Origin of the sequence: Nonomuraea sp. PA05, assembly GCF_008086045.1 — a bacterium.
Lineage (GTDB): Bacteria > Actinomycetota > Actinomycetes > Streptosporangiales > Streptosporangiaceae > Nonomuraea > Nonomuraea monospora.
In genome coordinates, this window is record NZ_VSEY01000033.1 from 1 (window position 1) to 114,391 (window position 114,391).

The 114,391-nt window shown below is 72.1% G+C and carries 96 protein-coding genes and 1 pseudogene (1 of these 97 cut by a window edge); 57 read left to right on the forward strand and 40 right to left on the reverse strand.

Features of this window, described 5'->3' with window-relative positions:
* The 3 genes from FXF51_RS40685 to FXF51_RS40695 all read right to left on the reverse strand — a co-directional run.
* Window positions 1–876 (reverse strand): hypothetical protein (locus tag FXF51_RS40685; protein WP_148440111.1); only part of this gene is annotated, 876 nt, incomplete at its 3' end.
* A 117-nt stretch (window positions 877–993) separates the two neighbouring features.
* Window positions 994–1,638 carry a TetR/AcrR family transcriptional regulator gene (locus tag FXF51_RS40690; RefSeq protein ID WP_148440112.1) on the reverse strand — a complete coding sequence of 215 codons (645 nt, stop codon included), beginning with the start codon at window positions 1,636–1,638 and terminating at the stop codon, window positions 994–996.
* 426 nt (window positions 1,639–2,064) lie between these two features.
* Window positions 2,065–2,364 carry a DUF3817 domain-containing protein gene (locus FXF51_RS40695; RefSeq protein WP_262380142.1) on the reverse strand — a complete coding sequence of 100 codons (300 nt, stop codon included), beginning with the start codon at window positions 2,362–2,364 and terminating at the stop codon, window positions 2,065–2,067.
* Between the two features lie 183 nt (window positions 2,365–2,547).
* On the opposite strand from FXF51_RS40695, the gene FXF51_RS40700 reads away from it, so the two are divergent.
* Entirely contained in the window at window positions 2,548–3,873 is a 1,326-nt protein-coding gene (locus tag FXF51_RS40700) for a cytochrome P450 (RefSeq protein WP_262380143.1), read from the forward strand.
* A gap of 2 nt (window positions 3,874–3,875) precedes the next feature.
* Window positions 3,876–4,535: a TetR/AcrR family transcriptional regulator gene (locus FXF51_RS40705; protein ID WP_148440114.1), complete on the forward strand. Its 660-nt coding sequence runs from the start codon at window positions 3,876–3,878 to the stop codon at window positions 4,533–4,535.
* Window positions 4,536–4,579: 44 nt separating this feature from the next.
* Here FXF51_RS40705 and tcuA read toward each other — a convergent pair whose 3' ends face one another.
* A complete protein-coding gene (gene tcuA, locus FXF51_RS40710) occupies window positions 4,580–6,058 on the reverse strand; it encodes an FAD-dependent tricarballylate dehydrogenase TcuA (protein WP_262380144.1) in 1,479 nt (492 codons plus the stop codon).
* 93 nt (window positions 6,059–6,151) lie between these two features.
* Here tcuA and FXF51_RS40715 point away from each other — a divergent pair, with 93 nt between their 5' ends.
* Genes FXF51_RS40715 through FXF51_RS40730 form a run of 4 tightly spaced genes read left to right on the forward strand, consistent with a single transcriptional unit; the run spans window position 6,152 to window position 9,871 of the window.
* The gene (locus tag FXF51_RS40715) at window positions 6,152–7,147 is read left to right on the forward strand and encodes a Bug family tripartite tricarboxylate transporter substrate binding protein (RefSeq protein ID WP_148440115.1); all 996 of its coding nucleotides are present in this window, start codon (window positions 6,152–6,154) and stop codon (window positions 7,145–7,147) included.
* Window positions 7,144–7,668 (forward strand): tripartite tricarboxylate transporter TctB family protein, encoded by a 525-nt coding sequence (locus FXF51_RS40720; RefSeq protein WP_148440116.1) that lies wholly within the window; start codon window positions 7,144–7,146, stop codon window positions 7,666–7,668. Before FXF51_RS40715 ends, FXF51_RS40720 begins: the two co-directional genes overlap by 4 nt.
* A 1-nt stretch (window position 7,669) precedes the next feature.
* A complete protein-coding gene (locus tag FXF51_RS40725) occupies window positions 7,670–9,187 on the forward strand; it encodes a tripartite tricarboxylate transporter permease (protein WP_148440117.1) in 1,518 nt (505 codons plus the stop codon).
* Window positions 9,188–9,220: 33 nt separating this feature from the next.
* Complete coding sequence (locus FXF51_RS40730) at window positions 9,221–9,871, forward strand: GntR family transcriptional regulator (protein WP_148440118.1); 651 nt, start codon at window positions 9,221–9,223, stop codon at window positions 9,869–9,871.
* A 232-nt stretch (window positions 9,872–10,103) separates the two neighbouring features.
* On the opposite strand, the gene FXF51_RS40735 is transcribed toward FXF51_RS40730, so the two are convergent.
* The gene (locus tag FXF51_RS40735; protein ID WP_148440119.1) at window positions 10,104–10,712 is read right to left on the reverse strand and encodes a hypothetical protein; all 609 of its coding nucleotides are present in this window, start codon (window positions 10,710–10,712) and stop codon (window positions 10,104–10,106) included.
* A gap of 257 nt (window positions 10,713–10,969) precedes the next feature.
* Between FXF51_RS40735 and FXF51_RS40740 the strand changes: the two genes are divergently transcribed.
* The 7 genes from FXF51_RS40740 (at window position 10,970) to FXF51_RS40770 (ending at window position 17,782) form a co-directional block, all read left to right on the forward strand.
* Window positions 10,970–12,913, forward strand: a complete 1,944-nt coding sequence (locus FXF51_RS40740) for a sensor histidine kinase (protein WP_148440120.1) — start codon at window positions 10,970–10,972, stop codon at window positions 12,911–12,913.
* Window positions 12,910–13,560 (forward strand): response regulator, encoded by a 651-nt coding sequence (locus tag FXF51_RS40745; RefSeq protein WP_148440121.1) that lies wholly within the window; start codon window positions 12,910–12,912, stop codon window positions 13,558–13,560. The genes FXF51_RS40740 and FXF51_RS40745 overlap by 4 nt, the downstream gene beginning before the upstream one ends.
* Before the next feature lie 87 nt (window positions 13,561–13,647).
* On the forward strand, window positions 13,648–14,100 hold the full coding sequence (locus tag FXF51_RS40750; RefSeq protein WP_148440122.1) for a MarR family winged helix-turn-helix transcriptional regulator: 453 nt from the start codon (window positions 13,648–13,650) through the stop codon (window positions 14,098–14,100).
* Entirely contained in the window at window positions 14,097–15,116 is a 1,020-nt protein-coding gene (locus tag FXF51_RS40755) for an ABC transporter ATP-binding protein (RefSeq protein WP_222871671.1), read from the forward strand. The genes FXF51_RS40750 and FXF51_RS40755 overlap by 4 nt, the downstream gene beginning before the upstream one ends.
* Window positions 15,076–15,948 (forward strand): ABC transporter permease, encoded by an 873-nt coding sequence (locus FXF51_RS40760; RefSeq protein ID WP_148440123.1) that lies wholly within the window; start codon window positions 15,076–15,078, stop codon window positions 15,946–15,948. The genes FXF51_RS40755 and FXF51_RS40760 overlap by 41 nt, the downstream gene beginning before the upstream one ends.
* 113 nt (window positions 15,949–16,061) lie before the next feature.
* Window positions 16,062–17,135: a Gfo/Idh/MocA family protein gene (locus tag FXF51_RS40765; protein WP_148440124.1), complete on the forward strand. Its 1,074-nt coding sequence runs from the start codon at window positions 16,062–16,064 to the stop codon at window positions 17,133–17,135.
* A complete protein-coding gene (locus FXF51_RS40770) occupies window positions 17,132–17,782 on the forward strand; it encodes an NUDIX hydrolase (protein WP_262380145.1) in 651 nt (216 codons plus the stop codon). Before FXF51_RS40765 ends, FXF51_RS40770 begins: the two co-directional genes overlap by 4 nt.
* Here FXF51_RS40770 and FXF51_RS40775 read toward each other — a convergent pair.
* Window positions 17,681–18,388 (reverse strand): histidine phosphatase family protein, encoded by a 708-nt coding sequence (locus tag FXF51_RS40775; RefSeq protein ID WP_148440125.1) that lies wholly within the window; start codon window positions 18,386–18,388, stop codon window positions 17,681–17,683. The genes FXF51_RS40770 and FXF51_RS40775 overlap by 102 nt on opposite strands.
* A gap of 12 nt (window positions 18,389–18,400) precedes the next feature.
* Entirely contained in the window at window positions 18,401–19,306 is a 906-nt protein-coding gene (locus FXF51_RS40780; RefSeq protein WP_148440126.1) for an SDR family NAD(P)-dependent oxidoreductase, read from the reverse strand.
* 60 nt (window positions 19,307–19,366) lie between these two features.
* Here FXF51_RS40780 and FXF51_RS40785 point away from each other — a divergent pair, with 60 nt between their 5' ends.
* Window positions 19,367–20,311: an AraC family transcriptional regulator gene (locus FXF51_RS40785; RefSeq protein ID WP_148440127.1), complete on the forward strand. Its 945-nt coding sequence runs from the start codon at window positions 19,367–19,369 to the stop codon at window positions 20,309–20,311.
* A gap of 202 nt (window positions 20,312–20,513) precedes the next feature.
* On the opposite strand, the gene FXF51_RS40790 is transcribed toward FXF51_RS40785, so the two are convergent.
* Entirely contained in the window at window positions 20,514–21,968 is a 1,455-nt protein-coding gene (locus FXF51_RS40790) for an MDR family MFS transporter (protein WP_262380146.1), read from the reverse strand.
* A gap of 286 nt (window positions 21,969–22,254) precedes the next feature.
* Between FXF51_RS40790 and FXF51_RS40795 the strand changes: the two genes are divergently transcribed.
* Genes FXF51_RS40795 through FXF51_RS40805 form a run of 3 tightly spaced genes read left to right on the forward strand, consistent with a single transcriptional unit; the run spans window position 22,255 to window position 25,476 of the window.
* Window positions 22,255–23,175, forward strand: a complete 921-nt coding sequence (locus FXF51_RS40795) for a carbohydrate ABC transporter permease (RefSeq protein ID WP_148440129.1) — start codon at window positions 22,255–22,257, stop codon at window positions 23,173–23,175.
* Between the two features lies 1 nt (window position 23,176).
* On the forward strand, window positions 23,177–24,118 hold the full coding sequence (locus tag FXF51_RS40800) for a carbohydrate ABC transporter permease (RefSeq protein ID WP_148440130.1): 942 nt from the start codon (window positions 23,177–23,179) through the stop codon (window positions 24,116–24,118).
* Complete coding sequence (locus FXF51_RS40805; protein WP_148440131.1) at window positions 24,118–25,476, forward strand: ABC transporter substrate-binding protein; 1,359 nt, start codon at window positions 24,118–24,120, stop codon at window positions 25,474–25,476. Before FXF51_RS40800 ends, FXF51_RS40805 begins: the two co-directional genes overlap by 1 nt.
* 48 nt (window positions 25,477–25,524) lie before the next feature.
* On the opposite strand, the gene FXF51_RS40810 is transcribed toward FXF51_RS40805, so the two are convergent.
* The 6 genes from FXF51_RS40810 to FXF51_RS40835 all read right to left on the reverse strand — a co-directional run bounded on the left by FXF51_RS40810 (window position 25,525) and on the right by FXF51_RS40835 (window position 34,190).
* The gene (locus FXF51_RS40810) at window positions 25,525–26,766 is read right to left on the reverse strand and encodes a glycoside hydrolase family 16 protein (RefSeq protein ID WP_148440132.1); all 1,242 of its coding nucleotides are present in this window, start codon (window positions 26,764–26,766) and stop codon (window positions 25,525–25,527) included.
* A gap of 80 nt (window positions 26,767–26,846) precedes the next feature.
* On the reverse strand, window positions 26,847–29,048 hold the full coding sequence (locus FXF51_RS40815; protein WP_187414842.1) for an effector-associated constant component EACC1: 2,202 nt from the start codon (window positions 29,046–29,048) through the stop codon (window positions 26,847–26,849).
* Between the two features lie 138 nt (window positions 29,049–29,186).
* Entirely contained in the window at window positions 29,187–31,439 is a 2,253-nt protein-coding gene (locus FXF51_RS40820) for a WD40 repeat domain-containing serine/threonine protein kinase (protein WP_148440134.1), read from the reverse strand.
* Window positions 31,440–31,575: 136 nt separating this feature from the next.
* Window positions 31,576–32,187: a class I SAM-dependent methyltransferase gene (locus FXF51_RS40825; protein ID WP_148440135.1), complete on the reverse strand. Its 612-nt coding sequence runs from the start codon at window positions 32,185–32,187 to the stop codon at window positions 31,576–31,578.
* A gap of 40 nt (window positions 32,188–32,227) precedes the next feature.
* A complete protein-coding gene (locus tag FXF51_RS40830; protein ID WP_262380147.1) occupies window positions 32,228–32,842 on the reverse strand; it encodes a TIGR04282 family arsenosugar biosynthesis glycosyltransferase in 615 nt (204 codons plus the stop codon).
* Window positions 32,829–34,190 (reverse strand): glycosyltransferase 87 family protein, encoded by a 1,362-nt coding sequence (locus tag FXF51_RS40835; RefSeq protein ID WP_222871673.1) that lies wholly within the window; start codon window positions 34,188–34,190, stop codon window positions 32,829–32,831. Before FXF51_RS40835 ends, FXF51_RS40830 begins: the two co-directional genes overlap by 14 nt.
* Window positions 34,191–34,329: 139 nt before the next feature.
* Here FXF51_RS40835 and FXF51_RS40840 point away from each other — a divergent pair, with 139 nt between their 5' ends.
* The 4 genes from FXF51_RS40840 (at window position 34,330) to FXF51_RS40855 (ending at window position 39,303) form a co-directional block, all read left to right on the forward strand.
* Window positions 34,330–35,301: an NAD-dependent epimerase/dehydratase family protein gene (locus FXF51_RS40840; protein WP_148440230.1), complete on the forward strand. Its 972-nt coding sequence runs from the start codon at window positions 34,330–34,332 to the stop codon at window positions 35,299–35,301.
* Window positions 35,298–35,948 carry a glycosyltransferase family 2 protein gene (locus FXF51_RS40845; protein WP_148440138.1) on the forward strand — a complete coding sequence of 217 codons (651 nt, stop codon included), beginning with the start codon at window positions 35,298–35,300 and terminating at the stop codon, window positions 35,946–35,948. Before FXF51_RS40840 ends, FXF51_RS40845 begins: the two co-directional genes overlap by 4 nt.
* Window positions 35,949–36,141: 193 nt before the next feature.
* Window positions 36,142–37,101: an alpha/beta hydrolase gene (locus FXF51_RS40850; RefSeq protein ID WP_187414843.1), complete on the forward strand. Its 960-nt coding sequence runs from the start codon at window positions 36,142–36,144 to the stop codon at window positions 37,099–37,101.
* A gap of 30 nt (window positions 37,102–37,131) precedes the next feature.
* Entirely contained in the window at window positions 37,132–39,303 is a 2,172-nt protein-coding gene (locus FXF51_RS40855; RefSeq protein ID WP_148440140.1) for an ATP-binding protein, read from the forward strand.
* A gap of 72 nt (window positions 39,304–39,375) precedes the next feature.
* Here FXF51_RS40855 and FXF51_RS40860 read toward each other — a convergent pair whose 3' ends face one another.
* Together FXF51_RS40860 and FXF51_RS40865 are read right to left on the reverse strand one after the other, a co-directional pair.
* Complete coding sequence (locus tag FXF51_RS40860; RefSeq protein ID WP_148440141.1) at window positions 39,376–42,204, reverse strand: ATP-binding protein; 2,829 nt, start codon at window positions 42,202–42,204, stop codon at window positions 39,376–39,378.
* Between the two features lie 139 nt (window positions 42,205–42,343).
* Window positions 42,344–43,006: a hypothetical protein gene (locus FXF51_RS40865; protein ID WP_148440142.1), complete on the reverse strand. Its 663-nt coding sequence runs from the start codon at window positions 43,004–43,006 to the stop codon at window positions 42,344–42,346.
* Between the two features lie 768 nt (window positions 43,007–43,774).
* On the opposite strand from FXF51_RS40865, the gene FXF51_RS40870 reads away from it, so the two are divergent.
* From FXF51_RS40870 to FXF51_RS40885, 4 genes are all read left to right on the forward strand, one after another.
* A complete protein-coding gene (locus FXF51_RS40870) occupies window positions 43,775–44,638 on the forward strand; it encodes an LLM class F420-dependent oxidoreductase (protein ID WP_148440143.1) in 864 nt (287 codons plus the stop codon).
* A 180-nt stretch (window positions 44,639–44,818) separates the two neighbouring features.
* Window positions 44,819–45,730 carry a polyphosphate polymerase domain-containing protein gene (locus FXF51_RS40875; protein ID WP_148440144.1) on the forward strand — a complete coding sequence of 304 codons (912 nt, stop codon included), beginning with the start codon at window positions 44,819–44,821 and terminating at the stop codon, window positions 45,728–45,730.
* A 6-nt stretch (window positions 45,731–45,736) separates the two neighbouring features.
* Window positions 45,737–46,414 carry a DUF4956 domain-containing protein gene (locus FXF51_RS40880; protein WP_148440145.1) on the forward strand — a complete coding sequence of 226 codons (678 nt, stop codon included), beginning with the start codon at window positions 45,737–45,739 and terminating at the stop codon, window positions 46,412–46,414.
* A 6-nt stretch (window positions 46,415–46,420) separates the two neighbouring features.
* Complete coding sequence (locus FXF51_RS40885; RefSeq protein ID WP_148440146.1) at window positions 46,421–48,073, forward strand: CotH kinase family protein; 1,653 nt, start codon at window positions 46,421–46,423, stop codon at window positions 48,071–48,073.
* Between the two features lie 69 nt (window positions 48,074–48,142).
* Here the strand turns inward: FXF51_RS40885 and FXF51_RS40890 are convergent, their stop codons facing one another.
* On the reverse strand, window positions 48,143–49,561 hold the full coding sequence (locus FXF51_RS40890) for an MFS transporter (RefSeq protein WP_148440147.1): 1,419 nt from the start codon (window positions 49,559–49,561) through the stop codon (window positions 48,143–48,145).
* Window positions 49,562–49,660: 99 nt separating this feature from the next.
* On the opposite strand from FXF51_RS40890, the gene FXF51_RS40895 reads away from it, so the two are divergent.
* Window positions 49,661–50,257, forward strand: coding sequence for a TetR/AcrR family transcriptional regulator (locus FXF51_RS40895; protein ID WP_222871674.1), 597 nt, complete (start codon window positions 49,661–49,663; stop codon window positions 50,255–50,257).
* A gap of 73 nt (window positions 50,258–50,330) precedes the next feature.
* Here FXF51_RS40895 and FXF51_RS40900 read toward each other — a convergent pair whose 3' ends face one another.
* The 9 genes and pseudogenes from FXF51_RS40900 to FXF51_RS40940 all read right to left on the reverse strand — a co-directional run bounded on the left by FXF51_RS40900 (window position 50,331) and on the right by FXF51_RS40940 (window position 57,969).
* Window positions 50,331–51,362, reverse strand: coding sequence for an ABC transporter ATP-binding protein (locus tag FXF51_RS40900; RefSeq protein ID WP_148440148.1), 1,032 nt, complete (start codon window positions 51,360–51,362; stop codon window positions 50,331–50,333).
* Window positions 51,359–52,204: an ABC transporter permease gene (locus FXF51_RS40905; protein WP_262380148.1), complete on the reverse strand. Its 846-nt coding sequence runs from the start codon at window positions 52,202–52,204 to the stop codon at window positions 51,359–51,361. The genes FXF51_RS40900 and FXF51_RS40905 overlap by 4 nt, the downstream gene beginning before the upstream one ends.
* A 6-nt stretch (window positions 52,205–52,210) precedes the next feature.
* On the reverse strand, window positions 52,211–52,993 hold the full coding sequence (gene modA / locus FXF51_RS40910; protein WP_148440233.1) for a molybdate ABC transporter substrate-binding protein: 783 nt from the start codon (window positions 52,991–52,993) through the stop codon (window positions 52,211–52,213).
* Window positions 52,994–53,247: 254 nt separating this feature from the next.
* Window positions 53,248–53,421 carry a hypothetical protein gene (locus tag FXF51_RS40915; protein WP_262380150.1) on the reverse strand — a complete coding sequence of 58 codons (174 nt, stop codon included), beginning with the start codon at window positions 53,419–53,421 and terminating at the stop codon, window positions 53,248–53,250.
* A gap of 55 nt (window positions 53,422–53,476) precedes the next feature.
* Entirely contained in the window at window positions 53,477–54,949 is a 1,473-nt protein-coding gene (locus FXF51_RS40920) for an FAD/NAD(P)-binding protein (RefSeq protein ID WP_148440149.1), read from the reverse strand.
* 55 nt (window positions 54,950–55,004) lie between these two features.
* Window positions 55,005–55,352: an alpha-L-rhamnosidase C-terminal domain-containing protein gene (locus FXF51_RS63550; protein ID WP_222871690.1), complete on the reverse strand. Its 348-nt coding sequence runs from the start codon at window positions 55,350–55,352 to the stop codon at window positions 55,005–55,007.
* A gap of 65 nt (window positions 55,353–55,417) precedes the next feature.
* Window positions 55,418–55,570, reverse strand: a pseudogene (locus FXF51_RS63075) (hypothetical protein); the annotation flags it as partial.
* 179 nt (window positions 55,571–55,749) lie between these two features.
* Window positions 55,750–55,950 carry a hypothetical protein gene (locus FXF51_RS40935; protein WP_148440150.1) on the reverse strand — a complete coding sequence of 67 codons (201 nt, stop codon included), beginning with the start codon at window positions 55,948–55,950 and terminating at the stop codon, window positions 55,750–55,752.
* Between the two features lie 216 nt (window positions 55,951–56,166).
* Entirely contained in the window at window positions 56,167–57,969 is a 1,803-nt protein-coding gene (locus FXF51_RS40940; protein ID WP_187414844.1) for an ABC transporter permease, read from the reverse strand.
* Window positions 57,970–58,074: 105 nt separating this feature from the next.
* Between FXF51_RS40940 and FXF51_RS40945 the strand changes: the two genes are divergently transcribed.
* A complete protein-coding gene (locus FXF51_RS40945; RefSeq protein ID WP_148440152.1) occupies window positions 58,075–59,877 on the forward strand; it encodes a LuxR family transcriptional regulator in 1,803 nt (600 codons plus the stop codon).
* A 44-nt stretch (window positions 59,878–59,921) separates the two neighbouring features.
* On the opposite strand, the gene FXF51_RS62150 is transcribed toward FXF51_RS40945, so the two are convergent.
* Window positions 59,922–60,755, reverse strand: a complete 834-nt coding sequence (locus FXF51_RS62150; protein ID WP_222871675.1) for a DUF6082 family protein — start codon at window positions 60,753–60,755, stop codon at window positions 59,922–59,924.
* Window positions 60,756–61,117: 362 nt separating this feature from the next.
* Here FXF51_RS62150 and FXF51_RS63930 point away from each other — a divergent pair, with 362 nt between their 5' ends.
* The gene (locus FXF51_RS63930) at window positions 61,118–61,315 is read left to right on the forward strand and encodes a DUF397 domain-containing protein (protein WP_148440154.1); all 198 of its coding nucleotides are present in this window, start codon (window positions 61,118–61,120) and stop codon (window positions 61,313–61,315) included.
* A gap of 143 nt (window positions 61,316–61,458) precedes the next feature.
* Complete coding sequence (locus tag FXF51_RS40960; RefSeq protein ID WP_148440155.1) at window positions 61,459–62,124, forward strand: GOLPH3/VPS74 family protein; 666 nt, start codon at window positions 61,459–61,461, stop codon at window positions 62,122–62,124.
* Here FXF51_RS40960 and FXF51_RS40965 read toward each other — a convergent pair.
* Both FXF51_RS40965 and FXF51_RS40970 read right to left on the reverse strand, forming a co-directional pair.
* Window positions 62,121–63,158, reverse strand: coding sequence for a glycosyltransferase family 2 protein (locus FXF51_RS40965; RefSeq protein WP_222871676.1), 1,038 nt, complete (start codon window positions 63,156–63,158; stop codon window positions 62,121–62,123). The two genes, FXF51_RS40960 and FXF51_RS40965, sit on opposite strands and share 4 nt — an antisense overlap.
* On the reverse strand, window positions 63,155–63,865 hold the full coding sequence (locus FXF51_RS40970) for a CPBP family intramembrane glutamic endopeptidase (protein WP_187414845.1): 711 nt from the start codon (window positions 63,863–63,865) through the stop codon (window positions 63,155–63,157). Before FXF51_RS40970 ends, FXF51_RS40965 begins: the two co-directional genes overlap by 4 nt.
* Before the next feature lie 324 nt (window positions 63,866–64,189).
* Here FXF51_RS40970 and FXF51_RS40975 point away from each other — a divergent pair, with 324 nt between their 5' ends.
* The 13 genes from FXF51_RS40975 to FXF51_RS41025 all read left to right on the forward strand — a co-directional run bounded on the left by FXF51_RS40975 (window position 64,190) and on the right by FXF51_RS41025 (window position 77,742).
* Window positions 64,190–65,146 carry an LLM class flavin-dependent oxidoreductase gene (locus FXF51_RS40975; protein WP_187414846.1) on the forward strand — a complete coding sequence of 319 codons (957 nt, stop codon included), beginning with the start codon at window positions 64,190–64,192 and terminating at the stop codon, window positions 65,144–65,146.
* 33 nt (window positions 65,147–65,179) lie between these two features.
* The gene (gene mpaB / locus FXF51_RS40980; protein WP_148440158.1) at window positions 65,180–66,436 is read left to right on the forward strand and encodes a daptide biosynthesis RiPP recognition protein; all 1,257 of its coding nucleotides are present in this window, start codon (window positions 65,180–65,182) and stop codon (window positions 66,434–66,436) included.
* Window positions 66,433–68,634, forward strand: a complete 2,202-nt coding sequence (mpaD, locus tag FXF51_RS63080; RefSeq protein WP_262380151.1) for a daptide-type RiPP biosynthesis aminotransferase — start codon at window positions 66,433–66,435, stop codon at window positions 68,632–68,634. The genes mpaB and mpaD overlap by 4 nt, the downstream gene beginning before the upstream one ends.
* Complete coding sequence (gene mpaC / locus FXF51_RS40995) at window positions 68,631–69,869, forward strand: daptide-type RiPP biosynthesis dehydogenase (RefSeq protein ID WP_148440159.1); 1,239 nt, start codon at window positions 68,631–68,633, stop codon at window positions 69,867–69,869. The genes mpaD and mpaC overlap by 4 nt, the downstream gene beginning before the upstream one ends.
* 25 nt (window positions 69,870–69,894) lie before the next feature.
* Entirely contained in the window at window positions 69,895–70,062 is a 168-nt protein-coding gene (locus FXF51_RS61225; protein ID WP_316247662.1) for a daptide-type RiPP, read from the forward strand.
* A gap of 17 nt (window positions 70,063–70,079) precedes the next feature.
* A complete protein-coding gene (locus FXF51_RS61230) occupies window positions 70,080–70,238 on the forward strand; it encodes a daptide-type RiPP (protein WP_187414847.1) in 159 nt (52 codons plus the stop codon).
* 29 nt (window positions 70,239–70,267) lie between these two features.
* Window positions 70,268–70,447, forward strand: coding sequence for a daptide-type RiPP (locus FXF51_RS41000; protein ID WP_222871678.1), 180 nt, complete (start codon window positions 70,268–70,270; stop codon window positions 70,445–70,447).
* Window positions 70,448–70,597: 150 nt separating this feature from the next.
* Window positions 70,598–70,774 carry a hypothetical protein gene (locus FXF51_RS61235; RefSeq protein WP_187414848.1) on the forward strand — a complete coding sequence of 59 codons (177 nt, stop codon included), beginning with the start codon at window positions 70,598–70,600 and terminating at the stop codon, window positions 70,772–70,774.
* Complete coding sequence (gene mpaP, locus FXF51_RS41005) at window positions 70,771–72,405, forward strand: daptide biosynthesis intramembrane metalloprotease (protein WP_222871679.1); 1,635 nt, start codon at window positions 70,771–70,773, stop codon at window positions 72,403–72,405. The genes FXF51_RS61235 and mpaP overlap by 4 nt, the downstream gene beginning before the upstream one ends.
* 18 nt (window positions 72,406–72,423) lie before the next feature.
* Complete coding sequence (gene lanKC, locus FXF51_RS41010) at window positions 72,424–74,985, forward strand: class III lanthionine synthetase LanKC (protein WP_148440161.1); 2,562 nt, start codon at window positions 72,424–72,426, stop codon at window positions 74,983–74,985.
* Entirely contained in the window at window positions 74,982–75,899 is a 918-nt protein-coding gene (locus FXF51_RS41015) for an ABC transporter ATP-binding protein (RefSeq protein ID WP_148440162.1), read from the forward strand. Before lanKC ends, FXF51_RS41015 begins: the two co-directional genes overlap by 4 nt.
* 3 nt (window positions 75,900–75,902) lie before the next feature.
* Window positions 75,903–76,634: a hypothetical protein gene (locus FXF51_RS41020; protein ID WP_148440163.1), complete on the forward strand. Its 732-nt coding sequence runs from the start codon at window positions 75,903–75,905 to the stop codon at window positions 76,632–76,634.
* 202 nt (window positions 76,635–76,836) lie between these two features.
* Complete coding sequence (locus FXF51_RS41025; RefSeq protein WP_148440164.1) at window positions 76,837–77,742, forward strand: ABC transporter ATP-binding protein; 906 nt, start codon at window positions 76,837–76,839, stop codon at window positions 77,740–77,742.
* A 7-nt stretch (window positions 77,743–77,749) separates the two neighbouring features.
* On the opposite strand, the gene FXF51_RS41030 is transcribed toward FXF51_RS41025, so the two are convergent.
* Complete coding sequence (locus tag FXF51_RS41030) at window positions 77,750–80,494, reverse strand: AfsR/SARP family transcriptional regulator (RefSeq protein ID WP_148440165.1); 2,745 nt, start codon at window positions 80,492–80,494, stop codon at window positions 77,750–77,752.
* 280 nt (window positions 80,495–80,774) lie between these two features.
* On the opposite strand from FXF51_RS41030, the gene FXF51_RS41035 reads away from it, so the two are divergent.
* From FXF51_RS41035 to FXF51_RS41080, 10 genes are all read left to right on the forward strand, one after another.
* Complete coding sequence (locus FXF51_RS41035) at window positions 80,775–81,371, forward strand: response regulator (RefSeq protein ID WP_148440166.1); 597 nt, start codon at window positions 80,775–80,777, stop codon at window positions 81,369–81,371.
* Window positions 81,372–81,432: 61 nt separating this feature from the next.
* Complete coding sequence (locus tag FXF51_RS41040; protein ID WP_222871680.1) at window positions 81,433–82,908, forward strand: MinD/ParA family protein; 1,476 nt, start codon at window positions 81,433–81,435, stop codon at window positions 82,906–82,908.
* A complete protein-coding gene (locus FXF51_RS41045; protein ID WP_148440167.1) occupies window positions 82,905–83,792 on the forward strand; it encodes an ABC transporter ATP-binding protein in 888 nt (295 codons plus the stop codon). Before FXF51_RS41040 ends, FXF51_RS41045 begins: the two co-directional genes overlap by 4 nt.
* A 2-nt stretch (window positions 83,793–83,794) precedes the next feature.
* Entirely contained in the window at window positions 83,795–84,568 is a 774-nt protein-coding gene (locus tag FXF51_RS41050; protein ID WP_148440168.1) for an ABC transporter permease, read from the forward strand.
* Window positions 84,565–85,086, forward strand: coding sequence for a hypothetical protein (locus FXF51_RS41055; RefSeq protein ID WP_148440169.1), 522 nt, complete (start codon window positions 84,565–84,567; stop codon window positions 85,084–85,086). The genes FXF51_RS41050 and FXF51_RS41055 overlap by 4 nt, the downstream gene beginning before the upstream one ends.
* Window positions 85,083–86,183, forward strand: coding sequence for an efflux RND transporter periplasmic adaptor subunit (locus tag FXF51_RS41060; protein ID WP_148440170.1), 1,101 nt, complete (start codon window positions 85,083–85,085; stop codon window positions 86,181–86,183). The genes FXF51_RS41055 and FXF51_RS41060 overlap by 4 nt, the downstream gene beginning before the upstream one ends.
* Window positions 86,180–86,845, forward strand: a complete 666-nt coding sequence (locus FXF51_RS41065) for an ABC transporter ATP-binding protein (protein WP_148440171.1) — start codon at window positions 86,180–86,182, stop codon at window positions 86,843–86,845. Before FXF51_RS41060 ends, FXF51_RS41065 begins: the two co-directional genes overlap by 4 nt.
* Window positions 86,842–88,032, forward strand: coding sequence for an ABC transporter permease (locus FXF51_RS41070; protein ID WP_148440172.1), 1,191 nt, complete (start codon window positions 86,842–86,844; stop codon window positions 88,030–88,032). Before FXF51_RS41065 ends, FXF51_RS41070 begins: the two co-directional genes overlap by 4 nt.
* 94 nt (window positions 88,033–88,126) lie before the next feature.
* Complete coding sequence (locus FXF51_RS41075; RefSeq protein ID WP_148440173.1) at window positions 88,127–89,206, forward strand: globin domain-containing protein; 1,080 nt, start codon at window positions 88,127–88,129, stop codon at window positions 89,204–89,206.
* A complete protein-coding gene (locus FXF51_RS41080) occupies window positions 89,199–90,032 on the forward strand; it encodes a DivIVA domain-containing protein (RefSeq protein WP_148440174.1) in 834 nt (277 codons plus the stop codon). The genes FXF51_RS41075 and FXF51_RS41080 overlap by 8 nt, the downstream gene beginning before the upstream one ends.
* A gap of 98 nt (window positions 90,033–90,130) precedes the next feature.
* Here FXF51_RS41080 and FXF51_RS41085 read toward each other — a convergent pair whose 3' ends face one another.
* From FXF51_RS41085 to FXF51_RS61240, 3 genes are all read right to left on the reverse strand, one after another.
* The gene (locus FXF51_RS41085; protein WP_316247660.1) at window positions 90,131–94,459 is read right to left on the reverse strand and encodes an MFS transporter; all 4,329 of its coding nucleotides are present in this window, start codon (window positions 94,457–94,459) and stop codon (window positions 90,131–90,133) included.
* 148 nt (window positions 94,460–94,607) lie between these two features.
* Window positions 94,608–96,506: a tetratricopeptide repeat protein gene (locus tag FXF51_RS41090; RefSeq protein WP_148440176.1), complete on the reverse strand. Its 1,899-nt coding sequence runs from the start codon at window positions 96,504–96,506 to the stop codon at window positions 94,608–94,610.
* Between the two features lie 192 nt (window positions 96,507–96,698).
* A complete protein-coding gene (locus tag FXF51_RS61240) occupies window positions 96,699–96,854 on the reverse strand; it encodes a hypothetical protein (RefSeq protein WP_187414850.1) in 156 nt (51 codons plus the stop codon).
* 189 nt (window positions 96,855–97,043) lie between these two features.
* Between FXF51_RS61240 and fxsT the strand changes: the two genes are divergently transcribed.
* The gene (gene fxsT, locus FXF51_RS41095; protein ID WP_148440238.1) at window positions 97,044–99,545 is read left to right on the forward strand and encodes an FxSxx-COOH system tetratricopeptide repeat protein; all 2,502 of its coding nucleotides are present in this window, start codon (window positions 97,044–97,046) and stop codon (window positions 99,543–99,545) included.
* Here the strand turns inward: fxsT and FXF51_RS41100 are convergent.
* The 5 genes from FXF51_RS41100 to FXF51_RS41120 all read right to left on the reverse strand — a co-directional run bounded on the left by FXF51_RS41100 (window position 99,514) and on the right by FXF51_RS41120 (window position 104,997).
* A complete protein-coding gene (locus tag FXF51_RS41100; protein ID WP_148440177.1) occupies window positions 99,514–100,851 on the reverse strand; it encodes an HEXXH motif domain-containing protein in 1,338 nt (445 codons plus the stop codon). The genes fxsT and FXF51_RS41100 overlap by 32 nt on opposite strands.
* 10 nt (window positions 100,852–100,861) lie before the next feature.
* On the reverse strand, window positions 100,862–102,016 hold the full coding sequence (locus FXF51_RS41105; RefSeq protein ID WP_222871691.1) for an FxsB family cyclophane-forming radical SAM/SPASM peptide maturase: 1,155 nt from the start codon (window positions 102,014–102,016) through the stop codon (window positions 100,862–100,864).
* A gap of 192 nt (window positions 102,017–102,208) precedes the next feature.
* Window positions 102,209–104,227, reverse strand: a complete 2,019-nt coding sequence (locus tag FXF51_RS41110; protein WP_148440179.1) for an SUKH-4 family immunity protein — start codon at window positions 104,225–104,227, stop codon at window positions 102,209–102,211.
* A 105-nt stretch (window positions 104,228–104,332) separates the two neighbouring features.
* Window positions 104,333–104,635, reverse strand: a complete 303-nt coding sequence (locus FXF51_RS41115; RefSeq protein ID WP_148440180.1) for a hypothetical protein — start codon at window positions 104,633–104,635, stop codon at window positions 104,333–104,335.
* A gap of 44 nt (window positions 104,636–104,679) precedes the next feature.
* Window positions 104,680–104,997, reverse strand: coding sequence for a hypothetical protein (locus FXF51_RS41120; RefSeq protein ID WP_148440181.1), 318 nt, complete (start codon window positions 104,995–104,997; stop codon window positions 104,680–104,682).
* 569 nt (window positions 104,998–105,566) lie between these two features.
* Here FXF51_RS41120 and FXF51_RS41125 point away from each other — a divergent pair.
* From FXF51_RS41125 to FXF51_RS41140, 4 genes are all read left to right on the forward strand, one after another.
* Entirely contained in the window at window positions 105,567–105,929 is a 363-nt protein-coding gene (locus FXF51_RS41125) for a nuclear transport factor 2 family protein (protein WP_262380154.1), read from the forward strand.
* A 290-nt stretch (window positions 105,930–106,219) separates the two neighbouring features.
* Window positions 106,220–106,876, forward strand: a complete 657-nt coding sequence (locus FXF51_RS41130; RefSeq protein ID WP_148440182.1) for a response regulator transcription factor — start codon at window positions 106,220–106,222, stop codon at window positions 106,874–106,876.
* A 42-nt stretch (window positions 106,877–106,918) separates the two neighbouring features.
* A complete protein-coding gene (locus FXF51_RS41135; RefSeq protein WP_222871681.1) occupies window positions 106,919–108,229 on the forward strand; it encodes a sensor histidine kinase in 1,311 nt (436 codons plus the stop codon).
* 209 nt (window positions 108,230–108,438) lie between these two features.
* A complete protein-coding gene (locus FXF51_RS41140; protein ID WP_148440184.1) occupies window positions 108,439–111,837 on the forward strand; it encodes a WD40 repeat domain-containing serine/threonine-protein kinase in 3,399 nt (1,132 codons plus the stop codon).
* Between the two features lie 64 nt (window positions 111,838–111,901).
* Here the strand turns inward: FXF51_RS41140 and FXF51_RS41145 are convergent, their stop codons facing one another.
* Together FXF51_RS41145 and FXF51_RS41150 are read right to left on the reverse strand one after the other, a co-directional pair.
* Complete coding sequence (locus FXF51_RS41145; RefSeq protein ID WP_148440185.1) at window positions 111,902–113,431, reverse strand: alpha/beta fold hydrolase; 1,530 nt, start codon at window positions 113,429–113,431, stop codon at window positions 111,902–111,904.
* A gap of 85 nt (window positions 113,432–113,516) precedes the next feature.
* On the reverse strand, window positions 113,517–114,391 hold the 3' portion of the coding sequence (locus tag FXF51_RS41150; RefSeq protein ID WP_187414851.1) for a serine hydrolase domain-containing protein. The gene runs 202 nt beyond the window's last position; 875 of the gene's 1,077 nt are visible here — the last part of the coding sequence; the start codon falls outside the window, past its right edge; the stop codon is at window positions 113,517–113,519.

The window sequence follows — 114,391 nt, forward strand, 5'->3', positions numbered from 1 at the left end:
GCTCCTGCTCCACACCGACGCGATGACGCCGTCCTCCGCGCTCACGATCTGCGGCCGGTAACCCATCGTCCTGAGCTGCGCGGCCTTCACCGCGTACGTCACCTTCGACAGGCTCAGGTACTCCTTGAGGCCGGTGGCGCCGCCCTTGGCCCACACGGTCGAGTACAGCTTGCCCGGCCCGACGGCCATGAGCACCGGGCGCAGGCCCTGCTTCGCCTTGGCCAGCAGCTCCTGGCCGCGCTGCTCCACGGTCTGGCCGAGCGTCACCTGAAGAGTGCCGGTGGCGGCGCCCGCCACCCAGACGGCCGCGTACAGCGGCTTCTCCACCGTGCCGTACACGTCCAGCGAGGCGATGCTGTAGCCGGCGGCGCTCAGCTCGGCGTTGACCTTGACGAGGGTCTCCTTGGTCAGCGCCAGCTCCGACTTGACGAGCTGCGTGGTCTTCTCGAAGACCACCGCGAAGACCGCGCCGGGGCCGGTGCCCGTGCCGGTGACCAGCTTGGGCTGGTAACCCAGCTTGGCCTGCTCCGCGATGCGCCGCGGCAGGTCCGTGGCCGACAGGCCCTGCAGCACGCTCACCTTGCGGGCGGCGTCCTTGACCCAGACGGACGTGTACTGCGGGCTGGCCGCGTCGGTCACGCTCAGCGCCTGGGGGACGTACCCCTTGCCCAGCAGCTCCTTGATCCGCTGCACCAGCTTCGAGCCGCTGAGCGCATCGAGGGAGAGCCAGTCGAGCGCCTGGTTCTGGACGGCCTGCGCGGACGTGACCTGCGCGGTCGTGGTCTGCGCCGTGGCCGGGGCGGCGGCCCCCAGCAGGGGAGCGGCGGCGAGCGCCATGGCCGCGGTCAGGGTGGTCGCTCTGTTCTTGCCCCTCATGGTCCTCCTATGTAGGTAAAGGTCATCCCTATTGCGGACAAGAGGGGACCATAACGGAGCATGAGGGGAAGGCGACCTACCGTTACGGTGATCGTGACAAGACTGTGTCAAAACCCCTTACACGGTCTGGCGGGGCGCGCAGAGCTGCGCGCGCAACGTCTCGTACGCCCAGCGCTCGAACCGCTCGGGCGTCCAGCCGCGCTCGCGGACGAACAGCAGATAGAGGTCGGGGCTCAGCACCCCGTAGAGCAGGTCGGCGGCCTCCTCCACCGGCACCTCCCCGCGCGCGCCCGGCTTGGCCATGAGCTCGCGCGCCGCCGCCGTCGCCACGACGTGGCGCGGGTCCTCCTTGTCCGGCCACATCTCCGAGACCTCCGGGTCGGTGGCCGCGGCGATCTCCAGCACCTTGGTCATCGGCGCCACCCGCTCCAGCACGGAGCGGGTGCCCGCCACGTGGCCGCGCAGGTGCTCCTCGGCGCTGCCCGCCGCCATGGCCTCGCGGAACCACGGCCGGTCGAGCGTCGCCACCGGCAGGTCGTCGCCCGCGATCGTGACGTCCACCAGCTCCTTGAGCAGCCGGCGCTTGTTGCCGAACACGAAGTAGACCGTCTGCACGGCCACGCCCGCCCTGTCGGCGACCTCCTGCAACGTCGTCGCGCCGTAACCCCGCGCCACGAACAGCTCTCCGGCGGCGCTCAGCAACCGCCGCCGGGTCTCCGCCGACTTCTGCGCCTTCTTGCCAGGCCTCTTGCCGTCACTCACGGCGGCAAGGCTAGTGCACCCCGGGGAGCCGCACCGGCATGCTGACGATCATCGTCAGGCCTCCTCCCGGCGACCAGCCCCAGGATCACCAAGATCGCGATCGTCAGGGCGACGTCTGCCATCTCCACTCCTCGGCCAGGCGATCAGCGTCCGCCACAACACCAGGTAACGCTGAGATTTGTGGGTTTTGCTGTTCTTGGCCAGCGAGGAGAACCCTGTCGCGCGTTCTGATCACCGGATCCGCCGACGGGCTCGGCCTGATGGCCGGGCGGCTGCGAGGAGATGCGGTCGCTGGCACGGCAGGCGAACGAATCGGGCCCGTTCGACGCGGTGATCCACAACGTGGCCGCGCGACCACGACCTCCAGGACGCCCTGCTCGCGGCGTGCGCCGAGCTGACCGGGACGCCGCTCCCGTCGTCGGCGGGTCAGGCGGGCTGTCCTGCCGCGGCCGTGCGCGCCGCCATCCGCCGTTCGAACCACAGGGAGGTGAACGGCGGCACCGCGCAGGCCAGCCCGAGCACGACCGCGCCCCTGCTCCAGCCCGCCTCGCGCGCCGAGAGCAGCACCCCGGCCACGTACAGGACGAACAGCGCCCCGTGCACCGGCCCGAAGATCTTCACGCCGAGCTCGCCGGTCTCGGTCACGTACTTGAAGAACATCCCGACGAGCAGCCCCGCCCACGAGCACGCCTCGGCCACTGCAACGGCCCGGAACCAACGCAGCACAATCCACCCTTTCGCCCGATATTGCGCCTCACTCTACAAGCTGTAGAGGACGAATGAACATGCACGGCGTGCATTGATGCGCGTCGTGCATGTTCGACGTGTAGGGTGGCTCCGACCCTGGCTTGGCGACGGGCGGTCGCGCGGCGTCGCCCGTCGCCCGTCGCCCGAGAAGAGGATGTGGCGATGGCGATCTCCGGCGAGCAGCAGACCGAGGGCCAGAACGGGCGGGTGACGGAGTCCCCGACCCAGATCCGCCGGATGTTGCCGGCGGACCTGGTGGACAGGGGCGGCTGCCCGTTCGATCCGCCGCCCGGCGTGCGGGAGCGGCGCGGGCAGGGCGCGATCCAGCCGCTCCAGCTCCTCAACGGCGCCCCCACCTGGCTCGTCACCGGGCTGCAGGAGGCGCGCGCCGTCCTGGCCGACTCCCGCTTCAGCTCCGACCGGGTGCGCTACCCCGACGTCACCAAGCTGCAGCCGCACGAGGTCGAGCAGCTCACCGCCGCGGCGAACGGCGGCGCATCAGGGACTGGGGTCGTCGCGCCCAAGGTGGAAACCCGTACCGACGGCATGTTCGTCTTCATGGACCCGCCCGAGCACACCCGCCTGCGGCGGCTGCTGACCGGCCAGTTCACCGTCCGGCGGATGCGGGCGCTGGAGTCACGGCTGCGCGAGATCGCCGTGGAGCACATCGAGGCCATGCGGGCCGCCGGCACCGAGGCCGACCTCGTGCCCGCGTACGCGCTGCCCATCCCCTCGCTGGCCATCTGCGAGCTGCTCGGCGTCGACTACGCCGACCGGGCCGAGTTCCAGGAGCGCACCGCCATCGCGCTGAACTCCAACACCCCCGACGACGAGCGCATGCAGGCCGGCATGGAGCTGTACGGCTTCATCCAGGGCCTGGTGGCGGCCAAGCGCGCCAAGCCGGGCGACGACATCCTGTCCGGGCTCGTGCACGACGCCGACCCGCCGCTGACCGACGCCCAGCTCACCGACGTGGCCCTGGTGCTGCTGGGCGCCGGGCACGAGACCACCGCCAACATGCTCGGCCTGGGCACGTTCGCGCTGCTGGAGCACCCCGACCAGCTCGCCGCGCTGCGCGCCGACCCGTCGCTGATGGACAACGCGATCGAGGAGCTGCTGCGCTACCTGTCCATCATCCAGATGGGCGTCAGCCGGGTGGCCATCGAAGACGTTACGATCGCCGACGTGAAGATTCCCGCAGGCGGCACGGTGATCATCGCCACGCCCGAGGCGAACCGCGACCCCCGCCACTGGGACGACCCGGACCGCCTCGACGTGCACCGGCCCCGCGCCTCGCACCTGGCCTTCGGCCACGGCATCCACCAGTGCCTGGGGCAGCAGCTCGCCAGGGCCGAGATGAAGGTCGGGCTGAGCGAGCTGATCACCCGGATGCCGGACCTGCGCCTCACGGTGCCCGCCGACCAGGTGCCGCTGCGCAACGAGATGCTCATCTTCGGGGTGCACTCCCTGCCCGTCACCTGGGCCTGACCATGCCTGACGCCCCCGTGCCCGCTGCCGTGATCGGGCGGCGGGAGCGCAAGAAGCAGGCGACCAGGGCCGCCCTGCGGGAGGCGGCCCTGCGCCTGGCGCTGCGCGACGGCGTGGAGAACGTCACCGTCGAGCGGATCGCCTCCGAGGCCGACATCGCGTTGCGGACGTTCTTCAACTACTTCTCCAGCAAGGAGGAGGCGGTGGTCGCGGCGGCCGCGGCCGGGGCGGAGGCGGTCATCGCCGAGTTCCGGGCCAGGCCCGCCGCCGAGTCCGTGTTGCGGGCGTTGCGGGAGGCGGTGCTCACCGTCTTCGACCAGGACCATGCGGCCAGCCGCGACTACATCAGGGCCAGCAGGCTCATCCGCAGGACGCCGTCGCTGCTGCCGCAGGAGCTGGCCGTGATGGCCGCCCAGGAGAAGGCGCTCGCCGACGCCATCGTCGAGCGCCTCCAGCCCGCCCCGATCGGGATCTATCCCGCCTTGTGCGCGGCCACGTCCCTCACGGCGCTGCGGGTCGTGCTGAGCCGGTGGCTGGAGCACGCCGGGGACTCCGACGAGACGCCGCCCATGGACCTCCTGCGCCAGGAGATCGACCAGGCGATCGGCGACCTGGCCGCCGGCCTGGACCGCCCAGGCCGCCCGCCCGCCTCAGGCGAGTGACCGGACCGAGGCCGCGTCAGGCGAGGGCCGAGGTCGAGGCCAGGTCAGGCGAGTGAGCCCGCCCGGCGGCCGAACACCGCGCCCGAGGTGAGCCCGGTCCCGCCCGGGTAGTTGCCGCTGAACAGCCCGCCCAGCATCTCCCCGCACACGAACAACCCCGGAATCGGATCGCCCCGCCCGTCGAGCACCCGCCCGTGCGTGTCGGCGTGCAGCCCGCCGAACGTGAACGTGATCCCGCACGTCACGGGAAACGCGTGGTACGGCGGACGCTCCAGCGCAACGGCCCAGTTCGACTTGGGCGGCGTGGTGGCGGCGGCCCGCCCGTCGAGCACGGACAGGTCGAGCGGCACCGACCGGTCGATGGAGGCGTTGAACTCCGCGACGGTCCGCCCCAGCACCGCCGCGTCGACCCCCATCCCCGCGGCCAGCTCGTCGAGGGTGCCGGCCGTCACGACGGACGCGCCGGGCATGTCGTACTCCTCGGCCCGCAGCTTCGGCCGGGTGGCGGCGTCGAAGAGCTGGAAGGCCACGCCTCCGGGCTGGGCGAGGATGCGCGCGCCGTACTCGGCGTAGGTGAGGTTGCGGAAGTCCGCCCCCTCGTCGAGGAAGCGCCGCCCGTCGGTGTTGACGACGATGCCCAGCGGGTAGCCACCGCGGGTGAGCTGGTTGGTGAGCTCGCGGTTGCTCTCGTTCTCCGCGTACCAGGCGTCCCAGGCGACGCTGTGACAGGTGCTCCAGTCGCCGTGCGTGCCCGCTCCGGCGGCGATCGCCGCCGCGAGCATGTCACCGGTGTTGTACGGCGTGCCGCGCACCTTGGCCCGCTGCCAGCCCTCCCCGAGGTGCTCGCGCCGCATGCCGGCGTCGGCCTCGAAGCCGCCGGCGGCGAGCACCACCGATCCGGCGCGCACCGAGCCGCTGCGGCCGTCGGTGTCCTCCCAGGTCAGCCCGGTCACGCGGCCTGCTTCGAGGGTGAGCCCGCGGGCTCGCACGCCGTAGCGGAGCTCCACCCCCGCGTGCCGCGCCGCCCGCGTGTGCTGCTCGATGAGGCCCTTGCCGCCGCCGGTGCTGCCGACGGCCAGCCCGCCCCAGAAGACCTGGCGGCCGTCGTCGCCGGGGTAGGCCTGCCGCTCGTACATGAGCCGGAAGCGCAACCCCTTGCCGTGCAGCCAGCGCAGTGTCCCCGCGCTCTGGCTGATCAGCACGTCGGTGAGCGCCTTGTCGTTGCGGTCGCCGGTGACCTTGGCCATGTCGGCCGCGAACTGCGCGGCCGGGTAGGAGGGCAGCACGGTGGCGGCGTGCCGGGCGTCGGGGTCGAGCAGGTCCGCGAGCTCGCCGAGGCCGTCGTGCACGATGCGGAACGCGCCCGCCGTGTAGTAGCTGTTGCCGCCCGCCCCTTGCTCGGGGCCCTTCTCCAGCAGGAGAACGCGGCGGCCACGCTCCGCGGCGGCGTGCGCGGCGCTGAACCCGGCGTTGCCGCCGCCGACCACCACCACGTCGAAGTCGTCGCTCCCGAGTTGCATCATGCCCTCCAGGTCTTGTTCTCAATTGCATGTGAGTGTATACAGTCGTACACCATAGATTCTGACAACGGGACTCGGGGAGCGGTGAAGGGCTCGATGACTCCTATCAGGCGGTGGGCCCCACTCGTGGTCGCGCTGCTCACGACCGGTGCGCTCGTCGCCACCGCGCCGGCGGACGACCAGCGGGCGGGCTCCGCCGTGACCCGCGCACTTGACGGCAGACAACTACGGATCATGGCGCCCGCCGCGCCCGGCGGCGGCTGGGACCAGACGTCGCGGGAGATGCAGGCCGCGCTGCGCGACCTCGTCGGCCGCAGCGAGGTGTACAACGTCGCCGGCGCCGGCGGCACGATCGGGCTGAGCCAGTTCGTCCGGCTGAACGGCGACCCCAGCCAGCTCATGACGACCGGCCTCATCATGATCGGCGCGGTGGAGTCCAACGACTCGCCGCACTCGCTGTCCGAGACCGTCCCGCTGGCCCGGCTCACCACCGACTACCAGGTCGTCGTGGCCGCCGCGAACTCCCCGCTCAAGGACATGAAGGCGGCGGCCGACGCGATGCGCCGGAACCTGCCGGCCGTGTCGATCTCAGGCGGCTCGGCCGGCGGCGTCGAGCAGATCCTCGCCGGGCTGATGGCCAAGGCCGTCGGCGCCGATCCGGCGAAGGTCAGCTACGTCGCCCACTCCGGCGGCGGCGAGGCGCTCACCACGCTGCTCTCCGGCCGCTCGACCATCGGCATCTCGGGGGTCTCGGAGGTCATGCCGCAGATCAAGGGCGGGCAGGTGCGGGCGCTCGCCGTGTCCAGCCCGGAGCGATTGCCCGCGCTGCCCGACGTGCCCACCTTGCGTGAGTCGGGGCTGGACGTCGAGCTGCAGAACTGGCGCGGCGTGGTCGCGCCGCAGGGGATCACGTCCGAGCAGGAGCGCGCGCTGGAGCAGATGCTGCTCGACATGACGCGTACGGACGCCTGGCGCCAGGCGCTCGCCGAGCGCGGCTGGGGCGACGCCGCACTGGCAGGACCCGAGTTCGAGAAGTTCGTCCAGTCGGAACAGGGCCGGGTGGCGCAGATTCTCAAGGAGATCGGATTGTGACCACGGAGACGAACGAGACCGCCACGGCGCCCCCCGAACCCGAGCCGGACCTGACCTGCGACAGAAGAACCGCCATCAGCTCGGCCATCTTCGGCGGCCTCATGGTCGTGACCGGCCCTGTGATGATCGCGGACGCCCGCCGGCTGCCCGACGACGGCAGCGCCATGGGCCCCGCCGTGGCGCCGTTCACGCTGGGCGTGCTGCTCGCCCTGACCGGCCTCTGGCTGGCGCTGCGCTCCCTGCGCGACCTGCGCACCGCCACCCGGGGGCACCCGCTGCGCAGCCACGCGGCCCTGAGAGTGGGCGCGCTGGCCGTCGCGCTCGTCGCCTTCGCCCTGCTGCTGCCGGTCATCGGCTACGTCGCCGGCTCCGCCGCCCTCTTCGTCGTCACGGCCCTGCTGCTCGGCGCGCCACACGGCTGGCGGCTGTACGCGGGCGGCTGGTCGCTGGCGGCGCTGGCCTTCCTCGTCTTCGACCGCGTCATCGGGCTCACCCTGCCCACCGGACCGTGGGGGTTCTGACATGGAGCAGCTCGTGCCCCTCCTGGAGGGCTTCGCCGGCGCGCTGACGCCGACGCACCTGCTGTGGGCGCTGATCGGGGTGACGATCGGCACGGCCGTCGGCGTGCTGCCCGGCATCGGCCCGGCGCTCACCGTGGCCCTGCTGCTGCCGATCACGTTCCGGCTGGAGGCCTCCAGCGCGCTGATCCTCTTCGCCGGCATCTACTACGGCGGCATGTACGGCGGCTCGACCACCTCCATCCTGCTCAACACCCCGGGCGAGAGCGCGTCGATCATCGCCGCCATCGAGGGCAACAGGATGGCGCGGGCGGGACGCGCCGCCGCCGCGCTGGCCACGGCGGCGATCGGCAGCTTCGTGGCCGGCACGATCGGCACCGTCGCGCTGACGTTCCTCGCCCCGGCCGTCGCCGGCTTCGCCACCAGCTTCGGCCCGCCCGAGTACGTCGCCCTGATGGCGGTCGCCTTCACCACGGTCAGCGCCCTGCTCGGCCCGAACCTGCTCAAGGGCCTGGCCGGGCTCCTGGTCGGCGTCACCGTCGGGCTGGTCGGCATCGACTCCCAGACGGGGCAGCCCCGGCTGGTGTTCGGCGTGGAGTCGCTGCTCGACGGCATCGACGTGGTCATCGTGGTGGTCGCCCTGTTCGCGCTGGGGGAGACGTTCACCCGCGTCATGACCGGGATCGGCCGCTCCACCGTGCAGCCGCTGCGCGGGCACGCCACGCTCTCCCGCTCCGACCTGCGCCGCTCCTGGCCCGCCTGGCTGCGCGGCACCGCGCTGGGCTTCCCCATCGGCAGCCTGCCCGCCGGCGGCGCCGAGATCCCGACGTTCCTCAGCTACACCGTGGAGAAGCGGCTCTCGCGCCACCGCGAGGAGTTCGGCCGGGGCGCGATCGAGGGGGTCGCCGGGCCCGAGGCGGCCAACAACGCCGCCGCGGCGGGGGTGCTCGTGCCGCTGCTGACGATCGGGCTGCCGACCTCGGCCACCGCCGCGGTGATCCTCACCGCGTTCCAGTCGTACGGGCTGCAGCCGGGGCCCGCCCTGTTCGAGGAGTCGGGGCCGCTGGTGTGGACCCTGATCGCCAGCCTGTACGTCGGCAACGTGATGTTGCTGCTGCTCAACCTGCCGCTGGCGAAGGTGTGGGCCAGGCTGCTCACGATCCCGCCCTACCTCATCTACGCCGCGGTGATCATGTTCTCCGCGCTCGGTGCGTACGCGGCCGGCGGCACTGCCGCGGACCTGGTCGTCCTGTGCGCGCTCGGCCTGCTCGGGCTGCTGATGCGGGAGGCGGGCATCCCGGCGGCCCCGGCCGTGGTGGGGCTGATCCTCGGGCCGCTCGCCGAGCAGCAGCTCCGCCGCGCGCTCATCCTGTCGGAAGGCGACCCGTCCATCCTGGTGTCGAGCCCGATCACCGTCGTGCTCTGGGCGGCGGCCGCGCTGTCGCTGCTCGTCCCGGTGGTGCTGCCGATCATGCGTGGCCGCCGCCGTACTCTGGCGAGCGCCGACCAGGACTCCGAGTGACTGCATACAACGGTATGCTCAGCTCTGCCAGTGATGCGAGGAGAGGAGGACACACTGTCCGAGGTCTACGACCGGTTGAGGGCCGAGATCGTCGACGGCACCCTCGCCCCAGGGGCGGCCCTCGTGGAGGTCACGCTCGCCGAACGCTACGGCACCAGCCGCACGCCCGTCCGCGAGGCGCTGCGCAGGCTCCAGCAGGACGGCCTGGTCGAACGCGCCGACCGCGGCATGCGGGTGCGCACCCGCAGCCCCGAGGAGATCCTCGAGATCTACGAGGCGCGGATCGCGCTGGAGGCCACCGCCGCCGCCGGCGCCGCCCAGCGCCGCAGCGACTTCGACCTCGTCCGCCTCGCCCGCGCCCAGAAGGCCATGATCGCCACCCCGGCCTCCGAGCCCGCCGCCATGGCCGAGGCCAACCGGGCCGTGCACGAGGCCATCTGGGCCGCCAGCCACAACGGGACCATCGTCGATCTGCTCACCCGGCTGAACAACCACCTCACCCGCTATCCGCAGACCACCCTGTCCATGCCCGGGCGGTGGGACGAGGCCATCGCCGAGCATGCCGAGATCATCGAGGCGATCGGGGCTCGGGACGCCGATCGGGCTTACGGGCTTGCTCGGGAGCACATGACCAAGGCTCGGGAGCTGCGGCTGCACATCTACGCCGACGACACCGACGCCTGACACACCCGCCCACCCCACCCGCCCCGCCTCGCGCCCGTCCGGCCGGTCTGCCGTGCGTCCGCCTGGTCGGCGCGTCACGCGTGCGCCCGGCCGGTCCGTCTCACGCCCGCCTGGTCGGCGCGTCGGGTGTGCGCCCGGCCGGTCTGCCGCGCGCGCGCCTGGTCGGCGCGTCACGCGTCCGTCCGGCCGGGTGCGGGGTCGCGTGACGCGGCTCGCCGGTCGGGTGTCCGGCTCATCGGACGGTGGCCGGCACCGGTTCGGCGGACGTGCGCGCCGTCGCCACCGCCACCGCCAGCAACCCGATCCCCGCCACGACCGTAGCCGGGATGATCACCAGCCCCTCCACCACGGGCAGCCCAGGCCCCAGGATCAGCACCACCGCCGCGACCAGCAACGCCACCCCCGCCAGCCGCACCGGCCGCACACCCCCGCGCCAAGCGAGCCCCGCCCCGAACGCCACCAGCGACGCCATCCACACCATCCCGGCCGCCGCGTTGACCGCGCCCCCGCCCCCGGCCTCCACCTGCTCGGCCGCCCCGTGCAGCGGCGAGACGTACGCCTCGAACCACGCGCCGGGCGCGAGGGCCGCGAACGCGACCGCCAGCACCACCGCGCCGACGGTGGCCAGCTTGGACGCCTGCAACTCCCGGCTGAGCGCGACGCACAGGGGCAGCCCGGCGGCGATCAGCAGGCCGCCCAGGGCGAAGACGAGGTGGGCCGCCTCCCAGGTCGGGGCGGAGTGCGCGGCCTCGTTGTGCTCCAGCGGGTGCAGGACGTTTCCGACGGCGAACAGGATGCCGCCGGCGCCCACCAGGCCACCGGCCAGGACACGCAGGTTCATGGTCTTCTCCTTCGGGGATCGTGCGGGACGGCGGGCCCGCCCCGGGCACGACCGTCAGTCCACCCGCCCGCCGGTCCCGCCCGCCTGAGCGCGGGGTCCCGACCGGGTCCCGCCTTCCCGAGAGGCCGCGCCCCGTTCGCCGCACGTCCCGGATCGCAGCCACCCGAGGTCCCGGAGTCACGTCCTTCCCAGGTCCCGGCCCGAGCGGGACCCTGGTCCCATTGCCCCAGCTCGGGAGGGAAAGGGACGATGTGCGGGTGCGCCTCTCCACCTGGCCGTGGGTGATCCCCTGCGCGGCCGCGGCAGCCGTCCTGATCGGCACCGTGCTCACCGTCAACGTCCCGGTCCACGACGCCACCTACCTGATACTCGACGCCGCCGTCGGCCTGACGTACCCGCTGGTGGGGGCCCTGATCGTGACCAGGCGGTCCCGCGACCCGATCGGCTGGCTGTTCTGCCTGAGCGGCGCGGGGCTGGCGTTGCAGGCGCTGGCGGGCGGATACAGCTCCTACGGCCAGGCCCACGGATGGCCGGGCACCGACCTGGCCGCCTGGGTGGTCAACTGGGTGTTCTTCGCCGGGTTCGGGCCGCTGTTCCTGCTGCCCGCGTTCCTCCCGGACGGCCGCCTGCCGTCGCGGCGCTGGCGGCCGGTGATGGGCGCGCTCGTCGCGGCGATGGCCGTGATGCTGGTCGTGCTGATGTTCAGAGACCTGCTCTGGGTCTGGGGGAGCGAGCGGCCGAACCCGGTGGGCTTCGTGCCCACCTCGATCATCGCGGCCTGCTTCGGGGTGCTGGTCAGCGCGGGAGCCCTGGTCGGGGCGGTGGCGCTGGGCGTGCGGGTGCGGCGCGCGCAGGACCGGCGCCAGCTCATGCCGCTGCTCCCGGCCGCCGTCGCGATCGCGGTGGCGGCGCTGATCGACTCCACCCACACCGGCGGCACCTGGTACGCCGGGATCTGGCTGCTCGCGCTGACCCTGCCGGCCCTGCCGCTGGCCACCGCGGTGTCGATCTTCCGCTACCGGCTGTTCGACATCGAGGTGCTCATCCGGCGCACCGTCGTGTACGTCGTGGTGGCGGCGCTGCTGCTGGGCGCGTACCTGGCGACCGTCACCACCCTGAACGCGCTGTTCAGGGAGCGCAGCGGCGTGCTGGAGTCGTTGCTGGCCACCGGCGTCGTCGCGGTGGCGTTCGCGCCGGTGCGCGACGCCGTGCAGCGGGCCGTCGGCCGCCTGCTGTTCGGGAACCGGGGCGAGCCCGCCGTGGCCCTGTCCCACCTGGGGCACCGGCTGGAGGCCACGGCCGCCCCGACCGAGCTGCTCGACGGCGCCGCGGAGACGGTGGCGCGCACGTTGCGGCTGCCGTCCGTCGCCGTGGTCACTGCCGCGGGCGTTCCCGTCTCGATGTTCGGCGGGGTGCCGGACGACGGCGTACGCATCCCGCTGCTCAGCGGCGGGCGGACGGAGGGAGAGCTGCGGGCGGCGCCCAGGTCGCCGGGCGAGCCGCTGACCAGGGCGGACCTGGCGGTCCTTGACGACCTGGCGCCGCACCTGGCGGTGGCGCTGGCGGCGGTGCGGCTGGCCACGGAGGTCAGGGACTCGCGCGAGCGCCTGGTCAAGGCACGCGAGGAGGAGCGGCGACGGCTGCGCCGCGACCTGCACGACGGCCTCGGCGCGGACCTGACCACGATCGGGCTGAGACTGTACGTGATCGAGGCGACGGCGCCGCCCGAGCTGCGCGGGCAGGTCACCGGCGTCAGGGAGCTGACCCAGTCGATCGTGGGGGACGTCCGGCGGATCGTGCACGATCTGCGCCCGCCCGCCCTGGACGAGCTGGGCCTGTCCGGAGCCCTGGAGGACCTGGCGCTGGACGCCCAGCCGGGGCCGAACGTCGCCGTCACGATCGCGGACCCGCTGCCCGCGCTCCCGGCCGCCGTGGAGGTGGCCGCGTACCGGATCACGCAGGAGGCCCTGTCCAACGCGCTCAAGCATGCCGGCGCCGCCAACGTGGAGATCACCGCGAGGATCGTGCCCGACCGGCTGCTGCTGCGGATCCGCGACGACGGCCGCGGCCTGCCCGTGCCGGTGCGGGAGGGCGTAGGATCCGGCAGCATGCGAGAGCGGGCCGCCGAGGTGGGCGGTGAGCTGCGACGTTCGTCCGAGCCTGGGCGCGGGACGCTCGTGGAGGCGGTGCTGCCCCTATGACAGAACCCGCGAGGCCCGTCCGCGTGCTGCTGGTGGACGATCATCCGCTGCTCCGCCACGGCCTCAGAGCGCTGCTCGAACAGGTCGGCGGCGCCGAGGTCGTGGGCGAGGCGGGCGACGGTGAGGAGGCCGTCGAGCTGGCGCTCTCCCTCGAACCCGACGTGGTCGTCATGGACCTCGTCATGCCCGGCATGTCCGGCACCGAGGCGACCCGGCGGCTCATCGACCGCCGCCCCGACCTCGGCGTGCTCGTCCTCACGATGAGCGAGGACGACGCGTCGGTCTTCGCGGCGCTGCGGGCCGGCGCGCGCGGCTACGTGCTCAAGGGCACCGCGGGCCCCGACTTCCTCGCCGCCGTGTCCGCCGTCGCCAGGGGAGAGGCGGTGTACGGGGCGGGCGTGGCGCGCAGGATCCGCCGCTTCCTGACCAGCGGGCCTGGCAGCGGGCCGTTTCCCGAGCTGACCTCGCGGGAGCGGGAGATCCTCGATCTGCTGGCGTCCGGCAGGTCCAACGCGGAGATCGCGCGGGCGCTCTTCCTCAGCCAGAAGACCGTCAAGAACCACCTGACGTCCGTCTTCGCCAAGCTCCAGGTCGCCGACCGCGCCCAGGCGGTGGTCCGCGCCCGCCGCGCGGGCCTGGGCGAGTAGACACCCCCCACACGCACCTATGTCCCGGTATATCCGTCTGACCTGCCTACTTCCCAATACCTCGTAAGCAGAGCTAACATTCCGGGCATGAGTGCGGAGGACCTCTCCGACGCCTTCGCGGGCGTCATCGCCGGTCTCAACCGGCTGATCCGGCGACGGGTACGCCGCCAGATGGCCATGCCCCCGCTCCGCGGCGCCCAGGCCGAGCTGCTGCGCCTGGTCGAGGCCAACCCTGGCATCAGCGTCTCGGCCGCGGCCAAGGAGCTCTACCTGGCGGGCAACTCGGTCTCGACGCTGGTCAATCAGCTCACGAGCGCCGGCCTGCTGCACCGGGAGACGCGCAGCGACGACCGGCGCGCGGCCCGCCTGCTGCCCACGCCCCAGGCCGAAGCGCGGTTGCGGGCGTGGCAGGAGCGGCGGGCGGCGATCGTCCGCGAGCACGTGGAACTGCTGGACGAGGACGACAGGGCCGCCCTGGCCGCCGCCCTCCCGGCACTGCGAAGGCTGGCCGACAGCCTGCGAGAGGAGGCACCGGAATGAGTGACGACGATCAGCCCCAGGAGGACACGACCCCCGTCACGGGCCCGCGCGACGCCGATCGGCCGGGCGAGGATGTGCTGACGGACCCGCGTCCCGGCGGTCGGCCGCGTGAGGACGCGCCGACCGGCTCGCACGACGGCGACCGGCCGGGCGAGGGCGTGCTGACGGAGCCGGGGCCCGGCGGCCGGGCGCGTGAGGACGCCGTGACGGTCACGGGGTTGCGTTACGCCTTCGGCGGTACCACGGCCGTCGACGGGCTGGACCTGACGGTCACGTCCGGCGAGGTGTTCGGCCTGCTCGGCCCGAACGGCGCGGGCAAGACCACCGCGATCCGCTGCGTGACCACGCTCCTGCCCGTCCCGGCCGGCATGGTCAGGGTCTTCGGGCACGACGTGACCACCGACAAAATGGCGGTGCGCCGCCTGCTCGGCTACGTGCCCCAGCAACTGTCCGCCGACGCCGGCCTGACCGGCCGCGAGAACGTCGCGCTGTTCGCCCGCGTCTTCGACGTGCCCCGGCGCGAGCGTGCCGCCCGCGTGGCCCAGGCGCTGGAGGCGGTGGGCCTGGCCGAGGTCGCCGACCGGATGGCGGGCACGTACTCCGGCGGCATGGTGCGCCGCCTGGAGCTGGCCCAGGCGCTGATCAGCTCGCCGCGCCTGCTGATCCTGGACGAGCCCACGATCGGCCTCGACCCCATCGCCCGCACCGGCGTGTGGGATCACATCATGGCCGTGCGCGCCGCCAGCGGGATGACGGTCCTGGTCACGACGCACTACATGGACGAGGCCGACCAGTACTGCGACCGGGTCGCGCTCATGCACCAGGGCCGGGTGCGCGCGCTCGGCACGCCCCGCCGGCTCACCGACGACCTGCGCGCCCGGCTCGGCGACGGCGCGTCCCCGACGCTGGAGGACGTCTTCCGCGACGTCGCCGGCAGCGGCCTCGACGATCTCGACAAGGGAGGGGAGTTCCGCGATGTCCGCCGTACCCGCCGCACCGCAGCCCGCGTCGGCTGACGGGCAGGCGCCCGGAGCGGCCGGCGGAGGGCTCGGGCTGCTGCTCGTCCCGCCGCGCACCCGGCCCGCCTGGCGCCTGATCCCGGCCAGGGTCGCCGCGATGTGCGTGGTGGAGCTGCAGAAGCTGCGCCACGACCGCAGCGAGCTGTACACCCGCGCGATCCAGCCCGCGCTGTGGCTGCTGATCTTCGGGGAGACGTTCACCCGGATCAACGTGATCCCGACCGGCGGCATCCCGTACCGCGACTACCTGGCGCCGGGGATCATCGCCCAGTCCACGATGTTCATCGCGATCTTCTACGGCATCCACATCATCTGGGAGCGCGACTCGGGCGTCCTGACGAAGCTGCTGGTCACGCCGACCCCGAGGGCGGCGCTCGTGGCGGGCAAGGCGTTCGCCGCCGGGGTGAAGGCGATCGTCCAGGCGCTGGTGGTGGTGCTGATCGCGCTGCTGCTGGGCGTGGGGCTGAGCTGGAACCCGCTGCACCTGCTGGGGGTGCTGGCGGCGGTGGTGCTGGGCTCGGCGTTCTTCTCCTGCCTGTCGGTGACGATCGCCGGCGTGGTGCGTACGCGCGACCGCATGATGGGCATCGGCCAGGCCATCACGATGCCGCTGTTCTTCGCCTCCAACGCGCTCTACCCGACCGGGGCCATGCCGGGCTGGCTGCAGACGCTCAGCGCGATCAACCCGCTCAGCTACGAGGTGGACGCGCTGCGCGGGCTGCTGCTGGGCATCCCCGCGCACCTGCCGCTCGACTTCGCGGTGCTCCTCCTGGCCGCCGCGGTCGGCATCACGGCGGCCTCGGTGCTGCTGCCCCGGCTGGCCCGCTGACCGCCCGTCGGCCGCCGGACCACCCGCCCGGCACGCGGCACGTCGGCGGGGCCGGGAAGCCCGCCCAGTACGCTGCTTGCGACGTACCCCGGCTCCCGAGGAGGCCTGCCTTCATGACCATCACGTTCGGCGCGATCGGCGGCGGCCGGCGGACCCGTTTCTTCCTGCGGCTGGCCGCGGCGCTGCCCGACCGGCTGCGCGTCAGCGGCGTCGTGACGCGCGGCGAGGAGTCGGGCGCGCGGATCACCGGCGAGTGGGGCGTGCCGGCCTTCCGCTCGGTCGGCGAGCTGCTGCGGCACGAGCGGCCCGACTACGTGACCGCCGCGGTGCCGTGGCCCGCGATGCCGGACGCGATCCGCGCGGTGGCCGAGCACGAGATGCCGGTCCTGGCCGAGACGCCGCCCGCGCCGGACCTGGACGGGCTGCGCGCCCTGTGGGGCGACGTGGGCGCGACCGGTCTGGTGCAGGTGGCCGAGCAGTATCTGCTGATGCCCGGGCACGCGGCCCGGCTGGCGCTGGTGCGCGAGGGCGTGATCGGCGAGCCGACCTCGGTCCAGGTCTCCTCGACCCACCTGTACCACGCGGTGTCGATGATCCGCGGCCTGCTGGGCGTCGGGTTCGAGGCGGCGGAGGTGCGGGCGGGCGCGTTCGCGGCGCCGCTGGCCAACCCGCTGGTGGCCGGCGGGTGGACGGGCGACGGCACGCCGCAGCAGTTGACCACGACGATCGCGACGGTCGACTTCGGCGGCCGGATGGGCCTGTACGACTTCACCGAGAACCAGTGGTGGAACCCGTTGCGGATGCGCCGCATCGTGGTGCGCGGCTCGACCGGCGAGCTGGTGGACGACCGGGTGGTGCGCCTGCTCGACCCGGCGACGCCGGTGGAGTCGCACCTGATCAGGCGCGACACGGGCGTGGACCTCAGCCTGGAGTTCCGCGACCTGAAGCACATCAGCTTCGACGGCCGGGTGCTCTACCGCAACCCGTTCGACGGCTCGGGACTGTCCGACGACGACCTCGCGGTGGCCGACATCCTGGAGCGGACGGGGGCTTGGGCCCGCCAGGAGGGGCCGGCGCCGTACCCGCTGGCCGAGGCGTGCCAGGACCACCTGATCAGCCTCGCCATCGGCGAGTCGGCCAGGACCGGCGGCGCGGTCACCACCGGCAAGGAGGCGTGGGCGGGGTGACGACCGGTTCCGACGGGCCGGGCAAGCGGCTGATCGCCAGGATCTGGCACGGCATCCGCGGGTCGGTCCAGTGGCGGCTGCTCTACCTGTCGCAGGCCAAGTTCATGGTCGGGGTGACGGGGGTGGTCCGCGATCGTGGCGGCAACGTGTTGCTGCTGCGGCACCGGTTCTGGCCCGAGCACCGGCAGTGGGGGCTGCCGACGGGAGGGGCGAAGCGGGGGGAGACGTTCGAGCAGACGGTCGTGCGCGAGGTGCGGGAGGAGACGGGGCTGGAGGTGAGCGTCGGTGAGCTGGTGCACCTGGGGAGCGGGTTCCGGCTCAGGGTCGAGGTCGCGTACGTGGCCGCGTACGACGGCGGCGGCACGATACGGCTCAACCCGATGGAGATCCTGGAGGCCCGCTGGTGCGCCCCGGGCGACCTGCCGGACGGCCTGCTGGCAGCGCACCGCCGCCTGATCGAGGCGTCAGGCGAGCGGCCCGGCGATGTGGCGTCAGGCGGGCGGCCCGGCGATGTGGCGTCAGGCGGGCGGCCCGGGGATGGGGGCTCAGGTGGGCGGCGCGGCCGTGGTGGAGAAGGCGGCGTCGAGGTGGGCGGTGTCGTTGAAGCGGCGCAGGACCCACCGGACCTCGGTCAGCACCAGGTGTGACACCGACGCGTTGTCCGCGCCGAGGAACGCGAACGGCCGCGACCCGGTGGCCGCGGCCAGCGCCTCGGCGATCACCCCGCCGTGGGTGACCACCACGACCCGCTGGTCGGGGTGGGCGGCGGCGAGCCTGCCGAGCGCCTTGCGCACCCGCTCGGCGAACGCCTGGGCGGGCTCCGCGCCGGGGATCACGTCCCAGCGCTCCTCGGCGGACATCCGCCGCGCGATCGGGTGCCCCTCGGCCACCATGCGCCGGAACAGCCCGCCCTCCCACTCGCCGAGGTGCACCTCCCGCAGCTTGGGGTCCACCACCGGCGTCAGGCCGAGGCGGGCGGCGAGCGGCGCGGCCGTCTGGGACGTGCGCCGCAGCGAGCTCACGTAGATCGCGTCGATGCGCTCGGCCGAGAGCCGCAGCCCCACCCGTTCGGCCTGCTCGTGTCCCTCGGGCGCGAGCCCGGGGTCGCCCTGGCCGTCCACCAGCGGGAACGGCCGGTCGGGCCGCGCGGGCTCCGACTCGCCGTGCCGGACCAGCAGAATCTCGGTGGCCCCCGGCGGTGTACGGAACCGGCCCTGCCGGTACTCGGCCGGCTCGCTGCTCTCAGATCCCACAATTACCGAACATTACTCTACTGATCGGGACGCGTGCTCCCAGAGGCGGTCGGCGGCGTCCGGATCCACCGACCAGGACGCGACGCCGGTCATCACGTCGGGCCCGCCCCGCACCACCTCCGCCTCCTGGTTGTCGTGCTCGAAGTACCGGCCGGTCACGCCGTCCACCAGGGGAGAGGCGGCGAGCAGCACCGCGGTGGCCGCGCCCTGCTCGGGGGTCGTGAAGTAGTCGGGGACCAGCGGGCCGCCGTCGTCGTCCAGCAGCCCGGCCGCCCGCATGGTGTCCTGGTCCAGGTGCCGCTGCAGGTTGGTGCGGACGTAGCCGGGCTCGAAGGCGTTCGCGGCGATGCCGTCGCCCGTCCAGCGCCGCGCGATGCCGACCGCGAGCAGCACGTCGGCCGTCTTCGACTGCGCGTAGGCGGCCCATGGGTCGTACGGGCGGCGCTCGAAGTGCGGGTCGTCGAAGTCGAACGGCTCACGCAACTGGGCGCCGGAGCTCACCACGACCACCCGCGCGCCCCCGTTCTGGCGCAGGTGGTCGTGCAGGCCGGTGATCAGCGCGAAGTGGCCGAGGAAGTTCGTCGCCAGTTGCAGCTCCCAGCCGTTGGCGGCGATCTGGCGGGCAGGCAACGCCATGACCCCGGCGTTCGCGACGATCGCGTCCACCGGCCCCGTCCAGCCGGCCACGAACGCGCGCACCGAGGCGAGGTCGCTCAGGTCCAGCGCCCGCTCGCCGGGCGCGGGACGCCGGGTGGCCACCGTGACCTCGGCCCCCGCCGCCCGCAGGGCCCGGCTGGTCTCGAGGCCGATGCCGGAGGCGCCGCCGGTGACGATGATCCGCCGTCCGGTCAGGTCGATCCCGGCCAGGACCTCCGAGGCGGTGGTCCTGGCGTTGAAGGGAGTGGTGATCAGTGTCATGACCACCACCGTAGGCAGCCCGATTTGGACTTGGAATACTTGCGGGTCCACCATAGTTGCGTGAACGTCCAGCAAGCCGATCCTTTGGAAGACGTGCTCACCCTCGTCGGCACGACCAGCCGCCTGTCCACCGGGCTGGTCGCCGGCGGCAGGTGGGCGCTGTCGTTCGACCCGCCCGCCGGGGTCAAGTTCAACGCGGTGCGCCGCGGCAGGTGCCTGCTCACCGTGGACGGCGTGCCCGGCCCGATCGAGCTGGCCGAGGGCGACTGCTTCCTGCTCGTCCGGCCGCGTGCCTTCACCCTGGCCGCCGGGCCGGGGCTGCGGCCCGTCCCGGCGGGCCCGCTCTTCCGCGCGGCCACCGACGGCGTGGCCCGCGCCGGCGAGGGCGAGGACGTGGTCATCGTCGGCGGCCGGTTCGGCTTCGGCGAGCGCGCTCAGGAGCTGCTGCTTGACGTGCTGCCGCCGGTGATCCACGTGCCCGGCCGCACCGCCGAGGCCGCCACCGTGCGCTGGGCGCTCGACCTCATCGACGCCGAGCTGCGCGAACGCCCGCTCGCTTCCACCCTGGTCACCGAGCACCTCGCGCTGGTCATGCTGATCCACCTGCTGCGCCTGCACCTGGCCGGCGCGGGGCCGGAGGGCAGCTCCGGCTGGCTGGCCGGGCTCGCCGACCCGATCGTGGCCCCGGCGCTGCGCGCCGTGCACGCCAGGCCCGCCCACGCCTGGACGGTGTCCGAGCTGGCCAGGGTGGCGGCGGTGTCCCGATCGACGCTGGCCGCCCGGTTCAAGCAGGTCGTCGGGAGGGGGCCGCTGGAGTACCTGACCGGCTGGCGGATCGAGCTGGCCGCCGACCGGCTGCGGCGCGGCGACGAGACGGTGGCGGTGATCGCCTCGGAGGTCGGTTACGGCTCGGTGAGCGCGCTGAGCAACGCGTTCAAGCGGATCACCGGCGTGTCGCCGCGCGACTACCGCCGGTGGAAGGCCGGTGACGCGGTCGTGTCCTGACCTCCGGGGCGATCACCGCCGCCGCCCCTCGTCCGACCCCCAGCGCCACCACCAGGGCGGCGCTGACCCGGCCTCAGGCCGCGCAGGCCCTGCGGGAGCCCGTCCGCTCGCCCGGGCAAGAAGGAGGGCGACTCCGGCTACCGCCTGGCCAGGGACGGCTACAGCCGCAGACCATCCAGGAGCTGGGCGCCAACTGGCTCTCCTAACCGTGGACGTGCGCCTCGGTCGCGTGGTCCGCCCGGGCGGGCAGGAGCAGCGCGGTGATGACCACGGCCACGGACAGCACCGCCCCGATGATGAAGGCCAGCTGCATGCCGCCGAGGCTGGCGAGCGCGTCGGTGGCTCCCGACGCCCGCAACGCCTCGGCCCGCGCGCTCATCACGGTGACCACGAGCGCGGTGCCGAAAGCCGCCGAGACCTGCTGCAACGTGCTCAGGATGGAGCTGCCGTGCGAGTAGAGGCGCGGCGGGACGGCGCCGAGCCCGAGCGTGAACACCGGGGTGAAGGTCGCGGCCAGGCTCACCATCAGCAGCGCGTGCATGCCGAGGAGCTGCCAGAACGGCGTCGTCATCGAGACCTGGGTGAAGCCGGCGAGGGCGAGCATGATCCCGGCCGCGCCGGGGATGACCAGCACCCGCCCGCCGAACTTGTCGAACAGGCGCCCCACGGTAGGGCCGAGCAGCCCCATCGCCAGGCCGCCCGGCATCACCAGCAGCCCGGTCTCCAGGGCGCTCAGCCCGCGCACGTTCTGCAGGTACAGCGGTAGCAGGATCATCGAGCCGAGCATCGACATGAACGCCACCGACATCATGATGAGCGCGACCGTGTAGGTGCGGTGGCGCAGGGTGCGCAGGTCGAGCAGCGGCACGCCGCGCTTCTGCAGCGACAACTGCCGCACGACGAAGACGGCGACGGTGACCAGGCCGGCCACCACGATCGCCGCGGCCACGCGCACGTCGCCGCCCTCGAACCGGCTCAGGCCGTAGACCAGGCCGCCGAACCCGGCCGCCGCGGTCAGCACGCTGAACCAGTCGATGGTGCCGCTCTGCGGCTCCCCGACGTTCCTGAGCCTCCGCAGGCCACCCCAGGTGATCAGCGCGGCGATGGGCAGCACCACGGCGAACAGCAGCCGCCAGGACCCGAACTGCAGGATCACCCCGGAGACCGTCGGCCCCATCGCGGGCGCCACCGAGATGGCCAGCGTGACGTTGCCCATCACCCGGCCCCGGTCCTGCTCGGGCACCACCTGCATCAGCGTGGTCATCAGCAGCGGCATCATCACGGCCGTGCCGGACGCCTGGACGATCCGGGCGCCGAGCAGCACCTCGAACGACGGCGCCACGATGGCCAGCGCCGTGCCGAGCAGGAACAGGCCCATCGCGGTGACGTACGCGCCGCGGGTGGAGACCCGCTGCAGGAACCAGCCGGTGATGGGGATGACGGCGGCCATGGTCAGCATGAAGGCGGTCGAGAGCCACTGCGCGGTCTGCTCGGTGATGTGCAGCGCGCTCATCAGCCGCGGGATCGCGTTGATCATGATCGTCTCGTTCAGGATGACCACGAACGTGGCCAGCACCAGCAGCCGGATGACGGCAGGGGTGCGACCCGCGACGGCGGCAGCGGATTCGGCAGGTGAGTCGAGCTGTGGGCTGGACACGGCACCTCGATCGGGGCTGTCGGACATTACGCGGTCACGGCCGGCCTTCAGGCCTTCGGTCTCACACGAAGTAGTGGTCATACACAGACTGACCGGCACCACCGACAAAACTCATCGACGACTACCAACATTGCGGCAACTGCTGCGAAATGTCACCACCTTTTCACTCACGGTGAAAGGCGATCTCGCCGCCAACGGTCTGAAGACCGGAAGAACCGGTCGAACGCACAGGACGGGGTAGAAACCGCTCGCCGCAGGGTCTACGGTGACCGGCGAAGGAGGCACCATGGCCACCCCCACCAGGCCGGCGACGACCGGCACCGCCGAACGAGCGCGAGACGACACCCGCCTGGCGCTCCTGTTCATCCTTCCCGCGCTGATCGGCTTCCTGGTCTTCCTGCTCTGGCCGACGCTTCGGGGCATCTACCTCAGCTTCACCAAGTTCAACCTGCTCACCCCCGCCCGCTGGACGGGGCTCGACAACTACGTGCGCATGGCGCAGGACCCGGTCTTCTGGAACGCGCTGGGCGTGACCGTCTACTACGTGGTCGTCAACATCGCCGTCCAGACCGCGCTGGCGCTGGTCATCGCGGTGCTGATGCAGCGGCTGACGCGCAGGACCTGGCTGCGCGGCATGGTGCTGACGCCGTACCTGGTCTCGAACGTGGTCGCGGCGCTGGTCTTCCTGTGGATACTCGACTACCAGCTCGGCATCGGCAACAAGGTGCTGGAGCTGGCCGGGCTGGACCGGATCGCGTTCCTGTCGGACTCCGCGTGGGTCATCCCGACGATCGCGCTGATCAACGTCTGGCGGCACGTCGGCTACACCGCGCTGCTGATCTTCGCCGGCCTGCAGACGATCCCCGCGACCCTGTACGAGGCGGGCCGCATGGACGGCGCGAGCGAGCTGCGCATGTTCCGCAGCATCACCCTGCCGCTGCTGCGGCCCGTCATGGCGGTGGTGCTGATCATCAGCGTGGTGGGCTCGTTCCAGGTGTTCGACACCGTCGCGATCGCGACGCGGGGCGGGCCCGTCGACTCCTCCAGGGTGCTGCAGTACTACATCTACGAGGCCGCCTTCAACCGCTTCCAGTTCGGCTACGCCTCGGCGATGTCCGTGGCGCTGCTGGTCGTCCTGATGATCATCACGTTCGTGCAGTACCGGCTCACCCGGGCCGGCAGCTCCGACCTGGCCGCAGGAGGGTGAGATGGCAACCGTAACGGCGCCCGCCGAGAGCGACGCCCACGCCGCCGGCCCGGAGCCGCCGCCGAAGCCCCGGTTCGACTTCGGCCGGGCCCTGGGCTGGGTTTTCATGATCCTGATGATGGTCGTCAGCCTGTTCCCGTTCTACTGGATCCTGCGCACCGCGCTGTCGGACAACAACGCGCTCTACGCGGGCGGCGACAGCCTGCTGCCCGTGCGGTTCTCGTGGGGCGGTTTCGAGCGCGTCTTCGGCATCCAGACCGGTCAGGAGGCCATCGACGCCGGCGGCGCCGGGCAGCCGATCGCGTTCTGGCGTTACCTGCTCAACTCGGTGCTGGTCGCCACGATGGTCACGGCCGGCCAGGTCTTCTTCTCCGCGATGGCCGCCTACGCCTTCGCCCGGCTGCGCTGGCGGCACCGCGACAGGGTCTTCGCCGTCTTCCTGGGCGGCCTGATGATCCCGGCGATCTTCACGCTGCTGCCGAACTTCGTGCTCATCAAGGAGCTCGGCCTGATCGACACCGTGCTCGGCATCGCGCTGCCCAGCATGCTGATGACGCCGTTCGCGGTGTTCTTCCTGCGCCAGTTCTTCCTCGGCATCTCCCGCGAGGTGGAAGAGGCGGCGCTGGTCGAGGGCGCCTCGAAGACGCGGATCTTCTTCCGGCTGATCCTGCCGATCTCGGCGGCGCCGATCTCCACGCTGTCGATCCTCACCTACATCACCTCCTGGAACGAGTACTTCTGGCCGCTCATGGTCAGCTACACCGACAGGTCACGGGTGCTGACCGTGGCGCTCGGCGTGTTCAAGTCGCAGAAGCCGCAGGCCGGCCCCGACTGGTCGGGGCTGATGGCGGCCACGCTGGTGGCGGCGCTGCCGATGTTGCTGCTGTTCCTCGTCTTCGCCCGCCGCATCGTCAACTCCATCGGCTTCAGCGGGATCAAGTGATGCTCAGACGACTCCTCCTGACCGCGCTCCTGCTGACCACCGCCTGCGGCGGGGGCGGCAGCGGCGGCGGCGCCGGCACCATCGAATACTGGCTCTGGGACTCCTCCCAGCAGCCCGGCTACCAGAAGTGCGCGGACGCCTTCCAGCAGCAGAACCCCGGCCTGCGCATCCACATCTCCCAGTACGGCTGGGACGACTACTGGTCGAAGCTGACCGCCAGCTTCATCGCCGACACCGCCCCCGACGTCTTCACCGACCAGCTCGCCAAGTTCCCCCAGTTCGTCGACCTCCAGGTGCTGCGCCCGCTCGACGACCTCGGCCCCACCAGCGACATCAAGGACTCCGACTACCAGCAGGGCCTGGCCGAGCTGTGGAAGGGCAAGGACGGCAAACGCTACGGCTCGCCCAAGGACTGGGACACCATCGCGATCTTCTACGACCACGCCGCGATCGAGGCCGCCGGCATCGACCCGGCCACGCTTGACGAGCTGACCTGGAACCCCCGCGACGGCGGCACGTTCGAGAAGACGATCGCGCACCTGACCATCGACCAGAACGGCGTGCGCGGCGACGAGCCCGGCTTCGACAGGACGAAGGTGAAGACGTACGGGCTGGCCGCCAACGGCGGCGGCGGCGACAACTGGGGCCAGACGCAGTGGTCGGCCTTCACCGGCAGCGCCGGCTGGCAGGCCACCGACAAGAACCCCTGGGGAACCCGCTTCAACCTGGACGACCCGGTCGTGCAGGACACCCTGAACTGGTACTTCGGCCTCGTGCGCAGGGGCTACATGGCCAGCTTCGCCGCGATCGGCGGCAGGAACGCGATCACCCCCGACACGCAGATCCAGTCCGGCATCGCCGCGATGGGCCTGTCGGGGTCGTGGACGATCGCCTCGTTCACCAAGCTCACCGACGCCAGTGGCAGGAAGCTGGACATCGGCGTCGCGCCCACCCCGATCGGCCCGACGGGGAAGCGGGCCTCCATGTTCAACGGCCTGGCCGACTCCATCACGACGTTCTCCAAGCAGCCGGAGAACGCCGCGAAGTGGGTGAAGTTCCTGTCCGGTGAGCAGTGCCAGAACATCATCGGCCAGTCGGGCGTGGTGTTCCCCGCCCGGCCATCAGGCACCGAGCTGGCCATCCGGTACAACGAGAACGAGCGGAAGCTGGACGTGTCGGCCTTCACCGACCACATCGAGAACCGCACCACGTTCCCGCTGCCGGTGACCTCCAACGCGGCCGACATCACGGCGCTGATGACGCCCGCGCTGGAGGCGATCTTCCTCGGCGAGGCTCCGGCCACCTCGCTCACCGCTCTCAACGAGCAACTCGACCGCCTCTTCGAGGTGGCCGGATGAGAACGCGCTCTCTCGCTTCCGCGCAGGTGAGAACGCGCTCTCTCGCTGTTACGAGCGGGCCCACCGCTGGTTGGCGCCGCCCGAGCAGTCCCAGATCTGCAGCCGGGTGCCGTTCGCCGAGCTGACCCCGGTCGCGTCCAGGCAGCGGCCGGACTGCGGGTTGACGATCTGCCCGCTGCTCGAGTCGAAGGTCCACCGCTGCGCGCCGGTGCCGTTGCAGTCGTAGAGCTGCACCTGCGCCCCGTTGGCGGTGGACCCGCTGGTCACGTCCATGCACTTGCCGAGCGCCCGCACGGAGCCGTCGGCGTTCCAGGTCCAGCTCTGCGCGCCGGTGCCGTTGCAGTCCCAGAGCTGCACGGCGGTGCCGTTGGCGGTGCCGGCGCCCGCGACGTCCACGCACTTGCCGCCGTACCCGGTGATCCGGCCGCCGGACCCGCTGGTCGGCGGGGCGTGGACGCGGACGTAGTCGACGGTCAGGGTTTGCGGGAACGTGGTGGTGGCGTCGGGGTAGCCGGGCCAGTTGCCGCCGACCGCCACGTTCATGATCATGAAGAACGGGTGGTCGAAGACCCAGCGGTTACCGCCCAGGTCGGACGGGGTGCGGCGCTGGTACTCGACGCCGTCCACGTACCAGATGATCAGGTTCGGCGACCAGTCGACGGCGAATGTGTGGAAGGCGTCGGCGAACGCGCCGCCGATGCTGTAACCGGCGCCGATGCCGCCGCCGCCCGAGTAGCCGGGCCCGTGGATGGTGCCGTGCACGGTGCTGGGCTCGCGGCCGATGTTCTCCATGATGTCGATCTCGCCGCTGTTGGGCCAGCCGACCGAGCCGATGTCGTTGCCGAGCATCCAGAAGGCCGGCCAGATGCCCTGCCCGCGGGGCAGCTTCATGCGGGCCTCGAAGCGCCCGTAGGCCCTGGTGAAGGTGGCGGAGGTGAGCAGGCGGGCCGAGGTGTACTGGCAGGTTCCGTAGTGGCACTGGTAGCCGGACGGGTTCTCGCGGCGGGCGGTGATCACCAGGTTGCCCGCGCCGTCCATGGCGGCGTTGCGGGTGCTGCTGGTGTAGTACTGCTGCTCGTTGTTGCCCCAGCCGCTGCCGCCGATGTCGAAGCGCCACTTCGACTGGTCGACTGCGCTGCCTGAGGCGCCGTTGAACTCATCGGACCAGACCAGCGGGCCGGGGGCGGGGGCGGCGTTCGCGGCGCCGGCCGGCGGCGCGAGCAGGGCGATGACCGCGGCCAGCGCGGCGGCGGCGGCGAGTAACGCTCTGGAACGGGGGGTGCGTGCCATGGCGGTGTCCTCACGGATGCGGGTTTACCGAAACACTCCGGCATCGTGAGAGCTGCTGTCAAGAGAGCGCTCTCTCGCATTCAGGGCGCCTTCTCCGGCGTTCCCGACAGGGGGATGTCGAGCCTGTACACGCGGGTGGTCTGGAGGTGGCTGAGGTTGTCGTCCGAGATCAGGTAGAGCATCCGCCGATCGGCCGACGTGACCGGCCCCAGCGCCATGCCCTCCACGTTCTGCAGGAGCGGGTTCGGCTGGGCCTCACGAGCCCGCGCGCCGCCCGCCGGGCAGGCGGCCAGGTCGACCAGCAGGGTCTTGGCGGCGAAGTCCTGCTCCTCCACGTTCCTCAGGGAGTTGTCCCACCCGATGCCCCACCTCTTGCCGAGCGTCGTCCGGTAGACGCGGATGGCGTTGCCCACGCCGTCCATGTAGCCCCGTTCGAGGGTGAGCAGCACGTCGTCCTCCAGCGCCACCATGTCGACGAGGTTGAGGCCGGTGTCGGCCTTGTAGCCGTACTGGCCGTCGGGGGTGTAGCCCTGATCGGCCATGCCCGAGTAACGCAGGATCCGCAGCAGCGGCTGGCCGCGTACCTTGCCGTCACGCCACAGCGGCTCCTCCAGCCCGGCGTACAGCAGCCTGCCGTTGGACGTGGCGGTCAGCGACTCGAAGTTCTCCGCCGGACCTTCGCCACCCCCCGACTTCACGCGGTACAGCGGCGGCACGTCCAGCGCGCCGTTCTGCCTGCCCGACCTCCGGTCGAACCGGACGATCGACGGCTCGGTCTCCGAGCTGATCAGCACGTGGTGCGGCTGCAGGACCAGGCCCTCGCCGTCGAACTCACGATCCTGGAAGTGCGACCCGTCGGAGCGCACCAGGGTGGTCATGCCCTTGACCCCGACGTGGCGGGGGTCGCCGCCCAGGGTGAGGTGGTAGAGGCGCGGCGGCGAGTTGTCCGTCAGGCTCACGGCCTCGGACGGGGCGGTCATCGTGAGCGCCGACAGGCCGCCGACCGTGGTGCCGCCGTACTGCACCTTGTCGAGGTCGTCGGAGAAGCCGACGAGTCTCGTGTCCGCCGAGCACGGGCCTTGCGGGCCGGACGGCCACAGCGCCACCGCCACGACCGTGGCGGCGACGGCCGTCAGGGCCGGCGGGGCCGCCCACAGGAACAGGCGCCGGCGCTTCGGCATGGGCAGGTCCTCTCTGCCGGGAGCCGCAGCCGCCTCCACGGGGTCGGCTGACCGGGGGACGCGGAAGTAGGGCAGCGCCCCGACGTGCGGGGGGCCTTCGCGCTGCGGCTCCGGCTGGTGGGGGATCAGGGCGTCGCGCACCGTGCGGTAGAGGTCGTCCAGCGTCGTGAACTCCGCGCGCGTCCGGGGCTCGCGCAGCGCGCTGATGATCTCCCCGGTGAACGCGGTGTGCCGCGCCGACCTGGGAGCCAGTGCCGGGCTGTGCTTCGAGGCGGCGGTCAGCGTGTAGATGCCGTCGGCCCTGGCGGCCTCCAGGAGGCCGGCGGACGGGTCGCGCTCGCCGATGGCCAGGCCGCTGTAGCAGCAGTCGAGGATCACCACGCGGTGCTTGGCGCGGCCGGCCCGCAGGATCGTCCGCAGGTCCCGCCAGGGCACGGTCGCCGCCGCCTCGGCGGCCGGCTGGGTCGCCCCGCTCAGGCACAGGTGCAGCTCCCTGCCGTCGGCGTCGCACATCCCGTGACCGGAGAAATAGACGAGCAGCGTGTCCTCGGCCGCCGTCGCCGCCTCGCCCACCGGGGTCAGCAGGTCACGAGGGGTCTGCGGGTTCAGGACCATCCGGCAGTTCTCCCACGGCACGCCCCAGATGCCCGGGTCCACCAGCGCACCGGCCAGGTCCACGCAGTTCTGCTCGACGGCGGGCAGGTCGCCCAGGTGCGGGTAGCGGCTCACCCCGACGAGCACGCAGCACGACCGGCTCGGGTCGGGCTGCCCGCTCAGCGCGCGCACGGCGGCCGGCACGTCGAGCAGCTCCTGGCCGGACAGCGTCCGCGTGGTGTCGTCGAGCCGCACCACCAGCTCCGCCGCCCGGTCGCAGTCGCGGCGCCAGGTGACGAAGGCCAGGGCCAGCGTGGCGATCTGGAAACCGCTGTCGACGACGAGCTGGATCACCTCGAAGCCGGGGCCCATCGTGTCGGACGCCTGCGGCGTGGGCTGCAGCGAGATGCCGGCGCCGTGCAGCCTGGGATCGGAGAGCATCGTGTTGATCAGCGAACGCTGGGACTCCCTGTCGTGCTGGTCGGCCACCCAGACGTGAATGCGCACGCTGCTCATCTTCCTCGGCTTCGGCAGAATGTCGCCGAGAACTTTATGGCAGCGGTTATCGCAGCGCGGGAGATTTCCGCAGAGGGGTTTTATGGAGAATTCGATTGGCGCGCGCTTGTGATGATTTGCGCCGCTCAATCACGGGGACGCCGGGCCGAGGCTCCAGCCGGTGACATTGCCTTCGCGGTCGCCCGCCACCAGCCACGACTGCCCGTCGTCCTCGGCGATCACCACCGAGTAGACGCCCTTGCCGGGAGACTTCAGCGGCTCGCCGACCAGCTTGCCGGTGCGCAGATCCCACACGCGGACGGTGCCGTCGAAACTGCCCGAGGCGACCACCGCGCGGCCCTTCACCCGGCCCACCGCCAGGCAGGCCACCTCGGCGGTGTGGCCCGGGAACGAGGTCAGCTCCTGGCCGTCACGCAGCCCCCAGACCCGGACGACACGGTCGGAACCACCGCTGATCCCCACCGGCGTGCCGTCCAGCGCGGCGGTCGCCACGGCGAAGACGTCGTTGCCGTGGCCACGGAAGGTGGCGCCCATGGCGCCGGTCTCCAGATCCCACACCTGCGCGGTGTCGTCCGCCGACGCGGTCACCGCGAACGGGCGGCCGTCCATCGAGCCCGTCGCGATCCCGAACACCGGATCGCCGCCGGGCGCCTTCGGCTGAGGGCCTGAGTCCGTGCCCGTGGCCGGGTCCCACACGTGGATCTTCCCGGCCGCGTCCCCGCTGACCAGCAGCGTCCTGCCCGACACCTGCGCGGTGGCGAGCACGTAGACCATGTCCTGATGGCCCTGGTAGGCAGGGCCGAACGGCTCGTCGCCCTCCGCCGCCGAGGCGAGCACCCCGCCGTTCTGCAACCGCCTGAACGTGGCCGCCTTCCCGTCCACCTCGCCGACGTCGATGGCGGCGTCCTTCTGCTCGCCGCCGGAGTTCCTCAGCTCGGCCAGCTCGACGGGGGACGTGCCGAGCTTCCACGCCTTGGCCGTGCCCTTGGTGCTGCCTGCCAGCACCACGCGCTGCCCGTCCACCGTGGACACCGCGACGGTGTTGACCTCGCCGCCGAGGGAGCCCTCGCCCAGCTTCTCGCCGTACGGGCGGGCGGTGGCGGACGGCGACGGGGTGTTCTCCGGCGTGCTCGTCGTCTGCGCTGTCGCCACCGCCGTCGTGGTCGCCGGAGGGGAGGCCGTCGTGGAGTCCCCGGCGCGCAGGGCCACCACGATCACGCTGATCAGGACCGCCGCGGAGGCGGCCGCGCCCACCACCAGGAGCCTGGAACGTCTGCGGTTCGGGTCGGGGGGTGGTGGTGCCGCGCCGGGAGCCCAGACGTGGGGCGCTCCAGGTTGTGGCGCCTTGGTCTGCGGTGCTCCGGCCTGCGGTGCTCCTGCTGGGTGAGGGCCTGTCTGAGGCGTTCCGGACGGAGAAGCCGCCGCGGGAGGGGCCGTGGACGGGCTCATCGGCGGGCCAGTGGGCGGGCTCGTGGGCGGGCTCGTGGGCGGGCTCGTGGGCGGGCTCGTGGGCGGGTTCGTGGCGAACGGGGCCGCGGGCGGGTGGGTGACGGAGCTGCCGCTGATGGGCCTGGTCACCGTGGTCTGGTCGTGGCCGAGGAGCAGGTTCAGCGCCTCCGTCGCCGCCGGACGCTCGTGCGGCGTCTTCGCCAGGCAGCGGGAGAGCAGCGAGCGCAGCGGCTCGGGGACACCCTCCAGATCCGGCTGGGCGTGCAGGATGCGGTACATCACCGCGGGCAGCGTGTCGCGGCCGAAGGACGGGCGTCCGGTCGCCGCGAAACCCACGGTCACGGCCCAGCTGAACACGTCGGACGCGGGCTGCGCCGGCTCGCCCGCGATCACCTCGGGCGCCATGTACGTCGGGGTGCCCACCGAGCCCCCGGTCACGGTCATGTCGATCGCCCGCGCGATGCCGAAGTCGATCACCCGGGGGCCGTCGGAGCCCAGCAGCACGTTCGACGGCTTGAGGTCGCGGTGCACCACCCCGGCCCGGTGGATGGCCGCCAGCGCGGTGGCCGTGCTGACCGCGATCCGGTCGAGCGCGCCTCCCGACCTGGGGCCGTGCTGCCGGACCGCGTCGTCCAGCGACGGGCCGTCGATGAACTCCGACACGATGTACGGCCTGTCGCCGTCCACCGCCACGTCCAGCACGCGGGCCGTGCAGAAGGCCGCCACCCGCATGGCGGCGTCCACCTCGCGTAAGAAGCGCTCGCGCGCCTCGCTCATCCCCGCCAGCCTGGCGTGCAGGACCTTGATCGCCACCCGCTCGCCCGAAGGGTCCTCGGCCAGGTAGACGACACCCTGCCCGCCCTCGCCGAGGCCGCCCACGATGCGGTAGTCACCCAGGTGGGTCGGCTCGCCGGCGTGCAGGGGGCGGAACATGATTCCCGACGATACACGTTCGGCAGATCAACGGCGATCCTGCACGTATACGGCGGAATCGCCCGGGAATGCGGCGCTCGGGCGGCGAGGGTCGCACGCCGGGTTACGGGTCTCCCGTGCGGGGTGCGGTCCGTGGTCAGCTCAGGCGGGCGAACCAGCGGTCGTGCGCCGTCCAGCAGTCGGCGGCGGTGAACCCGGCGGCCGGCGCGATGCGTCCGATGTCGCGCGCGGAGACGGTCGCCCAGCCGAACCACTGCCCCGCCACCGGCCCGCGCCGCAGCCGGAGCCGGTCGACGCGGCTGCGGGTGCCGGGCGGCGCGACCTCGGCCAGGACGGAGCCGCCCGGCCGCAGCAGGTGCCTGACCCGGTGCAGCAGCGCCGCGGGGTTCCCGCCGATGCCGATGTTGCCGTCCGCGAGCAGCGCGGCGGCCCATCGGCCGCTGTACGGGATGTCATCGAAGACGTCCCTGAGCAGGGCGAGCCCTCCGGCGCGGCGGGTCAGGGCGACGGCGCGCGGGGTGACGTCGATGCCGAGCGAACGGATTCCGCGCCGCGTCAGCGCCACCGTGAGCCTGCCGGGGCCGGAGCCGACGTCCAGCGTGGGGCTGGCGCAGCGGGTCAGGAGCTCCTCGTCGCCGGCGATCGGCTCGAACCAGCGCGCGGCCTCCAGCGGCACGCGGGTGCCGTCCACGTACTCGATCTCGACGCTCTCACCGGCCAGGGCGTCGGCGTACATCTCGCCGATCATCGGCCCAGCTCCAACGGTGCGGCGGCGTACATCTCGCCGATCATCGGCTCAGCTCCCGCAGTGCGGTGGCGAAGCAGGAGCCGGGCGCTCCGGCGGCTACGGCGGTGGCGTCCGCGGCGGTGTCGACGTCGATCAGCTCGGGCAGGTGGTGCACGGCCAGCCCGGCGCGTTCGAGCCGGTCGAGCTGCTGCTTGCCGGTCTCCGGATGCGACATCGGCACCCCCAGCAGCAACGCCGGATCCGGCCGCCGCAGGCCCAGCAGCCAGAACCCGCCGTCGGCGGCCGGGCCGAACACCGCGTCGTAGCGCTCCAGCGCCTGCCCAGCCTCCCGCAGCAGGGCGGGCGTGACCTGCGGGGTGTCCATGCCGATCAGCACGACGGGGTCCGGCCGCAGCCGGTAGGTGTCGGCGAAGGCCGCCGCCAGGCGCTCGTCCAGGCCGTTCCCGCGCTGCGGGATCACCACGAACCCGGCGGGCAGCCAGCGTCCGGGCAGCCCGTCCAGGGCGAGCACCCGCTGGGTGGCGGGCGCGGCGGCCACGGCGCGCACGCTGTCGCGCAGCGCCGCCTCGGCGAGTGCGGCGGCCTCGACCTGGCTGTACGGCGGCGTCAGCCGGGTCTTCACCTGGCCGGGCCGCGGTTCCTTAGCGATGATCAAGATCTGGTGAGTCAGTGTGCTCAGTCCTTACGGGGTGCGGGGCGGCAGGCGGCCTGCCGGCCCGATGGGGGAGACGCGCCACCCAGCCGATCAGCACGGCCAGCGTGGCCGCCGCGTAGAACGCGGGGCCGAGGTCGCCGTCGAGGTAGGCGACCGCGCCGGCCAGGGCCGTGCCCAGCCACTCCCACCGGCCGCCCATGGCGGCCAGCGCGACGACCAGCAGCGCGTACCAGGAGTAGCCGGGGGTGAACAGGAGCAGCAGCGAGCCGCTGACCAGCAGCGCGCCCCGCCAGGGGCGGCCGGGGTCGCCGTGGCGCAGGACGAGGAGGGCGATCAGGGCGAGCAGGGCGATCGCCGCGTAGGGGGCCCAGGCGTCGGGGACGATCAGGCGCAGCACCGCGTACCGGGTGCCGCCGCCGTCGTAGCGCTCCTCCCTGAGGTAGCCCGGCAGGTAGCCCAGCACGGAACCGCCGGAGGCCAGGACGTACGGCAGGTAGGACAGCGCCACCACGAGCCCGGCGGGCACCACGGCCGAGCCCGCCCGACGCCAACCCGGCCGACCGTTCACCGGATCGCGGGACAGCACGCCCGACAGGGCGCCTGGCAGGGTCGTCGCGGGCAGCAGCTTGGCCGCCACCGCCGCCCCGAGCAGCGCGCCCCGCCCCGCGCCGCCACGTACGGCGCCGAAGGCCAGCACCACCAGCAGCACGCCGAGCATGTCCACGTGCGCGTTGTTCACCGCCTCGACCGGCACCGCCGGGCACCACGCCCACAACGCCGCCCGCCGCGCCCCCGCCACCCGGCACAGCACCAGCAGCGCCACCACGGCCATCACCCACCCGCCGGCCTGAAGGACCTGGTGCCGCGCCCCGTCCGGGGACAGCCAGTGGACGAGCAGGAAGTAGCCCTGCGCCACCGGCGGGTAGATCGTCGGCTCGGTGGGCCGGTTGATCCGCGTGCAGCCGCCGTCCGGAAGGGGATACAGGCCGCCGCAGCCGGCGGGGAAGAGCCAGCCGTCGCGCAGCCCGGCCAGCGCGGGGTCGGACGGCGGGCGTTCGTAGGGGGAGATGCCCGCCGCCTGCACCCGCCCGTCCCACACGTACCGGAAGGAGTCGGTGCTGGTGCTGGGCGGGGCCGCCAGCCCGGTCGCGGCGAGGACGATGCCGCCGCCGACGACCAGCGCGGCGAGCCGGCGTTCCGGCACGCGGCGGGCCACCCACGCGGCGGACGCGAACAGCGCCCACGCGAGCAGGTACCAGCCCACGCCGGCGGGCCCGGTGACCGTCCTCAGCAGGACGGCCGCCAGGGCGGCGAGAAGCCCGCCGGTGGCGAGCGTGCTGCGGCTCACAGGCGGCAGCCTCGCACGCCGATGCCTGGTCAGGGCCGTGGTGGCGGTTGCCGTTCGTGCTCCGTAAGAAGCCTTACGAACCGCGAACGTGGCTTCAGCACGGCCGGGACGCCGGGTTAGCGTCGGCGGCGTGAGAGTGATGGTCACCGGCTCGGCCGGTTTCATCGGCGGCCACGTGGCCGAGACCCTGCGGGCGGCGGGCCTCGACGTCGTCGGCCTGGACCTGAGGCAAGGCGCCGACGTGCGCGACCCCGGCGCACTGGACGCGTCGCTGCCGGGCGTCGGCGTGGTCGTGCACCAGGCGGCGAAGGTCGGCCTCGGCGTGGACGTCGCCGACCTGCCCGCCTACGCCTCCGCCAACGTTTACGGCACCGCGGTCCTGCTCGCCGCCATGGCCAGGCACGGCATCACCCGCCTGGTCCTGGCCTCCTCGATGGTCGTCTACGGCGAGGGCCACTACGCGTGCGCCGCACACGGCCGGCTCAGGCCGGGCCCCCGCACCGTCCGCGACCTGGAGGAGGGCCGTTTCGACCCCGCGTGCCCGCACTGCGGCGAGCCGCTGACCTGCGCGGAGATAGACGAGGACGCCCGCCCCGACCCGCGCAACGCCTACGCCACGACCAAGCTCGCCCAGGAGCACCTGGCCGCCAACTGGGCCAGGGAGACGGGCGGCCGGGTGGCGGCGCTGCGCTACCACAACGTGTACGGCCCGCGCATGCCCCGCGACACCCCCTACGCGGGCGTGGCGGCGATCTTCCGTTCCGAGCTGGAGGCGGGCAGGTCGCCGAGGGTGTTCGAGGACGGCCGTCAGCTCCGCGACTTCGTCCACGTGCGCGACGTGGCCAGGGCGAACCTGGCCGCCGTGTCGGCGCCCGTCGCGCCCGGCGAGCTGCGGGCCTGGAACGTCGCCTCCGGCACGCCGCACACCGTGGGCGAGATGGCGGTCGCGCTGGCCGCCGAACGGGCTGGGCCTGATCCCCGGGTGACGGGGGAGTTCCGGCTGGGGGACGTCCGCCACATCGTCGCCTCGCCCGAACGGGCCGCGTCCGAGCTGGGCTTCCGCGCCGAGATCGGGTTCGAGGCGGGCATGAAGGAGTTCGCCCGGTCATGACGATCGACGTGATCCTGCCGTGCCTGAACGAGGAGGCCGCGCTCGGCTGGGTGCTGGGCCGCATGCCGGACGGCTACCGTCCCATCGTGGTGGACAACGGCTCCACGGACCGCTCCGCGCTGGTCGCCGTGGAGCACGGGGCGCTGGTGGTGCACGAGCCCAGGCGCGGCTTCGGCGCCGCCTGTCACGCCGGGTTGCTGGCCGCGTCGGCGGAGCTGGTCTGTTTCATGGACGCGGACGCCTCGCTCGACCCCGCCCAGTTGCCCCTGGTGGCTTCGGCGGTGCTCGGCGGGGGCGGCGACCTGGTGCTGGGGCGGCGCGTCCCGAAGGCCGCGGGCGCCTGGCCGCCGCATGCCCGGCTGGGCAACGCCGTCCTGGCCGGGATCCTGCGCCGCCGTACGGGGGCGCCGCTGCACGACCTCGGCCCCATGCGGGCGGCCAGGCGTTCCGCGCTGCTGGCGCTGGAGCTGACCGATCGCCGCTTCGGCTACCCCCTTGAGATGGTGCTGCGCGCCGCCGCGGCCGGGTGGCGGGTCGCGGAGGTGGACGTCGACTACCTGGCGCGGGCGGGACGTTCGAAGGTGACCGGCACCGTACGCGGGACGTTGCGGGCGATCGCCGACATGCGGCGCGTCATGGCCTCGTGAAGGCGCGCCAATTCATTCTTTATTGTGAACAATGAGAATTGTCCCATATAAAGAATCGCACCGGACGCGTTCGTTCCCTGGAAATTCTGCGGTATGTTCGGCCAGCCAAAAGAAATGGCGATGCCGCCGTCAGGAGATCACCTTGTTCGCAAAGGGCCGGGCGCTCGTAAGAATTGCGCTCATCGCCGTACTCATGACGGCGTTGAGCTCCACCCCGGCGCACGGCGCCGCTTCCTGCACGGTCGTGCGCGTCCCCGCCGGGGATCACACGGTCTCCGGGACGCTGTGCGCGCCCGCCTCCTACTCCGGCGGCGTGAAACGGGTGGACGTCCTGGTGCACGGCGCCACGTACAACTCCGCCTACTGGGACTGGCCGGTCAACCCCGGGGCGCACTCGTACGTGCGCAGGACCACGGCGGCGGGCAGGGCCACGCTCGCCTACGACCGGCCGGGAGCGGGGGAGAGCACCAGGCCGCCCAGCACCGCGCTCACGGTGCCCGCCGACGCCGACGTCCTGCACCAGGTCGTGGGGTGGCTGCGCGGCCGGGGCTTCGCCGAGGTGACGCTGATCGGGCACTCGCTCGGATCCCTGATCGCGATCAAGGAGACGGCCGACCACGGCGACGCCGACCGGCTCGTCGTGACCGGCCTGGTGCACCCGCCCGCCCTCGGCCTGGGCGCGCCGATCGCCTTCGCCACCCTCTACCCCGCGCCCCTGGACCCGCAGTTCGCGGGGCGGATCTCCGACCTCGGCCACCTGACCACCAGGCCGGGCACCCGAGGCGCCTCGTTCTACCACGCCCCGACCGCCGACCCCGAAGTGATCGCCTACGACGAGGCGCACAAGGACGTCGTGTCGAGCGTCGAACTCGCCGACGCCCTCTCCCGTCTCGCCCTGCCGCCGCTCGTCAACGACGCCAGGGGCGTGCGCCGCCCCGTCCTCGTCGTGCTGGGCGAGCAGGACGCGATCTTCTGCGGCCCGGTCGTCGACTGCTCCGACAGCGCCGCCGTCCGCGCCAGCGAGAGGCAGTACTTCGCGTCGGCGCCCGGCCTGGCCGCCGTCGTGATGCCGGAGACCGGCCACAACCTGCCACAGCACGAGTCGGGCGGGCTGTCGTTCGCCCGCATCGACCAGTGGATCAGAACGCACTGACCCGAGGCCCCTTCGCGACGAAACCGGTGAATGACGGTGACACCAGTGCGGCGGATCGGGCACCTGCCCGAGCAGTCGACCAGCATGGTCGGGCGCGGCCACGAGCTGGCCCAGGTCACAGCGCTGTGCGAGAGGTCACGGCTGGTGACGCTGACCGGGCCCGGCGGGGTCGGCAAGACCCGCCTGGCGTTGCGCGCCGCCGTCGAGCTGGCGGCGCGCTTCGCCGACGGGGCGCGGCTGGTGGAGCTGTCGCCGGGGGCTGAGGCCGCGCTGCCGCACACGATCGCCGAGGCGCTGCCGCTGGAGGACCGCAGCACCCGTCCGATGCTGGAGGTGCTGGCCGACCACCTGGCCCGCCGCGAGCTGCTGCTGATCCTGGACACCTGCGAGCACCTGATCGAGGCGTGCGCGCAGGCCGCCGAGACGCTGCTCGCCGCCGCGCCAGGGCTGCGCATCCTGGCCACCAGCCGCCGCCCGCTCGGCCTGCTCGCCGAACGGACCGTCACGGTCGAGCCGCTGCCGGTGCCCGACGCGACCGGCTCGGGGCCGCGGGACGCGATGCTGCTGCTCGCCGACCGCGCCGCCGCCGTGGTGCCGGGCTTCGCGGTGACGCCGTTCAACCGGCCCGATCTGGTACGGGTGTGCCGCAGGCTGGAGGGGCTGCCCCTGGCGATCGAGCTGGCGGCGGCCCGGCTGGGGGAGCTGTCCCCGAGGGAGCTGGCCGACCGGCTGGAGACCCGCTTGACCCTTCTCGACGAAGCCAAGGACGAAGGCGACGCCGCCGGGAGCACCCACGCCGCCGCCGGGAGCGCCGACGATGCCGCTGGGGGCGCGAGCGCAGTCGCTCAGGGCCTGGGTGGCGCCGCCGACCCGCCCCGCCACCAGGCGCTGCGCACCGCGATCGGCTGGAGCCACGAGCTGTGCACCCCCGAGCAGCGCCTGCTGTGGGCGCGCGCCTCCGTGTTCTCCGGGACGTTCGACGCCGGCACCGCCGCCCGCGTGTGCGCCGACGACCGCCTGCCGGAAGACCAGATCCCCGCCCTGCTGACCACCCTGTGCGAGGTCTCGGTCCTGGCCTGGCTGCCCACCGGAGGCGGCGAGCGCTACCGCATGCTGGACACCGTCCGCGAGTACGGCGCCTTCTGGCTGCACCACCTGGGCGAGGCCGGCGACCTGCGCCGACGCCACCGCGACCACTACCTGGCCCTGGCCCGCGAGGGCGAAGCGGCCTGGATCGGCCCCGACCAGTACACCTGGTACGACCGGATGACCGCCGAGCACGACAACCTCCGCGCCGCCCTGGAGTTCAGCCTCACCGAGCCCGACGGGCACACCGCCGTGGAGCTGGCCGGAACCCTGTGGTTCTTCTGGTACGGCACGGGAGCCGTCAGGGAAGGCCACGGCTACCTGGAACGAGCCCTGGCCCGCGCCCCCGAGCCGGGCCCCGCGCACGCCAGAGCGCTGTGGATCTACGCCGTCCTCACCGCGGCCCAGGGCGACGGCGCGGCCGGAGCGGCGTGGGCCGCCGAGTGCGTCACCGTGGCCGAGCGGTACGGCGACGTCCGCGCGCTGCGGGGGGCGCTCGTCGCGACGATCCTGTCCGCGCTGGTCCGCGGGGAGCACACCGCGGCGGCGGCCATCGCCACGGAGCACCTCGCAGGCCGGCTCGAGGACGAGCTCACCCTGGCCGCGCTCATCGCCTGGCTCGTGCTCAGCCACGCGCACATCCTCGCGGGCGAGGTGGAGCAGGCCGTCACCGTCCTGGAGGAGATGCGCGTCGCGTGCGAGCGGCACGGTGAGCGCTGGCAGCGTTCCTACGGCGACATCGTCCGCGCCAGGGCCGAGCTGGCGCGCGGCCGTCCGGCGGACGCGGTGACCTTCGCCCGCGCCGGCCTGGAGGTCAAGCACCGCATGCGCGACCCACTCGGGATCGGCGTCGCCGTCGACAGCTTCGCGCTCGCGATCGCCGCCGTCGGCCATCCGGAGCGCGCCGCGTACCTGTTCGGGCTGGCGCAGCAGCTCTGGGACACCGTCGGCCGGTCGCAGGCGGGCGTGCCCGAGTGGGTCGCCGCGCGCCGGGACTGCGAGGAACGGGTCCGCACCGGGCTCGGTGACCACGCCTACGACAGCGCCTACGGATCCGGCTACCACAGCGACCTGGACACGGCCATCGCCCACGCCCTCGCCCCACCGGACCGCTGACCCCCACGCCCCACCCACCGGCCGGCCGCCGCCCTCACGGAGCCGCCGCGCGCCGCGAGGCCGCCGCACCCCTCAGGAGCCGGTCAGCACCCCGCGCAACTTGATCCGCGAGTCCACGTCGAGCTTCGTGAACACCTTCCGCAGATGCCACTCGACCGTCCGCGGGCTGATGAACAACTCGGCCCCGATCTGCGAGTTCGTCTTCCCGTCAGCGGCGAGCTGAGCGATCTGAGCCTCCTGCGCCGTCAGCGCCTCCCGCACCTCGGCGGCACGCTGCCGCACCGGCTCCCCGGTGGCCATCAGCTCCCGCCGGGCACGCTCCGCGAAGGCCTTCGCCCCGAAACGGCTCAGCATCTCGTACGCGGTACGCAGGTGCTCACGAGCGTCGGCGCGCCGGTTCTCGCGGCGCAGCCATTCGCCGTACACGAGATGGGTGCGCGCGAGGTGCACGGCGACGCGGCTGCGCTGGAGGTGTTCGATGGCCTCGCGGTACAGCGGGCCGGCGGCCCGCCCCTCGCTGAGCAGCGCTCTCGACCTGGCCAGGACGCCGCGCGCCCAGCTCGTGCCGGCGGCGTCGGCGCGTTCCGCCAGGCGCCGCAGGGCGGCGGCGCCCGCGTCGCGGGCGTCGCAGCGGGCGGCGGCCTCGATCAGCTCGACGAGGGCGAACCCGTAGACCCCGAGGTCCTCGTGCTCGGCCGCGTGCTGCGCGTCGGCCAGGGCGTCCTCGTACTGGCCGAGCCCGTTGTGCAGGACGGCGTTCAGGTAGGCGCCCAGGCCGATGGCGCGTCCCTCGCCCCAGGAGGTCGCGTCGCGGACGTTGGCCCGCATCACCGACGCAGCCTGGTCGTTCTCGCCGCGCCAGGCGAGGAGCAGCAGCGAGGCGTAGGCCAGGGGCGAGTTGCGGGTCGCCTCCGTGATCGCGTCGGACTCCTCGACCAGCCCCGAGGCCACGTCGAACGCGCCGGCGTGCACGTGCACGCCGGCGCGGTAGGTGAGGGCCAGCGGCAGGTAGTTGAGCGCGCCGGACTGGCGGGCCGTGCGGACGGCGTGCGTGGTCAGCTCGTGCCACGTCTCGTCGTCCCACAGGTCGCCGGCGATCAGCCAGGTGAGCCAGAGCCAGCGCATGATGTCGTCCCCGTTGCCGCACGGGTCCCGCCGGAACGCCTGGAGGGCCTGCTTGAGCAGCGGCGCGCCCGCCACGTGGCCTTCGGCGAAGCGTTTGGCCAGGCCGTCGAGCAGCGCGTCCGCGAGGCTCGGGGGCTGCGTGGCGTGGGCGGCCTCGGCCGCGTCCGGGAGGTGGGGCGGTTGCCCCCCGCGCGGCGCGGCGAGGGCGGCCTCGGCGACTCGCGGCATGCTGTCGTGCCCGTTGAGCCGGCCGGCGAAGATCGCCGATCCGATGGCTTCGAGGTACGCCTCGCGCGCCTGCGCGCCGTCCACCCGTTCCAGCGCCTTGGCGGCGTCGAGCAGCAGCGGCAGGGCCTCGCCGCCGCGCCTGCGGGCGAAGACGATCTGGGCGCGGAGCCGGGCCAGCCGGGCCCGCCGCAGCTCGTCCAGCGGGCCCATCTCGGCGGCGGCGAGCAGCTCGCGCGCGGTGTCGGGGGCGCCCGCCTCGAAGGTGGCCTGCGCCGCGGCCAGCGCCCGCGCGCCGCGTCGGGCCGGGTCCGGGGTCAGCTCGGTGGCGCGCCGCAGGAACGCCGCCGCCGCGGCGATGCCGCCGCGTGCCTGAGCGCGGTCGGCGGAGCGCTCCAGCTCGCCGGCCACGGCCTCGTCGGGCTCGACGGCCGCGTGGGCGCGGTGCCAGGCACGGCGGTCGGGGTCGGACTCGGGGTCGGTCGCCTCGGCCAGCGCGCGGTGCACGTCCTGGCGTGCCTCCAAGCCCGCCGCCCGATACGCCGCCGACCGGACCAGCGGATGGCGGAACCGCGTCCGCGTGCCGAACTCGATCAGCCCGGCCGCCTCGGCCGCCGACGCGGCGGCGGGGCCGATGCCGAGCCGCTCGGCGACCCGCCGCAGCAGCGAGACGTCCCCCACCGGCTCGGCGGCGGCCACCAGCAGCAGCCGCTGGGTCTCGTCGGGCAGCGCCTCGATGCGCCCCAGGAAGTGCTGCTCGATCTGGCTGGCCAGCGGTCGCGCGTCGGGCCGCCCGAAGCCGCCCGCCAGGTCGGCCGCCGTGAGGCCGCGCGGCAGCTCCAGCAGGGCGAGGGGGTTGCCGCGGGTCTCGGCGACGATCCGGTCCCTGACCCGCTCGTCGAGCCGCCCGGGGACCACCGAGTCCAGCAGGGCGCGGGCGTCGTCGTCGCGCAGGCCCCGGATCAGGAGTTCCGGCAACCCGCGCAACTGGTCGTCGGCGGTGCCGTGAGCCGAGGAGCGCACCTCGGCGGTGCCCTGCGCCGTGGTGCGCACCGCGAACACCAGCGCCACCCGTTCGGCGAGCAGCCGCCGCGCGACGAAGGCGAGCGTCTGCGCGGAGACCTGGTCGAGCCACTGGGCGTCGTCCACGGCGCAGACGAGCGGCTGCTCCTCCGCGGCTTCCGCCAGCAGGCTGAGGACCGCCAGGCCGACCAGGAATCGGTCGGGCACGTTGCCCGCGCTGAGGCCGAACGCGATGGCCAGCGCGTCGCGCTGCGGGCCGGGAAGCCGGTCGAGGTGACCCATGATCGGCATGCAGAGCTGGTGCAGCCCGGCGAACGCCAGCTCCATCTCCGACTCGATGCCGACGGCCCGCAGGATCTGGCAGCCGGTCGCGTTCGCCACCAGGTGCTCCACCAGCGCGGACTTGCCGACCCCCGCCTCGCCGCGCAGCACCAGCACCTGGCTCTGACCCGCCTTGGCGCCGGCGAGCAGCCGATCCAGCGTTTCACACTCGCCGCGCCTGCCGCGCAAAGGGCCGTTGCTCGACATTCACCACCCCGCGCAGGTCACGTAAGCCAGACCCCACAGTTCCGGGTCGTCCTAATTATGCACTGGGGACCTGCGGCGCGGACAATTCGGTTATCAGGTCAGGAGTCGTCTTGTTGCTGGTCAGCGGCGTTGGCGGACCTCACCACTGCCTCGGCCCAGGGAAGAAGTGCCGCAGGGCGGCGTCGAGCTGGCCCGGCGTGGTGACGAGCTCGTCCAGGAGGCACAGGCCGATGGTGTCGGTGGCCTTGTCGCGCCAGGGCGAGCGCGCCGTCGTCCAGGACAGCCGCTGCCCGGCGAACGGGTCGGGCGCCGTGAAGTCGAACATCGGACGCAGAATCAGGGTGGCGCGCGGCTTGGGCCCGGTGCCCGGCACGATGCCGATGAACCCGATGCGCGGCCAGGCGAAGCGCACCCGGCGCAGGCCGCGCACCAGCTCGACGCCGTCCGCCGAGATCCGCAGGTAGCGGGGCCTGGCCAGCTCGAACAGGAACATGCCCAGCGCGTGCAGGGCGAGGAGCGCGGCGACGACGATCAGGGCGAGCAGCCCGTACGCGAGGACGCCCATCACGACCGACCCGCCGCTGGACAGCAACGAGTGGACAACGCCCTCGTCGTCCGAGGAGGTGAGCCAGAGCACGAGCCCGACGCAGATCGTCAGCGCCCAGATCAGACAGCCGCCCCGTCCCTTGCGCGCGACGGTGCCGGCCTTGATCCGGGCGACGAAGGCGCCGGCGGGTCGCGGCGGCCCGCCCGGGCCGGGCCGCGCCGGGCCGTTCTCCCAGTGCGGTTCGTGCGTGCTCATACGCCGCTCCACGAGGTAAGCGCCGGCGACAGTGCGGCGGGACCATGCCCCGCCAGTGTCGTGCATGCCCCGCCGGAAGCCGAGCGCCCGGATCGCGCCTGCGCTGTACGCCAACACATCATGCGCTCAGTGCTAACGACAGGGCGGTGGCGGCGTCGCAGGATGACCGATCGAGGAAGTGCGTTCCCGGCCGGGGGACAGGTGGGCGTGCCTGCGCAACCCAGCGGCTCGTCAACCAGCGCACCGGCGGCTCCGAGTACACCGGCGACCTCACCGCGACCGATCTCCTGACCGGGGACCGCCTGTGGTCCGTCACCGAGAAGCGATCGGTGCCGAACCAGGCCGCCGTCCCCGTCGTCGCCTCGCTCGGCGGGCGCCCGCTCGTCCTCACCGCCCAGAGCACCGAGATCGAGGGAGAGGGGACCGCGCCCGTGGCGATGGCCGTGGACCTCCTCGGACCGAGCGGCTGCAACTGGACGGGTACGCGGGCGGGCGGGTCTTCGGGCTGCCCACCGCCGACGTCGTGCCCGGCAACCTGCAGAGCTGGGACGTCAAGACCGCCCCCGGCCTGGTCACCCCCTACGGCGGGCTGGTGACGGCGGCGGACGGCAGAAGCCGGCTCCTGCACCGCGCGGCCGGGTAGCGGGCCGGAGGAGCGGATCGCCGCACCGCGCGACCCGGTAGCGTGCTCGCGCCGAGTGCTTCTGCGCGCCGATCTTCCTGGATAGGGTTGTGCCCCTTGGTGATCGAGGCCTGGCGGAGGTTGCGATGGATCTTTCCGGAGTGGGCGTGTGGAGTCACCACCTGCGTTTCGGTGACCCCGCGGAGGCCGCCGACGCGGCCGCGGAGCTGGACGAGCTGGGCTACAGCGCCCTGTGGATGCCGGACGCCGGCGGGCCGGTCTTCGACGCGGTGACCAACCTGCTGACGGCGACGAACCGGATCGTCGTGGCCACGGGCATCCTCAACCTCTGGATGCACGACCCCGCAGGCGTCGCCGCCTCCTACGCGTCCGTGACCGAGACGTACCCCGGCCGGTTCCTCATGGGCATCGGCGTGAGCCACGCGGTGGCGATCAACACCGAGCAGGAGCCGGCCCGCTACCGCAAGCCGGTGGCGGCGATGACGGCCTTCCTCGACGAGCTCGACCGCGCCGAGCGGCCCGTCCCGGCAGACGGGCGGGTGCTGGCCGCGCTCGGCCCCAAGATGCTCGACATGGCCGCCAAGCGGGCCCGCGGCGCCCACCCGTACCTCGTCACCACCGAGCACACCAGGCGCGCGCGGGAGGCGCTGGGCGACGGCCCGCTGCTGCTCCCGGAGCAGACGGTGATACTCAGCGCGAGCAGGGAGGAGGCGCGGGCCATCGGTGACGGCTGGCTGCGCGGCTACCTGTCGCTGCCCAACTACGCCAACAACCTGCTGCGGCTCGGCTACTCGGCCGACGAGCTGGCCTCGGTCAGCGACCGCCTGTTCGACGACGTGTTCGCCTGGGGCGACGAGGAGGCGATCCTGCGCCGCCTGGACGAGCACCGCGCGGCCGGCGCCGACCACGTGTGCGTCCAGGTGATCACCGCCGACTCCGGCGCCTTCCCGCGGCAGGAGTGGCGCACCCTCGCCGCGGCGCTGCGCTGACCTGCCGGGCCGGACCCCCACCCCAGGCGGCCAGACCCTCTACCGATGCGGCTCGTGAGACAAGATGCCCACCAGCACCAGGAGGAGTGACAACCCCGTCCATTAACCCTCTCGTCAGATGCGGTTCACACATTATTCCCAGCTTCGTGCTGTCAGATGTGTGCTGACGAAGGGAGGGACATGCTGAAAAGGTTCCGCAAGGCAGCCGTTTCCGCAGGCGGCAGCGGTGCGCAGCCGGTGTCCGGCACCGAGGTGAACGGCGAGCTGGGCCACCGGCTGCGCGCGCCGAGCAAGCTGCACGCCTTCAACCGCTACGAGATCAAGTACCTGGTGGACGCGGCGCAGGCGGCCGAACTGCGGGAGGAGATCGAGCAGCGCCTCGATCGCGACCGGCACAGCGGCGACACCGGCTACGGCATCTGGAGCGTCTACTACGACACCCGGCAGCTCCGCTTCTACTGGGAGAAGATCGAGGGGCTGAAGTTCCGCAGGAAGCTGCGGGTGCGCCACTACGGCGACCGGTTCGCCGTGGACGCCGCCACGCCGGTGTTCGTCGAGATCAAGCAGCGGGTCAACCGGGTGACGCAGAAACGCCGCGTCCGGCTGCCGTACGCCGACGCGCTCAAGCTGTGCGACGGGCGGCAACTGGTCGAGCGCGACCCTTCCGAGCAGGCCTTCCTGGAGGAGGTGCTCGACCTGGTGGTGCGCCTGGACCTGCGGGCCGTGGCGATGACCGGCTACCAGCGGCACGCCTACGTCGGCCGTGACGCCGACGTGGGCCTGCGGGTCACCTTCGATCACCGCGTCCGCGGCCGGGACCGCGACTTCCACCTCGGCGCCGACGCCACCAACCGGCTCATCGTGCCGGCCCGCAAGGCGATCGTCGAGGTCAAGGCCAACGACCGGGTGCCGTACTGGCTGACCGACCTGACCGCCAAACGCAACCTCCAGGTGGTGCGGGTCTCCAAGTACTGCCAGAGCGTCGAGGCGCACGGCCTGGCACCCCGCTCGATCTTCCACATCCCCGACCACGACCTCGACCTCGACCACGATCTCGGCCGTGACCGGCCGGGCATTCTCTCGGAGGCCTGACCCCCCATGGACTTCTCGTTCCAGGACCTGTCCGGCACGTTCAGCGTGGCGGACATCGCGATCGCGATGTCGCTGTCGTTCGTGCTCAGCGCGATGATCGGCTGGGTGTACCGGGCGACGCACCGCAACGTGTCCTACAGCCAGTCGTACGTGCAGACGCTGGTCATCCTGGGCATGCTGATCTCGCTCATCATGCTGGTCGTCGGCTCGAACATCGCCCGCGCCTTCGCCCTGGTCGGCGCCCTGTCGGTGGTGCGCTTCCGCAACGCCATCAAGGAGACCCGCGACGTCGGGTTCATCTTCCTGGTGATGGGCGTCGGGATGGCCGTCGGCACCCGCTTCTACCTGCTGGCCGTCGTCGCCGCGGTGGCCATCTCGCTGATCGTCATGCTGATGAGCCGGTTCAACTGGTTCGCGCTGAACGTGCGCCGCCAGGTGGTCAAGGTCCAGGTGCCCTCCGACGACGACTACACGCACGCCATCCAGGACGTGCTGGTGCGCCACACCGACGAGTTCGAGCTGGTCAGCATGGAGTCGATCAGGGCGGGCGCGCTGATGGAGCTGATGTACACCGTCAAGATCAAGAAGGGCAGCGAGCCCGCGGACGTCATCGCCGCCCTGCGTGAACGCAACCACGGCCAGTCGGTCACCGTCCTGACCGGATACGACCAGACCGACCTGTAGGCGGTCATGACCAGACTCAGACATCGCATCCCGGTCAAGCTCCGGCACAACTGGAAGCTGGTCGCGCTGTGCGTGGCGTTCCTGGCGGCCTGCTGGGGCGTGTTCGGCAGCGGGACCATCCGCCCGTACGTCACCACCTCGCAGACCACCGAGGCCGCCACCGTCGTCACCAACCTGACCGGCACCAAGGACCTGTTCGACGCCTCCGTGCCGCACCAGGTCACGCTCACCTTCCCCGACGCCGCCTACGAGGACATGCTCGCCGAGTACCTCAAGGAGGGCGAGAAGAAGTACGTCGAGGCCGACCTGACCATCGACGGCACCCGCATCCCCAGCGTGGGCGTCCGGCTCAAGGGCAACTCCACGCTGATGGGGCTGACCTGGAAGGGGCAGTCGGCGCAGCGCGGCATGGGCGGGGGTGGCGGGCGGCGTCCCGCGGGCGTCCCCGAGGGCTTCCAACCTCCGGACGGCTTCCAACCGCCTGGCAACGGCCGGCAACAACCAGCCGACCAGCCTCAGGCCGACCAGTCTCAAGCCGATCAACCCCAAGCCGATCAGCCCCAAGCGGGCCAGCCGCAGACGGGCCAGCCGCAGACCGGCCGGCAACCGGGCGGTGGCGGCGGTCGCGGGCCCGGAGGCTTCGGTGCTCAGCTCAAGGGCGAGGAACCGGAGAACCTCCCGTGGCTGATCAGCTTCGACGAGTTCGTGGAGGGTCGCCGCTACCAGGGCCACAGCCAGGTAGCCGTCCGCCCCGCCTCGACCGGCTCGACGGCCATGCTGAACGAGGCGCTGGGCATCGCCCTGGTGGGCGCGTCCGGCGAGCCGACCCAGCGCTCCACCTACAGCTCCTTCACCGTCAACGGCCGCTCCTCGACCCCGCGCCTCCTGGTGGAGTACCTGGACGAGGGCTACGCCGAGACCCTCGGCGACGGCGTCCTGTACAAGTCGCTGGCCTCGGGATCCTTCACCTACAAGGGCGAGGACCAGACCGAGTACACCACCGACTTCAAGCAGATCAACAAGGTGGGCGGCAAGGACATGCAGCCGGTCATCGAGCTGGTCAAGTGGGTGAACGAGGCTTCGGACGCCGAGTTCGCCAAGGGCCTGGCCGATCGCCTGGATGTGGAGTCGTTCGCCCGCTACCTGGTCCTGCAGAACATGATGGTCAACTTCGACGACATGGCCGGCCCCGGCAAGAACTACTACCTGTGGTACGACCTGGACACCAAGAAGTTCAAGGTCGTCACCTGGGACCTGAACCTCGCGTTCAACGGCAACGCCGAGAGCGGCGTGAACGACACGATCAGCATGGGCTTCGGCCGAGGCCGTCCACAACAGAACCAGCAGAACGAGCAGGCTCAAGCTCCGCCCGGCGGTGGTGGCGGCGGCGGGATGATGCGCATGGGCCACCCCTTGAAGGAGAAGTTCCTCGCGAACGCCACCTTCAAGAAGCTCTACGAGGAGCAGTACCGCGCCCTCTACACCAAGCTCCTGGGCAGCGGCACCGCCACCGGCCTCGTCAACGACCTTGTCGCGGCGTACAACCTGAACGAGAAGTCCGACCCCGCCAAGATCGAGGAAGAGGCGAAAACCCTGCGTACCTTCCTCCAGACGCGCACCCAGACCCTGCGCGCCGACAAGGCGATCACCGGCGCGTAGGACCGTGACCCGCCACCGGCCCGGCCCCCGCTCATCGAGCCCGCGGGGCCGGGCCAAGGCGCCTGCCCGTCAGCCGGCACGCTTGAGCGAGATCCCCGCCGCCGCAATCGCGGCCGCCGCGGCGACGCACGCGGCGGTGAGAAAGGCCGCCGTATGACCGGCCTCCGTGGGCAGCCCTCCGGCGGGAGCGGAGCCGGTGATGACGGCCGCGGCGAGCTGGGCCCCGACCGCCCCGCCGATCGTGCGCAGGATGGTGTTCAGGCCGGTGGCGGCCCCCGTCTGATGGTGTTCCACAACCCCCACGACCAGAGCCCCCAGGGACGCGAACGCCAGACCGTAGGCCAACCCCAGCATGGCCCCGCCGACGTAGAAGGCCCACCGCTCCCCGTGCACGAAGGCGAGCCCGGCGAGCGCCACCCCGGCGAGCACCGCGCCGATCTGGAACACGGTACGGCTGCTGGTCAGCCGGGCGATCCGGGTGCCGAGCGGAGCCGCGACGACCATGAACAGCGCGACGGGCACCATCAGCAGCCCGGTCTGGCTGGGGCTGTCGCCGAACCCGTACCCGGTGCTCGTGGGCGCCTGGGTGAACTGCGGGATGAGCGTGATCGCGGCGAACATGCCGATGCCGATCACCAGCGTGGCGAGGTGCGCGGGAAGCAGTTGCGGCGCGTACACCAGGCGCAGGTCGATGAGCGGCGCGGCGGCGCGGCGTTCGGCGGCGACGAACAGCGCGGCGAGCACCACGGCGGCGGCGAACAGCGTCCACACGGCAGCGGACCCCCATCCCCAGGCGCTGCCCTGGCTGATGGCCAGCAGCAGGCACACCAGGGTGCCGGACAGCAGCAGCGCGCCGAGCAGGTCGAGCCGCGCCCCCTGGTGCGGTTCGTGGCCGGGCAGGAAGGCGGTGCAGAACAGGGCGGCGGTGGCGATGACGGCGGTGGTCCAGAACAGCCAGGAGGTGCCGAGCGCTCCGGTGATCGGCCCGGCGACGACCATGCCGAGCGCGCCGCCGACGCCGAACATCGCGCTCAGCGCGGCGACGACGCCGGGCAGCCGGCCCGGCGGAACGGACCTGCGGGCCAGGCCGAACGCGACGGGGAAGACGCCCCCCGACAGGCCCTGGAGCACACGGGCGATCAGCAGCCCAGGGTAGGAGCCGGCCAGGTCGCTCACGCCCGCGACGACGCTGCCGATGGTCAGCGCGACGAGGCCCGCGATCATGACGGTGCGGTGGCCGAAGAGGTCGCCGACCCGTCCGGCGATGGGGGTGGCGATGCCCGAGGACAGCATGAACGCCGTCAGCAGCCAGGCCGCCGAGCCGGCGGGGACGCCGAGTTGACGTCCGAAGACGGGCAGCGCCGTGACCACGATCGTCTGCGCGATCGCGACGCCGAGCGAGGCGAGGAGCAGCGCGGTGACGATGATCGAGGTGCGGGCTTCTCCTGCGGCAGGGTTCGCGGTGGCCTCGGACAACCTTCTGCTCATCACGACGTCCCTTCCTCGGCCGTACTCAGGTAAGGGGAACCTAACACACTTAGAGACCAATGGTCACTAATGCTGGAATGAGCATGACAAGGCGAGGTGATGCGAACGATGCCGCAGGCCGGCAGAAAGCAGGGCAGGCCGCCACGGCTGAGCCGCGACCTGATCGTGGCCACGGCGCTGACCACGGACCTGGGCTCGCTCACCATGCGCGAGCTCGCCGACCGGCTCGGGGTGTCCCACTCGGCGCTGTATCGCTGGGTCCGCAACCGCGAGGACCTGTTCCACATGATCAGCGACGTCGTGGTCGACCGCATCCTGCCCACGACCGACCCCGCCCCTGACACCTGGCAGGCGTGGCTGGCCGAGCTGGCCTGGTCGATGCACGACGAGTTCCTCGCCGTCCCCGGCTACGCCGTGCACGTCGCCCTGCCCCACACGCACAACCCGCACTCCTTCGCGCGGCTGCGCGACCGCGTCATCGCGGCCTTCCGTGCGGCCGGGGCGAGCCCGGAGATGGCCGAGCAGAGCTGGTACGTCTTCGGGCTCGGCGTCGTCCAGTGGCTCGGCGCCCGCCAGGCCGGCGTGGAGGCCGGTGCCACCCCTGCCCGCTTCGACCTCTTCCTCGACGTCCTGCTGCGCGGGCTTCCCGTGCGCCTGCCGGTCGCGCATCCCCGCCCGCAGGATCGAGAAGGGTAGGCGCGGGCGGCGGTGGTGTCCTCATGGCACTACTGAGCGGCAGGCGGGCGGCGGCGGGTCGGCCCTGTCCTGCTCACGCCGGGTACGCGTGCGTCTCGGTCGCCTTGACCGACACCCACACCTGCCGGCCGGGAGCCAGATCGAGGTCGGCGACGGCGGCCGGCGTGATGTCGGCGAAGGCGGTGACGGGCCCGTCGAGGTGCACGCGCACGTTGTCGCCGTGCCGTTCGACGCCCTCGACGCGAGCCTGCCACAGGTTGCGCGGGCTGCCGTCCGGGCGGGTGCGGTAGAGGGCGACGGCGGCGGGCGGGAAGGCCACGAACGCGGCCCCGTCCAGCGACTCGGTGGTGTGCAGCAGCAGCTCACCCACCTTGACCCGGGTGCCGTCGGCCACCCCCCGGTACAGGTTGAGGCCGACCAGGCGGGCGACGTAGTCGGTGCGCGGGCGGCGGGCGATCTCGGCGGGCGGGCCCTGCTGGACGAGGGCGCCGTCCTCGATGACGATCAGCCGGTCGGCCAGCACCATGGCGTCGAGCGGGTCGTGGGTGACCAGGACGGTGGCGCCGCCGAAGGCGGTCAGGTGACGGCGGAGCTGGGAGCGGATCTGCAACCGGGTGTGCGCGTCCAGGGCGGCCAGCGGCTCGTCCAGCAGCAGCAGCTCCGGCTGGACGGCCAGGGCGCGGGCGAGCGCGACCCGCTGGGCCTGGCCGCCGGACAGTTGCCGGGGCCGGGCGGCGGCGCGGTCGGCCAGGCCGACCCGGTCGAGCAGCTCGGCGGCCAGGCTGCGCGACTCGGCCTTGGACATCCCCTGGCAGCGCGGCCCGAAGGCGACGTTGTCCAGCACGCTCAGGTGCGGGAAGAGCAGGTAGTCCTGGAAGACCATGCCGATCGGGCGGCTCTCGGCGGGCATGGTGTGCAGCGGCCTGCCGGACAGGGTGATGTGCCCGCCGGACAGCCCGGTCAGCCCGGCCAGGGCGCGCAGCGCGGTGGTCTTGCCCGCGCCGTTCGGGCCGAGCAGCGCCACCACCTCGCCGGGCTGGACGTCGAGGGCGAGGTCGAGGGTGAAGGCGGGCCGGGTGACCACCAGCCGGGCGTCCAGGGTCATGGGGCGCTCACCCACCGGTCACGCAGGCTGGCCAGGATGATCACCGAGACGGCGAGCAGCACCAGGCTGAGCACGATGGCCGCCTCGGGCTCGGTCTCCAGCGCCAGGTAGACGGCCAGCGGCATGGTGCGGGTGGTGCCGGGGAAGTTGCCGGCGAAGGTGATCGTGGCGCCGAACTCGCCTAGCGCCCGCGCCCAGCACAGCACCGCCCCGGCCACCACGCCGGGCATCACCAGGGGCAGCGTCACCCGCCGGAACACCGTCCAGCGGGAGGCGCCCAGCGTGGCGGCGGCCTCCTCGAAACGCTGGTCGGCGCCGCGCAGCGCGCCCTCCACGCTGATCACGAGGAACGGCATCGCGACGAACGCCTCGGCCACCACCACTCCCGCCGTGGTGAACGGCAGCGTGATCCCGAACGAGGACTCCAGCCACTGCCCGACCAGCCCGCGCCGCCCCAGCACGAGCAGCAGTGCGACGCCGCCGACCACCGGCGGCAGCACCAGCGGCACGGTGACCAGCGCGCGGACCACCCGCCGCCCGGGGAAGGAGACCCTGGCCAGCAGCCAGGCCAGCGGCACTCCGAGCAACAGGCACAGCGCGGTGGCGATGGTCGCGGTCACCAGCGACAGGCGCAGCGCCTCCAGCACGTGCGGCTCGGCCAGCCGTTCCAGCAGCGTCGGCCACGGCGCCCGGATCAGCAGCCCGGCCAGCGGCAGCACCAGGAACGCCAGCCCGGCCAGCGCGGGCACGACGAGGATCCACGGCGTCCGCCCGGCGGGCTCGCGTCCTCCACGCGCGCCCGCCGGGCGGCTGTCATGATGCCGCGACTCAGATGCCTCCATGCGAGATCAGGGAGCCTCGAAGCCGGCCTTGGTCAGCACGTCCTTGCCCTGCTGCGACAGCACCAGATCCACGAACTGCCGGGCCGTGTCACCGGCCGGGGCGTCGGCCAGGGTGGCGATCGGGTAGTCGTTGATCGCCTGGCCGGCCTCGGGGAACTCGATGCCCCGCACCTTGCCGCCGGAGGCGATGACGTCGGTCTTGTAGACCAGCGCCGCGTCCACCTCACCCAGCTCGACCTTGGTCAGCGTGGCCTTGACGTCCTGCTCCAGGGTGACGGGCTTGACCTGCAGCCCGGCCGCGTCCAGCGCCTTGACGGCCGCCGCGCCGCACGGCACCTGCTCGGCGCAGAGCGCCACCTTCACCTCGGGGTCGGTGAGGTCCTTCAGCTCGTCCACCTTGGCCGGGTTGTCGGCGGGCACGGCGATCTGCAGCCTGTTCCTGACGAACGTGGCCGGCGAGGCCGCGAGCGACGCGTCCGTGACGGTCTTCATGGTGGCCGGGCTGGCGGCGGCGAACACGTCGGCCGGGGCGCCCTGGGTGATCTGCTGGGCCAGGGTGGCGCTGGAGCCGAAGTTGAACTTCACCGTGGTGCCCGGATGGGCCGCCTCAAAGGCCTCGCCGAGCTCGGTGAAGGTCCCGGTCAGGGACGCCGCGGCGAACACCGTCAGCTCCTTCGCCGCGGCGGACGCGGACCCGGAGGCCGTGGACGTGGCCGACTCTCCGGAGCCGCAGCCGGACAGGCCCGCGAGCGCCAGCGCGACAGGCAGGGCGATCGCCCATCGGGACATCCGACTGAACACCAAGGGGGCTCCTCACAGGTGGACGACGTGCGCCGTCACCGCGTCGCGGAGCATCTCGGTGACCATCTCCGTGAAGCGAAACGTCGTCACAAGCCTCCATCATACCGCCCGCACTTTCGAGGATGAATACCTAGATTCTTCCGCAGTAGCGGCACGATATGCCGCTCTGGCATGGCATCCACGAGGTTCAATCGCACCTCCGCGCGCCCGCCTGACCGGCCCCCTGGCCCGGTGATCCTCGGTCACTTCCGGGTGGAGTAGGAATGGGCGCCGGCGCCGGCCAGCGCGCCGCCCTCGACGATCAGGTACTCCTCCCGGATCGGGGTGCCGTCCAGCCACGCCTCCAGGATTCCGCGGGTGCCAGCGGCGTAGCGGGCCTGGGCGGACTGGGAGGATCCGGAGATGTGCGCGGTCATGCCGTGGTGCGGCATCGTCCGCCGGGGGTGTTGCCGCTCCATCCCGGGCGGGCTCTCAGGCCACGGCCTGTGCAGGCGCGGCGATCTCCAGCAGGCGCGGGGCGAGGGCCGCCGCCTGGGCGCGGATCTCCGGGACGGCGGTCGTCTCGTACAGGCTTCCCCGCAGCAGCGGGCCCACGGCGAAGAGGCGTTCACACGGCCCCCGCAGCGCGCCGTCCGGATCGGCGTCGAGGCCGAGTCCCAGCGGGTCGGGACGGGCGGCGCCGGAGGCGATGAGGGCGGCGAGGAAGGGGTCGGACGTGACGTCGCCGCCCGGCCCGGTGGCGTTGACCAGCCAGCCGACGTCGAGACCGGTCGCGGCGCCGCCCGAGCCGGGGTGAACGCGCGGGCCGTTCGCGGCTGGCTCGGCGTCGTCCAGGCGGGCGTGGACGCGCAGGCCGTTCGCGGCAGGTTTGGCGTCGTCCAGGTGGGAGCGGGCACGCTGGCCGTTCGCGGCTGGCTCGGCGTCGTCCAGGCGGGCGTGGACGCGCAGGCCGTTCGCGGCGGGCTCGGCCGAGATCAGGCTGCCGCGCAGCAGCCGCAGCCGCCCGGCCGCGCGCAGGTCCTCGATGGCGGACGCGGAGGAGGGCGGGATGCGGTGCCGGTGGATCTCCCAGTAGCGCGCCACCCTGCGCAGGAACACCCGCCGCTCGTCCGCGCCGAGCCGCTGCCACAGCTCCTGGACGTGCGGTCGCAGCCCCTCCATCACCCCTTGCCAGTCGCCGCTCGCCCGCACGGCCCGGCGGGTGGCGGTCAGCAGGTCCGCGACCCGCAGTGGGCCGTCGGGGATGGCGACGGGGACGGGCAGGGCAGGACGCGGCAGGTGCGGGCGGGGGAGCAGGGCGTGCCTGGACAGCGCGTGCACCACCGTGTCAGGGTGCGCCCTGGTCACGGTGAGCGCCACGTCCACCATCGTCAGGCCGGTGCCCAGGACCAGCACGGGCGCGCCGTCATCGATGCCGGCCAGCGCGCCGGGCGCCCACGGGTCGGCGATGTGGCGGGGGTGCGCGGGCACGCCCGGCAGCGCGGCGGGGCTGCGGTTGCCGAGGGCAAGGACGACCGCGTCGCCGCCGATCCGCCTGCCGTCGGACAGCCGTACCGTGTGGTCGGCGTCCAGGGCGACGGCGGTGCCGGTGACGCGGTGGAGCTGGCGCGCGGGCGGGTCCTCGGCGGCGGCCAGCACCTCGCGCAGGTAGCGGCCGTAGACGGCGCGCGGCAGGTAGTCGTAGGCGTGCACGCCTTCGGTGCGCGCCCAGGCCCGCAGGTGGCCGGGGTCGTCGTCGAGCGCGCTCATCCGCTCGACGCGGGTGTTGAGCAGGTGGTGCGGGTCGGTGGTGGAGTAGGCCTGGCCGAGCGCGTGCCGGCCGCCTTGGTCGAGCAGGGTGACCGCCACGGGAGTTCCGGTGGCGCGGGCGAGCCGCAGCAGGTGGATCGCGGTCAGGGTGCCGCTCGCGCCGCCTCCGACGATGGTGATCGATGGTAGGACCATATACCCACTATACCTGTAGGATATAAAGGATAAGCTGGACCTATGACGCGGACGGTTAAAGAGGCGCGCCGAACGTGTGCGTGCCCGCCGCCACCTCCCGCTCCGCCAAGTTCGGCAGGGCCACCAGGGCGGTCGTGTCCAGCGGCACGGTGGCCGTGACGGTGAGGGTCTCGCCGTCACGGCTCCAGGAGACAGCGGCGGGCTCGTACGGCGTGTCGTGGCGGGCGCGGGCGTGGGTGAGACCGCCGCCGGGACGCGGGCGTACCAGCGGGCGGCGGTGGCCGGGGGCGGCCGGGGGCGGCCGGGGCGAGCCCGGCGACGGTGCGGTGGCCGTCGGCCTCGACGAGCTCGACCAGGCGGCGGCCGGCCCGTTCGCGCTGCTCGACGAGGCCGAAGGACCCAGTCGCGGGTAGCGAGCAGCGCCGCCGTCTCGGCCAGGATCGTGGCGCTGCGGGCGTGGTAGGCGGTGGCGACGAGCGCGGGGCCGGTGCGGGCCTTGCCGGGCTGGTTAGGGGGCGCGGCGGGGTCGAGCCAGTCGCCGTACTGGAAACGCGGCGGCGGCGCCCGCCCAGGTGGGTCGGCATGCTCGGCGGCGTAACGCGGCGGCCACGGCACGAGCACCGACTCGGCGGACTCGACACGGCCAGTGGTGCCCCCGTCGCTCGGCTCGATCTCGTACCCTGCCTGCCGTCAGCCGGAAATGTCGGTCACGACCGTCCAGGACAGGCGCGGTGCGGGCTCGCCGATGCCGGACGCCTCCCGATGGTGCTCGAAGGTGACGGGCGTGACGTGTACGCCGGTCATGCCAGCCGCTCGAATCGCGGGACACGGGCCGGCCCGCACGCCACCGTGACCCGCGCGGGCCCCTCGACCAGCACCCCGTCATCCCCTCGCCACCGCCCCGGCGGCAGGACGACGACCCGCTCGGCGGCCCCCCGCACCGTCACGGGTGCCACGACCAGATCGGGCCCGAGGAAGAACTGGTCGGTGACGTCGTCCATCCCCTCGGCGTCGACTCCCGCACCGCCGGCGCCGCACGCACCGCGGCCAGATGCGCCTCGTCCAGGACCCGCGAAGGCGGGACGGAGAACTGCATCGCCGGCCTGCTGATGTGCCTGATCCGCGTGCCGCTGACCTGGCTGACGGGCCGATGGACCGCCCGCTGACATGCGGGAGACCCTGACCTGTTCAGCGCTGGGACCGCGCCGGATCGAGGCTCAGGCCCGCGGCATCGCCACCCCCTTACTCCGGCCGGAGGGCAGCACGGCCGCCACCACCGCCAGAACACCGCACAGCCCGATCACTCCCGCGACCGGTCGCCAGGGCACGTCGATCGCCACGGGCCCCGACAGTTGCGCCAAGGCGGCGTACAGTCCGAGCAGCCCGACCCCGGTCGCGACGGCGGCCAGGACCACGCCCACCGCCACCACCAGCAGAGCCTCGGCCATGACGTACCTCAGCACCTGAGCCTTGGCCGCGCCGAGCAGTCGCAGGGCGGCGTGTTCGCCCGCCCGGTCAGGGGCCGCCATCAGCAGCGTGTTGACCAGGGCGATCACGGTGTGGCTCAGCATGATGCCGAGCACCGCCAGCAGGCCGAGACGGCTGGCGGAGGCGCGCCGGCCGGTGGCGGTGGCGGCGGCCCAGGCGGCCTTGGTGACGGCGCGGGCGTGGTGTCCGTCGGCGGCCCGTTCCAGCGCCTGCCGGACCTCGGTGGGGGAGGCGCCGGGGCGCAGTCTCACGTACGCGGCCGTCGGCGGGGCGGACAGGGCGTGCGCCGTGGCGACGTAGGAGTCCGCGGCCGATCGGGCGCCGAGCAGCGCGACGACCGTCAGGGTGGCCGGGCTGCCGTCGGCCCGCCACAACGTCACGCGCTGCCCCAGGGACAGCTCCCAGGTGGGTGAGACGGCGATCGTGTCGTCCCGCAGGCCGGCGAGCGATCCGGCGGTGACGGGCACGGACAGGGCGGTGGTCAGCGCGGCCGGGTCGACGGCCTCGGCGGGCCGCTCGATGAGTTGCGAGCCCTCGCCCTCAAGGGTGTAGAGGCTGGTCGAGGTGACGGTGGTGACGTCGGCGCCGGGGACGGCACGCAGGCGTTCGACGAGTTGCCGGTCGAGCCCGGCCGCCCCCGTGGGCAGCACCAGGTAGTCGGCGCGGACGGGCGCGGTCCGCATCGCCGACTTCGTGGCGTCGGTCATCGCCATGGCCCCCAGCAGGGTCGCCGCAAGCGCCACGGTGACCAGGACCGGCGCGGCGACGGCGGCGGTACGCCGCGCCGAGGCGCCCGCCCAGCCCGCGACCACGAGCGCGCCCGCACCGCGCAGGCGGCCGAGCGGGGCGGCCAGCAGCGCCGTCACCGGGCGGACGAAGACCGGGGCGAGCAGCCCGGCGGCGGCGATGAGCAGCATGACGATGGGCATGAACGTCTTGTTGTTGGTCGCGCCGTCCGGGTCGCCGACGGCGTTGACGGTCATGCTGACGACCGCGATGGCCAGCAGGCCGCCCCCGGCGATCCAGCGTCCGGCCGTCATGGCCTTCGGTTCGATCGCCGCCGCGCGCAGTGCCTCCGCCGGCCGCACCCTGGCGGCGCGCCAGGCGGCGACGGCCACGCCGAGCACGGCGACCAGTACGCCGGTGGCGAAGGCCACGTAGGACGGCACGGACGAGGTGGAGAGGGTGGGCCAGGCGGGCGCCATGCCGAGCGAGGCCAGCCAATCCATGATCGGCTGGGCGCCCAGCGTGCCGAGCAGCGCGCCGAGCGCGGAGGCGGCGACGGCGATCAGCAGCGCCTCGCCGTAAACCATGCGTCTGACCTGGCCGGTCGTCGCGCCGATGGTGCGCAGGAGGGCGAACTCGCGCTGCCGCTGGCCGACCGCGAAGGCGAACGTGGACGACACCACGAATATGGCGATAAATCCGGCGAAACCGGCGGCGATGCCGACGATCGTGTTGGTGTTGTTACGTGCCTGGTCGTCCGTTTCGCGGGTGGGGTCGAGCAGCGCCCGGTCTTGGCCGGTCAGCACCAAGACCTGGCTGGAAACGGCCGGCGTCCCCGGCTGAGCCGATCCGGCCGAACGGGCCGGCCTGATCAGGATCGCCGGACGGCACGCGGCGTTCGCCCATCCCTCATGCGCGCCGCGGCCTTCCAGCTCAGCACGTACGATCTGCGCCTGGAAGCGCACGCGGTCCTGGCCGGTCTGCTGGCCGGCGACCCGGACCGGCGGGCCTGGCACCTGGCCTCAGCCGCGACCGGCCCGGACGAGACCGCCGCGCGAGCGCTGGAGGAGACGGCCCACCGGGCCAGGGAGCGTTGCGCGAACGTCAGCGCCTGCGCCGCGTTCGAGCGGGCGGCCGAGCTGAGCGAGGATCCCGAGCTGAAGGGAAGGCGGCTGCTCGCCGCCGCGGTGGATGCCACCGAGGAGGGCCAGCTGCACCGGGCCCAGCGACTCCTCGACGCCGCCACCGGCCTCGTCCCTGACGCGTCGGCCCGCGCCATGCTCCCCGCCCTGCTCCCCACGCTGCTCCCCACGCTGCGCGCCAGGATCGCCTTCGGCCAGGGCGCGCCGCGCCTGGCACACGACCTGCTGCTCGACGGCGCCGCCGACGTGGCCGCCGCCGACCGTGCCGCCGCGGGGCTGATGCTGGTCGAGGCGGCGCGCAACGCGCAACGTCTCGGCGACGCCGACGGCATCGTGGCGGCGGCCACCCGGCTGCGCGAGCTGGACCTGCGCCCGCAGGACGACCTGGACCTCGCCAGACAGGCCGCCCTGAGCACGGCGCTGCTGCTGACCGACGGCCCCGCCGCCGCGCTGCCGGTCATGCGGGAGCTGGTGGCGGGCGGCAGCCGGATCATCCCCGACATGCACTCACGCCGCATCAACGCCGCCTACTTCGCGCTCCAGACCGGCGACTTCAGCACCGCGTGGGAGATCGCCCGCGCCGCCGCCGGCGAATGCCGCACCGCGGGCGAGATCAGCAAGCTCGCCGTGCTGCACATCACCCTGGCCACCAGCGAGATCTTCCTCGGCAGGTTCACGGACGCCACCGCCACCGCGAGCGAGGGGCTGCGGCTGACCGCCGGGACGGGACGTCCGAACCGGGCCGGCTGCATGCAGGGCATGCTCGCCTGGATCGCCGCCGCCCGGGGCGACACGGACCGATGCGCCGAGCTGGCCGCCGCCTCGCTGGAGCGCTACGACGCCAACGGCATCGTCAACGGCCTGGCCTGGACGCGGTGGGCCCAGGCCCTGCTCGACCTGGGGCAGGGCCGGCTCGCCGAGGCCCTGGACCGGCTCGACGCCGCCATGGCCGGGCCCGTGCGCAACCAGTTCCAGGCCGTGCACTTCGCCCCCGACCAGATCGAAGCCGCGTCCCGCCTCGGCCTGCCCGCCGACGAGCCGCTGCGCCGCTACGAGGCCTGGGCGCAGGCCTCCGGCCTGGCGTGGGCACAAGCCGTCCTGCACCGGTGCCGCGCCCAGCTCGAACCCGACAGTGAACGGGCGGACGAGCTCTTCCGCGCCGCCGTACGCCTGCACGCGGTCGGCGGCCGGCCCTGGGAGTCGGCGCGCACCGCGCTGGTCTACGGCGAACGGCTGCGCAGGGAGCGGAGCAAGCAGGCCGCCCGCGTCCAGCTCCGCGCCGCGCTCGAAACCTTCGAGCGCCTCGACGCCCGCCCGTGGGCCGAACGCGCCCGCGGCGAACTGCGCGCCGCCGGCGACACCAGCCTCGCCTCCTCCGACACCGGCTCCTTGCCTGCGCTGTCGCCGCAGGAGCTGCAGATCGTGCGGCTGGCCGCGGCGGGGCGGACGAACAAGGAGATCGGGGCGCAGCTCTTCCTCAGCCCCAAGACCGTCAGCTACCACCTCTACCGGGCCTTTCCCAAGCTCAACGTGACGAGCAGGGCTCAGCTCGCCGGGCTCGACCTGGTCTGATCGGGCGGACCGCGGAACGAGTGCCGTCTGCGCGGGGTGCGAACTCAACCCGGCCAAGGAGGGCGTGGCCGCCGCTGCGCCGTTCCCAGGCCGCCGGCTTCGCCGCCACCGGCCCTCGGCACCCCCGCATAATCGTGACCGGCTCTGCGAATGGAGCCCGCCAGCCATCCGGCGATGAATCCGATGATGACGCCGGAAGCCATCTTCGCCACCTCGGTTTCTCCTCGGCCAGGCCTGCCAGGGGATGGAGAGGGAAGGTCCGGAGTGGATTGGTAGGCCTTCTGCAGGATCTCGTTGAAACGGCGCATCTTCCGGCTCTTCGCCGCCTGTAGACGGTGCGTGCGAGCTTCGATCCAGAATTGCCTTCCGGGAATGGTGGTGAACAGTTCTGTGCTGGCGAGCGCGTACAGATGGTGATCAGGTAAGTCGCCGATCTCGTAGCGCATCTCCCAGAACGAGACCAGCAGGTTGAGGTAGAGGTGCTGTCGCAGCTCGTCCTGTGGGCGCGTGCGGTCCAAAGCCCCCCAGCAAGCCAGATATGTCGGATCTTCCATGGCCATTTCCATGAGTTGCGCATGATAGCCCCTTGCGGCTTCCTGGCGGGTGGCGCGAGCCTCTCTGCTCTGCAGGATGAGCGAGGTTGTGACACCTATAAGCGCAAATGCGGAAAGTATGGCGGAAGTCGCTCCGTAAGTTTGTCCAATCTGGCTTAGTTTGTTCCAGTCTGCGTCTCGGGCGAGGTCGAGTCGAATGAGCAGGACGGGAGACAGGAGAGTCAACGCGCTCCCGCCGGCCGTCACTGCCACCAGGGTGATCAGCAGAAACGTGCGTGAGAGCCGGCGGCCTTGTGCCGGTCGTCTTGGACGTTGCACGCTCACACAGTGTCACATCGGGCGGTCTTAGCCTAGTTGTGATTACGGTGGGGTCTGGTTTACCTCTTGGGGAAGATGGGGAGAAGCCCTGAGAGATCGTTGGGCGAGTAAGGTCGCAGTCGTGACCTGGGCTCAACATCGGGTTGGCTCATCACATAGCAGCCTGATGGCCCTGTGCGACAACTCCGCTTCGGTGATCCGACGCGAACGCGTCCGCCCTGCTCGGTATCTGAGTGCAGGGTCGTTGACGAGAAGATGCGGCAGATGGCAACAAGGCTCCCGATTCCGATATTCAGGGTCGAAATCGCTCGTGTGCGCTTAACCGGCTCTCGTTCGGCATCAAGCCTCTGAGAAATCTGGACGAAGAAATGACAGTAAGTGAAGTGGGCTGGCGGCGTAGCGCCACATGCACCTCCAACTCAACTTGCGTGGAGGTTCGTCCGCGCAACGGGAGAATCGTGATGCGCTCGACTCTCTCCGCATATCGCGAGCTCGAGTTTTCTCCCGACGATTGGGAAATATTCATCGCAGACATCAAGAGCGGGAAATATGCCGATCTGATCTGATGTGACTCCGGGGCCGGTCCGCCGCTGGCGGGCCGACCCCGCCCATGGACGTTCGACCGCCGAGCAGATCGTCCGCACACCAGCGGCTGGCGCAAGACCGCGGAAGGCGGGCAGGCGAAAGGCTGTGCGGTTAGGGTTTGGGCGTGGACATCACGATCGCAGAGGAACTGCTCCTTCTCTCCCACGACGAGGAGACCGGCAGGCCGAACATCAGTGAGGTCGCGGTGGACGTGACCCTGACAGCCGCCGTACTCGCCGAGCTCACGCTCGCCGGCCGCTTCCGCCACGCCGAGGGCCGCCTGGAGGTCCTCGACCCGACGCCCACCGGTGACGACGAGTTCGACAAGGTGCTGCGTGACATCGCGGCGTCCGAACCGCGCGAGGTCAGGTGGTGGCTCGACCGGCTGACCAACCCGACGCGACGCTGGAACCTGCTGAAGCGGCTGGCCGAGCGCGGGGTGCTCAGCGAGGAGCACGGCAAGGTGCTCGGACTGTTCCGTACTACGAAATATCCGGAACGTGATCCGGGGGTGGAGCGGGAGATCCGTCGCCGGGTGCGCGACGTCCTCGACGGGGCGGCGCCCGATGAGCGGATGGGCGTGCTGGTCGCGTTTTTGGGTGCGTGCGGGCTGGGCGAGAAGTTGTTCCCCGGCGCCCGGCGTGAGCGGATCGCGGAGATCACCGAGGGGCAGTGGACCGGCCCGGCGGTCAGCGAGGCCATCGTCCAGGTCATGCACGCCATCCGTACGGCGGTGCAGGTCAGCACCACCATGGCGATGGGCAACATCATCGCGGCGAGCGACGGTTAGCAGGTCAGGACGTCGGCGTACAGCTCCAGTTGGTGGCGCATGATCCGGCGGTTCAGCGTGCCGATGCGGTCCGCGTGCTCCTGCGTGACGCAGGAGATCAGGTGCACCAGCGCGACGTGATCCTCGCGCGGGACGATCGCCAGGTCCGGCCAGAGCTCACGGCCGCCGATCGGCGCGGCGGCCACCGCCTCGCGCAGCGCCCGGTCGACCTCCCGCGCGTCCGCCCGCCAGCCTCGCGGGATGACCAGCAGGCCGCTCTCCATGAGGGCGGCGTACCAGGCCCGCAGGTCGGTTTCCAGTGCCGTGCGCGCGGCGGCCACCCGGCGGGTGTCCTTGAGCGCCCGGTACGCGGCCCGCGCCGCCCGCCCGTCGGGGAACCTGGCCACCTCCCACCCGTGCCGGGCGGTCACCCGGCTCTGCCTGGTGGACGGGTCGACCAGCTCGATCACGGTGGGTTCGGCCGCGGTGCGGCATCGTACGCCCGCGTCGGTCAGGCGCAGCCACAGATCCCAGTCCTCCAGCCCGGTCTCGTTCGTGCGCCAGCCGCCCACCGACTCGGCCAGCCCCGCGACGTGCGCGATCTGCGAGGGCTGGAAGATCGCGTTCATGACCTGGAGCTCTGGGTGCCAGCAGAGCGTCAGCGGGGGAGTGACGTGCAGCACGTCGCCGGCGGCGGTCACCCGCGTCGCCCCCGTGGCGGCGAGCTGCTCGCCCTCCAGCGCCCGCGCCAGGACCGCCAGGTGCTCGGGCGCCCATCGGTCGTCGTGGTCGAGGTAGGCGACGTATGCGCCGCGGGCCTCGGCGAGCCCGATGTTGCGCGGCCCGGAGGGGTGTCCGTGGCGGTGGGTCCTGATGAGCCTGACCCGGTCGTCCGCGCGGGCGAACCCGGCGACCACCTCGTCGGTGTCGTCGTCGCTCGCGTCGGAGACGACCAGCAGCTCCCAGTCACGCAGCGACTGCGCCAGAACCGACTCGACGGTGGCCGCGATCGCCGGCCCCCGGTTGTAAGTGGGGCAGACGACCGAGAACCTCACGATTCCACCCGAGCGGGCTGCGCCTGGGGCAGCGGCGTGAACACCAGGGACCTGAGGTCGACCAGGACGTGCACCACGATCGGCGCGATCAGGCTGCCGGTACGCAGGTAGAGCCCGGTGAACGCGATCCCGGCCAGCAGCGACAGCAGCGCTCCCGACATGCCCTGGTAGAGGTGCCCGAGCATGAACACGGCCACCGCCACGACCGCGGCGGCCATCGGGCTGAGCCCGAGCGCCACCCCCAGGGCGATGAACAGGCCCCGGTAGATCAGCTCCTCACAGACGCCCGCGGAGACCGCGACCCCGGCGGCCAGCCACCGCTGCCGGGGGGTGCGCGGCAGCAGGGCGGAGTAGGCGTCGGACCCGGGCACCTTCCCGCCGTTCCTGACCAGCCAGCGCATGAAGAGCACCAGCGGCACCATCGCGACGGGCAGCGCGACAGCGATGCCGTAGGTGAGGCTGGGGTCCTCGGGCGGCCTGATGCCCACGCCCGCCAGGTCCAGGGACGGCGACAGCCCCACCACCACGAGGGCGACGGCGGCCAGCGCCCACAGCTCCACGATGCTCAGGGCGAGACCGCGCGAGAGCGGGGTGATGCCCTTCTCCAGCTTTTCGTAGGAACGGCGGCCGAGCAGCGGCGCGACGACTGCGAGATAGCTGATCAGGCCGCCCGCGAGCACCCATGACCAGACGACTGTGGACGGCATCGGCCTCCTGACCTCCCTGCGGGCCTCGGCCCGGGAAGTACGGCTGGCGCCGGACGATGCAGGAGCCGAGCACCAGCCGTACATCGAACATGTTAGACGTCTGCTGCTGCCAGCCTCGTTCACGCGGCGGACGGGCCATAGTCGCCGTCGTCATGGGTCCCGTGTGACATCTGTCATGTCTCTCCGTCACTTCCGGCTTGACCAGGAGAAACCGGCCCGGGGAAGCGACCGGGGAAGCGCCGGGGAAGAGGCCGCGGAGTAAGAAAAGAGCGCGGTCACGACGTGAAAAAACGACGGGGAGCGAAAGTGGCCAAGTATTCGGTGATGATTCCATTTGTTCCGCGACGCCCTGAGCAGATCCTTCCTTACGCGGCTCTGGTCGAGTGGACCGCCGCGCACGCGTTGTGGCAGGGGCAGGCCACCCTGATCGAGCCGCACCAGGGGTTCGTGTACGCGGCCGGCGCCGGTTTCCGGGTGCCGACCGGGCTCGGGGTGACGTTGATGCCGCTGCGCAATCCGTACGAGGCGGCGCTGCAGGTCCGCTCGCTCGCGATGGCGACCGGCGAGCCGGTGGTCGCCGGCTTCGGCCCCGGGCCCATCTCCTTCCAGGAGAGCCTGCTGGGCGAGCGCTACCGGAGCCAGCTCGGCGCGATCCGCGAGTACGTCACCGCGGTCCGCGGGCTGCTGGACGGCGGTGTGGTGGACGTGCACGGGGAGTACGTCCAGTGCAAGGCGATGCTTCCGCCGGCCGTGTCGCCGCCCATCGAGATCGGCCTCGGCGTGCTCAGGACGAACATGGCCAGGCTCGCGGGTGAGGTGGCCGACGTGGCCATCACCTGGCTCACGCCGGTCGACTACCTCGCCGGGACCGTCATGCCGGCTCTGCGCGAGGGCGCGGAGAAGGCGGGACGCCCGGCGCCCCGGCTGGCGGCCATGGTGCCCCTGGCGATGACCAGGCCCGACCGCACGCCCACCGAGCAGGCCATGGCCAGCAACGCCCTGCACCTTCAGGCCCCGCACTACGTGGACATGCTGCGCAAGGCCGGGCTGGACGTCACGGGCAAGGACCCGGCCGCCGACGCCAAGGCCGCCGTGGCCGGTGGCGCGTTCCTCAGCGGGGACCTCGACGAGCTCGTCGCCGCGCTGAAGGAGTACGAGCGGGTCGGCGCCGACGAGATCATCCTCAACCTCACGGGGGTGTTCAACCTCCAGGGCCAGAAAGAAGCCATGAACGAGCTGAAGGCCCTGCTCGGGGCGCTGGTTGGCGGCACGTTCAACTGAGCAACCGTTCGACGGAAGGGACGGGGGAAGACGTTGGCCGGGACGAAGCGCCTGCTGATGCAGTGGGCGACGGGGCAGGCGGGAACCGCAGCGCCGCCCGAAGAGGTATCCGCGATTGTTCTGGAGAACTCCGACCATCTGACGACGGTCATCGAGTCCGGCCTGGCCGGGCCCGAAACTCTGATCTTCGTTCCTGACGGGGCCGGGGACGCCTCGGGGCCGGTCGTGGTGCCGTACGAGGGCTCGTTGAGCGAACCCGGCGCGGAGATGTCGCTGTCGGAGTCGTTCTTCCTGCAGACGCAGGACTACGCGACCAGCGAGTACATGTCCGTGATCGGGCCCACCGCCATCCGGGTCTTCGGCGAGGACGACTTCGAGCTCTACCTGTCCGACGCCGACCGGGCCGTCGCCGAGGGGCACTTCGCCGAGTTCCTCATCCACCCGACGGTCCGCCTCGCCGACGCCCCAGGTCTCGGCGCAGGCCCCGGCCCCGGCCCCGGCTTGATCGCCGGTCGCGACGAGACTGCCGGTCGCGACCAGGCCGCCCATCCCAGCCCGGCTGCGGACGCTGGGCGCGAAGGCTCGCTCACGGGCGCTGGGCGCGGAGACTCGGGCGCTGGGCGCGAAGGCTCGCTTACGGGCGCTGGGCGCGGGGACTCGGGCGCTGGGCACGGAGGCTCGGCTGCGGGCGCTGGGCATGACGGCCAGGCTGCGGGCCCCGGGCATGACGGGCCGCGGCTGCGCCTGTACGCGGGCCCCGACGGCGAGCTGTCCACCTCCCCGACCGGCCTGCCCCTCGGGAAGGTCGGCGACGACCTGGCCACCCTGACCGCCACCTGGCACCGCGTCAACGCGGGAAGCGACCACCCGTGCGCCGTCTGCCTGGGCGCGGCCGTCCCCGAGGAGCGGCGCGCCGCCGAGCTGGCCGCCCGCCCCTGGCTCGGCCGCTACCTCGCGGCCCTGGCCGCCATCCGCGACCTGACCCTCCGCGGCGCCTCGGGCGTGCGGGTCTCCGGCTTCGGCGGCCGGCTGGCCACCGCGCTGGAGCAGATCGCCGCCCCGGCGGACTTGACGAGGCCGGACGTGCCGCTGCTGTTGTGGACGGACGACGCCGCCTACGTGCACCAGCCGTGGCCCGCCAGGACGTTCGAGGTGGAGCACCGCGCGGGCGAGCTGGCCGAGGCGCTGCTGGCGTGCGGCTCGATGGAGGCCGCCGCCGAGCACGCCGACCCGGCGGGCCTGCGTACCGTGGCCGAGTACTTCGCCGGGGCGGGGGTGCGGCTGACATGACGCCCCGGACGGACCTGCCGCGCCAGGCCAGAAAGCTGGTGACGGACCTGCCGCGCCAGGCCAGGCAACTGGTGACGGAGCTGGGCGAGCGCGCGGTCGTGTGCGACATGTACGACCTGACCGGCTCGGCCGTCTACCACGACGTCGCCGGCACCGACACCCACGAGGTCCGCGAGCTCATCAGCCTGGTCCGCCGCGTGCCGGGCCCGGTGCTCGACCTCGCGGCCGGCTCAGGCAGGCTGACGCTGCCGCTGCTCGCGCTGGGCAGGCAGGTGACCGCGGTCGACCTGTCGGAAGGCATGCTGGCCCTGCTGGCCGCCCGCCTGGAGGAGTCGCCGGCGCGCCTGCGCGAGCGCTGCACGCTGGTCCGGGCCGACATGCGGACGTTCACCTCGCCGCACCGCTTCGCCGTGATCGTGCTCGGCACCTCGTCGATCTCCCTGCTCGACGCCGAGGGCCGCGCCGCGCTGTACGAGACGGTCCGCGAGCACCTGGCGCCCGGCGGCCGGTTCGTCCTGTCCACCGTCGAGCTGGACGCCGTGGACGGCCACGAGGTCGAGGTGCCCTTCGTCGGCGTCAGCGGCACGTCGTACCGGTTCTTCGAGCGCTGGAACCCGGAGGCGGGCCGGCGCGTGGTGGCCATCTGCCCGGCCGAGCCGCAGGACGGCCCCGTCACCGTGGCGACCAGCACGGTCGCCGTGGTCCCCGCCGACCGGCTGGAGGCCGAGCTGGCCGAGGCGGGCCTGGCCGTGCTCTCCCGGCACGCGCTGGGCGACGCCGGCGCCCGCCACCGCGACATCCTGCTGGAGGCGGAGGTGGCAGACCGACCTCGACCAAGCGGGAACGGCCACGCCTCAAGCGCAAACGGCCACGCCTCAAGCGGGAACGGCCACGCATCGAGTGGAGACCGCCACGTGTCGAGCGGGAACCGCCGCGCCGAGCCGGGGACCGCACCGCTGTGGCCGGCGCTGCTGACGCCGGACCAGCAGGGACTCGACGAGCTCTGCGCGGTCTCCGCGAAGGGGGTGCGGATCCGCTTCGCCGGCGGCCGCGAGCTGCTCTGCGGCACCAGCGGCCTGTGGAACACCAACCTCGGCTACGGCAACCCCGCGATCACGGCGGCCGTCTCCGAGGCCCTGTCGAGAGCGTCCTACCTGAACGTCTTCCGCTACGAGAACGACTACGCGCGCCGCGCCGCGGCGGCCCTGGTCGAGCTGTGCGGCGCCGACCACTACGCCAGGGTGGTGTTCTCGACCTCCGGCGGCGCGGCCAACGACCTGGCGATGAAGCTCGCCCGGCACTACCACGCGCTGCGCGGCGACGACCGGCGCAAGCTGGTGATCGGGCTCCGCGGCGGCTACCACGGCATGACGTTCGGGGCCTTCGCGCTGAGCGGCGAGGACTTCGGGCAACGGCTCTACGGCGTGGACCAGCGGCTGGTCCGGCACGTCGGGCCGAACGACGTCGGCGAGCTGACCCGGCTGCTGGAGCGCCAGGGCGGCCAGGTGGCGGCGGTCGTCGTCGAACCGGTGCTGGGCAGCGGGGCCGTCCCGCTGACCGGCGAGTACGTGGCCGAGCTGCTGCGCCTGCGCCGCGAGCACGGGTTCCTGCTGGTGGCCGACGAGGTGGCCACGGGCTTCGGCCGTACCGGCGACTTCTTCGCCTCCCAGCGCTGGCCCGAGCCGCCGGACCTGCTGCTCGCCTCCAAGGGGCTGACCAACGGGGTGAGCGCCGCCGCCGTGGTGGTGGCGTCCCGGCGGGTGGCGGCGGCGTTCACCGAGGCCGGCGCGGTGCTCGCGCACGCGGAGACGCAGGCGGGTACGCCGGTGACCTGCGCGGCGATCCTGGCGACCATCGGCGAGATGCGCCGCCTGGACGCGGTGGCGCTGGGCAGGCGGGTCTCCGTCCTGCTCGATGAGGAACTGGCCGCCCTGCGGCACCCGATGGTCGCCGGTACCTCCGGCATGGGCTGCTTCCGCGCGATCAAGCTGCGCACCCCGGACGGCGCGGAGCTGCCGCAGGCCGAGGTGCCCGCCGTGGTCGCGGCGGTCCGCCGCGCCGGGGCCGTCGTGCACCCGGGCGTCAACGGCGTGCAGCTCGTGCCCGCGCTCACCTACACGGGCGCCGAGGTGAGCGAGTTGTTCGGCTGCCTGCGCGCCGGCCTGTCGGCCTACAGCGGCCGGGAGGTCCCGGCATGACGCAGCAGGGCACGCAGTGCCTGACCCGTACCCTCTTCGGGGCCGACGGCCTGGCCCCGTGGCTGGCCGCGGGCTCCGCGAGGCGGGTCAGCCTGCTCGTCGATCCCGGCGTGCTGGACAGCGAGATCGTCTCCCGCGTCCGCCGCCAGGTCGCCAAGGCCGGCCGCGAGGCGGAGCTGACCGTCCTGCCCGGCCCCGGCACCCTGGCCGGCGTCCTGGACCTGGCAGCACGTCTGCGGGGGATCGAGCTGGTCGTCGGCGTCGGCGGCGGCTCCCTGCTCGACCAGGCCAAGCTGCTCACCCTGCTGTACGAGCGCCCCGCCGCGCGAGCCAGGCTCTCGGTCCCGCAACGCAGCGGCATGACCGTGCTGCCGCAGGGCACCGAGCGCGCCGTGCGGCTCGTCGCGGTCCCCACCACGCTGGGCACCGGCGCCGAGCTCAGTACGGTGGCCTGCCTGGAGTACCCCCAGGGCAAGCGGCTGGTCTCCGGCGAGTGCCTGCGGCCCGACATCGCGGTGCTCGACCCGGTCGCCACCGACACCCTGCCGGCCGAGCTGATCTCCGAGGGCGTGCTGGAGGCGCTGTTCCGCCTGGTCAGCCTGTACGTGGGCGACCACGCCGACCTGCCCACCGAGGACGCGCTGGCCGAGGCGGTCGCCGTACGGCTGGTCACGGCCGGGCACCAGGTGCGGCGGGCACGCGGCGGCGGGCGGCCGGTGGACCGGGCGCTGCGGCTGGAGATCGCCAAGCTGAGCGGGCTCACCCACCAGGAGTGGATCCACCTGGGCCGCGCCGCGTTCGCCAACAAGGGCTGGCTGATCGCCAACGAGGTCTCGGGCGCGCTCGGCGTACGCAAGATGCGCGCCGTCGCCGCCGTGCTGCCGCCGCTGTGGCGGGCCATCGCCGGCGGGGAGCGGCGGCTCGGCTCCGCCAGGCGGCTGGCCAGGCTCTGGACGGTGCTGCGGGCGGTCGATCCCGAGGGGCTGCCGGACGACCCGGCGGACGGGATGGCCGCGCTCATCGACTCGTGGCTGGTGGAGCGGCGGCTGAGCGCCGGCGAGGACGCGCTCGACGCCATCGCCGCGCGCATCGTGCGCGCCTGGGGCGCGGGGCTGCCCATGCTCGGCGGCCTGACCAAGGACGAGGTACGGCGGTTGCTGGCCGAGGTGATCCGCACACCGGATGCCGTGGCCGCCCTGCCTGGCAAGGACCCCCGCGGACGGACCGCGGGCTGACGGCTAGGAGAGGAGGTGTGTGGCGATGAACATGGCGGCGACCTCAAGCCTGACTCCCGCATTGGAGCTGGGCATGCAGGAGCTCGAGGCGATGGACGCCCCCGGATTCTGGTCCGGTTTCAAGCAGGGGGTCGTCATCACTGTCGGGACACTCGTCTTCGCCAGCGCGATCGCCAGCGCGGCGGCGACCTGACATCGGAGGAGAGGCACATGAACGAACTGGCGATTGCCCCGCTTGAGCTGGGCATGCAGGAGCTCGAGGCGATGGACGCCCCCGGGTTCTGGTCCGGCTTCAAGCAGGGGCTCGTCATCACCCTCGGCACCCTTGCCTTCGCCAGCGCGGTCGCCAGTGCGGCCGCGGCGACCTGACACCCGTTTTCCCGAGAGGAGGAATGCACATGAACGAGCTGGCCAACGCCCCGCTTGAGCTGGGCATGCAGGAGCTCGAAGCCATGGAGGCCCCCGGCTGGGGGACCTTCTGGGGAGTCGTCACCGGCGTCTCTGTGGTGAGCGCCGTCGGCACGGCGGTCTCGTACGGCGTGACCGCCGTGATGAGCAGCATCAGCGTCATCACCTGAGCGCGCTGATCACTGGATGCGGCACTCGGTCTCGAGCTTGAGATGCAGGAGCCCGAGACGGACGTAGCGGCATGGCACCAGGCGGTGGCGGCGGTCATCCGCCGCCACCGCCCGCCCTCGCAGGAAATTCCCGCTCGGTGAAGGAAAGGAATGAGCAACGTGTCCACGGTGTGGTTGATCATCGCGGCTGGGATCTGTGTCATCGCGTTCGCCCTGGTCATGAACAGCAGCCTGGCGGGAATCACGCAGATCGTCGTGCTGACCGTGCTCGGCGTCGCGGCGCTGGTCTTCTTCGCGCTCATGGTCATGAAGGCGACCGGGCGGTGAGCGTGAAGCTCGGCAGGAGGGAACGGGAGGAGCTGGACCCGGCCATGCCCGCCCGCCCCCGGCTGGCCGACGACGTACAGGTGCACGCGCCGGAGCACGAGGGCGCCCCCTGGATCATCCAGCGCGGCCCCGGCCGCTACATCCGGGTGGGCGCGGACATGGCCCGGCTGGGCCGCGCGCTCGACGGCGACCGGGATCACGCCGAGCTGCTGGCCGACCTGGGGCCGAAGTGGACGCCGCAGGCGCTCGGCTACGCGCTGGGCGAGATGCAGCGGATGAAACTGCTGGACGACGGCAGCCAGGGCCGCAGCGCCGCCGCCCCCTGGGTGAAGTACGTGCCCCCGCTGACCCTGCAGATCACCCTGTTACGTCCGGCCAGGTTGCTGGCCTGGTGCCGGCCGCTGCTGGCCGCGCTGGCAGGCCGCTCCTGGGCGGTGGCCGCGGTGGTGATCGCGCTGGCCGGGCCGGTGAGCCTGGCGCTGAACGGCGGCGCGCTGGCCCAGGCGCTCGGATCGCCGCTGCCGCTGAGCGTCTACGCGTGGGTGGCGGCCGGCTCGTACCTGGTCATGGTGTTGCACGAGCTGAGCCACGGCGCGGTGCTCAGCCACTACGGCGGGCGGCCGAGCCGGATGGGCGTCATGCTGCTCTACCTGCTGCCCGCGTTCTTCTGCGACGTCTCCGACGGCTGGCGGCTGGGGCGCAAGGAGCGGCGGGTGCGGGTGGCGCTGGCCGGGGTGGCCACCCAGTTCGTGGTGGCGGGCGCGGCGGCCGTCGCGGCGCTGCCGACGGGTGAGGCGGCGTTGCTGGTCTTCTCCGTCGTCACCTACGCCAGCGGGCTGCTGAACCTGCTGCCGTTCGTCAAGCTCGACGGCTACCTGGCGCTGATGAGCCACCTCGACATCTCGGACCTGCGCAAACGGGCGATGGCCGACGCCCGCCGGGTGGTCACGAGGCTGCTGTTCGGCGGCTCCTACCCGGTCGAGCTGCCCGGGCTGCGGTGGGCGGTGCCGTACGGGCTGGCCTGCCTGGTCTTTCCCGTCTACCTCGTCGGGGTGCTGGCGTTGTCCCTCTGGGGCGAGCTGCTGCGCGGCCTCGGCCTGCTCGGCACGGTGGTCATCGCGGTCGTCGTGCTGCTGCTGGCCGGCCGGCTGCTGGTCGGGTTCCTGCTGACCGTGCAGGAGGCCAGGACGTCGGGCGCGCCGGTGTGGCGGATCGGGGGCGTGATCGCGGCGCTGGCCTGCGGGCTCACCGCCGTGCTGATGACGGTGCAGGTGCCGTACGTGATCTCGGGCGGCTACCACTACCGGCAGGGGCAGCTCGAACTCGTGGTGCCGGGCGGCGACGAGGCGATCACGCGGGGGGCGCAGGTCCGGCTGCTGCGCAACGGCGTGGTCCTGCGCGAGCAGGTGGGGTCGGCCGTGGTCGCCTCCGCTACGGCGTCGAGCACGACCGCCCCGGTCTCGGCGCTGCTTCCGATCCGCGCGGAAGGCACCCTGCCGATGACCGTGTCCGCCTACCCGCTGACCGTGCGGGAGACACCGGGGGAGCGCAGCGGCGCGGCGCGGGTCGACGCCGGGTCCAGGCCACTCGGCGAGTGGCTCGTCGCGACGTACCTGCCGCTCACCTGGTGACGGGGAGAAGGAAGAGCGATGGAGTTCATCGAGTATCTGCGGCACTGCCCGCCAGGAGAGCCCTTCTACGACGTCGTCGAGCCGACGGCGGACGCCGAGTTCTCCCACGACGCGGCCACACCGATGCCCGCCGACTGGAGACGCGACGACAACGCCGACTGGATCATCTTCAACGCGCCCGTCGAGCGCGTGCAACGGCAGGGCTGGAAGATCCACGTCTCGGCGACCACGGAGAACGCGGCGCGCGTCCTGGCCGCGGTCTGGGACTACTGCGTCGCGCACCGCGTGAGCTTCAAGTACCTCCGCTCGGAGACGGTGCTGCGGCGGCGCAACGGCAAGTACGCCGACCGCGGCAGCGCGGGCAAGTTCGCCACCCTGTACCCGGGTGACGACGAGCAACTGGAGAAGATCCTCAACGAGCTCGGCGACCTGCTGGACGGGGAGCGGGGCCCGCACATCCTGAGCGACCTGCGCTGGCGCTCCGGGCCGCTGTACGTCCGCTACGGCGCCTTCGTCGAGCGCACGATCCAGAACCAGTACGGCGAGACCGTCTACTGCGTCGAGGACCCTGAGGGCAATCTGGTGCCCGACGTCCGTGGCCCGTCCTTCCGCCCGCCCCCGTGGGCCGAGCTGCCCGACTGCCTGACCGAGGCGCTGGCCGCGCGCAACAGGGGCACGCTGCGCGACTTCCCCTTCCGCGCGACCAAGGCCTTCCACTTCTCCAACGGCGGCGGCGTCTACTACGCCACCGACACCCGTTCCGGCGAGGCGGTGGTGCTGAAGGAGGCCAGGCCGCTGGCCGGGCTCGACCAGGAGGGACGCGACGCCGTCGCCCGCCTGGAGCGCGAGCACTGGGCCATGGAGCGGCTCGCCGGCCTGCCCTGGATTCCGCGCGTGATCGACTACCGGATCGGCCACGAGCACTACTTCCTGGCCCGCGAGCACGTCGAGGGCGAGCCGCTGGGCAGGGAGATCACCCGCCGCAACCCGCTGCTGCGGCCCGACCGCTCCGCCGCGGACTTCGCCGCCTACACGGAGTGGGCGCTGAACATCCTGCGGCAGGCCGAGGAGGCCGTGACCGCGATGCACGAGCGGGGCGTCGTCTTCGGCGACCTGCACCCGGCCAACATCCTGGTCCGCGCCGACGACAGCATCGCCTTCATCGACCTGGAGGGCGCCACCGAGGCCGACAAGAACCTGGTCCAGGTCATGGCCGCGCCCGGCTTCGTGGCGCCGCCCAGCTACACCGGCGCCGAGGTGGACCGCTTCGGGCTGGGCTGCATCCGGCTGGCCATGTTCTGCCCGATGACGGCCCTGCTGCCCTGGGGCGCCGACAAGGCGGAGCAACTGCTGGACCTCGTCACCACGTACTTCCCCGTTCCGGCGGACTTCGCCGAGCGGGTACGCCGCGATCTCGGCCCCGCCCCGCACTGGAACGACCTGGTCGCCCAGCCCGCCGACCGGCCGCCGCTGGACTGGCCGGAGCCCGGCCCCGCGGCCTGGCCCGGGCTGCGGGCCGCGATCGCGGACGGCATCGCGGTCACCGCCACGCCGGAGCGTGCGGACCGGCTCTTTCCCGGCGACGTCGCGCAGTTCCACCTGCCGGGCGGCGGGGCCGCCTTCGCCCACGGCGCGGCCGGTGTGCTCTGGACGCTCGCCGAGGCCGGCGTGGACGTACCGGAGGAGCAGGTCGACTGGCTGGTGCGCCGCTCGCGCGAGGGGAGCGTGACCCGGCCCGGCTTCTACGACGGGCTGAGCGGCGTCGCCTACGCCCTGGACCGGCTCGGCCGCACCGCGGAGGCGCTGGAGACACTCGAACGCGCGGCCGCGATCCCGCTGGACCGGGTGCCGGGCATCGGGCTGTACTCGGGGCTGGCCGGGACCGGCCTGACCCTGCGGCACTTCGGGCGGGACTGCGGCGCGGTCACCGAGCTGCTCATCGAGCGCCTGCCGCTCAAGTCGGAAGGGCCGCCGCCAGGGCTGATGCACGGAGCCAGCGGCGCCGCGCTGTTGCTGCTGCGGCTCTACGCCGACAGCAGGGAACCCGCGCTGCTCCGGCACGCCGAGGCGGCGCTGCGCCGCGACCTGGCGGTGATGGGCGCGGGCACGGGCGTCCCCGCGCCGATCGGCGCACCGTGGCGCGAGCCGGTCCTGGAGCTGGGCGGCGCGGGCGTGGCCATGGTGCTGCGGCTGCTGATCGAGCACTATCCCGACCCGGAGCTGCTGGAGGTGCTCGATGACCTCCGCCGCGCGCTCGGCGACCACGTCGTCACCGGCGCCGGGCTGTTCGCGGGCCGGGCCGGGGTCATGCTGGCGCTGGCCCGGCTGGGCGAGCGGCCGGACTCGCCCAGGCTCGCCCGCCACCTGAAGCACCTGGCCTGGCACGGCGTGCCGCGTGACGGTCACCTCGCCTTCATCGGGGAGCAGGCGCTGCGGCTGTCGGCCGACCTGGCCACCGGCTCGGCCGGCGTGCTCCTCGCCCTGCACACCGCCCTGGGCGGCGGCACCGGTCTCCCGTTCCTGGAACCCGCGGCCACCCGCCACGACACCTGCACAACGACACAACAGGAGATCAGATGAAACCGATGCTGAGGGCAGAGGGCCTCACCAAACGGTATGGACCCGTGCTCGCGGTCAGCAACGCCAGCTTCGCCGTTCGCTCCGGCGCGATCACCGGCTTCCTGGGGCCCAACGGCGCGGGCAAGTCGACGACGATGCGGCTCTTCCTCGGCCTGGACCGCCCGAGCAGCGGCTCGGCCCACATCGACGGCAAGCCGATCCACGAGTGGCCGGTGCCCGCCCGCAAGATCGGCGCGGTGCTCGACACGCAGTGCGCGCACCCCAGCCGCCGGGCCATCGACAGCGTGCGCTGGGCGGCCAGGCTCGCCGGGGTGAAGGACAACCAGGCCGAGGTGCTGCTGGAGCGGGTGGGCCTGTCGGCGGTGGCCGGCAAGCGGGCCGGGCGCTTCTCGCTGGGCATGCGGCAGCGGCTGGCGCTGGCCATCGCCCTGGTGGGCAACCCCGAGGTGGTCATGCTGGACGAGCCGATGAACGGCCTCGACCCCGAGGGCATCGCCTGGATGAAGGGGCTGCTGCGGCAGTTCAGGGACCAGGGCAGAACGGTGTTCGTCTCCAGCCACCTGCTGGCCGAGATGGAGGACCTGGTCGACGACCTGGTCGTCATCGCGCAGAGCAAGATCGTCGGCGCTGGTGCGGCGCAGGCGTTCATCCAGCGCTACCAGACGCAGACCGTCAGCGTGCAGTGCGACAACCCGCAGGCGCTCGGCGCCGCCATCACCAGCGCGGGCGGCCGGCTCGTCAGCCTCGCCGACGCGCAGCGTCTGCAGGTCACCGGCCTGGAGCCGGACGCGGTGGGCCGGCTCGCCAAGAGCACCGGCGTCGCGATCTACGAGCTGCGCGAGGAACGGAGCCTGCAGAAGGCGTTCAGCACGGCCACGGCCGAGAAGGCCGAGATCAAGGGAGAGGTGGGCTGAACCATGGGTTTCGCTGATCTGTTGTCCGCTGAGATCATCAAGTTCCGTACCCTGCGCAGCTACCTGATCACCGCGGTCGCGGCCATCGTGGTGGCCGGCATCGGGGGCGCCATCGTGGGCGGCTCGGTCGACGCGCAGGGCAACGTGCCCGGGCTCGGCACCTCGGTCCAGGTCATCACGCTGCCGATGGAGGTGGTGATCTACGCGATGCTGGTGCTGGGCGTGCTGATCGCGACCGGCGACATGCGCAGCGGCACCTTCCGCATCACCTCGGTCATGGCGCCCTGGCGCAACCGGGTCGTGGCCGCCAAGTTCACGGCGGCGGCCGCCGTCGCGCTGGTCGTCACGATCATCGCGCTGGCCGCGGCCTGGGTGGGCGGGCTGATCACCGCGGGTGGCCGGTTCGACCCGATGGCCGGTGACGGCCTCATGCTCATCCTCACCCACCTGGTGGCCGTGCCGCTGGCGACCGTGCTCGGCGCGGCGGTCGGCATGCTGCTCAGGAACACCGCCGGAGCCATCTCCGCGCTGCTGATCTGGGCGCTGGCCGCCGAGGCGGTGCTGGTCTACACGATCCCGGCGGAGGTGGTGGCGTTCCTGCCGTTCAAGACGGTCGGCGCCGCCGCGGCCAACCTCAGCCTGGGCGCGCTGCCCGGGCTCGGCATGTTCACCCTGTACGTGGCGATCGCGGCGGGCCTGGCGCTGTACCTCCACGAGCGCCGTGACCTCGGCTGATCGTGACGGGGCCGCGCGACCTCACCCGAGGTCGCGCGGCCCCTGGCCGTTCCCCGGTGTTGACACCATGTTGACCTTGGTGTTTATATGTGCCCAAAACCAACTTTGTCTTGGTAATCGCACTGTTACGGGGAATTGCGGCGCTTGACCGGCGTCTTGACGTCCCGGCCTCCGTCGCAGAGGAAGCGGGGTTCCGTCGCGCATGAGGGCGATTCTGCAGGCGGAGAACCTCACGAAACGATTCGGCTCGATCGAGGCCGTGAAGAATGTCAGCTTCTCGGTGCGGGCCGGCGCCGTCACCGGTTTTCTCGGGCCCGGCGGCGCGGGCAAAACAACGACGCTCCGCCTTTTCCTCGAACTCGTCCGCCCCACCTCCGGCGCCGCGCTCATCGACGGCAAACCCCTGCACGAATGGCCCGTCCCCGCCCGCAAGGCCGGCGCGGTGCTGCACGGCGAGTGCGCCCACCCCTCCAGATCGGCCGCCGACAGCGTCCGCTGGGCCGCCCGGCTGGCCGGCACGACAGCCGACGCAGAGGAACTGCTCGCCAAGGTCGGCCTCGCCGACGTGGCCGGCCGCCGCTCCGGCTCACTGTCCCCCGGCATGCTGCGACGCCTCGCGCTGGCCATCGCCCTGGCGGGCGATCCGGAGATCGTCATTCTGGACGAGCCCATGAACGGCCTCGACCCCGAGGGCATCACCTGGATCAAGGACGTCCTGCGCGACCTGCGCAGACAGGGCCGCACCGTCTTCATCGCCAGCCATCTGCTGGCCGAGCTGGAGGACCTGGTGGACGACCTGGTCGTGATCGCGCAGGGCGAGATCGTGGGCAGCGGCTCCGCCGCGGCCTTCGTCGACCGGTACCAGCCCCACACCCTCAGCGTCCTGTCCGACCAGCCGCAGGAGCTCGCCACCGCCGTGAACGGCGCCGGCGGTCAGGTTCTGGAGATCAACGGGCAGCGGCTCCTGATCAGCGGCCTGGTCTCGGCCCAGCTCGACAGGGTCGCCCGCGACGCCGGCATCGCGCTGTTCGCCCTCACCGAGGAGGGCGGCCCGCACATGGTCTCGACCACCGCCACGAACCTCCCGGCCGACACCGAGCAGGACTGACCCCGGATCAGGTTCGAGGGGCGGGGTGGATGCCCAGGCCACCGCCGTTGATGAAGGCGCGGGCCAGCTTCGCGCGGCGGGCCGTACGCTCCATCCCGGCCGCCCTGGCGATCTCCTCGGCGGTCGCCAGGTCGTCGAAGGCGGCCTTGGGGTCGCCCAGCAGGATCCGGGTCGTCCCCAGATCGAGGAGGATGTCGGACTGCACCACCCGGTCGCCGATGTGAATGGCGATCTCCAGCGCCTCGATCAGCTCCGGGCAGGCCTTCTCCGGCGTGCCCGCCTTGGTCGCGTGCATGGCCACCGCCCGCCTGATCCTGGCCTCGCTGCGCAGGCTGCCCGCCTCCCTGCACAGGCTGAGCGCCCGATCGAGGCAGCTCTGCGAACCGGCCTCGTCACCGGTGCTCTGCAACACCGTCGCCAGCCCCACCAGCGACTCCGCCTCGGCGATCGCGTCGCCGCTGCGATGCAGCGCCGCGGCCGCCTCCTGGTAGGTCTCCCGCGCGGTCGCCGGCGTGTGGTGCATCCGGTCCAGGTCGCCGATCAGGTTGAGGGTCAGCCCGCTGCCCTGCTCGTCACCCAGCCGCTGGAAGAGCGTGAGCGCCTCCCGCAACTGCCGCGCCGCGCCGATGTGGTCGCCCACCAGCAGCGCGCGATAACCCAGCGAGTACGTCAGCACCGCCTGCCCGCGGACGTTCGCCCCCTTGGCGACGCCGGCCAGCGCGATCTGGTGTGACTCCAGCCACTTGTCGAAATGGGCGCCGCCCTCGAAGAGCGCCAGCGGCGCCACGGCCAGCTCCCAGCAGGTCTCCGGCCTGGACGCGGCCCGTCGTACCAGGGCCACGTGGGTGTCGATGTGCGCTTCGAACCAGGCCGAGCCCTGCCCCGTCCAGGCGGGCACGCCGGTGGGGCGGAAGCGGGGCGTGGTGCCGCGCGGGATGGAGCCGTCCTTGCCGCGCATCGACTCGTGGGCGGCGTCGGTCAGGGCCAGCCAGGCGCCGAAGGCCCGATCGACGGCCGCGTCCAGCTCGCGCTGGTCTTCCTCGGCCCTGGCGCGGGCGTGGCCGAAGCCGAGTATCAGCTCGTGGCAGCGGTAGCGGAAGCCGCTTGCAAGTGGCTTGACGAAATGGGTTTCGGACAGCTCTTCCAGCATGACCTCGGCGGTGTCGAGAGAGACGTCGGCGAGCGCGGCGGCCGTCGTGGTGGTGATCTCCGGGATGCCGTGGTAGCCGATCCTGCGCAGCAGCGAGCGCGGCTTCGGGGGCAGCTCGTGGTAGCCGCGCATCAGCGTGGACATGATGCCCTCGCCGCCGTGCCGCAGCTCGCCCATGATCCGCGACGGCTCGGCGAGGCGGTCGGCCAGGCGCTGCAGGCTGAGCTGCGGCCGGGCGGCCAGCTTGGCCGCCAGGATGTTCAGCGCCGCGGGCAGCCCCGCGCACAAGCGTACGATCTGGTCGGCCGCCGCGGGCTCGGCCCGCATCCTGCGCGGCCCGGCCCCCGTCGCCAGCAAGGCCCTGGCCGCACGGTCGTCCAGCGCGGCGACGTCGACCGTGACGGTGTCGCGAGGCAGCGCCAGCGGAAAGCCGCTGGTCACGAGTACGGCAGAGCCGGAGCGTCCGGGCAGGAACGGCAGCACCTGCCCGGCCTCCGTCACACCGTCCAGCACGATGAGCACCCGGCGCACGGCCAGGACGCTGCGCAGCAGCGCGGCACGCGCCCCCGCGCCGTCCGGGACCTCCTCGGCCGCCACACCGAGTGCGACCAGGAAGCCGGCCAGCACCTGCGCGGGGTCGCCCAGGTCGTCGGCGAATAACTGCCCGTCGGGGAAGCCGCCGGACACCCGGTGCGCCGCCTCCAGCGCGAGCGCCGTCTTGCCGACGCCGGCCGAGCCGGTGATCACCACGAGCGGGCTGGTCCGCCGCTCGGTCAGCGCCTCGACGAGCCCCCGTACCTCGCCCTCGCGGCCGGGCAGCACGCCAGGCCGGGCGGGAAGCTGCCGCGGCACGTCGGCGTCGAGGTCCGCCGAGTCCAGCACCACGTCCTGACGCAGGATGCGCAGCCGCAGGTCGCTCAGCGCGGGGCTGGGATCGGTGCCGAGCTCGCCGCGCAGCCGCTCCGCCAAGTCGGTGAAGACCTGCAGCGCCTCGCTGGCCCGGTGCGAGCGGTAGAGGGCGATCATGAGCTGCGCGTGGAAGCGCTCCTTCAAGGGGTGCTGGTCCGTCAGGTGCTGGAGCTCGGCGATCAGCTCGCGGTGGCGGCCGAGCACGAGGAGGGCGTCCACGCGGGCCTCGACGGCGGCCAGCCGGCGCTCGTTCCAGAGCGCCGCCTCCGTCAGGAACGCCTCGCTGTCCAGGCCGGACAGGGCGGGGCCGCGCCACAGCTTGAGCGCGGCGCCCAGGGTCTCGGCGGCCTTGGCGTGCTCGCCCTCACTCGTCTGCCTGCCGGCCTGGTCGTACATGCGCATGAACACGAAGGCGTCGATGGCGTCGGGGGTGGCGTCGAGGCGGTAGACGTTGTCCTGCACGTCGATGGTGACGCCGCAGCGCCGCAGCTCGCCGACCCCGCGATGGACCTGGTTCCGCGCGCTCTTGGCGGGGTTGTCGCCGTAGATGGCGTCCATGAGGTTCTCGGCCGAGGCCGAGTGACCAGGGCTCAGCAGCAGGTGCGCCAGCACCGCTCGTGACCTGCGGGTGGTCAGCCTGATCTCGTCGTCTTGCCGCCAGATGGCCGGTTGCCCCAGGATTCCGAAGTGCATCAACTGCACCTGCCTCCTTGCCGCTTCCGATCAGTCGTACAGACAGCTCGTCATGGTTGGTGGGCGTCTTGATCGTGGCCATCGCGAGTGTGACTGATCCCACTTGCAACATACTTTCGGCTTGCCATAAATTGAGGGGCCTTTGCAAGGGGTGTCCGGTTATTTATCCCCTAATGCGTGAAAAATCCCTATTTGCGACATTAGCCGCATGATAGATGTCACATCCTCTCGATGACTTAGGCTCCTACCGGGGCAAATGTCGCAGAGTCAGACTCGTCGTATGCCTACCGCGTCGCCGATCAGCGTTTTACTCGCCGCCGACGAACAGATCCGGCGGGTGCTCGTCACCCTGCTCGCCATGGAGGAGGGCATCGACGTCGTCGCGGAGGCCGGCCATGGCGATGAGATCGCCGAGGCGGTCGGCCGGCATCGGCCGGACGTCGCGGTGCTCGACGCGGAACTGACCGGGGTGGACGGCCTGACCGCCGCTCCGCGGATCGGCGCCCACTGCGCGGTCGTGGTCCTGACCAGCATCGGCCGGCCGGACTACCTGCGCAGGGCGATGGCCGTGGGCGTGCGGGGCTTCCTCGGCAAGGAGGCGCCGGCCGAGGAACTGGCATCGGCGATCCGCAAGGTCGCCGCCGGTGGCCGGTACCTGGACACGGAACTGTCCGTCGCCTCCATGGCCACCGGGGACGACCCGCTCTCACGGCTTCCCGCCGCCTCGCGGGACTCCGGCTCCGGGGGCGAGCGCGGCTTGCCGCGTCCGCCCGGAGGCGCCGGTCCGGTGCGGACGGCCGAGTTCCGCGCGCTGAGGGCGACCGCGCTGGCCTGGTTCACGGCATACGGGACGGGGGGAGCCGCCCCAGCCGGGTGACGGCCGGGCCGGTTGTGCCGCATTCCGACGACCGAACGTAGCGATCGCGAACGGGTGGATCATGCACGGCGAGGACGACGAGGTCACGGTGGAAGTCAACGGGGAAGAACTCAACGTGGATCCGGACGCCACGCGCACCATACGCTTTCCGCCGCCGAAGCCCCCTCAGGGGCTGCCCAAGGGGGTGGCCAAGGGAGTGGAACGCCCGCCTCCCGAACCTCCCCAGTGGTGGGAGCCGGACGCGGGCGACGGCCGGCAGGCGGGGCAGCTCGCGGCGGGCGACCCGCCGGAACGGTCAGGCAGGCCCAGCGTGGGCCCGCCGCCGGGCCCGATCCAGCCGCCGCCGGGGCTGAACGCCTTCCAGGCGCCGCCGAACCCGCTCGGCCAGCCGGTCTGGGAGCCTTCCGCGCGTGACGTGCCGGTCTTCCCGCCGCCGCGCAGCCCTGGGGCGCCGCTCTTCCCGCCGCTCCAGAACGGCGCAGGAACCCCCGTCTTCCCGCCGCCCCCGAGCGGCCAGGAGACGCCGTCCCCGAGCGGTCAGGAAGCGCCGCTCCTTCCGCCGCCCCGCAGCGGCGGGGACCTCGGCACGCCGGTGGCGGGGACGACCGCGGAGAGCCTGCGACCGGAACGGCTGCTGCGCACCAGACGCCGCCCGCCCACCGGAGGCTGGCGCAAGGCCATCCACACGCTCAGCGGCGGCCTCATCCACCTCGGCGACTCCAAGGCCGAACGCCGCCGCCAGGAACTCATCGAACGCATCAGGCAACCGGTCACCGCCGGCCATTTCCGGGTCGCGGTGATGAGCCTCAAGGGCGGGGTCGGCAAGACCACGACCACCATCGGCCTGGGCTCGACGCTCGCGCACAACCGGGGCGACCGGGTGATCGCCGTCGACGCCAACCCCGACCGCGGCACGCTGTCGGAGAAGCTCAGGATGGAGTCGCCGGCCACCGTGCGGCACCTGCTCAACGACCGGGGCGGCCTCTGGCGCTACGCCGACGTGCGCTCGTACACCTCCCAGGCCCCCTCCCGGCTGGAGGTGCTGGCCTCCGACCGGGACCCGGCCATCTCGGAGGCGTTCAACGCCGATGACTACCGCGCGGTCGCGCAGATCCTGGAGCAGTTCTACTCCATCGCCATCACCGACTGCGGCACCGGCATGCTGCACTCGGCGATGAGCGCGATCCTGGACATGGCCGACCAGATCGTCCTGGTCAGCCCGGTCACCGTGGACGGCGCCAGGTCGGCCTCGGCCACCCTCGACTGGCTGCAGGCCCACGGGCACGGCAACCTGGCCGTCAGCGCCGTCGTGGTGCTGTCGGCGGTGAAGAACCCGCGCAGGAACGCCGTCAACGTCACCGAGCTCAAGGAGCACTTCACCCAGCGCTGCCGCGCGGTGATCGGCGTGCCGTTCGACCCGCACCTGGAGCAGGGCTCCGAGGTGGATCTCGATCTGCTGCGCACGTCCACCAGGGACATGTACCTGGAGGTGGCCGCCACCATCGCCGACCGCTTCAACGCCGGGGCGGCGTCATGACGGCCCTGCTCAACGTCACCGACCTGGCCCTGTCGCCGGCGCTGGAAGAGGTGTCCTTCACGGTCGGGCGCGGCGAGGTCGTCTGCGTGGTCGGCCCGCCTGGCGACGGCGCGGGCGCGCTGATGGCGTGCCTGGCCGGCGAGGCCGAGCCGGACGCGGGCCAGATCGAGATGCTCGGCGCGACGGTCGGCCCGGGAGATCGGCGGCCCGCAGGCATGGGCGCCGCCCTGCGCGGCGAACGGCTCCCCGACCGGATGCGGGTGGGCGACGCCGTGCGGCTCTTCTCCCGCCTGTACGGCACGCGCGGCCTGTCCGGCCGCCTGATCGACCTGCTGGACCTGGAGCCGCTGATGGCCAAGCGCTTCGGCGTGCTCAGCGACGGCCAGCGCAGGCTGGTCATGATCGGCCTGGCCCTGGTCGGCAATCCCGAGCTGGTGTTGCTCGACGACCCGACCGGCGGGCTCAAGGAGGGCGGCAAGAACCGGGTCGAGCACGTGATCGACGAGCTGCGTTCCGGCTACGGCGGGGTGTGCGTGCTGCTCGACGACCTGGCTCAGGCCGAGCGGCTGGCCGACCGGGTGGTCCTGCTGCGCGACGGCCGCGTACTGGCCGAGGGCAGCCCTGCGCGGCTGATCGGGCTGCTCGGCTCGGTGCACGTGCTGAGCGTGCCGCCGCACCTGCGGGTGGACCGCCTCTCTGAGGTGCGCGTGCTGCCCTGCGCCGCGGCCACCTACCTGTACGGCCCCCGCCCCGCGCTGGAGGCGGCCATCCAGGAGCTGGCGCCGATGAGCGGCGACCGCGTCTGGTCGATCCGCCGGCCCACGCTGAGGGACGCCTATCTCACGTTGTCGGCCGTGCCGGAACCCGCCGCCTTGGAGGCCTGAGCATGGCAGCCACAGTCTGGACCCTCGTCCGCGCGCAACTGGCCCTGCTGGTGCGCACGCCGCTCGCGTTGCTGGCCGTGCTCGCGCTGCCGTTCGCGATGCTGCTCGCGCTGATGCTGTTCATCGGCTTCTCGTTCCCGGCCCTGGAGTTCGGCGCGATGCCGGGCGTCAGGGTCATCGACCGGTTGCTGCCCGAGATGGCCGGCACGGTCGCCGCCTCGGCGGGGATCCTGGTGCTGACCCTGCACCTGTCGGAGATGCGGGACACGGGGCTGCTCGGCCGGTTGCGGCGCAGCCCCATGCGGGACGGGGCGTACATCATGGCGCAGGCGGTCGTGGCCGTCGTGCTGGTGGCGGCGTCCACGGCGCTGTTCATGGCCGTCACGTTCGCCTTCTACGGACCACCGCGCACCTGGCAGCCGCTGAGCCTGGTGGCCGCGTTGCTGGTGGTCACCTACTGCTCGGTCAGCGCCGGGCTGCTGCTGGGCGGCCTGCGGATGCCCCGCGCCGGCGCCAGGATCGCCGCGCCGCTCTGCTTCTTGCTGCTGTTCCTCGGCAGCGGGCTGGGCGTGCCGCGCGAGGGCTGGGAGGGCGTGGCGCCGTGGTTCTACCAGGTCACCACGGTCAACCCGCTGGCCCAGCTCAACGACTTCGTCTTCGGCGCGTACGTGGGGCGGCTGTCGGAGACCTGGCCGGCCGCGGCCGCGCTGGTCGCCGCCGCCCTCGTCGTCAACCTGGTGACCAGGCGCGTCTTCAACTGGGAAGGTACGAAATGAGAGCGGTCACCCTGGCCGTGGTCGCGCTCGCTCTGCTGGCCGGCGGGTGCGCCGCGCGGGACGAGCAGCACCCCATCGCGATCGCCATCGCAGGCACCCCGCCCGCGCAGGCGGCCAAGCAGACTCAGGCAGGGCCGGCCAAGCAGGCGCAGCCCGCCGCCACAGTCGATCCCGACGACGCGTTGCTGAAGCTCGCCCAGTGCCTGCGCGAGCAGGGCATCGACGTGCCCGACCCCGGATCGCCCGAGGACAAGACGTACCAGTACAAGGGGGACCAGGCGACCCTGCAGCGGGCGATGAAGGCCTGCGAGGAGTACACCTCGCAGATCCCCAACCCCTTCGACGACCCGAAGGCCAGGGACGCGATCATCAAGTACGCCCGCTGCATGCGTGAGCAGGGCATCGACATGCCCGATCCGCCGGCGGTCAACCAGAGCCTCGACCCGAACGATCCCAAGCTGCAGAAGGCGGCGCAGATCTGCGTCAAGCTGCTGCCCGGCCAGGGAGGCACCGGATGAACGGGCGGCTCAAGGGCGTCGTCGCCGCGCTGGGCACCGCGGCCGTCGGCAGCGCGGTCACCGCGGGCGGCGTGTTCGCCTCGGCGGCGCTGTTCGGCACCGGCCCGCAGGCCAAGCCGGAACCCACGCCGACCGCGCGGCCGGTCTCCGCCGCCACCGAGACGATCACCCGGGGCGACCTGGTGGACCAGGAGAGCGTGGACGGCAAGCTCACCTACGCCGACAGCCGTACGATCAAGTCCGCCGCGGCCGGGACGATCACCGGCCTGCCCGCGGAGGGCAAGGAGATCAAGCGCGGCAAGAGCCTCTACAGCGTGGACCGCCGGGCCCGCGTCCTCATGTACGGCAAGATCCCCGCGTACCGCACGCTCAAGGACGGTGTGAAGCGCGGCCCGGACGTCAAGCAGCTCGAACAGAACCTGCGGGCACTCGGTCACGCCCGCGGCGTGACCGTCGACAACCGCTTCACCGACGCGACGGAACGCGCCGTGAAGCGGTGGCAGAAGAAGAACGGGATGGAACGCGACGGCGAGGTGACGCCGGCGGACGTGGTGTTCCTGCCCGAGTCGGTACGCGTCGGCAAGATCGCCGTGGAGGTGGGCGACCAGGTCGGCTCCGTACGGCCCATTCTGGACGTCACCTCCACCGACCGGCTGGTCCGGATCAACCTGGACGCCGACAAGCAGGACATTGCCAAGAAGGGCAAGAAGGTCACCGTCAAGATGGCCGGCGGCAAGGACGTCAGCGGCAAGATCAGCAAGGTGGCTAAGGTGGCCACGGTGGCCGACCGCTCCGACAACCAGGAGAAGGGCGCCACGGTCGAGGTGGAGATCTCGGTCTCGGCGAAGGCGGCGGGCTCGCTCGACGAGGCGCCGGTGACCGTCGAGCTCACCAGGCAGCGCGCGGAGGACGTGCTCACCGTGCCGGTGGAGGCCCTGCTGGCGGTCCCGGAGGGCGGCTACGGCATCGAGGTCGTGGACGCGAACGGGTCGGCCAGGCGGGTGCACGTGAAGACGGGGGCGTTCGGCAACGGCCGGGTCGAGGTGGAGGCCGAAGGGCTCGCCGAGGGCATGAAGGTCACGGTGTCGGGCCGATGAACATCCTGGAGATCCGCGGGGTCAGCAAGAGCTACGGCCGGGTGCACGCCCTGCGCAACGTGGACCTGACCATCCGCAGAGGCGAGATGTTGTCCATCGTCGGCCCGTCCGGCTCGGGCAAGTCCACGCTGCTGCAGATCGCCGGCACCCTCGACCGCCCGTCCGCGGGCACCGTACGGGTGGCGGGGCACGACGTCAGCCGGCTGTCCGACAGCCAGCTCTCCGCGCTGCGCGCCCGCTACATCGGTTTCGTCTTCCAGCAGTTCCACCTCTCGCCGGGGCTGACCGCGCTCGACAACGTCGCCGACGGGCTGCTCTACAGCGGCCTGTCCAGGCGGCAGCGCAGGGAACGCGCGGCGGCGGCGCTCGACCTGGTGGGGCTGTCCCACCGGCTGGGGCACCGGCCGTACCAGCTGTCCGGCGGTCAGATGCAGCGGGTGGCGGTCGCCCGCGCGGTGGCGGGCCGGCCGCCGCTGCTGCTGGCCGACGAGCCGACGGGAAACCTCGACTCCGAGGCAGGGGCAGAGGTGTTGTCGCTGTTCAGGACGTTGAACGCACGGGGGATCAGCATCGCGATCATCACGCACGACTCCGAGGTGGCGCTCGCCTGCCCGCGTCGCGTGCGCGTCCGCGACGGGCTGGTCAGATCCGAGGTCTCATGACGACGCTGCGACCCGCCCGGCTGCGGCCGACCGACCTGGCCAGGATCGGCACGGCCGGTCTGCGCGCCAGGCCCGCCAGGGCGATCCTGGCCGCGCTCGGCATCGCGATCGGCATCGCCACCATGGTCACGGTCGTCGGCATCTCCGCCTCCAGCCAGGAGAAGCTGCTGCGCCAGCTCGACGAGCTGGGCACCAACCTGCTCAGGGTCTCGCCCGGCGACAGCCTCTTCGGCGACTCGGTCAAGCTGCCGGAGAACGCCGCCGCCATGGTCAAACGCCTCGACGGCGTCACCAACGCCGGCCAGACCGCCGACACCGGCACGACCGTGCGCCGCAACGACCTGATCCCCGACGGCATCTCCCTGGGCATCACGGTGCAGGCCGCCGACCTCGACCTGCTGGCCACCCTCGACGGCAGGGTACGCCACGGCACCTGGCTCAACGCCGCCACCGAACGCCAGCCCGTGGTGGTGCTCGGCGCGGTGGCCGCCGAACGGCTCGGCCTGGTCATCCCGCGCGGCCAGGTGTGGATCGGCAACCGGTGGTTCACCGTCATCGGCGTGCTGGAGAAGATGCCGCTGGCCGAGGAGATCGAGCGGTCGGCGCTGATGGGGTTCCCCGCCGCCAAGGAGTACCTCGACCACGACGGCCACCCCACCACCGTGTACGAACGGTCGACCGACGCGGCGGTGGAGGGCGTCCGCGCCATGCTGGCCCGCACCGTCAGCCCGGAGAGCCCGAACGAGGCCAAGGTCAGCCGGCCGTCGGACGTGCTGAAGGCCAAGGCCGCCGCCGCGGGCGCGTTCACCGGGCTGATGCTCGGGCTCGGCGCGGTCGCCCTGCTCGTCGGCGGGGTCGGCGTGGCCAACACGATGGTGGTCGCCGTGCTGGAGCGGCGCAGGGAGATCGGCCTGCGCAGGTCGTTCGGCGCCACCCGGGGACAGATACGCGACCAGTTCCTGGTGGAGGCGCTGCTGCTGTCGTTGTTCGGCGGCGGGGCCGGGGTGCTGCTCGGCTCGCTGGCGACCTTCGGCTACGCGCAGTTCAACACGCTGCCGACGGTGGTGCCGATGTGGGCGTTCGGCGGCGGGCTCGGCATGACCGTGGTGATCGGCGCGCTGGCCGGAATCTATCCCGCGCTCCGCGCCGCCCGTGTCCCTCCGACAGTGGCGCTGGCGGCCCAATGACTCGCGTGCACCGACAAACGTCAACTGGGGGATCAGCTTGAACTTCACCCGACTCAGAGACAGTTTCGAACTGGTCGCCAAATACGGGGACAGCGTGCCGCTGTACTTGTTCTCCGACCTCTTCCTGAACGTCCCCGGCTACCGCGAGCTGTTCCCCGTCAACATGCGCAACCAGCGGGAACGGCTGATGGAGGCGCTGGCGTTCGCGGTCGAACACGCCGGCGCCCTGCACGAGATCACGCCCTACCTGCACCAGCTCGCCCGCAGCCACCGCAAGATGGGCGTGCAGGCCGAGCACTACGCGAACTGGTGCGCCAGCGTCGTCAACACGATGCACCGCTTCTCGGGCAACCTGTGGGACGACGACCTCGAACGCGAATGGCGCGAGTTCCTCACCGCGCTCACCGCGGTGCTGGCGGACGGCGCCAGGCAGGACGCGATGAAACGGCCCGCGCGGTGGACGGCCGAGGTCATCAGCCACGAACGCAGGGCCGTCGACACGGCCGTGCTGCGCCTGCTCGTCGACACGCCCTTCCCCTACGTGCCAGGGCAGTCGGCGCCGTTCGAAGTGCCGCGGTGGCCTAACCTGTGGCGCTACTACTCGATGGCCAACGTGCCCCGGCAGGACAACACCATCGAGATCCACGTCAAGGCAGACGGCGCGGTCAGCGCCACTCTGGTGCGCGAGATCCAGGAGGGCGACCTCGTCCGCCTCGGCGCGCCGATCGGCACCCTGACCCTCAACCCCACCACCGGCCGCAATCTCCTGCTGGTCGCCGGCGGCACCGGCTTCGCACCGATCAAAGCCATCCTCGAACACGTGACCCGGCTGCCGGTGCCGCCCTGGGTCTCGGTGTTCGTCGGAGCCCGCGAACCGGACGGGCTCTACGATTTCGACATCCTGCGCACCTGGTCCGAGAAGTACTCCTGGCTCAACGTCAGGGCCGCCCTCTCCGACATCCACAAGCCGGAGCTGGCGGCCTCGGGAACGGTCAGCGAAGTGATCGCCGGATACGGCCGGTGGGACGCGTACGACGCCTACGTCTGCGGCCCGCCCGCCATGGTCGACAGCACCGTCGAGATCCTGCGCGGAAACGGTTTCAGCGACAACCGGATCCGCCTGGAAAGGTTCGCCAGCAAGATCACCCCGTCACAGAGGTTCGTTCATGAATGACCCGGTGGAACAGTTTCACGCCACATATGCCCAGGAGCAGGACGGCAACACGGGATGGTCGGAGCCCGGCGAGACGACCGGCGCCCCGTGGGAGGAGCCGCAGTGGGACGAGCCGCGCGCGGCCTCCTCCAACGGCCACCACCACCCCGCCGAACGGCTCACCCCCGCCCAGCTCCGGGCCGTCGTCTTCCGCCGCGCCCCGCTCGGGCGCCGCGGCCTCGACGAGGACCAGGTCAACAATCTCCTCGATCAGGTCGAGGAGGAGCTGAGCCGGCTGGCCCAGGAGAAGAAGGCGCTCGCGGCCGAGGTCGAACTGCTGCGCGGCTACGTCTCCGACTCCTCGGCCATCCCCGCGCCCCAGCCCGACGGCCCCATCACCCCGGCCGCCCCGGCCACCCCTGCCGCGCCCGCCACGCCCGCGACACCGACGCGGCGGGAAACCGGCCTCGCGCGGGTGGAGCAGCAGGGGCACGTGGAGTCGCAGACGGTGGCCAGCCGGATGCAGGAGGCGCACGTCTACGCCGCCCAACTGCTCTCCCAGGCCCAGCAGACCGCCGACCAGTACATTCAGGACGCTCAGCGGTACGCGCGAGAGCTCGTCGAAGACGCGCGCTACCGCAGGGCCGAGCTGCTCAGCAAGGAGCAGGCCGCTCCGGGGACGGAGAACTGGGAGCGGGAGGCCGCCCGGCTGCGCACCGCCAACCAGGAGTACCGCGGCAAGCTGCGGGACTACTTCGAGTTGCTGCTCATGAACCTTGACGAGTGGGAGACGGCGGAGGGCATCAGCATGCCGCCCACGCCCGGCTCGCCCGATCTTCCCGACTGAAGGGCCTCGCTTTCGCGTGGACGGCGCGGATCTCGCCGGGCCGTCCCGGCGGGGTCCGCGCCGCGGGCAGAAGTAATGCCGCCACGCGGGGCCGACCGTCAGTGCCGCCCCGCCAGGTGCTCCTGAAGCAGCGGATGGACGAAGTGGAACACGCCCGGCTCGGACTGCCGCAGCAACCCCGCCCCGGCGGCGGCGGTGAGCAGCGGCGACACGTCCATGGCGCGGACGTGCACGCGCCTCATGATCGTCCGCACGTCCTGGTCGTCGCCCCGGAACGTGTCCAGCCGCCGTCTTGTCATCTCGGCGGCGATCTCGCCCAACCCGCCGGTCACCGCGCCGGCGTCGAATCCGGCCGCCGCCGTCGCGGCCAGCGATCGGTCGGCGAACCAGGGGACGAAGGGCACCGGCTCCTGCGGCAGGTCGTCGATCCACGCCGGGGCGCTGGTGAGAACCGCCAGCAGCGCGGGCGAACCCAGCAGCTCGGAGGTCAGCCCGAGCAAGCGGTCCGGCTCGACCTGGCGGGCGGCGAGCAGTGTCTCCAGTCGCCTGCGTGCCTCGGCCGCCGCCACGCCGATCACCTCCACGGCCTCGAACCCGGCCACCGCGGCGGTCCTGCCGGTCATGATCACATCGAGCTGTGTGTGCTCGGCCCACCGCAGGAACTGCTCGCGCGTGTCCGGGGCCAGCGCCTCCAGCCCGTCGAGCACCAAGATGAGCCGCCGCCGCACCAGCATGGCGTTGGCGTTGGCGAGCGAAACCCCGTACGCGGCCACCAGCGCGTGCGTCAGCGCCCGCTCATGCATCAGCACCACATCATCCGGCAATGCCCGCTCGTGGGCTAAGTGCTCGACCTCCAGGTCGGCGAGCGGCAGGAACACCGGCACGTGGCCGCCCCGCCGCTCCGACAGCCGGCGCGCCAGCCTGGCCGCCAGGACGCTCTTGCCCATCCCGGGCGCGCCGGTCAGCAGCAACTTGCCGGTCCGCAGGGCGAGGATCTCGTCCAGGTTCCGGACCCGCGGCGTGTCCTCGCCGTCGTAGCGGACCACCGGGTCCATCAGCGGGCCGTCGTCGCCGACCCGGCGGTCCACCTGCGCGCGGACCGCTCCGGCCAGGTCGTCCAACGGCCCTCGCAGCGGGAGCTCTTCCTGTCGGCTGAGCCAGGACGCGACCGGCGGCTGCCCGTCGTCCTGCGACTCCGCGGCGATGAGGTCGCTGGGCTGGGGCGAGTCGCGGACCAGGTCGATGTAGGAGCTCGCGTCCTGCGGCACCCTGTCCGAGATCCTGCGTAGCTCACCCGCGATGCCGGTCACGGTCGCGCCCCAGTCCTCAGGGGCCTCGGTCGTCTCGGCGAGGCGGCGTAGCAGCGCCGGCTCCTCCATGAGCAGTGCGTAGGTGTCCGGCGCCCTGTCCCTCAGCAGCAGGACGGCTGCCAGGATCGAGACGTCGTAGCGGTCGGGAGGCGTTCTTCTCGCGACGCGGTCCTGCAGGATGAGAACGTTGACGAAGCGCTTGATCGAGCGTGGGTTGCGCGGCAACGCGCACTTCAGCATGCCGCCCGCGGGTTCGATGTCCGTGCCGGCGAGTAAGCGGTCCAGGAATCGTGCGAAGTCCGCCGGTGACATCCGCGGCATCTCGAAGGGGAACTGGATGATTTTGTCCAGGTAGTCGCCCACCGAATCGTCCTTGTACTTCTCCCGCACGGCCGCGATGAGCGGAGCCTTGGCCACACCCAGCACGAACACGCAGTTGGGCCGGTTGAAGTGCAGCTTCAGTGATTCCAGCAGGCCGGTGATCCGGTCGGCGTCGCAGCGGTCCAGGTCGTCCACGAACACCACGAGGCGCTCCTTGCGGTGCGCGGCCAGCGCGGTCTCGATGAGGGCGCCGAGGTGCTCATCCAGCCGCGTGCGCTCCGAGCGGATGCGGAAGTGCTCGGCGTCGTAGTCCGCGATCGACTTGCGCACGTCGGGCAGGTTGATCCGTAACGTGGCCGACAGGACGAGCGAGCCGAGCACGTCGGAGATCGTCCGTAAGGTCCTGCGCACGTTCTCCCTGTCCTGCAAGTCGAGATCGTTGACTATGGCGTGCAGCAGCGGCAGCACCGGGTTGTCCTCGTGCTGATGCCGCCAGGGGTCGAACCACACATGGGCGCAGTTGGGCGCGTCCTGCTCAAGCTGCTCGCGCAGCTGCAGCAACATCGAGGTCTTGCCGGTGCCCCATTCGCCGAACACGCCGATCACCATGGGAGGGGTGGCCTCGCGGGCCAGTGCGGCGAGCTGGTGGACATAGGCCGCGCGGTTGAGCTCGTCACCCCTCACAGGCTCGTCGCTGTGCGTGAAACCCCGCGACCCGGCAGGCCCGGCAGGCCCGGCAGGCCCGGCAGGCCCGGCAGGCCCGGGGGTGCGTCGTGCCGCCGCCGCCTCGTCCCCGGGCGCCGCGTGCTCGATCCGGGGACGCGAACCTTCCGCCCGGGGTCGCTCGCGCTCCTCCCCGGGCCGCGCGCGCCGCCGTCGCCACCAGGTGAGCGGGGCCGCCGCGATGCCCAGGAGCAGCAGGACGCCGGCGACGACCGGCACGAACGGGTAGCGCGCCAGGAAGGAGGGCTGCGTCGTGACGGCCACCCGCAACCGGTCGACGCCGGCCCCCGAGATGAGGACGAGCTGGCCGCTGCCTGCATGCGGCCGCGTGCCGCGCACGACAGTGAACGTCACCGTGCTTCCGGCCGGGACGCGGGCCCGGCCACCGCCGTGCAGCGCGATCGCGTCGGCGATGGGTCCCGCGACGCGCACCTCGACATCGGCGGCAGGGCCCGGATTGACGACGATGACCGGCCAGGCGCCGGTGGGCAGGCGTTCCAGGGGGATGGAGAGCTGGCTTTCGTCGAGAAATTCCGGCGCCGCCTTGGCGTCCGTGACGGAGAGGCCCTGCGTCGGCCTGGCCAGCGCCAGGACCACGACCACGATGACGCCCAGGCCGACGATCACCGTGAGGCCCGAGGGCAGCAGCGAACGGCGTCTCCTCGTCGTGGTCTGATCGGTGCCCAACGCCGTATCGGCCACCACCGGCCGGCATGCGACGACAGTTCGAGATGCGGCTTGCTGGTCAGCGCAATCGTCCGGCAGGGCCACCCGGGCCCTGCCCAGCGCGACCTCCGCCGTGCTCACGGCGGCCTGCGCGTTGCGCAGATCGGCCTCCAGCTCCAGCGTGGTGGCCTCCACGGTCGGCACGGACACCAGGGCGCTCCTGAGCCCCGGCCTCATCGTCATGGCCAGAGCCAGCACGCCCACCGGGATGCAGAGGATGAGCAGCGCTTCCCAGGTCTCGACCCGTCCGACCAGCAGGCCCGCCAGCAGCGGCCCGAGCGCTACGGCGCTGTAGCTGCCCAGGCGGGACACCCCGGCCACGCGGGCGACCCGGTCGAGCGGGGCCTGGCTGAGCACGGTGCGCAGGGTGACGTTGCTCAGCCCTCCGGCCAGCCCGATGATGAGCAGCGCGACCGCGAACGACCACCAGACTTGCAGGAAGACGAGCGGGATCACCATGGCCGCCGTGCACGCCCACAGATGCAGCAGCATGACGGGCCGGTGCCGGAGCCGCCGATCGGTCCGTCCGTGGCGAAGTGACGTGATCGCCCCGATGACGCCGCCGACACCGGACGCGGCCAGGATGGTGCCGGCGAGAGCGGAGGGCAGGCGGGCGTTCGTCGCCTCCGACAGGAATACCACGATCATGCCCTGAACCATGAAATTGATGAATGCCGTGGTGAGCGTCGCGGAACGAAGGAACCGATTTCTCCGCAATTCGGTCAGACCATCCCACATCTCCCCAAAAAGCCCGCCCAGTGGCCTTCCTTTGGCCGTGATATCGCGAGGCACTCGGCTCAAGGTCGCCGCGGCGCCGAAAAGCATCACTGCGTTCGTAGCAAATGCGACAATTGGGCTAATTCCGTGTAGCAGGCCTCCCAGGGAACGTCCTGCCAGAACCGTGCCGTGCACGGACGCCTCATGGAAAGCCAGGGCCTTCTCCACCTTGTCCGGCTTGACCATGGAGGGGATCAGCACCGTCTCCGCAACCGACGAGTGCACGGACAGCGTTCCCTCGACGAGCGCGACGAGCAGCAGCCATTCGAGCGTCAAACCGCCTGTGACCAGCGACAACACCAGCCCCGCGACGAGCGTGCCACGGAGGAGCTCGCTCCACACCATGACCCTGCGAGGGCCCAGCCTGTCGATCCACACGCCGGCCGGGATGTACCACAGGAAACCGGGCACCGTGGATGCGAACATGACCCAGGCGATCGAGGTGGGGGACTGTGTGAGGCCGTACGCCAGCAGTGGGTAGGTCACCCCGATGGTACGGCTGCCCAGCATGGACAAGGTCGATCCCGCCCAGGACCACACGAAGGGCGAATTGTCTTTAAAATAACCCACGAAGCCCGCTCCACGCCCGTGACCGCTTTATCACGAAACGGACGTTGGCGGCCTCTGATTCCCAATGGCACACGGTTGAGAACCGAGGCACATTATGATAATAGAGCAACTCCAGTAGCGCCTGTTACAAACGCTGGGCCATTTTCGGTCAGGCAGTAGTACCGATAAGCCGGTCAGCGGCCTCCGTCAGCTGGGGCGGCAGCGGCCGCCTCCCCCTGCTCTCCCGCGCCCGGCACGCCAGCCTCGACGCCTCCGAGTCGCGCCCCGCCTCCTTCATGACCCGGGCCGCACGCAAGAGCGTCGCCGCGTCGCTGTCCACGTCGAGCCGGGGCACCGCCTCGACCGCCTTGCGGACGTCGCCGCTCAGCGCCAGCGCCAGGGCGTAGGCCGCCTGGGTGGAGGGCTGCTCGTGCGGCTTGACCTTGCCGAGGTCGCTCAGGGCGCGCTCGGGCCTGGCCAGGTCGGAGAGGATCTCGCCCCGGGCCCGCAGGATCTCGGGCCGCTCGCCGCTCTGGCGCAGTGCGCTGTCGAGGACGTCCACCGCCCCGCTCTCCCTGCCGACGTACCACAGCGCCCACGCCAGCTCGGTCTGGATGGCGGGCTCCCTGCTGCGCCTGGCCGCCGCCTGCAACTGGGCGACGGCGTCCTGATAGGCGCCGCGATCGAGCAGAATCCGGCCGATGGCGGTCAGATACGTCGCGACGATCTGATCGGACCCCGGCGTCGCGTCGTAGTGGCGGGCCGCCAGCCGGTAATGCTCCAGCGCGGTGTCGACGTCGTCGCGCAGGTACGCCAGATCCCCCAGCAGCGACTCGGCCCGCGCCCGCGACCTGTTGCCGGGCCGCTGGCCGATCTCCTCGCGGGCGTACCGTTCGGCGACGTCGAACCAGCCCCGGTGCAGCGCGAAGGCGGCCTCGGCCAGCCGGTCGGCCACCATGGGGGCCGGGACGCCGGCGGCGCGGCGCAGAAAGGGCTCCACCAGCCGGCCCGGCATCTCGTAGCGGCACTTCTCGCCGGCGTGCAGCACATGTCGTTCGGTCAGGGACTGGGCGACCCGCTGCGGTAGCTCCTCGCACGTGTCGTCCTGGCGGGCGATCGGCCGTAACAGCGCGATCAGCTTGTCCGCGTCCCCCCTGAGGTGGTCGCGGGCCACCTCGTTGATCACTCGATGCGTGAAGCTGCCCAGCACGTCGTCGACGTCGATCAGATCGTCGGTGCCGATGGGCGCGGAGCGGTCGCGTACGGAGTCCCACAGCGCGGTGCAGGCCAGTTGCAGGTGCAAGGGCTCGACGGTGGCCGACAGGTCCGCGCCGGCGCCCCGCAGCCGGTCGACGAACGTCTCGCCCGCGCCCGGCTCGAACACGTGGCCCATCGCTTCGAGCGGACGGCAGCACGCCTCCAGCGCGGCGTCCGGGCTCATCGGAAGCAGCCGGAAGAAGGTGTCCTCATCCATGTGGGCGCGCAGGCCGTCGTGCCGCCGCAGCGATTCGAGCTGTTCGTCGCCGACCACGACGAGCAGCCGGAGCGGCAGGTCGTCGGAGGCGAGCGCGTCGCTCAGCTGGTCGAGCAGGTGGGGGTGGTCACGCGGCGGCCGGCGGAAAGCCGTGAAGACCTCGTCGGCCTGGTCGAGTACGGCCATGATCGGGCGGCCGTCCGGGCTCCAGTGGTGCCAGCGCAGGTAGGAGGAGATGGTCAGGCCGGCGAAGCGCAGCGGGTTCTCGTACGGCGACCAGGAGGCGAGGAGCGCGAGAGCGTGCGGGTCGCCCTCCTCGGGGTCGATCGCCACGGGCACGAAGGGCGGACGCCTCACCCCGCCCACGGGCAGCACGTCGAACCGTGACAGGTCGAGCCTGGGCAGCACCCCGGCCGCGACCAGTGACGTCTTCCCGGCTCCCGCGGACCCGTGCAGGATGGTGAGCCGGTTGTTCTGCCAGCGTTCGGTCAGCTCGCCGATCTCGCCACCGCGCCCGTGAAATTTGGCGATGTCCTCGCGGCGAAATGGTTGCAGCCCGACGAACGGTGCCAGACCCTTGCCGCTGGAAGTCATGCCACGCTCCGCCGCCTTGTGTAGGGATTGAACAATTCGTCCACCATCGCCTCACTGGATTAGCAAAGCATCGCCGGTCAGTTGCAGATGGATAACCCTGCCCTCACCGTACCGCGCATCCCCTGGCGGCGTCCGTGTCAATGGACAACGTGCAGCGGACGAGCCCGTAGTGGCACCTTCCCGGACGCCGGATCAGGGCGCCGACTGGAAGCCCTGCAGGCCCTCCGGCTCGCTCGGCGCGAAGATGCGCTGCAGTGCCCGCTCCACCACGGGGAGATCGAGGTTCTTGAGGTCTTCCAGGGTCTCGTCGTCCACGTCGATGACGCCAGTGGCATGCTCGCCGCCCATGCAGTCTCCTGTCCCCGGCCCGGTTTCCGGCCGCCCGTAAACCGGAATTTCATCTGGACGCACCGATTAACGCTTCAATTGTGATTCTGTGACCACCCTGCGCCAGAATCAATCGTAGAATTGCGCAATTGGCGCAGGAGAAGGCGAGGCGACGTGGACGAGCAGGCCGTTCCGCAGGCGGTGCCCCGGATGCCCCCTATCTGGGGCCGGAAAATCCCAGGCCGAAACAAACATTTCACCGGGCGCGAAAACCTGCTCAACGGGCTGCGGGAAAGCCTGGCGGAGACCACCACGGCTGCCGTCGTGCCCCTTCCGCAGGCTCTGCAAGGGCTGGGCGGCGTCGGCAAGACGCAGCTCGCGATCGAGTACGCCTGGGCGTATCGCGGCTACTACGACCTCGTCTGGTGGGTCGCCGCCGACCAGCCGCTGCTGATCCCGAGCGCGCTCGCCGGGCTGACCGAGGACCTCAAGCTGCCCTCCGCGGGCACCATGGGCATCGAGGAGGCCGCCGACTCGGTGCGCGACGCCCTGCAGCGTGGCGACCCGGTCGACCGATGGCTGCTGATCTTCGACAACGCGGACGACCCGGAGGAGATCAAGCCCTTCCTCCCCCAGGGCAGCAAGGACGGCCACGTGCTGATCACCTCCAGGAACAGCAGGTGGAGCGGCGTGGCCGAGACCGTGTCCGTAGACGTCTTCTCCACCACCGAGAGCGTGGCCTTCCTGCGCAAGCGCCTGCGCCGCGACGTCCCGGAGGACGAGGCCGTGCATCTGTCGCACGAGCTCGGCAACCTCCCGCTGGCGCTGGAGCAGGCCGCCGCCCTCCAGGACACGACCGGCATGTCCACCGACGAGTACGTACGGTCGCTGGCCGAGCAGACCGGGGAGCTGCTCAAGCTCGGCAAGTCCACCGAATACCCGCACACGATGACCGCTGCCTGGCAGTTGTCGGTCCATGAGGTCGAGACCCGGATGCCCGAGGCGGCCGAGGTGCTGCGATGCCTCGCCTTCTTCGGCCCCGACCCGATCCCGCGCTTCGTCTTCCAGCGCGCCAGAGACAGCGGCGCCAAGCTGATGGGGCCGATCCTGTCCAACCCGGTCACGCGCAGCCAGGCCTTCGCCGAGCTGGGCCGTTTCTCCCTGCTCCGGATCGAGCCCGAGACCGGCACGGTCCAGGTCCACCGGCTGGTGCAGGCACTGCTGCGCGACTCGCTGGAGCTGAAGCAGCAGGAGGCGTTCCGGCACGAGGTGCACCTGCTGCTGGCCAGCGGCGCCCCCACCGACCCCGAGGACATCGCCACCCAGGAGGAGTTCACCTTCCTGCTGCCGCACGTGGGCCCGTCCCTCCTCGCCCAGTGCAACGACGAGCCCGTGCAGACCTTCGCCCTCGACGTCGTGCGCCACCTCTACCGCGTGGCCAACTACAGCTCCGCACGATCGATGGCGGAGGAGTTCCTCCGTCACTGGACCCCGTCCAGAACCGACCGCGACCCCAACGTGCTGCGGTTACGCCGGCACCTGGGCAACGTGCTGTGGCAGCTCGGCGCGAACAAGGAGTCACTCGACCTCAATGGCGACACCTTCGAGCTGATGCGCGAGGTGTTCGGGCCCCAGCACGAGGACTACCTGCGCATGGCCCTCACCTACGCCGCGAACCTGCGCGCTCAGGGCCGGTTCAGGGACGCCCGCGAACAGGACGAGGCGTCGCTGGCCGCGCTCGAGCGGCGATTCGGGGTCAAGGACCCGACGACCCTGCGCGCCTACAACAACCTGGCACTCGACCACGCCCTGCTGAGCGAGTACGAGTCCGCGCTGGAGCTGCAGCAACTCGCCTACGTGGAGCAGAGCAACGCGCGGCAGGGGGTCAGCAAGTGGGACGTCCAGTCGACCTGGAACAACCTGGCCCGCGTGGTGCGGCTGTCCGGCCGCCACGAGCAGGCCTGCGACGTGGGCGAGGAGGCCTACGCCCACGGCATCAGAGAGCTCAAGATCGAGCATCCCCTGACCCTGGCCACCGCGAGAGACCTGTCCATCGCCAAGAGGCGCATGGGCGATCTCGAGGAGGCGTACAAGCTCATCGAGGACACCCACAACCGGCTGAGCAAGCTCTACGGCCCCGACTACCCGGAGACCATGGCCGCCGAGGTCGCGCTGAGCAACACCCTGCGTCAGCTCAACCGCCTCGAGGAATCCATGGCGCTGGCCAAGGACGCGTTCCAGCGCTACCTGAAGACCTACGGCGAGAAGCATCCGTTCACCTACGGCTGCCAGCTCAACCTCGCTCTCCTCTTCCGCCTGCGCGGCGACGCGGAGAAGGCCAGGGAACTGGACGAGAAGAGTCATGAGGGCCTGCTCGCCCAGCTCGGCGACAAGCACGTCTACACGTGCAGCAGTGTCATCAATCTGGCGGGAGACCTGGCGGCTCTCGGCGACCCGGCGGAGGCGTGCGAGCTGGGGCAACGGACGCTGGAGATCGTCCGCGACTTCCTCGGCCCCAAGAACGGCCTGTCACTGTCGGCCGCCATCAACCTCTCGATCGATCTGCGCGCCATCGGAAGGAGCGACGAGGCCACGACACTGTACGAGCAGACGATGGCCGAGTACACACACATGTCGCCCACCCACCCGGAACGGGTGCACGCCGTCGAGGGCAACCGCTTCAACTGGGACTTCGACTCGTACAGCCTGTGACGGGGTCGCGCCCGTGCGCGGCCTGCCAGGTCGCCCGGTGCGCCTCAGCCTCCCGCCGCGCGCTCTCCAGCGCGGCAGGAGGCACCGGCTCCGCCAGCCACGCCGCCAAGGTACGCCGCATCGCGGCGGCGAAGCGTTCGCCCGGCGCCGTGAGCCGGCCACTGTCCAGCAGGGTGCCGGTCACCAGGTGCGCGGCCTCCCGCCAGCGGGCGAACTCGGCATGCGGCCGGAGGTCGGCCTCGTGGGCCCGCTGCCGCCGCCAGAATCCGGCCACGCCCAGAAAGGCGTAGGCACCCTGGAGCAACCCCGGCAGGGGACGCGGGTCGGGCCGCCAGGGCGCGTAGTCCGTGCTGCCCTCGTCGGGCTTCAGCAGCGCCACCACGTCCAGGATCGCGTTGAGCTTGTTGTGCTGAACCTCGTGCGCGAACGTGGAGGCCAGCCAGCGGCCGTCAGGAGGCGTGGACATGGCGATCGTCCCGAACCGGTCGGCCGCCGAGGCGCTCGTCATGCCCTGCGCCGGACCCTTGATCGGGGTGAGCACGGAGATGAGGGCCTGGATCTCCGCCGCGATCGTCCAGTGGTGGGCGCGGAGCATCTTCCAGGCCGCGTCCAGGGCCACCCGCCACGCCTGGAACTCTGTTTCCCGCAGGCGGCCCTCGACCGTGTCGGCGTTGCTCCAGCGGAAGAAGTCGAGGTCGTCGACCAGCAGGCGCAGACCGGCGTCCGCGGTTTCCAGCCGCCGCAGCGGGAGCCAGCCGCGCTGCGGGACCGCGCCCGGACGCAGGCACACGTTCCCGGCCTCCACCCGTCCGTCGGCGTGCACGGCGAGGTCCACCAGCCCGTCCGCGCCGTCGTCGCGGAGCTGGATCTGGCCCAGCGACGGCAACATGATGGCGCCGCCGGACACGGGGATCTGGACCTCGCACGGCACCCCCGCCTTGATCGCGGCCACGGCGGCCACCGCACCGAGCCGAGCCGGGCCATGGGGTCCGTCCGGGCGGGGGCCGCTCTCCCGCAGCGACCGGACGACGCTCGCTGCCCAGGCGCCCACCGCCGGATGCGCCAGCGTGCCGCGCACCGCCGCAGGGCTCTTCTTCTCGATTCCGGCGAGCACGTCGTAGGCGTGCTCGGTGGCCCGCGCGTGCGGATGGCCGGTCATGGCGGCCATCCGCACCGTGCCCAGCAGGAGCAGCCGGCGCTTGCTGCGCTGCGGAGCGACGAGGTGGCGTACGGCGTCAGCGCCACCGCCTCCAGAGGCCAGCCCGGACAGGGCATGGTCGGGTAACCGGTGATCCCTGGAAGGCATACAGGTCCTTTCAGCGAGAGGCACGGCGGAGATCGCCGACGAGACGGTTGTGGATGTGCTCGATCAGGCGGTAGAGGTCCGGGCAGTACACGGACGGGTTGAGGAAGCCCGTGCCGGGCCGGTAGCGGTGCGGGTAGAGGCCCGCGCCGCACACCCTGCCGAACCGGCACGCGCGGCAGGTGTCGCTCAACGCGTCGGCGCCCAGTTGCCTGGCCACTATGCCCGGGTGTTCGAGCGCCGCGTCGAACGGATGGTCCACGACGTTCAGGCCGGTGGTGGGCGCGCCGTGCCGCACCACCTTCAAGGAGTCGGTCTGCTCGATCGTGCCGTCGGTCTCGATGACCACCAGAGTGGACGGCGTCAGCCCGACCGCCTCACTGGCCGACGCGCCGCCCAGCATCAGATTGACGATCTCCTGGAAGAGCCGGACGACCGTTTCACCGCTGCGCCCGTACCAGTGGTCGAAAACGGCGATCAGCCAGTCGCCATAGGGAGTGTTCTCCGGGTTCGGCGATCGATACGGCGGCGGCGATTCCCAGGTGCCGTGCGGCAGCAGGAAATCGACCATCGGCGGCGCGAATTGCAGTAACGCGTCATATGTTTCGACAGGGTCGTTCGCGAGGTCCACCGTGCACAACAGACCGGCGTACTGAGACCGAAACTCCGGGCCGCGTAACAGGGCGAGTGCGTCGGCTACGGCATCGAAACTGCTGCGGCCGTCCGCATACCGGCGATTGCGGTCGTTGGCCCTTCTGCCGCCGTCGAGGCTGACACCCACCTGCACGTCGAGCTCGCGGAACGTCCGCAGGGCGGCCTCGTCCAGCAGCACCGCGTTGGTCTGCACGATCGCGTCGACGCGCAGCTCGTCGCCTGCCGCCGCACGCACCGTCTCGACGACCTTGCGCAGGTAGGCGTGGCCGGCGAGCAGCGGTTCGCCGCCGTGCAGGATGAGCCGGACCGACCGCGTGCCGTGGGCCGCGGCGTGCTCGGCGATACGCCCGGCGGCGGCCGTGACCAGGTCGGGGTCCATGATCATGGGTTTCGAGCGCCAGCTCTGGTCGGCGAGCGTATAGACGTAGCAGTAGTCGCAGGCGAGATTGCAGCGGCTGTGAACCTTGAGCAGGAATTGCCGGAAGGGGCGAGGACGCCAGCCGTCCTTCAGCATTTCGGCCACGTCGAGAGTGTCGGGCCACTCTCTCGCTGGATCCTTCCCCTGGTACGTCAATCCTGTAACACCCCGCACCGCCGGAAATATCCGAGTGATTGACGATGCTAGCCGAGACACCATGCGATGTGGAGGACTGTTTCGCTACCCCTGCAAATCGCGCATTTCCGGTTGCGGCCGCGGCAGCGATGTCTAGGTGAGAAGCGTGTAGTCCTCCAGCGTCGGCGGCCAGAGGGCGTCGTCGCCCGCCATGGCCTCCGGCTCGTACGTGTGCAACTCCAGCGTGAGGTCGTCGGCGCACCAGTAGGCCGCCTCGCGGTGCGCGTCGCGGCCCTCGCACCACAGCCTGCGCTCCCGGTGGATGACGTACACGAAGTAGGCGTACGACTCGACGTCGCGGTGGGCGACGCGGGCGGTCTCCAGCGCTTCGTGCACCTCGTACACCACGCCGGTGCGGCCGTCGAGGAAGAGGTACCAGCTGTCCAGCCCGTCGAGCATGAACAGCGCGCCGAGGTCGTCCGGCAGGCCCGCGCAGGCGCGCAGGTCGTCCACGGTGCCGGACCAGAACTCGGTCAGGGGCTCGACGAAGCGGCGATGCTCGCCCGTCCAGCCGGGCTGGTTGAGGCCGTCCACGCTCAGGCCGACCTCGGTCAGGAAACGGCGGGTGGGCGCATGCGCGATCGCGGGGTGGATCTCGTCGTCGCGCGGCCGGTCGACGCCCTCCGGGCCGTACAGGTCCTCCAGCAGCTCGCGCGTGACCCCGGCCGGAGGGCGGCGGAGCGGAAGCGGGGTGACGGCGCCGGGTCCGCCCGCCAGGCGCTCGTGATGGGCCAGGTGGTTGCTGACGTACACCGGAGGGGACAGCTCGGCCGAGACCGGCCAGCCGCGCATGACGGCGGCCAGCTCCCCGTGCGCCGCCGCGGGCGGGACGACGGCCTCGGCCAGGAAGGGCAGGCCGATGGCGTACGCGGGCAGCCGCGGCTCGGCCAGGGGCAGCCGGGCCGCGGCCTCCGCCACACCCCGGGCGGCGGCCTCCGGGTCGTCGCGGTGCCGGCCGCAGTGCAGCAACCGCCACGTGTACAGGCCGATCGGGCCGAAGGCGAGGGCCAGCGTGCCGGCGGCGGCGCGGGCGTCCGGTGACAGGGCGTCCAGCCAGGCACGCGCCACCCGCACGTCCATCGGCAGGTCTGGACCCGGATCGGCGCCCTCGGCGCGGGCGGCGAGCGCGGCGAGCCCCGGCGAGGGGTAGACCTGGCCGGCGGTGAACGGCGACCGCGCCACCCGCTCGGCGTCGTACCAGGCGGTGAAGGCGGCCCGGTCGGTGGCCCGCGGGTCGTCCAGATCCAGCACGAACGCCGGCGGGCCGAGACCTTCCGCGGCGTCCGGGTGGCTGAGCTCCACGAGCAGGCGGACGTGCGGGTTGACGGCCAGGGGAAGGACGAGCTCGGCGAACGCGCGCTCGGGGTCGTTGCTCCGATGGGCGTCGGCCACGGTGACGAGCACGGGCCGGTCGAGAGCGGCCAGGCCGGCGTCGCCGAGCTTGAACTGCCCGGCCAGCTCGCCCACGGCGTCGTCCACGTCCATGCCGCGCAGGCAGATCGCCGCCTCGGCGGGGCCCGGGTAGCCCGACCAGTCCCAGACGCCGGAGTAGCTGAACCAGGACAGCAGCCGGGTCTTGCCGGCGGCGGGCGAGCCGGTGACCACGCAGATCCGCGGCCCGTAGGGGTCCTCCCGCCAGCGCAGCAGGGCGTCCGCGGCGGGGCCGCGACCGGCGGTGGGCTCGTCGCGGATGCCGCGCCCTGGGCGCTTCTCCACCCAGGCGGGCACGGCGGCCAGGTAATCGGGGACGGCGGGCCGGCCACCCAGGAGCCCCCGGGCGAACGTCGCGATGGCCGCGTGGAACTCGGGCATCGCCGCCGCGGTCTCGGCCCAGCCTTCCCGTATGCCGGTCACGCAGGGCTCGTCCTTGTGCCGGGCCAGGAGCATGCGGTCGCCGTCGTGGTCGTCGGCCAGCTCGCTCAGGTGCTCGAAGAACGTGTCCTGGATCCTCCGCAGCTTGCCGGCGTGCTCACGCAGCCGCTGCGCTTCGGGGTGCTCGCCGAGCTCGGCCAGCACCCCGTCGAAGTGGGAGATCCGCACGTCCGGCCAGGGCAGGCCGACGACCTGGAACGCGGTGAAGAGGTGAGAGGGGAGGTCGCGCGGTGCTTCCATGGTGGCGACGAGTCTAGGCCAGGCCCGCGACGCCACCTCGGCGCGCGGTATCCGCCGCGGCTTCCAGGTCGGGACCGGGATGTCCGAGGCTCGCTGGAAACCAGGTCAGTCGACGCACATCGCCTCGTGGGTGGACTGGAAGACCCATGTGCCGCCACCCGGAGAGGTGTAGATGCCGAAGTTCTGATAGGTCCCAGGGGTGCAGTCGTGGCCGACCGCGAGGACTGCCTGCCGGGCCCGCCGTTCGGCCGCCGCCATCCCTTCCGCGTAGGTGTTGCCCGCCCCCACGGCCGTGGCGCTGCGGGGAGTGTCATAGCCGTCGGCGTGCGCGGCCACGGGCATGGTCGCCAGGCCGGCCGCCACCGCTGAGACGAGGCCGAATCGGCGGAGCAAAGTGATTGTTCGCATGCTTCTCCTTGCAAGGGGCGGGCATTTGTTCGAGCGATACGAAGTCATTCGATTGGTCTTCGAATTGTTGGCAGATCTACAAGCATGCATACTGTGATCGCTGCCAGGACCACTGTCAACGGTTGTGGCACAAGGCAGGAACGTTGCTCGGCGAGATTCTGCGGCGCTGTGCTGCACTTCTGAGATTGTCGGTTGGATCTGTGCGCACTGGCATTGATGAAAGTTTCAGCGACCGCCAGGAACGCACCCCTGACAAATTCTCCAGTTACTCGAGCACGTCCCCGATCGAGGGCGAGGTTCTGGATGGCGGCCGTGCCGTACTGGGCGGCGTCGTCGGTGGTGACGCCGGACAGTCCGGTCACGCGTTCGGCGATGTGGGGAGGCGCTGGAGACGCGTAGTTGCTTGCAGGAGCAGCCTCAGTGCTGGACGTTGTGCCGGGTCATCGCCTCGGCCAGCCGGTAGGTGCAGCGATTTCCCGGCGGGCGCGGGTCGGGTACGGCGGCTAACCTGCTTCAACCTTCGTCGGGGAAGACCAATTCATCGCGCGTCGCCACAAGTTCGGCGGGAGGCGGCTTGATGCCGATCGCGTCGCCCCAGCCGGAGAACCGCACATCGGCGGTCTCAAGTATGCGGTCTTTGACATTCCAGGGGGAGTCGGGTTCGTCATAGCGCGTCTGGCACCTACGTACGAGCTGATCCGCAGGCCCTCCATCAGAGGTGTCTTCAATTCTCCACCGTCGCGAATCGCAAAGATGTGAACTCGCGACCGTCCGTTTCTAGGCCGCCGCGCACCACTTCGACGGCCTGCCGGGAGCCTGCTAGACCCGACACCCACTCACCGACGATCGGAGTCCCTGGCTCGGACTGGCGAGATCAGCCGAGCGTGAACGTCCTGGCGCGGATGCGGCGCCGGCTGGGAGGGTGGACCTCATGATGGAGACCTTGCGGGACGCTGAGCGCCGGCTCCAGGCCGCGCAGCTCGCTGGAGATGTCGAGGCGCTGGATCGGCTGCTGGATGATCGGCTGATCTTCACCTTCGGGGCGAATATTGCGACCAAGGCGGACGACCTGGAGCTGCACCGCACTCGGACACAGGTGATGACGAAGGTGGCCGAGGAGGAGCTGACGGTGCTCGCCGATGGGCGCACTGGGGTGACGTGGTTCCTCGGCACCGTCGAAGGGACTGTCTCCGGTGCGCCGTTCGCGGCCAGGATGCGCTACACCCGTACGTGGCTGTACGACGAGACGCACGGCTGGCGAATCATCGCCGTGCACGCCGGCACGACCGATTGACATGGCCGACACGTTGTCCGGCGACCGGCCAGCTGGATGGTCGCCGGCGGCGATCGCGTAGAGCTGCGCCAGCGTGAGCACGTCGAACAGCGTGGCGATCGGGATGGAGGCCAGGGGCACTGCGCGCGGCACGTCGCTGAGCAGGCCGAGCTGGTCGTTCCCCAGAACCTCGCCCAGGCCCGAGGCGCGACGTCTCGTTCAGCGCGGTCGGGGATCACTTCGAGGGTGCTCACTTCTACCGCCTGGCGCACCATATGTGGCTCATATGTGGACGTTGCGATACTGCCCGGATGCGTGTGCTCCTGGTCGAAGACGAGCAGCCCCTCGCCGGATACATCCAGGCGGGGCTGCGTAAGCACGGGTTCACCGTGGACGTGGCCCTGGACGGCCGGAGCGCGCTGGACAAGTGCGAGCTGACCCCGTACGAGGTGGTGGTCCTGGACCGGGATCTGCCGCTCGTGCACGGCGATCAGGTGTGCCGCGCGCTCGTGCAGCGGGGTGAGTCGCGGGTGCTGATGCTGACCGCCTCCGACGCGGTGGAGGATCGGGTGGGCGGGCTGATGCTGGGCGCGGATGACTATCTGGGCAAGCCGTTCGCGTTCTCCGAACTGGTGGCGCGGGTGCACGCGCTGGTGCGGCGCAGCGCGCCGGCTCGCCCGCCGGTGCTGCGGGCCGGTGGCGTGGTGCTGGATCCGGCCCGGCGCAGCGCCGAGCGGGACGGGCGGTTGCTGCGGCTGACGCCGAAGGAGTTCGGGGTGCTGGAGCGGCTGCTGGCCGCCGGTGGGGACGTGGTCAGCGCGGAGAGGCTGCTGGAGAAGGTGTGGGACGAGCACGCCGACCCGTTCACCAACGCGGTCCGGATCACGGTGGGGACGCTGCGCCGCAAGCTCGGCGACCCGCCGCTGATCGAGACCGTCATCGGCGCCGGCTATCGGATCGGCGGCTGACGGGTGCTCCGGCTGAGGATGGTCCCGCTGAGAGCGGTCCGGTTGAGGGCAGTCCGGCTGACGGCCCGGGTCCGGCTCGCGCTGCTGCAGACCGGCCTCGTGCTGGCCGCCGGGGCCGCGCTGAGCGGCCTGACCTACCTGCTGATGAAGCGGCGCCCCGCGCTCGTCACCCACCTGGACCCGGACGGTCCCGACCCGCAGGGCACCCTCCAGCTGCTGCCGCGGCCGCAGGACCTGCGCGAGCTCGCCGACCAGGTCCAGGCCGACACCCTGTCCGCGCTGCTGCCCCAGGCCGGGCTGGCACTCGCCGTGGTGACCGTCCTGGCCGCCGTGCTGGCCTGGCTGGTGGCCGGCCGGGTGCTGCGCCCGATCCGCGCGATCTCCTCGGCCGCCCGGCGGCTGTCGGCCGAGAACCTCACCGAACGCGTCCCGGTCACCGCCCCCGCCGACGAGCTGTCGGCGCTGGCCGGCACGGTCAACGACATGCTGGACCGCATCCAGCACGGCATCGCCGAACGCGACCGCATCCTGGACAGCCAGCGGCTGTTCACCGCCAACGCCGCCCACGAGCTGCGTACGCCGCTGACCACCGCCCGCACGGCGATCGACGTCACCCTGGACGACCACCCCAGCCAGGACGAGCTGCTCACCATGGCCGGCGACGTGCGCGACGCCGTCGTCCACATGCAGCGCGTCCTGGACGGGCTGCTGCTGCTGGCCCGCAGCCAGGCAGGACCCGGCGCACACGAGGGGGCTGACCTGGCCGTCCTCGCGGACGCCGCCCTCGACGCCGCCGCCGCACGGGCGGAAACCGCCGGTGTGGCCATCCGCTCGCGGCTGCGGCCCGCACCGGTCACCGGTGAGCCCGTCCTGCTGGAACGCATGATCGGCAACCTGGTCGACAACGCCATCCGCTACAACCACGCCGGCGGGCACCTGACCTTCGACACCGGTGCGGCGGAGGGGCGCGTCGTGCTGCGGATCTCCAACACCGGTGCCCAGCTCGTGCCCGAGGAGGCGCAGACGCTGCTGGAACCGTTCGTGCGAGGGCAGGGCGCCCGCGTCCGCACCGACGGCCTGGGGCTGGGGCTGTCCATCGTGCGTGCGGTCACCCTCGCCCACCAGGGACGCATCTCGGTCACCGCGCGCACCACGGGCGGCCTCGACGTCACCGTCGATCTCCCGCAGAGATCATCGCCCGGTGGGACAGGTCACCGGGACGAGCACGGACATGAACGCGGGCCCGCGGGGGGCGGGAGCCGCACCGCGCTGTCGGCACAGGCGAAGTCGCCAGGATTGTTCGAAGCGGCAGGACCACGCCGTCCACGGCGGCGTCACCCCGCAGACACATGAGCGCGCGCGAACAGGCTGCTGGGCGGCCGTCCCTGTTGTTCCCCGGAAGGGAGCGCTGCCCGGGGCGCCGGGCTGACGAGCCGGTCGGCGGTGTGCGCACACGAGCTTGAGGGTTCCGCGGGCGCATGTACGAGCGGGTTGTCCTGCTGTGAACTTTGTTCGGATGGCGTGCATCGAATGACCCGTGGTTCCGATTGATGGGGTGATGCATGGCGACGGCACTGCTGGACGGTGATCCGCAGCGGCTGGGGCCGTACTGGCTGGCGGGGCGGCTGGGCGCGGGCGGTCAGGGTGTGGTCTACGAGGCCTACACCGAGGACGCCCGCCGCGTAGCGATCAAGGTCCTGCACAGCGATCAGGCCGCCCAGCTGGGCAGGGAGGCGACGGCCGCGCAGCGGGTGGCCTCGTTCTGCACCGCCAGAGTGCTCGACGCGCAGTTGGAGGGGTCCCGCCCGTACATCGTCAGCGAGTACGTCGAAGGGCCGAGCCTGCGCCAGGTCGTGGCCGGTGGCCGCCGGTTCGCGGGCGGCGACCTGCACCGGCTGGCCACCGCCATCGCCACCGCCCTGACCGCCGTCCACGACGCCGGGGTGATCCACCGCGACCTCAAACCGGACAACGTGCTGCTCGGGCCGGACGGCCCCCGGGTGATCGACTTCGGCATCTCCCGGACGGCGGAGATGTCGCTCACCGAAACCGGGCTGGTGTCGGGCACGCCCACGTACATGGCGCCGGAGGTGTTCACCGGGCAGCGGGCGGGCGCGCCGGCGGACGTGTTCGCCTGGGGCGGCATCATCATGTTCGCGGCCACCGGCGCCGACTTCTTCCAGGCCGAGAGCCTGGGCGGGGTCATGCATCGCGTGTTGTCGGCCAGCCCCGACTTCGGCGTGCTGCCGCCGTCGCTGCAGCCGCTGGTGGCCGCCGCGCTGGCCAAGGATCCGCTCGACCGGCCGGCTTCCCGCGAGCTGCTGCTCGCCCTGGTCAGCGGCGGCGGGCGGCTGGACACCGCCACGTTGCTCGCCGAGGGCGGCCGCGAGGCCACCGGGATCGCCGTGCCCGCCGCCGATCCCGCGCTGGGCGCGCTGGCGGAGGAGGCGTACGCGATGCTCGGGCCGGCCGAGCGGGAGCTGGCCGCCGAGGTGTTCCTGCGGCTGGTCACCGTGGACGAGCGGGGCGAGTTGATCGGACGGCGGGCGGGCCGGGACGAGCTGCTGCAGGGAAGAACGCAGCCCGATGCGGCGGCGATCCGCCGGATCCTGGAGGTGTTCGGCTACCTCCTGACCGGTGAGGGTGATGAGATCCGGCTGGCCAGACCCGCGCTGGCGCGCGCCTGGCCCCGGTACCGGCGCTGGATCGACGGCAACCGCGACGGGCTGGCGGTGCACCGGGAGATCCTCACGGCGGCGCGCCGGTGGGAGGCGGCCGGTCGGCGCGACGGCGACCTGTTCCGTGGCAGCAGTCTGGAGGGCGCCCTGCGATGGGCGGCGAACGCGCGGCGCAACATCACGCTGGCCCCGGTGGAGCAGAGTTTTCTGCAGGCGAGCGCGGATCTGGCCAGGCGCGGCGCCAAGCGGGCCCGGCTGGTGTCGCTCAGCCTCGGCGGACTGCTGGTGATCTCGCTGGTGGCCGGCGGGCTGGCCGTGCAGCAGGGCGCGGTCGCCGATCGGCGCGCCGAGGAGGTCACCGCGGCGCTGCGCAGGTCGGAGGCGACCCGGCTGGCCGGGCTCGCCCAGCAGACCCGCCTCACCGATCCGATGCTGGCGATGAGGCTGAGCGTGGCGGCGTGGAGCCTGGACCGCACGCCGCAAACCAGGGCGGCGCTGACGACGGCGCTCGCCGGTCGCGAGGCGGCGACGTTCACCGACCGGATGAGCGCCGGCGACACGCTCCGTGCTCTCGGCGCCGACGGGCGTCGCCTGGCCGGCGTCAGCCAGGACGCCGCGCAGGTGTGGGACGTGCGTACCGGCAAGCGGACCGGCCGGATCGCGCGGCTCGGGCTGGCAGCGGACCGGGTGGCCGCGGTGGCGCCGGCGCCCTCGGGCCGCATGCTCGCCGTCCTGACGGACAAGCGGGTCCGGGCCTGGGACCTGGCCAGCGGGAAGGCCATCGGCACCTGGACCTTCGATCGCCCGCTCGACCTCGTCAACGGCTGGGCGGACATCGTCCATGTGGACGACCGGACGGTGACCTTCCAGGCGTCCGGCAAGAAGCAGCAGTGGAACCCGAGGACCGGCGAGCACACCCGGCTCTCCGTAGCCGGAACGGTGGCGAGCGCGGACGGTGCCTGGCTGGCGACCCCGCAGGAGAAGTCGGTTCGGTTGACCAACGCCGGGGACACGTCCGTCGTGGACATCGGCGTCCAGGACGGTGCCGGCTCCCAGGGAACCTGGAACGGCGGCGCGGTGACGGTCAGCGGCGACGGGAAACTGCTCGCCTCCGTCACCGGCACCGAGGTCCAGTTCTGGCGGATGGCCGACGCCCAGCTCCTCACCACGGCGCCGCTGCTGGGCAGCACGAACACCGACGGCGAGCGGCCCCAAGGGGCTTTCGACGGCCGGACGTTCCGCTACCTGCTGGAGGACCGGGTCTTCTCCGTCGATGTCTCCGACCTCTCCGCCGCCCCCGCGTCCGCCTCGATCGGCCTCGGCAGGCTGGCCCCGGGCGGGCAGGTCGCGGTGATCCAGACCGGCGACCGGCCCCGGCTGCGCGACGTGCGCAGCGGCAGGACCGCGGGCGCGCTGCCCGCGATGGAGGAGGCGTACTTCACCGAGGACGGGCGGCTGCTGGCCGCGGTGGACCAGGGCACGGTGAAGATCTTGAACGTCGCCTCGCGGGCCGTTCTGGGCGAGATCGTCCCTGGCCAGGGACAGCCGGAGATCAGCGTGGTGCGCTTCAGCCCTGACGGCAGCCGACTCGCGCTCGTCCTGCGCGGCTCGGACGAGGGACGTGGTGACACCGTTCAGACATGGGACTGGAAGGCCGGGCGGAGGCTCTGGAACGCGGCGCTGCCCGAGACGAACGACGTGGCCTTCTCTCCCGACGGCAGCCGGCTGGCCGTCGCCGGAGCCGGCCAGCGGCTGCTCGACGCCGCCACCGGCCGGCCCGTGACCGGGCCCTTCGGCTCCGGTGGCAGGGACACCGCCGGCATCCGGATCTTCTTCGTCCACCGGGGGGACCGGGTGGTGGTCCTGGACTCCCGAGGCCGCCTGACGTTGTGGAACACCTTGGGCCATCGTCAGGGGCCGGTCGTCCGCGACGACTCCGACCAGCTGTCGGTCGCCGCCTACTCCCCTCGTGACGACATCGTCGCGGTCGGCGCGACGGACGGCAGAGTCCGGCTGTTCGACCCGGTCACCGGAACGAGCCTCGGCACGCTGCGTGACTCGGGAGGAGGGCAGGACCCGGAGACGGGGCAGCTCCAGTCGATCGCCTTCACCGCCGACGGCGCCGGCGTCGTCACCCTCGATCTGAACGGGAAGGTGCACACGCACGTCATCGGACCTGCCGGCGTCGTCCAGGCGATCTGCCGGCGGGCGGGTGGCTCTCTCACCGGCGCTGAATGGCGGGCCTACATCCCTGGGCTCGCATACCGCGAAAGCTGCCGCTGAGCAGGAGCGGCGTCTGCTTCGAGAGTCCCGCGCGAGCGCGGCGCTGGTAGTGGCGTGCCGCGCATCAGGGTGTCGGCACCTCGGCGCCGGGGCAGCCCCGGTCGATGCGGCCGGTGGTGAAGTAGGTGACCACGTCGGCGGCGCATGCGCGCAGCGCCGAGGAGTGCGCGTCGTCGTCGATGGTGTAGATCTTGCCGCCGATCTCGGCCTGCATCCGCGCGGCGTACTCGTAAGGGGACATGAACTCGTACCGGTGCGCGGCCAGGACCAGCGAACCGTCGCCGCGGCGCAGCCGGGTGGTCCGGACCGGCAGCGGCCAGCCGGCACAGCCGGCGCCGAAGAAGGAGGCGCGGCCGGTGACGGGGTTGTCCTTGAGCAGTCGCTGGTAGGAGGCCCAGGCGGCGGGGAAGCTGAGCCGGCTGTGGTCCTCGTTGCACTTGACCGCGCGGTTCATCGTCATGTTGACCCATTCCGTCGCGCCGGGGACGGGTGCGGGCTGCTGGGCGCCGAAGAGTTGCTTGACGGCGGGTGGCGCGGTGGTGCCGGTCGCGTTCCGCAGTTCGGCGAGGGCCCTGCCCGCCTGCGGCCACTCGCGTGAGGTCCTGGCGGCCAGGGCGGCGATCGAGCCACCGTCGATGGGCGTTCTCAGGTCGGTGAAGGTCTTGGGGCTCCGGTCGCGGTCGCGGCCCAGTTTCAGGACGGTGGCGCGGACCTGCCGCGCGGTGGTGCCCAGGCCGAAGGTCCGGTGGTGGCGGGCGAGCCAGGCGGCGAAGCGCGGGAAGTTGCGCTCGGTGGCGCGTACGCGTGCCTCCTCGTGTGCGGCGAGGCTGTCTCCGGGGGAGGCGGGGCTGTCGAGCAGAACGCGGCCGGTCCGGGCGGGGAAGAGACTGCGGTAGACCGCGCCGAGCCAGGTGCCGTAGGACACGCCGAGCAGGTTGAGCCTCGGCTCGTCCAACGCGGTTCGCACCAGGTCGAGGTCACGGGCCACGTTCACGGTGGTGAGCTGCCCGAGAAAGGCCGGGTCGGTACGCCCGCAGGCCCGGTTGCCGGCGGCCTCGGCGTCGTAGCTCCGCTTGGCGGCGGCCTTCGTCAGCGGCCCGGCGCTGCCGGCGAGTTGCCCGGAGCCCGCGCAGTCGACCTTGGTGCTGTAGTTCACTCCGCGGGGGTCGAAGCCGATGAGGTCGAACCGCTCGTTCAGCCGCGCGCTGTCGGTGTTGCTCAGCGTGACCCTGAGCGGATCCAGATATCCGGGCTGGCCGGGCCCGCCCGGCGCCACAGCGAGCGCGCCGAGCCGGTGCTCCTGGTCCGTGGCGGCCAGCCGGGTGACCGCGATGGTGATCTTCCGGCCGGCCGGGTCACTGTGGTCAAGGGGGACGCTCACCGTCCCGCACTCCAGACGCTCCCGCAGAGCACGGAACGCCGCGGTCTTCTCCTGGGGATAGCCCATGGCGGCGATCGCCGCATCGGAGTAGGACGGGCAGGCCGTCCACTCGACGGCCGGATCGGCCTGGTCGGCGACGGCGGCGCCGGGCACGGCGGCGCTCATCAGCGCACAGCTCAGCACGCCGAGACGGATCCTGGTCCAACGTTTCACGACAACGGTTCTTTCCTGGCCGGGACGGATGAGAAGGTTCACCAGGCCACCAGCGGCAGGCGTGGCCGCCGGAAGGCTCTGGTCATCAGCTGGGGCAGAGCACGGCTTCGGCGGCCTTGACGGCCGCGTCACCGACGGCCATCGCCTTCTCGTTATCGATCTTCAAGGTGACGGCCATGGCGAGCTGGATGCGGCCGTCGGCCGAGGAGAAGGTGGTGGAGCTGATCCCCGGCAGGCCGCCGGAGGCCGAGGAGACCGTGCCGCCGCACAGGTTGGGGAAGGGCCGCGGCAGCTGCCGCTCCAGCTCCGCGGGCACCAGCTTGCCCTGGCTGAGCGCGCGGTAGAAGGCGCTGACGTCGTGCGCCGTGGAGATCACGGCGCCGGGGGTGACATTGAGCCGGTCGACGTCGCGTGGCCGGCCCTTGGCGTCGGGGTAGTAGCCGTGGCCGTGCGGGCCCTTGATGATGTGCTTGGAGGGCTTGGTGGCCAGGTAGGTGTGCTTCATGCCGAGCGGGGCGAACAGGCGCCGCTGGAACTCGCCGGCCAGATCGCGGCCGGTCACCCTCTCGATGATCATTTCCAGGAGGACGTAGTTGGTGGTGGAGTAACGGTACTGCCCCGGGTCCCCCTGCCGGGGGACGGTCCGTGCGGCCTTGACCAGGTCGATCGGCTTGTGGACAGTGGTGAAGTCGAAGACGTCGAACTTCCCGCTCTCGTCGAAGTCGGGGATGCCCGAGGTGTGCCGGAGCAACTGCTGCACGGTGATCTCATCGGCCCGATCCACGTAGTCGTGCTCGGCCATCTCCGGCAGCAGGCTGCTGAGCTTGTCATCCACCTTCAGCTTGCCTTCCCCGACCAGCTGCAGGATCATCGTGGCCTCCATGAGCTTGGTCTGCGACGCGATCCGGTAACGCGAGTCCGAGGGGATACGCCCGCCCCTGCCGCCGAGCAGGCGCGAAC

Excerpts from the sequence above, each read along its gene's own strand:
- FXF51_RS40700 (WP_262380143.1), top strand. The coding sequence starts at position 2,548 with ATGGCGATCTCCGGCGAGCAGCAGACCGAGGGCCAGAACGGGCGGGTG.
- FXF51_RS40705 (WP_148440114.1), top strand. The coding sequence starts at position 3,876 with ATGCCTGACGCCCCCGTGCCCGCTGCCGTGATCGGGCGGCGGGAGCGC.
- tcuA (WP_262380144.1), bottom strand. The coding sequence starts at position 6,058 with ATGATGCAACTCGGGAGCGACGACTTCGACGTGGTGGTGGTCGGCGGC.
- FXF51_RS40715 (WP_148440115.1), top strand. The coding sequence starts at position 6,152 with ATGACTCCTATCAGGCGGTGGGCCCCACTCGTGGTCGCGCTGCTCACG.
- FXF51_RS40725 (WP_148440117.1), top strand. The coding sequence starts at position 7,670 with ATGGAGCAGCTCGTGCCCCTCCTGGAGGGCTTCGCCGGCGCGCTGACG.
- FXF51_RS40730 (WP_148440118.1), top strand. The coding sequence starts at position 9,221 with ATGCGAGGAGAGGAGGACACACTGTCCGAGGTCTACGACCGGTTGAGG.
- FXF51_RS40735 (WP_148440119.1), bottom strand. The coding sequence starts at position 10,712 with ATGAACCTGCGTGTCCTGGCCGGTGGCCTGGTGGGCGCCGGCGGCATC.
- FXF51_RS40745 (WP_148440121.1), top strand. The coding sequence starts at position 12,910 with ATGACAGAACCCGCGAGGCCCGTCCGCGTGCTGCTGGTGGACGATCAT.
- FXF51_RS40750 (WP_148440122.1), top strand. The coding sequence starts at position 13,648 with ATGAGTGCGGAGGACCTCTCCGACGCCTTCGCGGGCGTCATCGCCGGT.
- FXF51_RS40755 (WP_222871671.1), top strand. The coding sequence starts at position 14,097 with ATGAGTGACGACGATCAGCCCCAGGAGGACACGACCCCCGTCACGGGC.
- FXF51_RS40760 (WP_148440123.1), top strand. The coding sequence starts at position 15,076 with ATGTCCGCCGTACCCGCCGCACCGCAGCCCGCGTCGGCTGACGGGCAG.
- FXF51_RS40765 (WP_148440124.1), top strand. The coding sequence starts at position 16,062 with ATGACCATCACGTTCGGCGCGATCGGCGGCGGCCGGCGGACCCGTTTC.
- FXF51_RS40780 (WP_148440126.1), bottom strand. The coding sequence starts at position 19,306 with ATGACACTGATCACCACTCCCTTCAACGCCAGGACCACCGCCTCGGAG.
- FXF51_RS40795 (WP_148440129.1), top strand. The coding sequence starts at position 22,255 with ATGGCCACCCCCACCAGGCCGGCGACGACCGGCACCGCCGAACGAGCG.
- FXF51_RS40800 (WP_148440130.1), top strand. The coding sequence starts at position 23,177 with ATGGCAACCGTAACGGCGCCCGCCGAGAGCGACGCCCACGCCGCCGGC.
- FXF51_RS40805 (WP_148440131.1), top strand. The coding sequence starts at position 24,118 with ATGCTCAGACGACTCCTCCTGACCGCGCTCCTGCTGACCACCGCCTGC.
- FXF51_RS40810 (WP_148440132.1), bottom strand. The coding sequence starts at position 26,766 with ATGGCACGCACCCCCCGTTCCAGAGCGTTACTCGCCGCCGCCGCCGCG.
- FXF51_RS40820 (WP_148440134.1), bottom strand. The coding sequence starts at position 31,439 with ATGTTCCGCCCCCTGCACGCCGGCGAGCCGACCCACCTGGGTGACTAC.
- FXF51_RS40825 (WP_148440135.1), bottom strand. The coding sequence starts at position 32,187 with ATGATCGGCGAGATGTACGCCGACGCCCTGGCCGGTGAGAGCGTCGAG.
- FXF51_RS40840 (WP_148440230.1), top strand. The coding sequence starts at position 34,330 with ATGGTCACCGGCTCGGCCGGTTTCATCGGCGGCCACGTGGCCGAGACC.
- FXF51_RS40845 (WP_148440138.1), top strand. The coding sequence starts at position 35,298 with ATGACGATCGACGTGATCCTGCCGTGCCTGAACGAGGAGGCCGCGCTC.
- FXF51_RS40850 (WP_187414843.1), top strand. The coding sequence starts at position 36,142 with ATGACGGCGTTGAGCTCCACCCCGGCGCACGGCGCCGCTTCCTGCACG.
- FXF51_RS40855 (WP_148440140.1), top strand. The coding sequence starts at position 37,132 with ATGACGGTGACACCAGTGCGGCGGATCGGGCACCTGCCCGAGCAGTCG.
- FXF51_RS40860 (WP_148440141.1), bottom strand. The coding sequence starts at position 42,204 with ATGTCGAGCAACGGCCCTTTGCGCGGCAGGCGCGGCGAGTGTGAAACG.
- FXF51_RS40865 (WP_148440142.1), bottom strand. The coding sequence starts at position 43,006 with ATGAGCACGCACGAACCGCACTGGGAGAACGGCCCGGCGCGGCCCGGC.
- FXF51_RS40870 (WP_148440143.1), top strand. The coding sequence starts at position 43,775 with ATGGATCTTTCCGGAGTGGGCGTGTGGAGTCACCACCTGCGTTTCGGT.
- FXF51_RS40875 (WP_148440144.1), top strand. The coding sequence starts at position 44,819 with ATGCTGAAAAGGTTCCGCAAGGCAGCCGTTTCCGCAGGCGGCAGCGGT.
- FXF51_RS40880 (WP_148440145.1), top strand. The coding sequence starts at position 45,737 with ATGGACTTCTCGTTCCAGGACCTGTCCGGCACGTTCAGCGTGGCGGAC.
- FXF51_RS40885 (WP_148440146.1), top strand. The coding sequence starts at position 46,421 with ATGACCAGACTCAGACATCGCATCCCGGTCAAGCTCCGGCACAACTGG.
- FXF51_RS40890 (WP_148440147.1), bottom strand. The coding sequence starts at position 49,561 with ATGAGCAGAAGGTTGTCCGAGGCCACCGCGAACCCTGCCGCAGGAGAA.
- FXF51_RS40895 (WP_222871674.1), top strand. The coding sequence starts at position 49,661 with ATGCGAACGATGCCGCAGGCCGGCAGAAAGCAGGGCAGGCCGCCACGG.
- FXF51_RS40900 (WP_148440148.1), bottom strand. The coding sequence starts at position 51,362 with ATGACCCTGGACGCCCGGCTGGTGGTCACCCGGCCCGCCTTCACCCTC.
- FXF51_RS40905 (WP_262380148.1), bottom strand. The coding sequence starts at position 52,204 with ATGGAGGCATCTGAGTCGCGGCATCATGACAGCCGCCCGGCGGGCGCG.
- modA (WP_148440233.1), bottom strand. The coding sequence starts at position 52,993 with ATGTCCCGATGGGCGATCGCCCTGCCTGTCGCGCTGGCGCTCGCGGGC.
- FXF51_RS40915 (WP_262380150.1), bottom strand. The coding sequence starts at position 53,421 with ATGACCGCGCACATCTCCGGATCCTCCCAGTCCGCCCAGGCCCGCTAC.
- FXF51_RS40920 (WP_148440149.1), bottom strand. The coding sequence starts at position 54,949 with ATGGTCCTACCATCGATCACCATCGTCGGAGGCGGCGCGAGCGGCACC.
- FXF51_RS40935 (WP_148440150.1), bottom strand. The coding sequence starts at position 55,950 with ATGGACGACGTCACCGACCAGTTCTTCCTCGGGCCCGATCTGGTCGTG.
- FXF51_RS40945 (WP_148440152.1), top strand. The coding sequence starts at position 58,075 with ATGCGCGCCGCGGCCTTCCAGCTCAGCACGTACGATCTGCGCCTGGAA.
- FXF51_RS63930 (WP_148440154.1), top strand. The coding sequence starts at position 61,118 with ATGACAGTAAGTGAAGTGGGCTGGCGGCGTAGCGCCACATGCACCTCC.
- FXF51_RS40970 (WP_187414845.1), bottom strand. The coding sequence starts at position 63,865 with ATGCCGTCCACAGTCGTCTGGTCATGGGTGCTCGCGGGCGGCCTGATC.
- FXF51_RS40975 (WP_187414846.1), top strand. The coding sequence starts at position 64,190 with ATGATTCCATTTGTTCCGCGACGCCCTGAGCAGATCCTTCCTTACGCG.
- mpaD (WP_262380151.1), top strand. The coding sequence starts at position 66,433 with ATGACGCCCCGGACGGACCTGCCGCGCCAGGCCAGAAAGCTGGTGACG.
- mpaC (WP_148440159.1), top strand. The coding sequence starts at position 68,631 with ATGACGCAGCAGGGCACGCAGTGCCTGACCCGTACCCTCTTCGGGGCC.
- FXF51_RS61225 (WP_316247662.1), top strand. The coding sequence starts at position 69,895 with ATGAACATGGCGGCGACCTCAAGCCTGACTCCCGCATTGGAGCTGGGC.
- FXF51_RS61230 (WP_187414847.1), top strand. The coding sequence starts at position 70,080 with ATGAACGAACTGGCGATTGCCCCGCTTGAGCTGGGCATGCAGGAGCTC.
- FXF51_RS41000 (WP_222871678.1), top strand. The coding sequence starts at position 70,268 with ATGAACGAGCTGGCCAACGCCCCGCTTGAGCTGGGCATGCAGGAGCTC.
- FXF51_RS61235 (WP_187414848.1), top strand. The coding sequence starts at position 70,598 with ATGAGCAACGTGTCCACGGTGTGGTTGATCATCGCGGCTGGGATCTGT.
- lanKC (WP_148440161.1), top strand. The coding sequence starts at position 72,424 with ATGGAGTTCATCGAGTATCTGCGGCACTGCCCGCCAGGAGAGCCCTTC.
- FXF51_RS41015 (WP_148440162.1), top strand. The coding sequence starts at position 74,982 with ATGAAACCGATGCTGAGGGCAGAGGGCCTCACCAAACGGTATGGACCC.
- FXF51_RS41020 (WP_148440163.1), top strand. The coding sequence starts at position 75,903 with ATGGGTTTCGCTGATCTGTTGTCCGCTGAGATCATCAAGTTCCGTACC.
- FXF51_RS41025 (WP_148440164.1), top strand. The coding sequence starts at position 76,837 with ATGAGGGCGATTCTGCAGGCGGAGAACCTCACGAAACGATTCGGCTCG.
- FXF51_RS41030 (WP_148440165.1), bottom strand. The coding sequence starts at position 80,494 with ATGCACTTCGGAATCCTGGGGCAACCGGCCATCTGGCGGCAAGACGAC.
- FXF51_RS41035 (WP_148440166.1), top strand. The coding sequence starts at position 80,775 with ATGCCTACCGCGTCGCCGATCAGCGTTTTACTCGCCGCCGACGAACAG.
- FXF51_RS41040 (WP_222871680.1), top strand. The coding sequence starts at position 81,433 with ATGCACGGCGAGGACGACGAGGTCACGGTGGAAGTCAACGGGGAAGAA.
- FXF51_RS41045 (WP_148440167.1), top strand. The coding sequence starts at position 82,905 with ATGACGGCCCTGCTCAACGTCACCGACCTGGCCCTGTCGCCGGCGCTG.
- FXF51_RS41050 (WP_148440168.1), top strand. The coding sequence starts at position 83,795 with ATGGCAGCCACAGTCTGGACCCTCGTCCGCGCGCAACTGGCCCTGCTG.
- FXF51_RS41055 (WP_148440169.1), top strand. The coding sequence starts at position 84,565 with ATGAGAGCGGTCACCCTGGCCGTGGTCGCGCTCGCTCTGCTGGCCGGC.
- FXF51_RS41060 (WP_148440170.1), top strand. The coding sequence starts at position 85,083 with ATGAACGGGCGGCTCAAGGGCGTCGTCGCCGCGCTGGGCACCGCGGCC.
- FXF51_RS41065 (WP_148440171.1), top strand. The coding sequence starts at position 86,180 with ATGAACATCCTGGAGATCCGCGGGGTCAGCAAGAGCTACGGCCGGGTG.
- FXF51_RS41070 (WP_148440172.1), top strand. The coding sequence starts at position 86,842 with ATGACGACGCTGCGACCCGCCCGGCTGCGGCCGACCGACCTGGCCAGG.
- FXF51_RS41080 (WP_148440174.1), top strand. The coding sequence starts at position 89,199 with ATGAATGACCCGGTGGAACAGTTTCACGCCACATATGCCCAGGAGCAG.
- FXF51_RS41090 (WP_148440176.1), bottom strand. The coding sequence starts at position 96,506 with ATGACTTCCAGCGGCAAGGGTCTGGCACCGTTCGTCGGGCTGCAACCA.
- FXF51_RS61240 (WP_187414850.1), bottom strand. The coding sequence starts at position 96,854 with ATGGGCGGCGAGCATGCCACTGGCGTCATCGACGTGGACGACGAGACC.
- fxsT (WP_148440238.1), top strand. The coding sequence starts at position 97,044 with ATGCCCCCTATCTGGGGCCGGAAAATCCCAGGCCGAAACAAACATTTC.
- FXF51_RS41100 (WP_148440177.1), bottom strand. The coding sequence starts at position 100,851 with ATGCCTTCCAGGGATCACCGGTTACCCGACCATGCCCTGTCCGGGCTG.
- FXF51_RS41105 (WP_222871691.1), bottom strand. The coding sequence starts at position 102,016 with ATGCTGAAGGACGGCTGGCGTCCTCGCCCCTTCCGGCAATTCCTGCTC.
- FXF51_RS41110 (WP_148440179.1), bottom strand. The coding sequence starts at position 104,227 with ATGGAAGCACCGCGCGACCTCCCCTCTCACCTCTTCACCGCGTTCCAG.
- FXF51_RS41115 (WP_148440180.1), bottom strand. The coding sequence starts at position 104,635 with ATGCGAACAATCACTTTGCTCCGCCGATTCGGCCTCGTCTCAGCGGTG.
- FXF51_RS41125 (WP_262380154.1), top strand. The coding sequence starts at position 105,567 with ATGATGGAGACCTTGCGGGACGCTGAGCGCCGGCTCCAGGCCGCGCAG.
- FXF51_RS41130 (WP_148440182.1), top strand. The coding sequence starts at position 106,220 with ATGCGTGTGCTCCTGGTCGAAGACGAGCAGCCCCTCGCCGGATACATC.
- FXF51_RS41140 (WP_148440184.1), top strand. The coding sequence starts at position 108,439 with ATGGCGACGGCACTGCTGGACGGTGATCCGCAGCGGCTGGGGCCGTAC.